Source organism: Mesorhizobium sp. M0522 (assembly GCF_040321085.1).
Classification (GTDB): Bacteria; Pseudomonadota; Alphaproteobacteria; order Rhizobiales; family Rhizobiaceae; genus Mesorhizobium.
Genome location: NZ_JAMYQW010000010.1, coordinates 56,822 through 172,164 on the forward strand (window position 1 = coordinate 56,822; position 115,343 = coordinate 172,164).

General features: G+C 60.7%; 68 protein-coding genes and 13 pseudogenes (2 of these 81 running past the window's edge). 40 read left to right on the forward strand and 41 right to left on the reverse strand.

Going from position 1 to position 115,343, the window contains the following annotated elements; all coding sequences use genetic code 11:
* Positions 1-414: the beginning of a hypothetical protein gene (locus NKI58_RS14085; RefSeq protein ID WP_352516088.1), read on the reverse strand. 897 nt of this gene lie to the left of the window's left edge; the window shows 414 of its 1,311 coding nt (coding positions 1-414); it begins with the start codon at positions 412-414; its stop codon lies beyond the left edge, outside the window.
* 194 nt (positions 415-608) lie between these two features.
* Here NKI58_RS14085 and NKI58_RS14090 point away from each other — a divergent pair, with 194 nt between their 5' ends.
* The 4 genes from NKI58_RS14090 to NKI58_RS14105 all read left to right on the forward strand — a co-directional run bounded on the left by NKI58_RS14090 (position 609) and on the right by NKI58_RS14105 (position 5,720).
* A complete protein-coding gene (locus NKI58_RS14090; protein ID WP_352516087.1) occupies positions 609-1,142 on the forward strand; it encodes a hypothetical protein in 534 nt (177 codons plus the stop codon).
* Complete coding sequence (locus NKI58_RS14095) at positions 1,139-4,225, forward strand: HsdM family class I SAM-dependent methyltransferase (RefSeq protein ID WP_023680247.1); 3,087 nt, start codon at positions 1,139-1,141, stop codon at positions 4,223-4,225. Before NKI58_RS14090 ends, NKI58_RS14095 begins: the two co-directional genes overlap by 4 nt.
* Entirely contained in the window at positions 4,209-4,874 is a 666-nt protein-coding gene (locus tag NKI58_RS14100; protein ID WP_023680248.1) for a hypothetical protein, read from the forward strand. Before NKI58_RS14095 ends, NKI58_RS14100 begins: the two co-directional genes overlap by 17 nt.
* Before the next feature lie 696 nt (positions 4,875-5,570).
* Entirely contained in the window at positions 5,571-5,720 is a 150-nt protein-coding gene (locus NKI58_RS14105; RefSeq protein ID WP_280952141.1) for a tyrosine-type recombinase/integrase, read from the forward strand.
* Positions 5,721-5,799: 79 nt separating this feature from the next.
* Here the strand turns inward: NKI58_RS14105 and NKI58_RS14110 are convergent, their stop codons facing one another.
* Positions 5,800-7,185 (reverse strand): LexA family transcriptional regulator, encoded by a 1,386-nt coding sequence (locus NKI58_RS14110; protein ID WP_023680250.1) that lies wholly within the window; start codon positions 7,183-7,185, stop codon positions 5,800-5,802.
* Between the two features lie 76 nt (positions 7,186-7,261).
* On the opposite strand from NKI58_RS14110, the gene NKI58_RS14115 reads away from it, so the two are divergent.
* On the forward strand, positions 7,262-7,594 hold the full coding sequence (locus NKI58_RS14115; RefSeq protein WP_031213019.1) for a hypothetical protein: 333 nt from the start codon (positions 7,262-7,264) through the stop codon (positions 7,592-7,594).
* Positions 7,595-7,853: 259 nt separating this feature from the next.
* On the opposite strand, the gene NKI58_RS14120 is transcribed toward NKI58_RS14115, so the two are convergent.
* The 7 genes and pseudogenes from NKI58_RS14120 to NKI58_RS14155 all read right to left on the reverse strand — a co-directional run.
* Positions 7,854-8,717: a PGN_0703 family putative restriction endonuclease gene (locus NKI58_RS14120; protein ID WP_023680252.1), complete on the reverse strand. Its 864-nt coding sequence runs from the start codon at positions 8,715-8,717 to the stop codon at positions 7,854-7,856.
* Positions 8,718-8,732: 15 nt separating this feature from the next.
* On the reverse strand, positions 8,733-9,323 hold the full coding sequence (locus NKI58_RS14125) for a hypothetical protein (RefSeq protein WP_023680253.1): 591 nt from the start codon (positions 9,321-9,323) through the stop codon (positions 8,733-8,735).
* Between the two features lie 9 nt (positions 9,324-9,332).
* A complete protein-coding gene (locus NKI58_RS14130; protein WP_023680254.1) occupies positions 9,333-10,139 on the reverse strand; it encodes a PD-(D/E)XK nuclease family protein in 807 nt (268 codons plus the stop codon).
* Positions 10,140-10,425: 286 nt separating this feature from the next.
* Positions 10,426-10,671, reverse strand: coding sequence for a DUF6074 family protein (locus NKI58_RS14135; RefSeq protein WP_084641782.1), 246 nt, complete (start codon positions 10,669-10,671; stop codon positions 10,426-10,428).
* Positions 10,672-11,579: 908 nt separating this feature from the next.
* Positions 11,580-12,299 carry a hypothetical protein gene (locus NKI58_RS14145; protein WP_352853339.1) on the reverse strand — a complete coding sequence of 240 codons (720 nt, stop codon included), beginning with the start codon at positions 12,297-12,299 and terminating at the stop codon, positions 11,580-11,582.
* Between the two features lie 773 nt (positions 12,300-13,072).
* Complete coding sequence (locus NKI58_RS14150) at positions 13,073-13,315, reverse strand: DinB/UmuC family translesion DNA polymerase (protein WP_245274852.1); 243 nt, start codon at positions 13,313-13,315, stop codon at positions 13,073-13,075.
* Positions 13,316-13,338: 23 nt separating this feature from the next.
* Positions 13,339-13,575, reverse strand: a pseudogene (locus NKI58_RS14155) (DUF2130 domain-containing protein); the annotation flags it as partial.
* A 203-nt stretch (positions 13,576-13,778) separates the two neighbouring features.
* Between NKI58_RS14155 and NKI58_RS14160 the strand changes: the two are divergent.
* A pseudogene (locus NKI58_RS14160) lies at positions 13,779-13,961 on the forward strand (carbamoyltransferase C-terminal domain-containing protein); the annotation flags it as partial.
* Here NKI58_RS14160 and NKI58_RS14165 read toward each other — a convergent pair.
* Both NKI58_RS14165 and NKI58_RS14170 read right to left on the reverse strand, forming a co-directional pair.
* Positions 13,927-14,472: pseudogene (locus NKI58_RS14165) on the reverse strand (carbamoyltransferase C-terminal domain-containing protein). The pseudogenes NKI58_RS14160 and NKI58_RS14165 sit on opposite strands and share 35 nt — an antisense overlap.
* Positions 14,473-14,506: 34 nt before the next feature.
* Positions 14,507-15,058, reverse strand: coding sequence for a hypothetical protein (locus NKI58_RS14170; RefSeq protein ID WP_023680264.1), 552 nt, complete (start codon positions 15,056-15,058; stop codon positions 14,507-14,509).
* Positions 15,059-15,949: 891 nt separating this feature from the next.
* Between NKI58_RS14170 and NKI58_RS14175 the strand changes: the two genes are divergently transcribed.
* From NKI58_RS14175 to NKI58_RS14200, 6 genes and pseudogenes are all read left to right on the forward strand, one after another.
* Entirely contained in the window at positions 15,950-17,446 is a 1,497-nt protein-coding gene (locus tag NKI58_RS14175) for a coproporphyrinogen-III oxidase family protein (protein ID WP_023680265.1), read from the forward strand.
* Positions 17,443-18,636 carry a hypothetical protein gene (locus tag NKI58_RS14180; protein ID WP_023680266.1) on the forward strand — a complete coding sequence of 398 codons (1,194 nt, stop codon included), beginning with the start codon at positions 17,443-17,445 and terminating at the stop codon, positions 18,634-18,636. Before NKI58_RS14175 ends, NKI58_RS14180 begins: the two co-directional genes overlap by 4 nt.
* 53 nt (positions 18,637-18,689) lie before the next feature.
* Entirely contained in the window at positions 18,690-19,202 is a 513-nt protein-coding gene (locus NKI58_RS14185) for a GNAT family N-acetyltransferase (RefSeq protein WP_051406253.1), read from the forward strand.
* A gap of 161 nt (positions 19,203-19,363) precedes the next feature.
* Positions 19,364-20,410: a DUF4158 domain-containing protein gene (locus NKI58_RS14190; RefSeq protein WP_023680270.1), complete on the forward strand. Its 1,047-nt coding sequence runs from the start codon at positions 19,364-19,366 to the stop codon at positions 20,408-20,410.
* 1 nt (position 20,411) lies between these two features.
* Positions 20,412-20,636, forward strand: a complete 225-nt coding sequence (locus tag NKI58_RS14195; RefSeq protein WP_023680271.1) for a hypothetical protein — start codon at positions 20,412-20,414, stop codon at positions 20,634-20,636.
* 441 nt (positions 20,637-21,077) lie between these two features.
* Positions 21,078-22,316: pseudogene (locus NKI58_RS14200) on the forward strand (Tn3 family transposase).
* Between the two features lie 179 nt (positions 22,317-22,495).
* Here NKI58_RS14200 and NKI58_RS14205 read toward each other — a convergent pair.
* On the reverse strand, positions 22,496-23,572 hold the full coding sequence (locus NKI58_RS14205; RefSeq protein WP_023680275.1) for a hypothetical protein: 1,077 nt from the start codon (positions 23,570-23,572) through the stop codon (positions 22,496-22,498).
* A gap of 205 nt (positions 23,573-23,777) precedes the next feature.
* Positions 23,778-24,377, reverse strand: a complete 600-nt coding sequence (locus tag NKI58_RS14210) for a hypothetical protein (protein ID WP_156937478.1) — start codon at positions 24,375-24,377, stop codon at positions 23,778-23,780.
* 214 nt (positions 24,378-24,591) lie between these two features.
* On the opposite strand from NKI58_RS14210, the pseudogene NKI58_RS14215 reads away from it, so the two are divergent.
* Positions 24,592-25,286 (forward strand): annotated as a pseudogene (locus NKI58_RS14215) (IS6 family transposase).
* Positions 25,287-25,342: 56 nt separating this feature from the next.
* Here the strand turns inward: NKI58_RS14215 and NKI58_RS14220 are convergent.
* The 3 genes and pseudogenes from NKI58_RS14220 to NKI58_RS14230 all read right to left on the reverse strand — a co-directional run.
* Positions 25,343-25,674, reverse strand: a pseudogene (locus tag NKI58_RS14220) (nucleotidyl transferase AbiEii/AbiGii toxin family protein); the annotation flags it as partial.
* On the reverse strand, positions 25,671-26,528 hold the full coding sequence (locus NKI58_RS14225) for a DUF6088 family protein (protein ID WP_352853344.1): 858 nt from the start codon (positions 26,526-26,528) through the stop codon (positions 25,671-25,673). The gene NKI58_RS14225 and the pseudogene NKI58_RS14220, both read right to left, overlap by 4 nt.
* Positions 26,529-26,612: 84 nt before the next feature.
* Positions 26,613-29,789, reverse strand: coding sequence for an Eco57I restriction-modification methylase domain-containing protein (locus tag NKI58_RS14230; protein ID WP_352853346.1), 3,177 nt, complete (start codon positions 29,787-29,789; stop codon positions 26,613-26,615).
* Between the two features lie 241 nt (positions 29,790-30,030).
* Between NKI58_RS14230 and NKI58_RS14235 the strand changes: the two genes are divergently transcribed.
* Entirely contained in the window at positions 30,031-31,707 is a 1,677-nt protein-coding gene (locus tag NKI58_RS14235; protein ID WP_352853348.1) for a RecQ family ATP-dependent DNA helicase, read from the forward strand.
* Here NKI58_RS14235 and NKI58_RS14240 read toward each other — a convergent pair.
* Both NKI58_RS14240 and NKI58_RS14245 read right to left on the reverse strand, forming a co-directional pair.
* Positions 31,704-32,174: a DUF6998 domain-containing protein gene (locus NKI58_RS14240; protein ID WP_352853350.1), complete on the reverse strand. Its 471-nt coding sequence runs from the start codon at positions 32,172-32,174 to the stop codon at positions 31,704-31,706. The genes NKI58_RS14235 and NKI58_RS14240 overlap by 4 nt on opposite strands.
* 37 nt (positions 32,175-32,211) lie before the next feature.
* Positions 32,212-32,712, reverse strand: a complete 501-nt coding sequence (locus NKI58_RS14245) for a hypothetical protein (protein ID WP_352853352.1) — start codon at positions 32,710-32,712, stop codon at positions 32,212-32,214.
* Positions 32,713-32,893: 181 nt separating this feature from the next.
* Between NKI58_RS14245 and NKI58_RS14250 the strand changes: the two are divergent.
* Positions 32,894-33,173 (forward strand): annotated as a pseudogene (locus tag NKI58_RS14250) (DNA -binding domain-containing protein).
* A 15-nt stretch (positions 33,174-33,188) separates the two neighbouring features.
* Here the strand turns inward: NKI58_RS14250 and NKI58_RS14255 are convergent.
* From NKI58_RS14255 to NKI58_RS14265, 3 genes and pseudogenes are all read right to left on the reverse strand, one after another.
* Complete coding sequence (locus NKI58_RS14255) at positions 33,189-33,698, reverse strand: helix-turn-helix transcriptional regulator (protein WP_352853354.1); 510 nt, start codon at positions 33,696-33,698, stop codon at positions 33,189-33,191.
* A 270-nt stretch (positions 33,699-33,968) separates the two neighbouring features.
* A complete protein-coding gene (locus NKI58_RS14260; RefSeq protein ID WP_352853356.1) occupies positions 33,969-34,193 on the reverse strand; it encodes a hypothetical protein in 225 nt (74 codons plus the stop codon).
* Between the two features lie 332 nt (positions 34,194-34,525).
* Positions 34,526-35,239 (reverse strand): annotated as a pseudogene (locus NKI58_RS14265) (ParA family protein).
* 658 nt (positions 35,240-35,897) lie between these two features.
* On the opposite strand from NKI58_RS14265, the gene NKI58_RS14270 reads away from it, so the two are divergent.
* Together NKI58_RS14270 and NKI58_RS14275 are read left to right on the forward strand one after the other, a co-directional pair.
* Entirely contained in the window at positions 35,898-36,290 is a 393-nt protein-coding gene (locus NKI58_RS14270; protein WP_352853358.1) for a MobC family plasmid mobilization relaxosome protein, read from the forward strand.
* 3 nt (positions 36,291-36,293) lie between these two features.
* Positions 36,294-37,813: pseudogene (locus tag NKI58_RS14275) on the forward strand (relaxase/mobilization nuclease domain-containing protein); the annotation flags it as partial.
* 489 nt (positions 37,814-38,302) lie between these two features.
* Here the strand turns inward: NKI58_RS14275 and NKI58_RS14280 are convergent.
* The 3 genes from NKI58_RS14280 to NKI58_RS14290 all read right to left on the reverse strand — a co-directional run bounded on the left by NKI58_RS14280 (position 38,303) and on the right by NKI58_RS14290 (position 58,790).
* Positions 38,303-38,758, reverse strand: a complete 456-nt coding sequence (locus NKI58_RS14280) for a T6SS effector amidase Tae4 family protein (protein WP_352853360.1) — start codon at positions 38,756-38,758, stop codon at positions 38,303-38,305.
* Between the two features lie 68 nt (positions 38,759-38,826).
* Entirely contained in the window at positions 38,827-46,677 is a 7,851-nt protein-coding gene (locus NKI58_RS14285) for a hypothetical protein (protein ID WP_352853362.1), read from the reverse strand.
* Positions 46,668-58,790: a hypothetical protein gene (locus NKI58_RS14290; RefSeq protein ID WP_352853364.1), complete on the reverse strand. Its 12,123-nt coding sequence runs from the start codon at positions 58,788-58,790 to the stop codon at positions 46,668-46,670. The genes NKI58_RS14285 and NKI58_RS14290 overlap by 10 nt, the downstream gene beginning before the upstream one ends.
* Positions 58,791-58,977: 187 nt before the next feature.
* Here NKI58_RS14290 and NKI58_RS14295 point away from each other — a divergent pair, with 187 nt between their 5' ends.
* The 11 genes and pseudogenes from NKI58_RS14295 (at position 58,978) to lgt (ending at position 78,202) form a co-directional block, all read left to right on the forward strand.
* Positions 58,978-60,732 (forward strand): hypothetical protein, encoded by a 1,755-nt coding sequence (locus NKI58_RS14295; RefSeq protein WP_352853366.1) that lies wholly within the window; start codon positions 58,978-58,980, stop codon positions 60,730-60,732.
* Positions 60,733-61,520: 788 nt separating this feature from the next.
* Entirely contained in the window at positions 61,521-63,092 is a 1,572-nt protein-coding gene (locus NKI58_RS14300) for an esterase/lipase family protein (RefSeq protein WP_352853368.1), read from the forward strand.
* A 1,499-nt stretch (positions 63,093-64,591) separates the two neighbouring features.
* Complete coding sequence (locus NKI58_RS14305; protein ID WP_352853370.1) at positions 64,592-65,791, forward strand: ComEC/Rec2 family competence protein; 1,200 nt, start codon at positions 64,592-64,594, stop codon at positions 65,789-65,791.
* Between the two features lie 345 nt (positions 65,792-66,136).
* A pseudogene (locus NKI58_RS14310) lies at positions 66,137-67,299 on the forward strand (IS110 family RNA-guided transposase).
* A gap of 760 nt (positions 67,300-68,059) precedes the next feature.
* Positions 68,060-68,656 carry a hypothetical protein gene (locus NKI58_RS14315; RefSeq protein ID WP_352853372.1) on the forward strand — a complete coding sequence of 199 codons (597 nt, stop codon included), beginning with the start codon at positions 68,060-68,062 and terminating at the stop codon, positions 68,654-68,656.
* Positions 68,657-69,225: 569 nt separating this feature from the next.
* Positions 69,226-72,033, forward strand: coding sequence for a hypothetical protein (locus NKI58_RS14320; RefSeq protein WP_352853373.1), 2,808 nt, complete (start codon positions 69,226-69,228; stop codon positions 72,031-72,033).
* Positions 72,030-74,006 carry a hypothetical protein gene (locus NKI58_RS14325; protein ID WP_352853375.1) on the forward strand — a complete coding sequence of 659 codons (1,977 nt, stop codon included), beginning with the start codon at positions 72,030-72,032 and terminating at the stop codon, positions 74,004-74,006. Before NKI58_RS14320 ends, NKI58_RS14325 begins: the two co-directional genes overlap by 4 nt.
* A complete protein-coding gene (locus NKI58_RS14330) occupies positions 74,003-75,133 on the forward strand; it encodes an AAA family ATPase (protein ID WP_352853376.1) in 1,131 nt (376 codons plus the stop codon). Before NKI58_RS14325 ends, NKI58_RS14330 begins: the two co-directional genes overlap by 4 nt.
* 32 nt (positions 75,134-75,165) lie before the next feature.
* Positions 75,166-76,212, forward strand: coding sequence for a hypothetical protein (locus NKI58_RS14335; RefSeq protein ID WP_352853377.1), 1,047 nt, complete (start codon positions 75,166-75,168; stop codon positions 76,210-76,212).
* 45 nt (positions 76,213-76,257) lie between these two features.
* Complete coding sequence (locus NKI58_RS14340) at positions 76,258-77,355, forward strand: ComEC/Rec2 family competence protein (RefSeq protein ID WP_352853378.1); 1,098 nt, start codon at positions 76,258-76,260, stop codon at positions 77,353-77,355.
* Between the two features lie 76 nt (positions 77,356-77,431).
* Positions 77,432-78,202, forward strand: a complete 771-nt coding sequence (gene lgt / locus NKI58_RS14345; protein ID WP_352853380.1) for a prolipoprotein diacylglyceryl transferase — start codon at positions 77,432-77,434, stop codon at positions 78,200-78,202.
* Positions 78,203-78,610: 408 nt separating this feature from the next.
* On the opposite strand, the gene NKI58_RS14350 is transcribed toward lgt, so the two are convergent.
* The 5 genes and pseudogenes from NKI58_RS14350 to NKI58_RS14370 all read right to left on the reverse strand — a co-directional run bounded on the left by NKI58_RS14350 (position 78,611) and on the right by NKI58_RS14370 (position 85,097).
* A complete protein-coding gene (locus NKI58_RS14350) occupies positions 78,611-80,752 on the reverse strand; it encodes a type IV secretory system conjugative DNA transfer family protein (RefSeq protein WP_352853382.1) in 2,142 nt (713 codons plus the stop codon).
* On the reverse strand, positions 80,749-81,771 hold the full coding sequence (gene virB11 / locus NKI58_RS14355; RefSeq protein ID WP_352853383.1) for a P-type DNA transfer ATPase VirB11: 1,023 nt from the start codon (positions 81,769-81,771) through the stop codon (positions 80,749-80,751). The genes NKI58_RS14350 and virB11 overlap by 4 nt, the downstream gene beginning before the upstream one ends.
* Positions 81,752-82,972, reverse strand: coding sequence for a type IV secretion system protein VirB10 (gene virB10, locus NKI58_RS14360; protein WP_352853417.1), 1,221 nt, complete (start codon positions 82,970-82,972; stop codon positions 81,752-81,754). Before virB10 ends, virB11 begins: the two co-directional genes overlap by 20 nt.
* Positions 82,972-83,511, reverse strand: a pseudogene (locus NKI58_RS14365) (TrbG/VirB9 family P-type conjugative transfer protein); the annotation flags it as partial. The gene virB10 and the pseudogene NKI58_RS14365, both read right to left, overlap by 1 nt.
* Before the next feature lie 914 nt (positions 83,512-84,425).
* Positions 84,426-85,097, reverse strand: a complete 672-nt coding sequence (locus tag NKI58_RS14370; RefSeq protein WP_352853419.1) for a TIGR02391 family protein — start codon at positions 85,095-85,097, stop codon at positions 84,426-84,428.
* Between the two features lie 447 nt (positions 85,098-85,544).
* Between NKI58_RS14370 and NKI58_RS14375 the strand changes: the two genes are divergently transcribed.
* Positions 85,545-86,468: a hypothetical protein gene (locus tag NKI58_RS14375; protein WP_352853384.1), complete on the forward strand. Its 924-nt coding sequence runs from the start codon at positions 85,545-85,547 to the stop codon at positions 86,466-86,468.
* Positions 86,469-87,069: 601 nt separating this feature from the next.
* Here NKI58_RS14375 and NKI58_RS35555 read toward each other — a convergent pair.
* From NKI58_RS35555 to NKI58_RS14400, 5 genes and pseudogenes are all read right to left on the reverse strand, one after another.
* Positions 87,070-87,510, reverse strand: coding sequence for a hypothetical protein (locus NKI58_RS35555; protein ID WP_502898816.1), 441 nt, complete (start codon positions 87,508-87,510; stop codon positions 87,070-87,072).
* A gap of 390 nt (positions 87,511-87,900) precedes the next feature.
* Positions 87,901-90,256: pseudogene (locus tag NKI58_RS35560) on the reverse strand (UvrD-helicase domain-containing protein); the annotation flags it as partial.
* Positions 90,207-90,356 carry a hypothetical protein gene (locus NKI58_RS14390; protein ID WP_352853385.1) on the reverse strand — a complete coding sequence of 50 codons (150 nt, stop codon included), beginning with the start codon at positions 90,354-90,356 and terminating at the stop codon, positions 90,207-90,209. The gene NKI58_RS14390 and the pseudogene NKI58_RS35560, both read right to left, overlap by 50 nt.
* Positions 90,353-92,197 (reverse strand): PD-(D/E)XK nuclease family protein, encoded by a 1,845-nt coding sequence (locus NKI58_RS14395; protein ID WP_352853386.1) that lies wholly within the window; start codon positions 92,195-92,197, stop codon positions 90,353-90,355. The genes NKI58_RS14390 and NKI58_RS14395 overlap by 4 nt, the downstream gene beginning before the upstream one ends.
* Positions 92,194-93,000, reverse strand: coding sequence for a hypothetical protein (locus tag NKI58_RS14400; RefSeq protein WP_352853388.1), 807 nt, complete (start codon positions 92,998-93,000; stop codon positions 92,194-92,196). The genes NKI58_RS14395 and NKI58_RS14400 overlap by 4 nt, the downstream gene beginning before the upstream one ends.
* 99 nt (positions 93,001-93,099) lie before the next feature.
* Between NKI58_RS14400 and NKI58_RS14405 the strand changes: the two genes are divergently transcribed.
* A complete protein-coding gene (locus tag NKI58_RS14405) occupies positions 93,100-94,887 on the forward strand; it encodes an ATP-dependent nuclease (RefSeq protein ID WP_352853390.1) in 1,788 nt (595 codons plus the stop codon).
* Positions 94,880-96,661 carry an ATP-dependent helicase gene (locus NKI58_RS14410; protein ID WP_352853421.1) on the forward strand — a complete coding sequence of 594 codons (1,782 nt, stop codon included), beginning with the start codon at positions 94,880-94,882 and terminating at the stop codon, positions 96,659-96,661. The genes NKI58_RS14405 and NKI58_RS14410 overlap by 8 nt, the downstream gene beginning before the upstream one ends.
* Positions 96,662-96,893: 232 nt before the next feature.
* On the opposite strand, the gene NKI58_RS14415 is transcribed toward NKI58_RS14410, so the two are convergent.
* The 4 genes from NKI58_RS14415 to NKI58_RS14430 all read right to left on the reverse strand — a co-directional run bounded on the left by NKI58_RS14415 (position 96,894) and on the right by NKI58_RS14430 (position 102,367).
* Entirely contained in the window at positions 96,894-98,009 is a 1,116-nt protein-coding gene (locus NKI58_RS14415; protein ID WP_352853391.1) for a hypothetical protein, read from the reverse strand.
* Complete coding sequence (locus tag NKI58_RS14420; RefSeq protein ID WP_352853392.1) at positions 97,990-98,919, reverse strand: abortive infection family protein; 930 nt, start codon at positions 98,917-98,919, stop codon at positions 97,990-97,992. The genes NKI58_RS14415 and NKI58_RS14420 overlap by 20 nt, the downstream gene beginning before the upstream one ends.
* A gap of 104 nt (positions 98,920-99,023) precedes the next feature.
* On the reverse strand, positions 99,024-100,889 hold the full coding sequence (locus tag NKI58_RS14425) for a competence protein CoiA family protein (RefSeq protein ID WP_352853393.1): 1,866 nt from the start codon (positions 100,887-100,889) through the stop codon (positions 99,024-99,026).
* 92 nt (positions 100,890-100,981) lie between these two features.
* Positions 100,982-102,367, reverse strand: coding sequence for a hypothetical protein (locus NKI58_RS14430; RefSeq protein WP_352853395.1), 1,386 nt, complete (start codon positions 102,365-102,367; stop codon positions 100,982-100,984).
* Positions 102,368-103,302: 935 nt separating this feature from the next.
* Here NKI58_RS14430 and NKI58_RS14435 point away from each other — a divergent pair.
* A pseudogene (locus NKI58_RS14435) lies at positions 103,303-103,775 on the forward strand (transposase); the annotation flags it as partial.
* Positions 103,776-104,547: 772 nt separating this feature from the next.
* On the opposite strand, the gene NKI58_RS14440 reads toward NKI58_RS14435, so the two are convergent.
* Genes NKI58_RS14440 through NKI58_RS14450 form a run of 3 tightly spaced genes read right to left on the reverse strand, consistent with a single transcriptional unit; the run spans position 104,548 to position 107,444 of the window.
* Complete coding sequence (locus NKI58_RS14440; protein ID WP_352853396.1) at positions 104,548-105,291, reverse strand: 2OG-Fe dioxygenase family protein; 744 nt, start codon at positions 105,289-105,291, stop codon at positions 104,548-104,550.
* Positions 105,288-106,529: an argininosuccinate synthase-related protein gene (locus NKI58_RS14445; protein WP_352853398.1), complete on the reverse strand. Its 1,242-nt coding sequence runs from the start codon at positions 106,527-106,529 to the stop codon at positions 105,288-105,290. The genes NKI58_RS14440 and NKI58_RS14445 overlap by 4 nt, the downstream gene beginning before the upstream one ends.
* A 3-nt stretch (positions 106,530-106,532) precedes the next feature.
* Positions 106,533-107,444 carry a DMT family transporter gene (locus tag NKI58_RS14450; RefSeq protein WP_352853400.1) on the reverse strand — a complete coding sequence of 304 codons (912 nt, stop codon included), beginning with the start codon at positions 107,442-107,444 and terminating at the stop codon, positions 106,533-106,535.
* Positions 107,445-109,214: 1,770 nt separating this feature from the next.
* Between NKI58_RS14450 and NKI58_RS14465 the strand changes: the two genes are divergently transcribed.
* The 8 genes from NKI58_RS14465 to NKI58_RS14500 all read left to right on the forward strand — a co-directional run.
* Positions 109,215-109,517 (forward strand): DUF982 domain-containing protein, encoded by a 303-nt coding sequence (locus tag NKI58_RS14465; protein WP_352509682.1) that lies wholly within the window; start codon positions 109,215-109,217, stop codon positions 109,515-109,517.
* Positions 109,518-109,803: 286 nt separating this feature from the next.
* Positions 109,804-110,022 carry a DUF982 domain-containing protein gene (locus tag NKI58_RS14470; RefSeq protein WP_352853423.1) on the forward strand — a complete coding sequence of 73 codons (219 nt, stop codon included), beginning with the start codon at positions 109,804-109,806 and terminating at the stop codon, positions 110,020-110,022.
* A 401-nt stretch (positions 110,023-110,423) separates the two neighbouring features.
* The gene (locus tag NKI58_RS14475; protein WP_352853402.1) at positions 110,424-110,654 is read left to right on the forward strand and encodes a DUF2442 domain-containing protein; all 231 of its coding nucleotides are present in this window, start codon (positions 110,424-110,426) and stop codon (positions 110,652-110,654) included.
* Positions 110,655-110,765: 111 nt separating this feature from the next.
* Complete coding sequence (locus NKI58_RS14480) at positions 110,766-111,830, forward strand: AMP-binding protein (RefSeq protein WP_352853404.1); 1,065 nt, start codon at positions 110,766-110,768, stop codon at positions 111,828-111,830.
* Between the two features lie 17 nt (positions 111,831-111,847).
* Positions 111,848-112,618 (forward strand): acyl carrier protein, encoded by a 771-nt coding sequence (locus NKI58_RS14485; RefSeq protein ID WP_352853406.1) that lies wholly within the window; start codon positions 111,848-111,850, stop codon positions 112,616-112,618.
* A 380-nt stretch (positions 112,619-112,998) separates the two neighbouring features.
* The gene (locus NKI58_RS14490; RefSeq protein ID WP_352853408.1) at positions 112,999-113,328 is read left to right on the forward strand and encodes a hypothetical protein; all 330 of its coding nucleotides are present in this window, start codon (positions 112,999-113,001) and stop codon (positions 113,326-113,328) included.
* 1,007 nt (positions 113,329-114,335) lie between these two features.
* Positions 114,336-114,770: a transposase gene (locus NKI58_RS14495; RefSeq protein WP_352853410.1), complete on the forward strand. Its 435-nt coding sequence runs from the start codon at positions 114,336-114,338 to the stop codon at positions 114,768-114,770.
* 221 nt (positions 114,771-114,991) lie between these two features.
* Positions 114,992-115,343 carry the 5' portion of a recombinase family protein gene (locus NKI58_RS14500; RefSeq protein ID WP_502898814.1) on the forward strand. 143 nt of this gene lie beyond the right edge of the window, so 352 of the gene's 495 nt are visible here — the first part of the coding sequence; the start codon lies at positions 114,992-114,994; the stop codon falls past the right edge of the window.

Consider the following 115,343-nt stretch of genomic DNA (forward strand, 5'->3'; position numbering starts at 1 on the left):
CGCAAATATGAGTTCGGTCGCGTTCGACTCGGACGCGTCGCAGGGCTCGTGCAGCCAAGGACCACTGTGCGTCTCTCCGGAGAAAATCCATTCATCTCCGCTACCCGGCTCTACGTGGGGAACAGTCCATCCTCCCGCGTATTCCACGCCACCTTCATCCCAGAACACGAGGCGGAACCGCATGAGGCTTTCATAGGGGTTCTCCCTCTGACGCTTGAGCTGGTGAAATGTATAAGCGGCGTCAGCTGGACGGCCGCGAAGCGTATAGCGGAACGTCGTGTTGTCTATGATGTTGAACTCGCCAGTGCCAATGATGATCGGTTCCTCATGGTCGCGAGCAAGCAGTTTCATCTTTTTGCACGTCAGCGTTTTGGGCGTGTTGAGAAGGTGCCGCCAATGATCAAGCACAGCCATCGACATTCCCCTGAGTTAATGGCGGCCATATCGCGAACCGCAAGCTCAGACGGTACTCGCCGCGATGGCATTGCCGTAGGTCATAGGCGTTTTGTCCTACTTTTGTTCTCATTCTCTCTTCCCAGGTGAGTTAGGGCATGATACCCATTCTCGTCGGAGATCGGGTATGATAACCGATTTGCAAGGGGCGAACATTGAGGCTTGTAAATACCAGCGCTGCTGCACGGCTGACGGGTCTTTCGACCAACCAGCTTCGTGAATGGACAAGCCGGCGGGCATTGATCCCCGCTGACGTACAGCACCGCGGCCGTGGATCACCATCACAATACAGCTGGCAGACGTTGCTCCTGCTTCGCATCGCAGCCGTTCTAAAGAATCGCTTTCACTTGGAGCTTCATGCTCACCGCGAACTTTTTGCCACCATGCGCAACTCCTTCGACGGCGTCTCGTTCCTGCGGCTATGGGGCAGTTCAATCGTCATATACGGGACCGATCGCTGGGAGATTCTTGAGGCTGCGAAAAACCGCCGGGACGAAGGCGACGGCCTTGTGCTTCATTTGGACAGTCATCTCAAGGTTCTGACCGCCGAATTCGGAATGCCGACGCCGGCGGCTGCGGCCGGTCAGCTCGAGTTGTTTCCTGCCCGACTCGTTCGCAGCGAGAGAATGGCTGTGGGCATCGAAGAGGCTTCTGCAACACAACCATCCCGGAAGCGGCGAAACGCATGAATTCCGCCGCCTTCATCCGTGCGCTCCAGGCGACTGGATATTTGGGACCGGAGGGCCAGCCCGCCCCGGGTCTGGTGACGCCTGCTGATCCGGAATCGGCTCGCCTGCGAGCCGTGATGAAGGATCAGCGGATCGGGCTCGAGGCAGATGCAGTATTCACCGCGCAAAACAGTGCCGCCGGCATCTTCAAGGATTCTGGCAATACTAGCCCGAACGAAAGTGATATCGCCCGTTGGCATGAGGCAGCCTGGAACATCGGTCTCGCGCCGCTGCTGTGGATTATCACCCCCACGGAAGTCCGCCTTTACGACTGTTATGCATCGCCAAGACAGGGGATGAAAGCAGGCTCCGCGGCAACACCGCTCGAGCGGTTTGACCTCGCCGTCGACGATCGGTTGCGCGCTCTAGATGCCATGTGCGGCCGCCTTGCGACCGAAACGGGCGCATTCTGGTCAAGCGCCATCGGCAAGAAGATTGATCGTCAGTACCGCGTCGATCGCGAGTTGCTCGGTGAGATAAATGCGCTCGAACAGGGGCTGACAGAACTTCCGCCGGCCCAGCCGACCGCCCGTCTCGACGGCGCCGCGGAAATCGCGGCGGCGCGCGACCTGGCTCAACGTCTCATTGGTCGAAGCATTTTTACTTGGTATTTGCTTGACCGCGGCATTGCTCAGCCGTTCCTGCCAGCTTCTCTGCCCGCCGATCTTTCGACAATCATGGCAATGTCCGATACTGCATTCGGTCTTTTTGATTGGTTGCGAAAGACATTCAACGGCGACCTGTTTCCGATGGACGATCCCGGCGCTGAGCGAATGCGCCTCGGTGACGCACATCTGTCGCTTGTCCGGGATTTCATCGAAGGGCGCAGTCTGATTCCTGAAAATCATGGTCAAGGCCGCCTGTTTCGGTTCCGATTCGACGCAATCCCAGTCAACCTGATCAGCTCTATCTATCAGCAGTTTGCCCGCTCGAGCGCCGAGGAAAAGGCGCGCTTGCAGGGGCTTCACTACACGCCGGTTGAACTGGTGCATCTGACCCTCGATCCCGTTTTCGAGAATTTGCCCGCGACCGCTCGAGTCGTTGATCCGACTTGTGGTTCCGGTGCCTTCTTGGTCGAGGCATTCCGACGCCTCGTATGGCGCCGTTGCGGCAATGAAAGGGCATCGCGATCAATCGTCCGCGATATCCTTTACCATCAACTGTTCGGTATCGACATCAACCCGTCCGCGCTCGGGATTGCCGCCTTTAGCCTGTACCTTGCCGCTCTTGAATTCGATGAAGAGCCCGTGACCGACATCGGCGACCTCAAATTCGACAGGCTGATCGGGACGACATTGTTCGAAGCTGACACAGTCGGCGGCGATTTGCCGACAGCTTTGCTTGAGCAGCCTTTCGACGCCGTAGTCGGCAATCCTCCCTGGACTTTCGATAAGAGCAAGAAGGCCAAGCCGAGGAAAAAGGGCGCTGTTCATACGCTTCGCCCACGCCGAAGCCCCGATTGGGCGTTCCTCGATGTCGCCGCTGATCTCGCCGGCGAAACAGGACGACTTGGCATGGTGATGAAGGCTTCGCCCTTCTTCTCAAAAGATGACCATGCCATCGAAGCACGTGCAGCGCTCCTAGGACGTTTGAAGCCGACCGCATTGGTTAATCTCTCAGCGCTGCGCAAGGAATATCTGTTCCCGGATGCAACCGGTCCGGCCCTGCTATTGTTCGCCAGGTGTTCATTGATGCCGGCCGCAGATCAGCTCCTCGTGGGATCTATTCCGTGGACGCCGGACTTTGTCCGCAACGGCCACTTCCAGGTCGGGCCAAGCGAGCTACGCACGGTCCCTCTCAAGAGAGTGCTCCGGACGCCCGCGATGCTGAAGGCTGCCACCTTCGGTTCTGTGCGCGACAGCTGGCTGATCGAGCGCCTCGAGCGTGAATTTCCTACGTTCGAAACGATCCTTGATGCGATTGGCATTGCTCCAACCGTCGGGCGCGGCCAAGGCTACCAGGTCGAGGGAAATCCAAACCTTCCGCCGGAGCATTTTTATAAACTTACCACCCTTACACCCGACGAATACCAGCCGTTCCGGATCGATGCGGAGTCGTTGCCATTGTTTCGGCAGCCGACACTGCACCGAGTCCGCAGCGGAACCATCTATCGTGGACCGCTGCTGCTTTGCCCGAAGGCAAGCTTCAAGGCAGGTGCCGAAGAAGGACGGTACAGCGCTGCGCTTTCCGATTCAGATATGCTTTTCACCGAAAGCTTCTATGGCATTTCCTTTGCTGGCCATGACCCGAAACTCGCGCCAATTCTTTCCGGCATATTGAATTCGTGCGTCACCACATTTCAGCTTGCCTACGGCGGAGGCGCGTGGGGCTTGGAAAGATCGACCGTCGAACCGAAGGATTTGCTGTCTCTACGTGTACCAGATCTCCAAAAGACAGAAACGTCGACCTTGCAGCGTGTTGCGGAAGCTGAGATGGCTGCCGCAAACGATCCTTCCTTAGTGAACTTGGAGAATCTCGATGATGCCGTCGCGGAGCTTTACGAGTTCGATCGTTTCGAACTGGTTCTGGCTAGGGACAGCATCGAGCGCGCCCGCATGCTAATCTTCGAAGGCCGGAACAGACGTCGGGCGTTTGTAAAGCCGCCCAACCGCGAACCGCTGCGCGCGTATGCGTCGGCGGTCGCGAGCGTCGTCGACAGTTATCTGCGAACGAAGGGCGTAAGGCACTTGAAGGCCGCAGTCTTTTCAAAGTCGCTGATCAGCGCCAACTGGGCGGATGGGGCTGGCGGGCTCACAGCCGTACGGTTTCGGATGGGAAGCGGCGCTCCGCCCCGCGAGCCGGCTATAGAGATTGGAGAGGATGTCGAACTCCAGGCGCTCGCAGCGCAGCTAAAGGGATGGATGAAGACCGATCTCCCCCCTTATCTCAATGAGCGTCGCAATCTCCGGCTTTATCTTGGCGATAGTCTGTTCGTGGTCAAGCCGTCCGAGGTGAGGTACTGGACCCGGACGGCTGGCCTCAATGACGCCGACATCATTCTTGCCGACCATTGGCTCAAGGCATCGCATGCGGCTCACAGTTGACACGCCGGCAGGCGATCCGTCGTTTTCACTTGAGGATGATGAGATCGAGACTGTCATCGATCTCATTTGTAAAGGTGCCCGCGAGGCTCGTCAGCACCTCACTTCCGGCCTTCTTGAGGTACCTATAACCATTATCGTCAGAAAGGCCATGAAGCGGATTAAGCGTGAACTGGGGCTCACGAACTTGGAGGTTTCCGGCGAGGTGGAAATCGACGATATGTCGTCGGAGGGAGCAGAGATCGCGGGGCGAATTGACATCACGCTGAAGTTCTTGCGGCAATTCGGGAACGAAGAGGACTATGTTGGCGTAGAATGTAAACGAGTCGGCGCTGGCAGCGCCTACAATCAGCTAAACACCCGCTACGTCACACAAGGCGTCCTCCGCTTCACAAACGGACAATATGCAGTGGGTCATGCCTGGGGCTTCATGCTCGGATACGCTCTTTCCCTGCCCGGCGAGCAAATCGTGAACGTGGTCAATCAGCGACTTCAGCAGGTATACGGGGGATCTGCCGCGCTTGCAGGAGCAGGTTCCCACGAGCATGCCATTTCAATTCACGAAGGCCAGCTCCAGCAGGCCAGCGGCGCGCCAATAAGGCTCTGCCACATTTTAGTGGATATGGTTCCCGCCGCCGCAACTGCTATTTAGCCCTTTTCGTCATGGGTTGGCCCGGTGTGTAACCGTGCGTGGTGAAACCTCCGAATTCCGCTCGAGCAACTCCTCCATATACTCCTCTTCGAGAAGAGGACGGTGAAAAGAATGACCGTGTAGGCGATGATGCTGTAAAGAAATTCACCTTCCCTCGGAGCGCGGGATGCTGATGAAGCCAGAGCTCATCGGCCGGTCCGGAGTGCGGCATCCACTCATCACATTCGCTTCCGTGTTGCCGATGCCCTGGGCCGCCCCATCGGCTTGTCTTTGACAGTGCCAAACAACAGGAAGTTGACGATATTCTCTTCATCGTCGCCCGGCAGGTCGGCAAACGCAGCTTCAAGCTTAAGGTGATCCCAATCACGCGACCGTGGACCTTCTTTGGCTTCGGTGTGAGAACCAACGCAGCCTCGATTGTCTTTCCCCAACCGACCTCGTCGGCAAGCAAAGCGCCCTTGGATAAGGGAGAGCACAGGGCGAACTTGGCTGCGTCCACCTGATGGGGGTTCAGGTCCACACGCGCAGATGAGAGTGACTGTGTCAGGCCCTCGGATTCGTCCAGCCCCTCTCGGGTTAGGAAATATGCGAAATCCTTCGACTGATGTGGCGTGTAAAAGGTCAAAATTCCGGGCAGGCGATTGCGAATCTGCTGACTTGGCCACTATTATCGATTTGCGCTTTTAGTACCACGACATCCGTCATGACGTTGGGACAAAGACCTTTCGCGAAACCGGCAATGTGAAATTCGTTCAGAAAGTGCTCAAACACCGGGACATCAAAACCACTGCCCGTTACGCGCATTTGCTAGACGAAGAAATTGCCGATGCGCTGGAGCGCATGTGAAATCCCGGAAAAAATCACAGATCGATCGCTCGCGCACGGGCTAGTACCTCTGCACAGAGGATTTGACGAGTTCGATGGGTTACAACCTGGGCAGGCTGTCGGGTTCAATGAGCAGTTCAATGCTGCGCGCGAGGCCCGGTTGCCTGCGGATCAATCCCGCACGCTTGAGGGTGAGCACCATCTGATGGACGGAAGGCGCGGTGACGCCGAAGAAGCTCGCCGTGTTCATCAGGCCGAATGCTTCACGTGCTATCGTGTCACGCTTAAGGACGTCTATCCCATCGCGAATCCTGCTGCCGGCGGTGTCAACATTTTCCAGAAGCGCCTGGCCCGTCTCTAGCCGTCTCGGCGCAAGCCCTGTCATCGATCCTTCCTGACCCCGCCGCCACTCGGCGTAAAGGTCAGGCAGTGAATCCAAGGCGGCACTGACCGCTTCGGCACCGGAAATGGCAGCCCGAGCGAGAGCTTCCATGCCGAACTCGACGCCATCGATCCTCGCCGGGACGACACGCTCCACCTCCTGCTGCGGAAGGAAATCGGTCCAAACACGCGTCACGGGGAGCGGATCGTTCGTCACGTCACGCCGTTCTTGCCAGCCTGCAGATGTGTTGCGACCAACGGCATATTCGCGGACATCGCGATAATGGAGATCGCCCAGCCTAAGGTCGAAATCATCGGACTGGTAGGTCGACAGGTCGCTGCGCGGATAAAATCCATCCGCACATTCGAGCTCGATCCGGGTCTGGAACGCGTAGGCCACGTCCTTGTACGGAGCCTTTGTGCTCCGTCGACGGTTTACCAAGAAGACCGTGATGACGCGCAGACGCTCTTCAGCCCCTTCCGGAGTCTTCTGACGAAGCACACGCTGGTGAACGGCGACTTCGATGCCGCCGCCCGGCCTCTGAGGGGCAGCGCTTTCCGGCAGCGGGATCCCGGACTGGTTCCGAGTGACGTCGAGGACAATCGCGGCTTCGCCGGAAACCCGAACCCAACGGAGGTTCTCGGGCTTTTCTGGCTTTGGCTTGCCCTTTTTCGACAGTTCCGGAATGAGGAGCGCATCGGGCAATGGGGGCTCGGTCTTGTAGTTCCCCCCTGTTGCGCGCAGCGTGACCTGACTCACCGTTTCCGGAAGAACCACCGTCAACCCTATCGACGACGGAAGAAACCTGTCCCGCGGCGGTTGGTCAGTCGAATCCTTCTCGTCGACCTCCCCCTCGACAGCGCAGTCCAGCGTCTCGTTGGCGAGAAGATCGTCGGCGGTTTCTTCGGCGGTTTCCTCGTCGTCAGGTATCACAGGCGCAACACCGTCGTAGGCGGGAACGATAAAGCCTCCCACGTACCAGCGCGATGGTTTCTCGGTCAGGACCTCTCGTGCGAAATCTTGGTCGAGGTCAGGATTCGGGCCGATTAGGTCGCGGCGCAGGATGTCGATCAGCTTGTTTCGTACCTCGAGCGAGTTCGTCATAGTGTCGGTCTCTCAAGGTTAGAAAGCTGCCCCAACATTTTTGGGTATGGGGCTCTCTAAGGGCGACCTTCGGACGATGGCCGATATCGGCAAGGAGTCGCTCCAACGAGACCAGCCTGTCGCGCAAGCCGATGCGCAGTCCCATGCGAAGACTCGCCTTATCCGGGCCGCAAAGAACCCAAGCGTCGCTGCGCGTGATGGCGTGTGCCCAGAGCATTTGCTCTCCGGCGTCCAGAAAGCGCATCTGATCGTCACGCAACAGCGCGCTCGCGCGTTCAATGTCGCTGACCGGATGTACGGCCTTCAGCGTTGCTCGCAGGACCTCGCCATCGATCTGCTGCTCGGGCCGCCGCCGCTGGAGTCCTGTCTGGGTTTCGATTTCACACATCTCGACCGCGTAGCCGCTTGAGCGAAGGCGCTGCCAGTACAATTTCGACTTTGCAGCCCGCCAGGCTCGTTCCTGCGGGTGCCGTTCCTCCAGCAACCTTCCAGAAGGAATCATCGTCGATTTCGGCAGTGCCGGGGCTGACGTCTAAAATGGCGTTCATGCCGGGGTCATTTCATTTGGAGAAGGGACGGCCGTATCGTTCAGGAAGGCATAGCGTCTGCGGAGATAGTTCGCCCAAGAACAGTCCGCCGGCACATCGGCTATTAGCGGGCGGAACAGCTTATCGGTAGAGCGGCTGATGAAGTCTTCGGGATCGAACAGCAAGCTGCGGTAGACCGAGAAGGCGTTGTCGCCGAGCGCTCGCAACGCGAGCGACGTGACGCGCGAGAGCCGCCGATTGCCGGCCGGCGCGATATGCAGAACGCGGACGCGTTCCGTCCTCCTTCGTGCCCTGCATACGCAATGCCAGCATTTGCTGACGAAAGAGCTGGTAGAACGGCTCCCAAAACAGGTCCGGGAGCTTCAGGTCTGCACTGCTGCGCAACGGGCCGATCGGCGCGAAGGCGATGTTCTGGTAGCGGCGAAGACGCTCCGCTTCGCGCTTCGGCTCGGGCGGAGCGCCGTAGGATTCAGTGTACTTCCACTTGACGAGCAAGGTCTCGACTCGGCCTGCCTGCCGGAAACGCAAAACGGCATCGGCGCTTGTCACATTGGCGCCGCGCTTCGGCGACCCGGTTCGGGGCCATTCGTTCAGGTAATCCGTACGGCCGATCCATTCAAAGCCGATGAACCAGGGTTCACCGTCCGGCCCTTTCTCGACCTCCAGCATTTCCGGCAAGTCGCCACCAAGCGCGCTTTGGACCAACATCTCCGGACGCGTCGCGAGAGGCATCAGGAAATTCAGGCAGCAAACCTGTGACGAGAGGCCATGAGCGGCATGCTGATGCCAAGCGATGGCATTGTCGGCGAAATAGCGGTTGGCAATGTCGCGGATGGCGGGGTTTAGGTTGGAAAGGCGGTTTGCGGGAGCAAGGCGAAAGGCGCTCCTTTTGAAGCCGGCTTCGCCGGGAAGGTAGGCTTCTAAGAAGGCAGCCTGCCGCGTGCGTTCCTGTAGTACGAAGTGAGGCTCGCATGGATCCGTCATGGTGACCTTTGACCATTAGGCTTTCCTCGCCTTAGCGAGCAATGTTGAAAACAGAGTCTTGGCTTTGTCTGCTCGTTCCAACGCCTCCAGTAGCGGGGTCATCGCCTCTTCAAGGCGGCCATCGGCAATCGCGGCAGCAACTGCTTTTGAATCCAAGCTGCACACCGTGTAGAAGTTGCCGCTATCGCTGAGATGGAAATCGGTCTCGGCCAAAACCCGAGCGTGTTCTTTCGCGAGGGGTTTCCATTTCCTCATGCCCGTGGAGTCTTGCCCGAACCAAAGACAAAGTTGGCCGCCTGCGACACCAAGATAGCGGGAGAGCCAGAAGTAAGGCTCCTGACCTATGCCTTCGCCGGTATCATCCGGTCCCTTGTCCGGGTAGAACCAAGCCTCCGGCTGACCTTCTAGAAACCATTCTTGGGGAGCCGTCCAAGGATTATCTCGCTCGAAAGCTCCTTTCCAGCCTTGTTTCTTTGCCCAGTCATCGAGATGCTCGATGATCGACTCCCAAATGTTTTCACCAATGACCTCAATTCGCTTTGCAGCGGCATCGAGGTCCAACAAGTTTTCTACGATCAATCCATCAAGTTCTGCGTTATCGGTCATTCAAACTCCTTAGTGAAATCGGCCCACGTGCGCTGCGAAAAGCAGCGCTAGTCGCGTGGAGAAGGTTTGCGCGCCAAGATTTCGCGCGACGGATTTGATCGCCCTCGAAACGTCTGCCCACCGAAGCTGGATGCAATTTGTGGGGTCTGAGGGCGATGTTTCTGAGAGGTATAGGACGGCACAATGCTGCTTGCGAAGGCTCGCCGCCTTTGTGGCTGCCAACTGCGCATATAGAGCTACTTGGTCCCTTTTGGTTTCCAGCGCGTCAATCTTGACTTCCAGGAACAGGAGGAAGTTCGCACCCGTAATCTCGATATCGACACGGTGATCCCCATTGCCAAGCGGATAGCTCTCACGAACCGCACCTTGAACATCCCTGAGCAGGAAGCCCGCCTTGCGCGTCCCGCCGATGCGGTTCCAAATCTCAATGAGGTAGGCATCCCCAGCCCCGTGAGAGCCACCGGGATCGAGCAGCCAAGTTAGAACCCTCGCTGTACGGACCTCGTTGCGACCCAACCCCGCGACAGACCAGACGTCGATTGCGTCGCCGCGCTGCCGGGCCTGTAGCAGCGCGGGCGACAGTGCGCTCAGCACTTGGTCGAGTTGCGCTGGCACGAGCGTTTCAGGGGCCGAGACTAGGGCGCGGCGGTTGGCTTTCAACCCCGATCGAATCCGGAGAAGGATATCGCGCAAATTCTCGACGTCGACTGTTCTGTGCGGCTCCAGGTTCTTGCGCCAGTCCTTCAGAAATGAAGCGAGCCGTGCAAATGACGCAGAGGGCTGAAGAATCGGTCCGGGCAACGGATCTTCAGGCATCAGCCGTACGCTCGGCAAATCTCGCCGCCAGCTTTTCCCACTCGTCCTTGATCGCGAACGCATCCCGAAACTCGGCAAAGGCCAATGGATGACCGCCGGATATACTCGATGTGGAACCGTATCTCGCCCGAGAGGCACAGCTGCGGAACTTGCACAATAGCATTCGTGCTCACGACGAAAGAATTGCCGCATGGAGACACCCGGGGGCTCGCTATAGTAGCGCCACTGCATCCGCCAAATGCAAGGTTTCTCAATGCGGATGAAAAGATCACCGCGGTCATCGAAATCATGCGCGCGAAGCACTGCGGGTGGCTATTTCGCCTAAGACAGCATGAAGAAGCGTTCCAACTTCCTGTTCGGCCAGCCCAGGTGCAATTCCTGATTCGGACAGTTGAACGAGAATTGTCTTGGCGGTGCTGCGCCAGAAGGCATTCGCGTCCTCCCCGTTCCTGGATTCCAGGACTTGGGCGATACCTTCGACCAATTTCCGCCGTCGATGCAGCGGAAACGCGCTTATGTTTGAATCACACATCGATCACCTCACCCCTTCAATGTCGCGAATAAGCATTGGCGGGTTAAAAAATTTGGTTAACAGCGCTTTTTTCTGACGGTGGCCAGCAATGGAATAAAGCGTCCGCTAGGCTCGGTGGACGGTGCCGCGAATAGCCCCTGCATGGGTCGTCATGGGTGAGTTCGAGGTTCTATCCAAGAGTCCGTCGACAATGATGGACCGCGGGGCGGGGATCGCGCAGGGAGTGATGCGGTACAGCCGATCAGGCCATCTTAGGGCAGGCAGGCTCTTGGACCTGATCAGAACAGGTGAACCGCCATATTCGGATTTGGCTGCCAATTTCAGGTGGCCCATTCCATGGACGAGGCTGATCCGGCCGAATTGACGTCCATTTATTTCATTTGCTGGGATCGCCAGGTCGGGAGGAAATGTCCCGATTGTATCAGGCATTCCCTGTTCTCCTTGGAAGTGTCTATGAAGGACTCGCGCATTCCCGAGACAGTCTTGGCGACTGTGTCAGAGGGGACCCATATCATTCGCGCTTATCGTGAGTACCTTGGATATTCGATCGAGGACCTGGCGGTGGCGTGCGGGCTAGCCGCTGAGGAAATCCAAAACATCGAGTCGGGTCTAAGGTACAACAAGGGCTATCGGGATCGGATGGCGAGAACGCTGTCCCTGCCTGTGGGAATTCTTGAGGCGGAGTCGGACATATTGGACGCTGGATGATCAGTGGGTAATCTGCAAGTGAGTTGAATATCCACTACCTTGTGATGTGTAGTTTGCGACTGATAATCGAAGCGTTGAACCATGCGCTTCCGACAGATGGACGGAATGTTGGAGCTTGCCGCCGACATCGTTGATCCCCTCCTTGAGATGCCGACCGAGGATACGGCCGAAAGGACCGCGGGCTTTTGACCGGTCCCAAGTCAACTTTGTCTATCCTGCCGCCCCTTGCCTTCGTCTTTGAAAGACAACGTCAGCGTTTCGTGCAACTTGCCGAGTGTACCGTCCGTGCGAAAACGAATCCCCTGGACGATGAAGGTGACATGCCCGTCGCTCGGGTAGAGCGAAGTCCCGATCACCCAAAGCCGCAACAGCCGGCCACGGCTCTGCGACGTAACGATGTCTCCGGGCCGGATTCCGAGGATCGATCGGGCCAAATCAGATCGCTCCGCCTCGAGCTCCTTCTCCCAGCGTTCCAGTTCATCCTCAAGATACCGCCAAGCTTCCCGCGCGGTCTGAAAGGGCCTCTTTTCCCCAAACCAGATCCGGTCCGCCACAGCCAGGATCTCGCCAGGTACTTCCCGCTCCATCTCATAGGCGGCACGGCTCATCATCTGATGGACCCGCTCGGCTTCCAGAAGTGCGCAAAGGCGCTTGTGATATGGTTTGACTGTTGCAGCGGAAATCACCGGCGACAGAGCGGCCTCTCGGACAGGCATGAAATCAATCGGCATGACGTCGCGCAGGCTTACACGACCTGTAGCGAACCGCTCCGGCGGATCTTCCTCGCGCCAAGCCTTGCGGCTCCATTCGACCCAGATCTCGGTTGCCGAAACGCAGAGCCAACTGTCCAGAAACAGCTGCGAATCCGGCCCATGGAGATGATGCGCCAACCAGGTATGATCGGCTGCCGTCAACGGCATGACCACATGCTGGAGCTTTTGGTCCACACCATTCTGGCAAGCATCGCGATGCGCTCCTGCAGTTGTGCTGTCAGACGGACGAAAATGACAGGCCCGCTCGCAGCGTAGGAGTGCCGCGTGCCTTCGGTTTCGAACAGCAGCAGCTGCGCTCGCGCCAACGGTAGCAGCCGTTCCACGAGCCGCGCCGCACTGCTCTGGACGGAGGTTCCCCAGCGTGTGGCTATCCTACCTTCCTCGACCCAGTCCTGGGCGCGACCCTGGATGAGGAGAAGGATCTGAGCCGCAGGTCCGCATCGAGGTCTGGCAGCCTGCTTCCCCGAGGTTGTGCCGCGCCGACATCGATACCGCGGCCGGACAATTCGGTTAGGGCCGCCAAATAGAACTCCCGTTGCAGTTTCGAAAACGATTCCGCTGCTCTTTCGCGCGCAGCATCCCGGCGTCTGGTTTCAAGCTCCTCTCGGAAAGCGGCCAGCGGTGGGCGGCGCAACGTCTGCCCAGCCTGAACGCGGGCCCAATAGCCGCGCGGAGGCTTCGGCACCTGCAGGCGCGCGCACAGTTTTCCGATCGCCACGTCTGACAGGCCAAGATCCTTGGCGATCTCGCGGGTCGGTTTTTCCCAAACCAGCGCAAACAATTCCTCTCGGGAGAGTTCTCGTCGTGCCATGCTATCTCCATCCGGCGACGGCGCGCGCTAGCCGGCAGCGCGCATGTCTGCAAGCTGGTCGGCTGTCGCCCGCCGTTTCAAGAACGGTCGAGTCGTCAGATTGCAAGACTCATCTGAACTTCTTCCGAGACCATTTCAGCCTCGAGGAGATCGTCACGCCAAGCAGCCGAATTCCCTTCTCGACCGGAAAAACAGGATCGAGGAGGCTAATTGCCATGGTCTGTAGCTCAGCTTGGCTGCGGATGATCTGCTGACTGGTCCGACGCCGCGTAATCTGGCGGAAATCGGCATACTTGACCTTGAGCGTCACCGTGCGCCCAGAGATTTCGTTGTTTTCGCAATATCGCCACACCTTTTCTATGAGAGCACGCAGCCCTCCAGAACTTCACCCTGCAGCTGTTGGGAACCCTGTTCCGCACGGCGCTTCAGCTCCTCAATCTGGCGCTGCATGCCGGCGATCTGTTCTTCTTTTTCCACAACCTTCATTTTGAGGCCGTCTTCGGCCTCGGATCTCGCCTTGACGCGAACGGCATCCAATCCCTCCTGGATCTTCCTTCCGATAGTCAGCGTCATCTCCCGCTTCTCGTCGTCAAGCGCGCGCTGCTTTTTCAGGTCCGGATGTGAGGTTGAGCGAGCTCGGAAACGGGCCGCGCCATGCGATTAGGCTCGGACCCTGGATACAAAAGCAAAGGTTGGAGCCCTGATGTCGTATCGAGGCGGGGTGGTTGAATCTTGCCAGAACCTCACATGGGGAGGATTAGGTCAAGTGAATGTATCAGGACGTTCAGTTGGTTACTTCGTCCAAGGCGAAAGGCGGGGTCGGTGTACTTTGCAACACATCGCTGAACTTCAACGGTGCTGGCTTCATCAATCGTGCAAGCGACTTGCTGGCTTATGCCCGAGCATCAGGCCTCGACGGATTCGTGATCAACGATGCCTTTTATCTCCTCAAGGAGGCCGCCCTCACGTCGTCGAGTAGACGGAGAAAGACCGCGTAGCGAGGGAGAAATCATCCCTCCGAGCTATCGCGGAAAATGGGTGATTACGGTTTGAGAAAAGCGGCGGTGCGTTTTGCTCCTGCGAAACGGTTTGGACCCGCGCTGTGCCGTCAACATGCGTAACGGCCTCCAATCGGTTATCGAGAACCTTCTGGAAAAGAAGCATATAGGGCGACGGGCGAGCCAAGTCGAAGTGGACCCCGACGCCTCTTCCAGGCAAACCGGAGCGATCGGGCGGAAACCCTCCCGGTTCTTGATGCGGTTTAACCGCTCATGGGGTTACCTTTGAGAAAGGCGCCGCGAGAATTGACCGGTTGCCGAGCGCCCGTGGCCCGATTTCGCAATTCCCCTGTACCCAGCCGATCACCTTGTCGCTGAGCAAGGCCGAGGCTACTTGGCCGTAGTCGAGTGGATGGACCTCTAGTTCGGTTCGGTCGAGCTCGTCGAATACGAAAGGCTGGCCTAAATAGACGTTCCATTTGATTTTTGCATTGCCGGTGAAATGCCGCATCGCTTCGACTGCGGTCCCGATTGCCGAGCCTGCATCATTTGCGCATGGCGGAATGAAAACATCGGAAAAATGCTTGTTTCGACTCACAATTTAATCCGCACCCGCGAGCAATCAGCAGCGGGAATCCCTTTGTCAAGTTCTTCTTTGCAAAGGTGTGGATCGAATCGAAGATGGCATCCGAAACGCGCCTGGCGAGGTTGGTGAACTTCTGATGGGTTACGCCAACGTTGTGGTAGGGCGAATTCCGCAAGTCCTCTTTGCTCAGCGAGTTCAGAAGAATACCGTGGCGTGGAAGCAGGAAGTCGATGAGCGCCTGCTCGTCCCGGTCAGACGATGCGGTCTGCCCATAAGCGCAAAGCGCCATTAGCTTACCCGCGTCTTCGACGTGCAACCATCTCTTGTTCGGATCGGCCAGCGCATAGAGGAAGGCATATTTGTCGCCAGGGCTCGCCATCACTTTTCCCAAATGCACGACCTGCAGGCGCTCATCGATTTCATAGAAATCACCGAAGACCCTTCCCAGATCAACACATAACAAGGCATTCCGGCGGGGAACGGTGACATGCCGTATGCCCTCGCAACTCATCGCCGTTCGAGGATCTTTGGGTAGATGCCGTCCATGGCGAGCGGCTCATCGATCAGTCGCTGACGGGAGCATCTGTCGGTTGGGTGTCGCCAATCGATATCGTCCTATTATTGCTCATCAGACGATGCCCGAAGCCAATCCGTCAACAGGCATCTATAGGCCACTGCACCCTTGGCGCCGTCGTTCCAGGTTTCGATGAGCTTATAGCCGAACTGGGACTCCCACGACCCACGATTGCAAGACCCATCTTGCCTATCGGACTCCGCATGGCGCTGCTCGCGGAGAGAAAACCTACCCCGCAGCGGTCGTTCTCGCTAGCCACGATATCGGACCAATTCACTGTAGATGTTGGCGGGAGATGGCGGCGGCGCATCTGTGCCGGGCAGACCCGACGCATTACTTTGGGGCGATGCAGAGGGAGCGGCTGGCGGCGCGGCGTCGGCGCGCTGCGAAGCCGTGACGGCCTCCGCATTTCGCGATGATCGCTCGTCGCTTCACGGCCGTCTGTTTATGCGTTCTGGCAGACAACTTCCGACGGCACTTACGTTGAACACTTACTACTGCTAAGCCGTGTCCGGTTGGAGACGTGTATGTTCGAAAGCCGACGCTGAGGTACGAGTATTCCGCCGGCGGGCCGCGCGATGCATGTAGTTTTTCCGGCTTTCTAGAAAGGTCGGCAAAAAGTCTTTGATGGCACGCCGATTGCAAGGCCTCTGTAAAGCCCCCACGACCACGGCGATCTCCCAGTTCGTCCGCGTTGATCGCGAGCCACCGAAATCGGATTGCCTATCGAAATTGTGCTTCTTGCCCGAAGCAGAAGACAGCGATGTAGCGCGAGCGCGCCCCCAATCACGCCTTGCCCTCCCACGAAGCCACAGGAGTCCCAAAGAAATGCACGTGCCGAGCTATTCCGAGGCCTTAGAACTAGCGATAGACCGTTCCTACGACATCAATCTAGATATGCTGAGGTACCGTAATTTGCTCCTTGACACGCACAACGACTATCTCGTCGGGACATATCCTCCTCTGAAGGCGATGGGCGACCTCAACGCGGAACAGCTGCTGACCAATATTGCGCCGTCAGTTGACCTCTATTTTCACATTCCCTTCTGTCACCAGCTTTGCACCTATTGCCACTTCGGAAAGGAAATCAATCCGTCTTCAGCCCGAGTGGAACGATACCTCGCGGCCATAACTAAAGAGATGATGTGGTCAGATGCGGCGCTTGAGGGCAAAGTTATTGAAACCGCATTCTTTGGGGGAGGCACCCCGTCATTTTTGACGAGCCTCCAGCTCAAGGCACTCTTTAATATGATTAATCAGCGCTTTGACTTATCAAAATCCGAAGTGAGTTTCGAATTGCACCCCTCTCTTGTAAGGAATCCAGATGCTGCCGATCGCGTGTCGGCAGTACTTGAAGGGGGAGCAAATCGCTTTGTTCTCGGGGTTCAAACTCTAGATTCGAAAATCTTGCGCATATTGAACCGCGGGCACGGCGTAGATGAAGTGACGCAAGTCGTAAAATTACTGAATGGGATGGGCGTCGGGAACCTGTCGCTCGACCTTATGTACGGTCTTCCCGAGCAGACGTTCCGAAGCTGGTACGACTCACTGACCGGCTTGTTAGAGATGGGAATAGAGAAATTCAACGTATTTCCGTTGATGTTCAAGTCGACGGACCCCATAGCCCGCCAATTAGCCAGAGGACGATATCAATTCTCTGGTTCCAAGGAACGGATAATCATGCATTTTATGGCGGAGCACATCCTCACCGCCCTTGGCTATCGTCACGGGCCGATTTTCTATTGGACCAAGAAGTCGCAACCACACTCCTTCCAACAGTCTCGCAAGTACGATTCCTGGAACGACAATAATCTTGTGCCGTTTGGGGTTAGCGGATTTGGCTACATGAGCAAGTGCCAATTCTATAATGAAGTCGATTTGGATCGGTATCTGACTAGAGTTGAAGCGGGCGATAAACCGATTTGGAAAGGTGTCCCACTGTCAGAGGACGATCTGATGCGCAGGACAGTAATGTTTGCGTTGCGAAGCAGCGGAGTGTTGTTGTCCCGCTTCGCACGGGAGTTTGGGGTGCCCTTCGAAACATACTTTTGCCGCGAGCTTGAAACCTTGAAGGAGGCCGGCCTAGTATTCATCTCTAACGACGGCGTACTTTCCCTGACTTCCGCCGGCATTATCAATTCAGGCGCTGTGTCTCTGCTGTTTTTCTCGGACCAGGTGCTTGAGCGGGTAGCCTACAACGATAGCAGGATAACGGATAAGAAGACCGACCTCTTGGAAAAGCACGATTACTCGCCAGCGGGACGGTACGGCTCAAGTGCGGAAATGCAAGCTGTTTTCGGTGAAGGCGAGGGCACTCGTCAATGACCTTTACCTCGTCCTTTTCCATCCCAGATCAACCCGCCCATCAGGCGCGGGGGATATTTTCTCACCTGGTGGACAGCATCGATCGCAGCCAGGCAAAACGCCCGCTTGGGATTGTCAGCGATTTCGTCGCCGACCAACTCCCGCACCATATTGCGCAGATCAAAGGGAGTGAACGGCCAGATGAAGTGGTTAAGGCGGTTGGGCAGAGCATCAACGGGATGATACGGGGAACAGACTGTGAGGCGCAGCTAATAAATCTGCCCCAGTCCGACTTCGGAGTGGCTAAGACAGACATTCAGTATCTCGTCAATTGTGCTTATCAGATGTCCGCGTTTGCCGGCCTCAATCCCGTCGATGCGGAGGCGACGGTGGGAGAGCCGTTGATGCGTATTGCACAATTAAGTCGTCAGCGGCAGCCTAGCATTGATGTCCTCTCCTATGAAGACATGATCCTCACCAACCCGGTGGAGAGCGATCCTCGCGTATATTGCCTCGGTTCAGCTGGGGTCGAGGAGCGCGATTTTTGCCTCGGCCATCAACTTATTGAGGGCGACTTACAGTTGGCAATAGACGCTCTGCTTGAGTTGCGAGACACGGTCGGGGCGGATGCACGCAAGTGTCTATTGCTGTGCATGAAGTCGCTGGAGTCGGCGATTTATGTTCTGGAACGCTTTTATGAACATATGTCTCCCGATCTTTTCGGACAATTTCGCATGTTCTACGGAAAGAACCCTTACAAGGATAGGCTTGGCCCAAGCGGCCGGTTCTCTGCCCGCATCGTGGCGGTCTCGGTTCTACTGATCGGCGAAGAGCTTTTGCGCCAGAAGCCGCAGTTCTACAAGGATGTATATCGGTTGTCGGAATATTATCCTCAAAAATGCATTGACGACGTATTTCGCTGGTTATCGCCAGACAAGGAGAGCGCGAGAACCCAGCCAAGCTGGCTTGAAAGGAAAGCGCCCTTCCCTAAGCTTGCAACGGTCTCGTCCATCGTGGAGCGCCAGGGCAGCGAAATCCGAGAGCTGCACGCGTCCTGTATTTGTGCGCTGGATCGGTTTACCCGGATGCATCGTAGTACGGCCCTGAAATATACGGTAGGGCCGGGTCGCACAATTGTTGGAGTTGATATGTCGGAAAGTGTTGAGGCTGTGTTGTCGCAGCGGCTGTTAACGGGAGCGCACGAAAGCTAGCGGCGGCATTTTCCTCGGTCAAGCATATCTCCGACATCAGGCGAAAATGGTCAATGTCTCAAGACGAAGTGGTCTTTCGCCGATTCGAGGTAGGGGATGCTGAAGATGTATGGCAGTTGCATCGAAGCGCATCCGACGCTGTTGGTGTACATGGGCCGGAAGGGGCATGGGAGGATGATTTACGCAATGTCGGCGACGTATATCTAGCCTCAGGCGGAGATTTTGTAGTTGCGCATATTGGCGGCCAACTCGTTGCTATGGGTGGACTGAAACCTGCCGAAGATGATGTTGCAGAGCTGAAGCGGATGCGGGTCGATCCTGCCTTTCAACGACGAGGGCTTGGAAGGAGGATACTTAGTGAATTGGAACTGCGCGCCGTTGCCCTAGGTTTCAAGTGCATAATGCTCGACACAACAACCATCCAAGTCGGGGCTCAAAGGATTTATGAGACGTCTGGCTATAGTCGCCGCGGTGAGGGGATGTTGCATGGGTATGCCGTGATTTTCTACGAGAAGCGGCTCGCCAGCCAGGGGTCAGAACAAGAGCTGCTCAAAATAGTACGCTAAGGTCGAACGAAGCGTGAACTGAGTTTGCTTGTGTCGCGTGATTTCCGGGGCGCGACGTCTGATCCCAGTGGATAACCGTAGCAGCAGGATTGCTGCTGTTTCCACATCCAGTCCGCTCGGCAACATTCATCGGCAGTTGGTGTTGTATGCGGAGTTGAGCAGTGGCCAGGCGCAAGATTCTCAAAGCTCAGGATCGTCAGGAGCTTTTCGATATTCCGGCTGATGAGGACAGCCTGATCCGACACTATTCATTGTCCGCCGCTGATCGCCTCGAAATTGGCCTGCGCAGGCGCGAGCACAATAAGCTCGGCTTCGCTGTTCAGCTTTGCGTGATGCGACATCCAGGTCGGGTGCTGGCGGCAGGCGAAATTCCGCCCCGCGCGATGCTGAAATATGTCGCCGACCAGATCGGCGCCGATCCCACTGTGTTCACAACCTATGCCCGCCGGGAAGAGACGCGTCGCGATCACATTGCGCGCCTGATGATCTGTCTCGGCGTCAGAAGCGCGACAGCTCAGGATCGTCGCGCCGCGCTGTTGTCGGCAATAGAGGCGGCCGCGATGTCCGACAGCGGCGCTTCGATTGTGAATGCCATCGTTGCAACGCTGCGAGAACGCGGAACACTGTTGCCCGCGGCGGAGATCATCGAGCGAATGGGGCTGGCGGCCCGTGCCATAGCTCGCCGCCACGCGGAGGGGGCGCTTATCGAAGGTCTGGCACCTGAGAAGCTGCAGGCGCTCGACAAGCTGCTCGAGGTTGATGCGGCGATCGGTCAGACCCGCTTCCATTGGTTGCGGTCTGCGCCGGAAGCGCCCGCGGCTTCAAAAAATCTGGTAGGACTGACCGAACGGATTGCATTCCTGCGCACGCTCGGAATCGATCCCGGTTTGCGGGCGCGCGTGGCTTCCGGGCGGTGGGACCAGATGGTTCGTGAGGGCAATGCCACGCCGGCGTGGCTGGCCAACGACTTCAATGCGAGCCGTCGTCACGCCCTGATCGTCGCGCAGATCATCAAGCTCGGCGAGAAGCTAACCGATGACGCCGTGACGATGTTCATCAAGCTGATCGGGCGGCTGTTTTCCCAGGCGCATAGCCGCAAGAAACGGCGTCACATGGACCATCGGACAGACACCTCCAAGGCCCTGCGTCTGTTCCTCGATACGATATCGGCGCTGCAGTCGGCCAACGATCGGTCAGGACGCACTTGAGGTGGTCGACCAGAAGGTCGGTTGGCACAGGCTGCTTCGGATGAAGCCGGAGCTTGCAGCAATGGTCGAGGAAAATGAGGCATCCCCACTGGTCCTGGCGGCCGAGCAGTATAGTGGCGTCCTCAAATACGCGACGGCGTTCCTGGCGACCTTTACGTTTCGTTCAGCGCGCCGCCACGACTCCTTGCTCACAGCCATTGCGATGCTCCAAAGGCTTCATTCGTAGGGACGGCGTGCACTGCCCGAGCGTGTTCCGACCAGCCATCTCAGTCCAACCGATCGGAAACTGATCTTTGGGCAGCAGAAGCCTGATCGCCGCCTCTACGAGATCGCCACTCTCGCTGCATTGCGCGAGCGCCTTCGCTCGGCGGATATATGGATAGAGGGCAGCCGCTCGTTCCGCCCGATCGACGAGCACCTCATGCCGCGATCGACGTTCACCACGATGAAGGAGGAGGATCGGCTTGGCCTTGGTGTGGGCAGCGACGGCGCCGCCTGGCTGAACGAAGTAAAGCAGGTGCTGGACTTCAATTTGAAGCGCCTGGCCTATCGCGCTCGCGCAGGTAAGCTCGATGGTGTTCGTCTCGAAGCGGGAACGCTGATCGTGACGCCGACTGTCGGCGACGTTCCTGCGGCAGCCGAAGAACTGAACGCAGAGATCAGCGAGATGTATCCGCTGGTCGAAGTTCCTGACCTGCTGAGGGAAGTGCATGAGTGGACGGGCTTTGCCGATCACTTCACACATGTCCGCACAGGCGACGCCCCACGAAATGTCTCTGCCATGCTGGCCGGCATCCTGGCCGATGCAACCAATCTCGGTCCGAAGCGGATGGCCGGCGCTTCCAAGGGCATCAGCGCCCATCAGATTGGCTGGATGCGCACCTTCCATGCCCGATCAGAAACCTATCGCGGCGCTCAGGCCTGCATCACCGACGCACACGGCGGGCACCCGCATTCCCGTCTGTGGGGCAACGGAACGACTGCGTCGTCCGACGGACAGTTCTTCCGTGCGAGCGACCGAGCAGCAAAACGCGGCGACGTCAATCTGCACTATGGCAGCGAACCGAGATCGAAATTCTACAGCCACCTGTCGGACCTGCCCATCAGCCCCACGGAAAGCGAAGCGGCCTATGTGCTCGACGGACTATTCGACCAGGAAACGATCCTGGACATCCAGGAGCATTTTACGGACACCGGTGGCGCGAGCGATCACGTCTTCGGCCTGTTCGCCCTTGTCGGCAAACGCTTCGCGCCTCGGCTACGCAACCTCACAGATCGAAAGTTTCACAATTCGAGAAGGGCGATGCCTACCCGGCGCTGACGAGCCACATCGGCGCACCGATCAACGCGCGTTGATTCTTGATCATTGGGACGACCTGCTGCATCTGGCCGCATCGATCGCGACGCGCGCCGTCGTCCCCTCGACGATCCTGAAGAAGCTCTCGGCGTCTCCGAAGGAAAGCCAGTTGGCCAAGCGCTGCGGGAACTCGGCCGGATCGAGCGATCACTGTTCATGATCGAATGGTATTCGAGCCCGGCCTTGCGCCGGCGGTGCCAAGCCGGCCTCAACAAGGGCGAAGCAGCGCACAAACTGAAGCGCGCGGTGTTCTTCCATGAGCGCGGCGAAATCCGTGACCGCTCATTCGAGAGCCAAGCATTCCGCGCTTCCGGTCTCAATCTCGTCGTCAGCGCCATCGTCCATTGGAACACCGTCTATCTTGACCGCGCAACCACACACCTGCGCATGGCGGGTCGGACTATCCCGGATGACCTGCTCAAACACGTCTCGCCGCTCAGTTGGGAACACATCAACCTCACAGGCATCTACACCTGGGATTCTGAACTCAAGATGCCCGAAGGCTTCAGATCGCTTCGCTTGCCAGCACCAATCCGACGGGCGGCATGATGTTCATATTTCGTTTGGCCTTAGCGTACGATTCTGAACAGCTCTTGTTCTGACCCCATCTAAGCGACTGGTGGGACAGCACGGCGTGCCCGCTGGAATATCCAATGGAGGCATGTCGTTCGGCAGCGTACGTTCACACTAGAGGGTCTGCCTCGGGTGAACCGACCGGCGAGCAGTCGTTAGACAACAGCGCCGCTCCCCGCTTCCCACCAGGCTGCAAAACGCCGCCGCGCCACCGAGCTTCGGCGCGTTTTTCGGTTCTCGATAGTGATACCGCGGCCAAGCCAATGAAGGACTTCCTGACGAACCCGAATATGGCCCAGATCGTCGATGCAACCAGACGGAAGCAGATTTTGATCTGAGATATTGAGAATACCCCTCGCAACATGGTCTTTTGGTAGGAGGTCGAGCAATCGGTTGGCCAGGAAACGGTCGCGACGGGCAAGCAACACGCAACCCAGTAACAAGAGTGGCAGGCTGCTATCGGAATGAGCGATCTTGTCGAAGGTGGCGCCCGCTACCTCAATATCTGCGTGTGCAGCAACCAGCACGGACTTTGACGCTGCGATAGGGGCTGGTTGACGTAAAAGGTCGGCTAGCCCGACGGACGAAACGATGTCTGGCTCAACAAATGGGCAGCCAGCCAAGGCATCAATGGCGTCCACATTCCGCCAGTCAAACGGACGTGTCTCCGAGACTGCCCAAAGTGCTCGCCGCGCCCCAGCAGTTCCTTTGTTTGAAACGACTGTAAACGCTCGGACTCTTAAGAGACGGTCGGCGCTCGTTGAGCCAATATCGATCAGTTGGGTGCAAGCATCATCGTCGAGCTGATCGTAACTTCCGATCGCATCGATTGCCTCTCGTGCAATCGGATAAGACGGTGGTTCATCATGAAATGGTTCCGTGTTGGACCAGCTGTCGCGACAAATCTTGAGTAGAGCATCGTAATGTTTGGGATGTTGGCGCTCTAAGAGAAGCCCTACCAAGGCACGCCTGACGCGGCTTCCCTTGTCATCGATCAGCGCGAGAAGAGACGGGCCGAAGGGCGTTGACTCACGCGCACTGAGTGTCTCTAGGGCGAGTTGGCGCGCATCAGCAACGCGCTGGTCCAGGGCAAGTCGGACGAGGTCCCACTTCTCAGCATGGACGGCCAGCGAAACAGCATCAACGGCGTCAGCCGGCGTAATTGATAGCTCAAGGGCTCTCTTGAGCGCTATGTCGGGTGGTTCGCCGCTTGCTAACTCTAATACGCGCAATTTGGATGAGCAGGGCCGGCGAGGCTGACTGGATAGTATCGGACAATAGCGCCAGCGCCGCACCGGTCGCAGGTTCCCATAGTTCGCCCTCTCTCTTCAGCAATCCGAAAATTCCCCGCTCGGCGAAAGGCAGCTGCGCCTTCACGTGATCGGCGATGGTACTGTCCTTCGCGACGTTCCATAGGTCGAAGGTGATGAGGACGCGCTATTGCACCGTCAAACTTGGAATCGACAGAATCTCCGAAATCGATTCGGATGCGGCATTTGCAAGGCAAAAGCCAAGCGCGCTTCGCACCTCAGCATCTTCGTCTTGGGCAAGGATTCGCTCGGTGAGTTGCCGTAAGAAACGATTGTCCCACCGCGCTGCCGCCAGTCGCCAAGCTCGAGCTTCCCAGCCAAAGTGAGTCCCGCGTTGGACCACTGCTTCGACTTCATCTAGCGGGGCCGAACCAAGCGATGCGTGGATTGCATCACACCAATAGGGAAGCAAATCCTTTATCAGAGCGTGACGGGAAAGCGTTTCCCAATTGCCATCGGCACGGATCTTATCAACATAGGCCGTGACCATCTCCTCGGGACCAAGATGACCATCTCCCGGATCAGAGTACCAATCTTCGGCCGCAGCATCGAGCTCGCCGTTTTGAATTCTTTCCGAAAGGGCATCGAGTTCGGCTCGCTGTTCGGGTCCGACCCTTAGAGTTGCAAAAGCCGCTGCAAGCACTTTTTCATACCGAGGAAGGTCGACCAAGGAGGCAGCCGCAATGGTCGAAGCATTGTGATAGTAGCCTCCGCTTGCCACTTTCATTGCAGCATCGAGAAAGGCATCCGTCAGGTTTCCGCCAAGTTCAGAAATTCGGGTCGCAAAGTCCGCACCATAATTGTCATTTGTCTGCGCCAGAACCGTTCGTACGAACCGGGCGCATATGGCATGGCTGTACGGATTGTCGCGGGTTCTGTCGCAAACTTTTCGGAAAGGTCATTTGCTGCATGACGCTTGCTCTTTTTTCCGGGAGTTTGTCATGTTCAAAGGCCGCCATTTTGATCGATCCGTGATCCTACTGTGAGTTCGCTGGTATCTTGCCTACAATCTCAGCCTGCGCGATCTGGAAGAGATGATGGCCGAGCGCGGCATTCACGTCGACCATTCCACTGTCCACCGCTGGGTCGTGCATTTTTCGCCTCTGCTGCTTGAACGCTTCAACCGGAGAAAACGTCCGGTCACCGGCAAGTGGCACGTTGATGAAACTTATGTCCGGGTGCGCGGTCGCTGGATGTATCTCTACCGCGCCGTCGACAGCGTGGGCGATACGGTCGAATTCTTTTTCAGCGAAAACCGTGACCTGCCCGCGGCCAAACGCTTCTTACGGCCCTGCAGCGCCATGGCAGGCCGGAACGTATCGCCATCGACGGCAGCCAGACCAATCACGAGGCCATCCAATCTTGCGATCTTGAAAATCGCCTGCGGGATCGATCGCGACGAGCACTGAAGCCGATCAGAATCCGCAAGAGCCAGTATTTAAACAACCGCGTCGAACAGGATCATAGGCGGATCAAAGTGCCGCGTCCGGCCCATGCTCGGCTTCAGTCAACGACAACCGCCGAAATTATCCTCTCGGGCATCGAGATGGTTCATATGATGCGCAAGCGACAGGCGAGGTTTGCCTACGATCCGACGCCCTCCATTGCCAAGCAGTCCGAAATCCTCGCCCCATGAGCGACGCGTGACGCTCAACCTGCCCTTGCGACCTCAGCTGGAGTTTGCGACGGAACCTCAAGCCGTGCCCGACGCTTTTTGCCGCTGAGTGCGTCAAGCTCCTCAATCGTCGCCGGCTCACCGATATCGTCCCGAAAAACCGTCACGTCGATGTCTTCCGAGAAACGACTGATCAGACCGAACCCCTTGGACAAGGACGTGCCTCCCTTGAAAAGCAGGCGGGGGCCTCCGGCTTGAAGATCATGGAACAGGCATCCAGCGCCCAGCAGACCCAGAAATCCTTCTCGATATTCTGCGATGTCGTGCCGAGGCGTAGCGCAGTCGTATCGAAGGCGCTCAACATCGCGTCCGATCCGGCTGCAAGAACCTCATCAAAAGCCGGGTTCATGTCTTCGTCGCGCGGGTTAGACCGCTCTTGTCGGTTTGCGGCTTGCGGGTGGAGACGGGCTTGCTCCTCGAGCGGATGCCGACAGCACGATGCCGATCATCGCCATGATTATCGTCGGCATCATCATCAGCAGCAGCACCGGCAGCGCGAACATCGGCGACATGCCGACGATGATCGCCGACGTCGCCGTCGACAAGCGGCTTGAGAAACACCCACATCCATGTCGGTAGCGCCGTCATCCCGGCAGTTAGATCGGTCTTGAGGGGCGGCCCGGCGGTTGGATCGTCGAAAAGCTTGGCAAGCTTGCGCTTGACCCGTTCACTCTCACCTTCACGGCCCAAGAGATCGCGCAGCCAATGAAGCGCTTGAACGACCCGCATCGCTGGTCGCCCTGCCCAGAACAACTTGCTGGCGGCCGTCGGATGAAAGTTGATCGTCACATTGCCGAGCTTGATCGGCCGCCGCCGCGCGTCGGTATGGACCACGATTTTGGCCGGCACGGCGTCGGTCATGCCCAGGTCGTTCGCAGCGGTCATGCCGTCGACAAGCATCCGGGTTTGGTCACGGCGCCCGACGGCGTCGATGACTGAGCGCGGATCGGGCGGGTTGGGTTTCTGGGTAAGCTTATTGAAGCCAGGTTGATCGTAAAGCCCGCGATCGATCCGCCTGAGGGTTTCGGCCTTCGTCAGCCGCTGCAACGCCTTATCAACAGCGTCCCGCGAGGCGAGATCGACGAAATCGCTAGGCGTCCATACCTTGCGCGGCGCATGCGCGCGGATGCGCTCTAGCATTGCTGCTTTTAGATCAGGTGAGTCGCTGTTCATGTCCGAAAAGTGTAGGTCTTTTTCGGACAAAGGACAAGGTGGTGACGTCCGAAAAAGATATACAAATTTCGGACATCGCTGCGACATGACCAGTCGCGACCATGGCGTACCGTCTCAAGGACGCAGTGCCCAAGTAATACTTGGGACTGGCGCCCGATCAATGACGGCGTCGTAGACACGATCGCTCACGCGATAGGCCTTGCGCACGGCACCCTCCAACGTCCGCTCGGCTTCCGTGATTATGTGCCAGCGCGAATCGACGGCGCCTTTGGCCTTCCGATGGGCCGCGCGAACAAGATCCAATTGTGACGCCACAAGAGGGCCGAAGGCTTCAGAAGCCCGGCGAGTGAATTGCGCCTCCGACATCAACCAAAACTGGTCAAATCGAGCAAGCCTTGCATCGGGCTTGGCCGCAGCGAGATCTTGGCCGGCCTCTCGTATCGCCCGCCGCAAGAACTCCCATTCGCTCTGCAGCGCCAGCGCCGCTTCGGCGATGGTCCCTGCGGTGGCCTTGCTCATCCGTGGCACCGGAATGCTCGCGAGATCCAGCTTGCTGACCTTCGGAAATTTGTCGCCGAACAGCCGATTGGCAAAGCGCTCGTAGGTTGCCGAAACGAAGCGGCTATTGAGCAGACCAAGCAGCGTGGGAAGGCCGATTCTCCTTGCATTGTAAATAGCGAAGAGCGTGTTGAGATAAAGTACCGGGTTCGTCGGCACATCAAGGGAGGCGGACATACCCTGCCAGAAGATCTGTTGAACCAAGATGCGCGGTTTGGCGTAGTGGTTTAAGTCCCGCTTGTCGCGGAGCAGGTCGGAATACTTGAGCCACTGAGTTGTGCTTGGCTCGACGAAATACCGTTGCACATCGTTCGCGTCGACATAGGGATACCAGTCGCTACCTTCGCGTGTCCTACTGTGGAATCCACGCCGTGTGATGAATTCCTTCGGCACCTTGGTATGATGGTAGACTTGGATGCCAACGGTAACGTCAGCGACCGAATCTAATCGCTGGCAGCGGGCTGCGATTAGGTCCAGTTCATCGGCGATACGTGGCGGATAGATTACTTCGAAGCGATGGTTCGGCTGCCGAGCCTGGAACCCCTCCGTCGCCTCATGCGCAATGGACCAGTCACGTTCGGCGAGCTGCTTAAGCTTGGAACTCTCTGAACGACCGCGCGCCAAGGCGTTAATCTGCATTGCGGTTTCGCTGGCGGAAGCCACGTTTGCGAGCGGCTCGCTCCGCTTCCTCGCCACGAGCAGCACGGTGTCGTGGTTGACGTCGCTAAATATCTTCCAGGTGTTAGTGACCTCCAGAATTTCGAAGTGTCGCAGCATCCAAGCTCGCAATGATCTGTAGCCGTCGACGGTGAGCCAGGAGTTCGGAACGATGAAGGCCAGAATCCCATCTCGCCTAAGCATTTCCCACGCTCTGATGATGAACAGCGCGTAGGAGTCCCGTTCTTCGCCGCTGTCGGGAAAACGCTCGTCCAACATCTCCGCCGACCAGCCCTCGAGCTCGGCACCCCAAGGCGGATTACCGATGACGACGTCATAGGTCTCAACGTCATCCCCACGAAGCGAATCTCCGACGGTGATTGAAGTGTCGAGTGTCTCGAGCTTTTCACCGCGGCGCGCGGTCCGAAGCCATATGCTCAACCGCGAGATTTCCACCGACTCGGGTAGCAAATCGCGGCCAAAGAGATTCTGGCGTAGGATCTGGCGATCGAGGTCTAGGAGGGACCTCTGTCGCCGCGAGCCGCGCAGTTCGGCCAGTGCGCGGTTTGTCTTCTCGAACTCATCATGCAATTGGCTCAAGGCCTCTACGAGGAATGCGCCGGAACCGCATGCCGGATCCATCACCTTCAGCGCGCCGAGCTTCTCGGCATAGTTGATAAGCTGGAGGGTCTGCCGGCGACGTGCCGCCCCACGTCCCGTGCCGATCCGAGAATTGGTGGCGGTACTGATTTCCGCTTCTTTCTGCAGTATTTCGAAGGTGAGGGACAGCGCGCGCTCCATGAGGTACGAGGTGATCTCACGAGGCGTGTAATAGACTCCTCCAATCTGCTGACTGGTTACATCCATTTCTCCGAAGCCGCGAACGCGGGCGGGTCCACTAGAGATATCCTTGAGGCTTTGCTCGAAGATCGCGCCCAGTGCCTGTTCATTGAGATCCTCGGCAAAATCGTAGACTTCGAACCCGAAGATCCCGACAATCTCTAAGCTTTGGCGTCGCCCGCGCCCTACTCTGAATCGGGTCTCGAAGAAAGCGTTGGGAATTTCCACCGCATCGAAATATGGGTCATGGGCGAAGAGGCCGCCGTTGAAGGCATTGAGCGCGATGCCGTCGATACCGCCGCCTATGTTTAATGCCGAGAAGATCGTCCGGTACTCGCGCCAGTACGCGCCCTGGCGGCCGTTGGCACGCGCCCTCTGGACGAGCTGCCGTAAGGTATTTCTCGGGACGAGTTCGGCCGGATGGTCTTCGCAGAACGCCATGAACAGCACACGGTTCAGGAGCTTGTGGGTCTTGCCATAGAGCTGTGTCGCCGTCATGCCTGCCGACGCGGATTGACCCCGAAGGCAGTCGATGAGCTTCTGCTGGACTGCCTTATAGAGACCGTAGAACCCTTCGGTCAGATCCCGGCCCGCCGAGATAGATTCCCGGAACGCATGGTCTGCGACAGGCTCGCGACCGCGCGCTAGCAAGCCCTCGGGTCGAAGCAGGACGTAGAACTCAAAAAGCTGCTCTAGATCGCGGAGCGATTCTAGGGCCCAAGAATGGTAGGCTCCAGTGTAGCCGTTCTTGTACAGGCGTATCTCGCGGAGGTTAGTGACCAGCACCCATTCCACCCCGGGCTTCTTTGTCGCGTAGCGGAAACCCTGCTCGACCGGCGTTTCGCGACTCGGCCGACCCATCTGTGGCTGATCGAGGTCTGTCTTGGCGTTCTTGATCTCCCCGACCGCGCCCCATTCCTCGATGCCGGCGGTCAGATCGAAACGGCCGAGGACGAAATCGGGCGTATCACGACCGCTTGATCGTTTCGGAACCATCGTAGCCTCTACGGCCTTGCCTGCTTGGAGGTAGCCGAGCACAGTGCCGAAAATCTCGCTGTTGAAGGTCTGCTCGGCAGAGCTTTCGCTAAGACGATTCAGCACCCCCCGGTCCAACTGATCGATCCAATGACCCATCGCGGCCACGGCAGAGGCCGGAACCTCCAGGCCGCGCTTCCTCTCACCTCTAAGTACGTTGCGCAGTACCCGAGCGTTGAACAGTGGTTGAGCCTTGGACATGAATTCTTTGATCCTAGGAAGCGATGCCAGTCGAAGGCGATTCGCGTCGATGTACTCTGAGGGAGGTTTACCTTTACGGAGCGTGGAAGTCGCGGGTGGTGAAACGGTCGCTATGTCTACGTCGCACCGAGAGCGGCAGTGTCGGGGGGAAGGTTCCTATGCGTTTAGCATTCGCAGCGCCATCTTTGGTAAACCCACGTCTGCTACAGGTCTATACCTTCACGGGGCATGGGCATGACCGATGATGGACCAATCGACTAACGCGGGCACATGGCAGGCCACTCGCCTCCTGGTTCTCAAACGCGATGACTACCGCTGCGTGGCCTGCTCGACACCCGTGAAGTCCGCCGAGGCTGATGTTCACCATCTCCTGCCGCGGTCAATGGGCGGAAGTGACGAACTCTCGAACCTCGTCACCCTCTGCAATGGGTGCCACGCATCTCATCATCCAAATCTTGCAGGCGGACTAGCACGCAGGGTTATCGAAAGATGGGCGGTCAGGCTGGCCACATGGCTGGATACTGACGGTCAGAATTCGGAAGCGGTCGCGAATTTCGGCCCGGCTCTCCGTCTCTTCGGATTGGATCGGTTCCGCCAAGGGCAACTGCCGATCGTTCTGGCTGCCCTGTCAGGCAAATCCGTTCTCGTCGTCAGCCCAACCGGATCCGGCAAGACGCTGTGCTTCCAACTTCCTGCGGTTCTCCGTCGCGGTCTCACCATGGTTGTCAGTCCGCTGAAGACCCTGATGGCGGAGCAGGTATCGGACCTACTCGCCAAAAAGATTCCGGCCACCTTCATCAATAGCGATCTAAATGCAGAAGAGAAGCAAACGCGGTTTTCGTTACTCGGCCAATCCGCGATCAAATTGCTGTATCTCGCACCCGAGCGGTTTTTCGTCCGCAGCGAGGAAGAACGACAGCGCCTCAAGCAAACGAAGCCAACATTCCTGGTCGTCGACGAAGCCCATTGCGTCGACCAATGGGGTCGCGATTTCCGAACTGAATACGGCCGCCTACGTGAGGTCAGGGAGAAATTGGGATCGCCACCCGTGCTCGCATTTACTGCGACGGCAGGGAGGAAGATGCAGGAACGCATTCTAGCTTCGCTTGGTGTTGACGATGCCGTAGTTTTCGTTCGGGACGTAGACCGTCCCAATATCGCGCTGGCCCGTTGGAGGTGTGCGACCGAACAGAGGGCAACCGAAATCGCTACTCTGCTCAGACTGCCTCAGCTCCGCGGCCAGAAGGCGATGGTCTTCGTGCCGTCGGTAGCAGTCGGCGAGCAGATGCAGCAGGCGCTACGCGATGGCGGGCTTGATATCCCCTTGTACCATTCGAAGCTGGGAACCTCTTGGGATCGTCAGGAACTTGTGAAAAGGTTCCTCGGGCAGAGCAGGCCGTCAGTCGACCAGATCATATGCACGAACGCGTTTGGGATGGGTCTTGATGTCCCGAACGTCCGCTTGGTCATCCACTGGCAGCAGTCGGCCTCTGTCGAGGATCAGCTGCAAGAATTCGGCCGTGCCGGCCGGGACGGAAGGCCGTCTGTGGCTGTCATGTTCCACAATGGCTCAAGTGTAAACCGCGACGTTTCGCGTCTTCGATTCATGGCCGAGAAAACAGTCGCATCGACTGACGTCTTGAGTCTCAATCGCGAACACATGCTTGAAGAACGCTTCCGCCAGATCGACCAGGTGAACGAGATGATGAGGTCGCAGAGCTGCATGAGAGAGACGATCTCGACCTACTTCCAAGGTCCGAAATCCAGGGAACGTCCGAGTCTGTCGGTCAGAATTCTCGACGGGGTATTCGGGAGCCGCTCGCCCGCAATGCGATTTCGAGCTTGCTGTGATCATTGCGACCGGGCTGAAATCAAAAGGCGCGGCGTGAGCGGATACGTTGCCGGGGTTCTCAGCTAGCGATCTATGCGCCTTAGCCGATCTCCATCGTCTACTGATTTGTCAGCCGCCCGAATGATGCCTTTGGCAACCGGACGCTGCCCGATCCAGCTCACGGGCATCTTTGCCAAGGCCACCTTCTCCGGGCCGTTGAAGATGACCTCACCCTTGAGGCTGCCGAAATCGATATCGAAAAACAGCAGGTGATCCGCACGCGTGTCCACATGCCGAAAGACCGGTCCGCGTCCCGTACCGGTTGCCTTCACCTGAACGGATCGCCCGTCAGCTGCATGGCCGTCGATTCCTGTTCCGTTTCCAGGCACGAGCGTGACGCCGAAGAGTTCGGCGGCAATGGCCTCGCCGATATCGCCCACCAGATTGCCATCCAATGTGAAATTCAGGCCAGCACTTTTGTAGTGCTCCCGCAGTTTGTTCCGCGCCGCCACCAATTCGGCGACCACAGGAGGAAGTCTGAAATCGTTTGGCACCCGATAACCCTTCAACTATATGCTGCCCAACGTCGATCTATGCCCGTGCCAGTAGCGTGTACGAAAAAATGTACTCGCCGGAGACAGGTACCTTCACGGGATCGCCGTTTGCGGTTTTTTCCGGTCTTGCACCGACCGCGGTCTTGATTGCTGCCCCGAGGCTACGATTGATGCGAGCTTTGATCGGGTTCCCCTTCTCGTTGCCGGGGCGGCCGCCGATCGCCGTCCGGTACTTCCTGTCCATATCCTCGTCGTTCTTGAGATGCTGGAAAACCTTCAGCGTCACGCTCGGGTCAAATCCATCCTCCGCCTTGAATTTTCTAGCCAGGCTGATCATCCTATCCTTGATTTCCAGCTCCGCTCGCATCCTCTCTGCTTCCTTCGGATTCTGTTCACCGATCACGTCCATGAGATGCCTTGCCAATACTCCAGCCGCATAATCGGCTTCCTCCTGACCTTCTCGCGCTGCCTTTGCCGCCAACGCAGACTTCAGCGGTTCTGTGAGCCTCAGGGTCATCTGCACCAATTTTTCAGCCATGAACTATTCTCCAGTGAGCGAGTTAATCGGACGAGCGCATCTTTATATGTTATTTGAAGGCGCTGTCAATATAAAGATGCGCTCGGCAGCGCGGCTTTCGGGATTCTGAGACGATGTTTGCTTGCAAAGCTGGTTCCCAGATGATTTCTTGTCCGGAATCCACCTAGATCGATCGGGACTGATGCAAAAGTCGCCCCTTGACCCTCAAGTTGCCGACGTCGCGCCGGAGTCCCCGGTGCTGACCGGATACGACGAGCAGCACATGGTTACGTATCTGCGTCTGCTGGACGCCCGCGACGGACGATGCCGACTGGCGGGAGGTGTCGCGCATCGTGCTGCACATCAATCCCGACCAGGAACCGAAGCGGGCGCGCAGAGCGTGGGAGACGCATTTGGCGCGTGCCCGCTGGATGACCACATCCGGTTATCGCTACCTGCTGCAAGGCGGCGCGCGGCACTGACCACGGGTTCGGGACCTACAAACTTCGTGGCGGCAGTTTTGACGCATCCCCCGGCGTGCCACCGGCGGCACGCTCCAAGTCGACCATTTTCTTAACCAGGGCCAGCAGATCGCGCTTGGTGCCGTGCGGCAGAGACACGACCTGTTGGGCGAGTTCCATGGTGTCGCGCGCTTCCTCCGGCGTGCGGCCCCATAGATGCGGGGCAGCGCTGAACAGCATCTCCATCGGCATGAACCCGAGGATTTCGCACAGGTGGATCATGCGCGTGACGTGCATTTTTGAGAATGCGCGCTCATAGCGGCCATAAACCTGCATCGAAAGGCCAAGCAAGGGCGCGAGCTCTGCGCGGGTCAGATCCTTGTCCTCACGCGCCTTGCGGATGAAGGCGGAAATTCTTTCATCAATCTCGCCGAGGGTTTTGATGCCTTCGAACCCTGGGTGGCGGAAAACAGGTTTATCGATCTCGGGATCGATCGTCTCAACCAATTCCATTTTGTTTTTATAGACGTCCATATCCTTAGCCACGTCCTCTCCCTTCTTGCCTTTTTCCAGTCGCGGACAGGGCGACGATCTCAATCAAACATTTGAAAACGGGATTGCCCCAAGGGCGCCCCGGCACGCTCTTGCACAGCGATTTTCCAGAAGCGGGGAGTGAGGGTAGCGCTTTTGGCTACTCCCAATAAGCAACCATCACGGCCGTGCTGCGCTCGCTGAGCATGGTTCTTTCCAGCGGAAGCCTGCATTCATAACGCCCTTGAGCTGGCGCGGGGACAGGCACTGCCCACTGAGAGAAAATCAGTTGGCCTTGGCTGCAACCATTCGCCAAGCACCCGGCTTTCCCTCGAACACAGCTTCGACAAGTTTTTCCCCATCGACCCACCCCAGATGCGCCAGGAGTTCGAGAGCGGATTCCATAAGCCCGTTCAATGGGGAAGCGGCATTTGAGCCTTCACCCAAGTCGAAGCCTTGGCGACCGACCCACGGTGCGGCGTAGATGCCAATACGAATACTGATCGTCATCCCGAGCAGGAGGCTTCAACCGCCCATGGATCAATAGCCATTGTCTCGGAGGAACTGGTCGATGGCTGCCTTTATGATCACCGTCATCTTGATGTCGTTGTCGAAGGCGGCCTTTTGCAGTCGCAGCTTCGTGTCGTAGTCCAGAGGGCAATTGACGTAGTGCTTGGCTTCCCGCGCGTGCGCCCGCTTCAGGTCGCGCAGGTGATAGCGTCCCTCCTCCTGAGCCAGGGCACGCTTGATCGCCTTGCTCTTGCGCTCCCCAGGCTTTGGACGTGGCTGGCTTCGGCCGTCGCGGTGCGATCGGAAAGTCAGAGACGGACAGTTTGCCTGGTTTAGACATTTCCCACCTTTTCCCGGTTTGCCGCGAGATGGCCATCGAGCTCGGCCACAAGCGCCGCGACCTCCGCGCGACCCTTCATCACCGGGTCGGTCAGCTCGAGCATCTGCAAGTGCCGAGGCCGTTGCGGATTTCGCGGTAGCAATTGCGTTCGGTGAGCTCGGTTTCCATCAATGTCGATTCATAGCCATTGTCGCGAAGATTGGCGATGAACGGACGGATCAGCCTGTAAGCCTCGAGAACACGGCCCGGCAGGGCGATGCGCGTCACCACGTTCACGTGGGGAATCGTGCGCCCCTCCCGGTCGCCAATATCCGCTGTGATGGTGGCGGCTTCGCCGGCCGCCTTGATTTCATCCTGGTTCGGCTGGATTGGCGTCAGTACCAGGTCGGAGTTGCGGATAATCGTATCGCGGATGACGCTGTCGACGCCGGGTGAGTCCATCAGGATTACGTCATAGACGCCGTCTTGTTCGGCAAGCACGGTTTCAATGCTTCGCTGGGTTGCCGCGCTGTGCAGCTCGATGTTGGCCGGAAGATTCTCCTTGGCCTCACATCGATTCCATCATTCGGCGAGGTTCTGGCGCGGATCGGCATCGATCAGAAGAACCTTCTTTCCATGAATAGCGTACTCGCCGGCAACGAGGATAATGACCGCCGTCTTCCCCGGCGCCGCCTTTTCCGCTGATCGCGCAAATTCTTCGAGGCATGTTCGATTCCTCTTTTGCCGTCTCCCAAGACTTCAAATCGGGAGGCCGTCGCCACGCTCATGGCTACTCTTGGAGCAATAGCATTTCCAAACGAAGCGAATGCTTGCTTTCGCATGGCATTTTTACACCATGCGATCACACTCACTATCCTAGCGTGTGATACTTTAATCACATCGTGCTTTCACGTCGTAACGTCGTGGCATGTGAACACATCGTGTGAACAAGTCGTGTGAAATGGGATCAACCGCGCACTGCCGTTTGAGCCATCGTAGAAGTCTCCACAGTCGCCCAACTTCGCTTGTTGACCGATGAAGTCGGCACCGGACTTCCCGCTCTTTTTTGTTGTGAACCCTGGAGCCGCGCGAAGCCGTCTGTGACGCTCGCACGCAGTCCGCCAGGGCGAAGAGCGGAGCTTCCCCTTGCGGACGAGTACGAGGGGCACAAAGGCCGACAAAGCGGTCCTGGAGGTGAACCCTGGAGAGCGTTTTAGCGTTTGAAAGGGCAGGGACGGAGGCTCTGACATCGTTTCGATGTGGACGAGCGAAATGTGGGCCGTTCGAAGATTTCTCCCACTAAGTGGTTATTTCACGTGTATTGACGATCGAGGAACAAGCCCTCGATGCCTGCCGCAAGCGCCAGTCAGAGGGGGCCCAAGGCCATGGACGACGCGAAATTCGAGGTCCGGCTCGAGCCGAACCGGAAGGGTCGAATGGTGCATGCCCGCGTCAGCGCGGACGAATATGCAGCAATCGAGAAGGCCGCGAACGCGGCCGACATGACGGTTTCCGGGTTCTTCCGGTCGCTCATCATCGAGGGAGCGGGCGCTCGGCCATTCCTTACCGAGGAAGACCGCCTCGTGATGGCATTGCTGCTGCGCGCGATCGGCGTGAACCTCAATCAGGTCGCGCGGGCGCTCAACAGCGGCAAAGGCGTTCATCCGAGTGATGTCGACATCAATCTCGGGAACGTGCAGCGCGTCCAAGCGGCCGTTATGACGGAGTTGCGATCGCTGGCGAAGCGCGCCGGCCATAAGCGGCGAGGGGATGGGTAAGGGGTGGAAATCTTCTTCGGCGCCTTCACGAGCGAATGGGAGCAGCGCCGCGCGGCGTTGCTGCATGAGCTATCGCTTGGGCCAAAACGCCGTTCGTCGGCCGAAGACGAAATGAAGCGTCTATTGAAACCGATGGCCGCGCTGGGCGGTGGCGGTGGTGCTGGTGGCGGCGGTGGCAGCCAGCCGAAAATGCGGCGGACGGCCACCAAGTCGATCTTCGTGGCCGAGACGCGGGCAGCAGCGGTGTCCCGTCCAATAGAAGTTCGGCTAGCGGCGGTGGCCCAGGGCAGCCAGCCCACGGTTGTCAAAATGGCATCCTACGGCGCCGGCGCGAGGGTAGGGGCGATGCTGAATTATGTGTCGCGCGGCGGCGAGCTCGCCGCGAGAACGAGAACGGCGAGCGCATCAGCAGCCGCGAGGATCTAGCGCGGTTGCGGGGAGACTGGAATCATCTATTCCAGAACCGAGTGGAGAGCCGCGATATCGGCAGCTTCACCGTAGAGATTGCGACTGCGGCGGTTTGGTCAGACGAGGCGATGCATGAGCTGGTCAGGAACAGTTTGACGAGCACGTTCGGCGATCGACGCTATGCTTACGCTGTCACGCACCAGGCCGACGGCGCTCTGACGGTTCAAGGAGCGGTCGTTCTCAGAAGCGGGCAGGGGGAGCGGCTGACTGGCGACGACAAGGCCGCCAGCGTCATTCAGGTGCGATATGACGTGAGTGCGGCCGCGCAGGATGTGGCTGCACGGTTCTCGTTCCATGGCTACGGCAACGGTGTCGAGTATGGCGCCAGCAAATTGCGAAGCCTGGTTGAATGCCATGACGGCGACATTCGCGACGACCGCGGCCAAGTCATCGGTGACGAAAAACATGCTGGCGACGTGGTGCAAAAGGAATGGCGCGGTGATCTGCACAGCCGCAAAGGCCGCGACGTGATGCACCTGATCATGTCGGCCCGGGCCGGTACGAATGTCGGGGCGTTTGAAAACGCTGCACGCGACTTCCTCGCCGAGCAGTTCGCCGGCCATCGCTACGTGTTTGCCATGCATGATCCGGCCAACGATCCGAAGGAAGAAGGGGATGGAGGCAAGCGGCCACATGTCCATGCGCACGCGATCATCACCATGCGATCGGAATCGGGTGATCGGATCGAGACGACCCCGCAGGTGTTTCGGGAATGGCGGGCCACAATGGCGCAGATGGCCCGGGCGCAGGGAATAGCGATGGAGATGACCGATCGTCGCGAGTTCGCCAGTCCGCCCGCCTTTACCCGCAATCAGGTGAGGCCGGTGAGCAGGGAAGGGCGGACCGAGCACGTCGGGACCAGCGAGGCGGCACAGGGACGGTACGACGCCAAGCGGAGCGGACGGCGCAGTCTGGCGAAGGCCGAAAGAAGCCGGGAGTATGCCATAAAGGCGACGCAGAGTTGGCAGAAAATAGCGCTGGCCAGCGGCGATCGGCGCGTTGCCGCCTATGCAGAACAGCAGCGGGATCATTTGACTGCGTTTACCAGAGCAGCGACCCGAAGGGTGACGAGGGGTTTGGCAAGTTATTTGCTATCATCATCTGTTTCGTTTTCTTCCTAGGTGCACTGCAGGTTGCTTATGAAACGTTGTCTGGCTGGTACCAAATCTTCGTGCAGTGGGGCAGCGAAATGCTGGCCTTTTTGGCCGGCTTTTGGCCGTTCTGATAGTTGCGGGCCTTCCTCACTCAAGCTCTGCGCGGGGCAGGCCAAAGAAGTCAAGAGATGAGATGCTGCCGGCCGTGAAGGGGTTCCAGATCGATCTCGACGACAAGGACGGCCTGAACGTCAAGGCTATGCGCGAAGATCATCAATATGGCGTCAAAGTGAAGACGACAGCGTTTCGCGGGAGAACCCGAATCCCCGTTCAAGTCGAGATCAGCTTTGGCGATGATGTTGCTCCGGCGGCGCAAGACTCCATGGCCTTCTCCGCTTTAGCGTCGACAGAGGGCGAGTTGGAATTGCCGCGAGTGCTCGTCGTCCAATGCTATTCCCACCACCACATCGCGATGCTAAATCCGTCCTTGACGTCGTCTAAGTTGCCGGAACCTACAAAGCTCGTCCCTTTCCAAAGATCGAAATGACCGGTGGCGTCCGAGAAGGCTTTGTGATAGACGAGCATGCCTTTCTTTGGCGGGATCTGAATAACGGTTCCAGGCTCTTTGCTCATGCCCCACGTGAATTGGCCGAACTGCTCGGTGACGTAATCCCACATCGTCCTAACTTTGATGATTATGTTTCTGCCATCGCCGGCTATGGCTTCCTTGTACTTTTTGGGGATTGAGTAACCCGCAGCGTGAAAGGCGACTGACAAGCGTATTGCGCACGTATTTTGATAATTTGGATGGTCGACCAGCTCGGGCCACTGGCCACCAAGATCCGCGTAGAGCTCGGTTTTCGGCTTCGTCGGATAGTATTGCTCGAGATTGTCGAAGATAGTCATTCTGCTTCCCCATGTGATCACGGCTTTATGCTTAGCGAGGCTTTCGCGAGGAGATGATCCGGCGCGCATTACTCTGGTATAGCAAACTCCTCGCGCGATTCCGGCAACTGCCCGCCGCCGGTGCGATCGACCTTGACCAGGTAACCGAAGGGCGTTGCCGCCGGCGGCGCCTGCGACGTGACGAACGGCCACAGGAACAAGGCGCGCCGCCGCACGTGCCCGGCCGCGAGATCGTTCAGCAGATCGGGAAAGTCGATCTTCTGCGGCAGCGGTGCGGTCGCAAATAGTGCGGTCCCGACGGCGGGGCCGCCGCGCTGCAGCGTCGCCAGACCGTAGGACGATGCCGGCGGCGGCAACACGGGCTCGGCGACGATGCCGATGTCTACCGCGATCGAATGCGCTTTGTTGTCCGTGCCGGTTCCCGTCACCGTCAGCGTGAGGCGATCGCCCGGCAACAGCTGCGCCGGCTGGTCGTTCAGCGCGACCTTCTCGAGCGTGTCTTGCTTCTCTCGCGTCTCGCGCAGGCTCGCTAGCGCGACCGCATAGGCCTTGCGGCCGAGAACCTTGTAGCGAATTCCCGTCGCGCCTGTGGCGACGATGGCGAGGTCGCGCGCCGCGCTTCCGGCGGCCGGCACGACCTGTATGCCGAGCGTCCATTGACGGTCGCTCGGCGCCTCCGGCTCGGCGTTCGGTTTGCGTTCGCGCTTCCAGAACGCCAGATGGATTGTCGCGCCGGTGTCGTATTCGGCCCGGTCGGTCGCCAGCACGTGCGGGATGTTGTCGATGCCGAGCGCGTTGCTCCTCGCGGGGCTGCCGAGCTCGCGATCATAGGCCGGATCGCCGAACGCGAGCGTGAACGGCATGATCGGCAGCCAGCGCCGCCGCGCCGGGACATGCGGCAGCTCGAACTCCAGCACGTTCGGCGGTCCGGGGATCAGTTCCTCGTGGGCGCCGCCCGCCGTGTTGTCGGCTGCCAGAGTCAGGTCGCCTGCAGGATTGGGTCCCGGTACCGCTTCGGTCGGGTCGGCCGGCACGCCGCAGCGGATCGAGAAGCGGATCGGTGTATCGGCCGACGCATCGCGCAATGCGACCGTGATCTTCGTACGTGCCGTCTCGCGCAAGACGGGCTCGTTCACGCCGAAGTCGAGCATCACGCGCCTGGCCTTGTCGTCGGTGCTCGGTTGGTCGTTGTCGTCGACCGACTGCCAGCGCACCTGCCCGAATCGCACGACCGCGTTCCCGACCTGGAGCGTCGCGTGCGGCAGGTGCTCCATTGTGGTGCCGGGCGCGCGCGGCAGCAGGCCGATACGCGCAAGCGCGACCCGCGCCGGGATGTCGCCCGGGACCGTCGCGATCAGGCGAAGCCCGCCGTTCCATCCGGACGAGAGCCAGCCGAGCGCGGGCGCGCCGACGGTCAGCGTCACGCTGCGCGGATTCCGCCTGGGACTTGGATCCGGCACAAGGTCGAAGCGTGCGACAACCGCCGGGCCCTCGATCAGCTTGAGCAGCTTCAGCAGGCCATCCGGATGGCGCTCGTCGCCGGCAATGAAGGTCTGCCGCCGCACCTCGAGTTCCTGATCGGGTGGCAGCATCGAAGAGCGCGGCGCGCGTAGCTGCCGCGCGATCAGCGGGCCGCGCGCGGCGGGACGTCCAAACCGTGCAAAATCCGGATCGAACGGCCTGTCCTGCCAGGTCAGCAGGATGCCTTCGTGCTGCGTCATCATTGCGCCGGGCCGCTGCCCGGTAGTCGTGACCTCGACCTGTCCGGGAAGCAGCGGCGCGAGCCGCGACTGGTCGGCCGCCGGTGTCTGGCTCGCTGCCGGGATGCGGGTTTCGCCGAAGGCCCGCGCCAGCGCCTCGATTGTCGGGGCGCGCGCCCGCGGCGGCGCCAGCACGGCGAGCCGGTCGGGCGGCGAGCGCAGGTTTTTCGCGGCGCGCCGCCGGAATGCGGCGCGCTGCCCCATTGCGATGAAGGCCGCGCTCATGACTTCCTCGCGCGTGCGCTCACCGTCGGGTGTCTTCGCGTCGAGGCTCCACGCCCGCGCCGGCCAGGACAGGCTGCGCGCGCGGCCGGCCCAGGCGCGATCGGTGTTGCGTCGGACCTCCTCGTCGCCGAGCCGCGCATGCATCTGCGCAAGCTCGCCGCTGCGCGCCGCGTCCGGCCAGCCCAGCGCTGGTGAGGCATAGATCGTCGTCGCATGGTCGCGCAGCGCAATCGACGGCTGCCCGACCAGGCCTGGTGCCGCTGCCTTGGCGAAGGTCCAGTCGACATGCGGGAAGGGCGCCGTCGCATCGACGATCGTGCTCCGCTCGGCCTCCGCATCGGCAGCCGGCCGCTTGTCGTGGATCGTCAGATAGCTCGTGTCGACGCGCGCCAGCATCACGACTCGCGGCGCGGCGCTGAGGCTGAAGGCACGCAGCGCGGCCTCGACGCGCTCCGCGCCGTGCACGTCGAGCGCGTTGCTCCACGGATCCGCAAGGGCCGTCGCGAGCGCTTCCGGAAGCATCTCGGCGGCGACCAGACGCTCGTCCGCCACCAGCAGCGTCACGGCAGGTGCCGGTGTGTCCCTCGGCAGGGTACTGACCGGCCACGCGCTAACGGTGAACCGCGTCTCCCGATGCGGCACGTCCTGACTCGGCGCGACGCATCGCACGGTCTGTCCGAACCGGCGGGCGTCGGCTGCGGCGGCGAACGCCTCGGCGACCGTGCGCAGGGCCAGCAGCGTACGCGGGAACAGCGGGCCGGCGAGCGGATTTTTCGGTAAGCTCGTGCTGTCCAGGAACGCCTGGTCGACCGCCATGGTGGCGGTGCGCGCGCCAGCCGCGCCGGTGATCGCCGCAAAGCGCGCCTCGATCAGGCTCTGCGTTCCGTCCTGGGCCGAAAACGTCATGGGCGGCACGCCGTCGAGCCGGCGCGGCGCTCCCGCGGCGGCGTCATGTGCGGCGATCTTGTAACTGCGTGTTGCGCTGTCGATCTGCGGGCAGTCGTCCAGCGGATCGATCCCCGGCGCTCCGTTTGCCTGCGCCCAGGGCAGAATCCATTGCGGCACGAAGGAGACGCCGATCTCCGCCTGGCCACTACGGCCGACCGCCAGCATTCCGGTCGCAACTTCCGTCACGCATGAGCCGGTCAGGACCAGCGTAGACGGAATTGGGTCCGGCGGCGGGGGATTGCCCGGCGCAACCTCGGCGGGCTCAGGATAGGCCTGATTGATCGCGTCAAGAATGGCACCGACCGGAAAGCCCGCATTGGCGAGCGCACGCCGCACCACGCCGGCGATCCGGACATTGGGCTCGGTGCCGCGGTAGCGCGCCATGAATGCGTAACGGGCTGCAGCCTTGGGCGGCTTGAATTCCTCCCAGGCCTCGCGCACGAGCGCATGCATGTCGATCACGCACATCTCGTCGATCGAGGTCCACTTGAGCGGTGTCGCCGCGGGGCTGCCCGGCCAAGCCTGTCCGGTGGCCGGCGCCAGGCTGTGCTCCACCACCGCGCGGAAGCGCCACGGCTCGGCGAGCATGATCGTGCCGTCGCCCGGCGTCTTCACCAGCAGGTTCAGTGGCAGCTCGTGCGCGCAGAGCCGCGGCTCCGCCTCGTGCACCAGATCGAGCGCTGGCGCTCCGCCGATCGTCGCTGCCGGATCCATGATTAGCGAGGTGGTCCACTCCGCCTTGCGGTCGGGGTGCGGATCGAAGCGCGCCTTGCCGACCGCCGCATGTCCGACAGGCCATTTGATCGTGCTTTTCTTCAGCGCGCCGAAATCGGCATCGAGCCGCAGCGACGAGCGCCAGGTCGGCGTGCCCTCCGAACGTCCGACGTGGCGGTGGCGGATCGCCGTGATGCGCTGCGTGGTGCCCGCTTGTGCAGCGTCGAACGCAAACTCCGCGAAGGCCGAGCCAAGCTTCGCGCTCGGCCATGCGGTGACGGCGCCCGACGCGGTGCGCTTGAATACGAACGCGATCGCGCCGCGCATACGTCCGGGCGGCAGCAGAAAGCCGCGGAACAGCTCGGCGCTTCCGATCGTGTCGTCCAGACTGATACGCACCACGCCGGCGTCGTGATCGATGTCCTCGGTGGCCGGTACCGCGACCGACTTGAGCCCGAGCCAATGGACGTCTCGTGCGCCGTAGTCGCGCTGGAATGCGAGCGGGCTGCCGGCGTCGTTAGCGCGCAGCGGCGCGCGCAGTTGCGCGCTGGTCAATGTCAGCACGGGCGCGCCGTTCTTCGGCCACTTCAGTTCGACTCGTTTGAGTTGCAGCGGGCTGTCGCCCGGATCGCCCGAGCAGCTCGCGACGATCGCGTCGGCCTGGAAGTCCGCATCGCGCAGGTCGAACACGCAGGCCTGCCCGAACAGCCGCACCGTCAGGCTGGCGGAAGCGATGTCGACCTCGCCGTTCTGCTCCCTGAGCCCGAGACTCAGCGTGATCGGCACGCGCGACACCGGCACGACCTGCGCCTCTGCGCGGAACACCAGCGCTGCGGTCGATGCCGGGAACGGGTCCTGCGGCGAGGCGCCGACCTTCACCTGGGCAATCGAGCGGAATCCGAACGGCAGCGTCCCGTTCAAGTCGTCGAAGCGCAGCACGATCAGGTTGCCCGACGCATAGACGTCCTCGGCGCCGAACACCATCTGTTGTTGCTGCGCGGGCAAAGGCTCAGTTCCGGCAAGCCCAACGGAGGCGAGCACTTCCAGCAGTGCCGGCGTGCCGTCCAGCTTCATCTCGAATGCGAGGAGCCGCAGTGGTCGCGCAACCAGCGGACCGGCCAGCGGAATCTCGAAGCGGCCGAGCTCGCCGGCGGTCACTGCCGGGTAGAAGCGCCATTCGTACAGCGTCTTCGCGAGCCGGTCGCGGTCGAGTCCTTCGGGATCGGGGCCGGGGGCGGTCTCTACCCCGCCGGAGCGATCGAACACCAGCCTGGCGCCTTCCTTCACCGGAAGATCGCGGAACCAAAACTTAAGCGCGTTCTTTCCGATGACGAGCGAGATCGGCTCGTGCCGGGTGGCGAGCGAGAGACGCTGATCGTCCGGTGCCTTGCGGATGGAAACGTCGCGCGCCGTCATGGTGGCCGAGAACGGCTCGGGGTCGAGCGCGAGCGAGAGCCCGCGCGCGTCGTGTAACTGTTTAGGCTCGGCCCCGTTCGACGGCCGAGGCGCGGCCTTGAACGAGGATGATGCGAACCCGTCGATCTTGATCGTAACGCCGGTGCCCGTCGTGGTCAGCTCGTCGCCCGGACCGATGCGGAAGTCGGCGGTGAGGCCGCCGAGCGCCTTGCCACTAGCATACCAGTCGTCTATGCCGCCGAGACGGAAGGCGCCGAGATTGGCGTGCTGGTCCGGCCGCGTGAGCGCGAAGGCGAAGGCCTGCGGCGTCCAGACATACGGCTCGACCAAGCCGCGCACCAGCCCCGTGGTGGTGGTCTGCGCCGACGCATGCCAGACCCGAATCTCCTTACTGCCGCCGACGATCTTCTCCTGCAGCACCACGCGATCGGCCTGCGTGCGCGCCCGCGCGATGCGACGTGCATTCTCGAACCAGGTGTCGGACAGCCGGCGCGGGTCAAGCGCGGTCGGGGGCGCCTCGGGCGCCGCAACGTCCTGCTTCCTGGCGGGTGCGACCTTCGACTCGGGCGCCTTCGCGTTTGCGAACAGCTCGTCGAGGAGCGGCAGGTCGAAGCGCAGCGAAACCAGCAGGTTCGCGTCCGACGAAAGCGTCGTAGCATTCGGCCCGAGCGTGAACTCGATCCCCGGCAGCGTGAGCGCCGCGACGGCGACGCCGGCCTGCTCGCGCGGCGATGACGGCGAGGCCCCTTCGGCCGCCAGTTCGACCGGCCACGGCCAGCGCCAGGTTCCGTCGCCATGCGCGGTCGTGCCCGACGGCAGCGTGACGTCGGGCAGGCGCCCGCCTTCAGCGAAAACCAGTGAGAGCTTGCCGGTGCGCGCCACCTGCGTCGGCACCAGCTCACGCGTGGCCGACGGATGCGTCGCGCTCTCCGCCGTGCGTGTCATCGCAACCGCAGACACCAGCGCGAGCTGGTCGTGCGGCCGCCACACCAGCAACGGTCCCGCGTCGCGTCTGGCCGCCACCGGAAGCGGGAACTTGACGGCACCGAGCACGCCGGCCGCGATGGTGTCGACTTCGATGGTCCAGCCGGTGGTGTCGCGGCCGCCGAACACGACCGGAATGCTGTGCATGGAAGCCGGGCCGGCATCGCGCGGCGGCAGGACCTCGACCGGCGACGGGCTTGCCTCGCCGGCCCACAACAGGCCGTCGAGCGTGCCGAAGCAATCCGCGGCGGTCAGTGCGATGGTGCGCGCGGTGTCGGCGGCGAGCGGCTTCGTCCACGTAATGGTGATCGTGATGTGGCTCGATGCGACGACCAGCAGGCCGGGAAGGTTGGTGCCGTCCGGTGCCGGATCTCCCGGTTGCACGCCGGATTTGAGCGGCACATCGACGCGCATGAAGCCTGCGAAGGCGGACGGGCCGGTCGCGGCGCGCTTGGCCTTGGGAGCGCCCGGTTTCGGCCTGTCCATCAGCGGGATCTGCGCCCAGCCGCGATCGAGCGCCACGAACGCATAGGGCGGCCATGTCTGCCGCGGGATCGCGCCGGAAGCACCCCAGAGGTCGGAGAGCCGCTCGGCCAGCGCGTCCATCGCCGCCGTGCCGACGAACTCCTGTAGCGTGATGGCGTCCGGATTGCCGAACGGCCTTGCCGCCTGCAGTGGATCGCTCCACGACAGCGTCACCGTCGGTCCCGTGGCCAGCGCCACCGGCCCGTCCGAGGCCGACTCGACCATGAGTGCGAACGGCTCGGCCGGGCTGCGCGCCGCGAGCCGGGCGACATGCCGCATCACTTCGGCAACGCCGGGCTCGCCGCCGCCCGGGTCCGCGCGCGTAAGCACCTTGATACCGACGCCGTCCTCGCGCAGCACGACCTCCGGAATGATTCCCGGCGCGCCACAGCTGTACTGTTTGTTCGCCTTGTCATAGGCGAGCGGCCATGAGAGTGGCGGAATACTGCCCGTGTCGACCTGCAGCACGATGTTGCCGCCGCGCGCCGCAAGATCGCGCGTCATCCACGCAAGGCCGGTCGACAATGCTCGCAAGCTGTCGGTCGAGCCCCCGACCAGATCGAGTCGCATGTCGGTGCGGTTGGCGCGGCGTATCGCGACCAGCCGCAGGCGCAGGTCGAGCGGGGTATTGAGATCGATGCCGAACGGGTCCGGGACCCGGGCGTCGAATTCGACGCCCTCCGGGACCAGCTCGAATGCGATGGCGCGTGCCTTCTTGCCCGGACTGCCGAAGGATTCGAGGGTCGCGATCGTGTCGATTTGCAGGTTGCCGAAGATCAGGACCCGCTGTTCGGCGAGCGGCGTCCAGTCCATCGACAGGCGCTTGGTGAGGGCCGCCGATCCGTGCTGCTTCGGATTAGCGTAGCCCACTCGCATTGTGCCGCTGGTCGCGCGCAGCGTCGGCGCGACTAGCTGGAAGTGGCCGTCCGCGTCTTTCTCGAAAGGCTCCTCCGGCCAGGCGCCGCGCGGCGCGACGCGCAGTTCGGAATAGCGCGGCTCCTTGTCATCGCCGGTCAGCTGGACCGGTTCGAAGCCGGCCGACAGGATCTCGATCGCCGCCGCGTCGTCTCCGCCGCCGAACCGCACCGTCGTCGTCGCGGCAGCCAAGAGCAGCGGTTGATGCAACGGCACGGTGGTCTTCGCGTTCTTCGATACCTCGCCGATGATCGTGGCGTGGATCGGATCCGCGGTCTGCGTCAGCAGCCGGATCGAGTGATTGCGCACCACAGGGTCGTCGCCCATCGCTTTGAACGGGTGTCCGAGGTTGACGCGCGCTTCCCAGACCCGCTCGTCGGCGCTGAAGTCGGGGCCTTCAAGTGCGATGCGACGGAAGGGTGTCATTGACATCGTTTCGCTTCCCCGGCGGACCTAACGATCGCATCCTCGGCGGGATCGGCGCTTCCGCGGAAGACCTTCAAACCGGGCGTGCGTCCGGGACCAAAGACTTGTCCGCTCATCGCGCGATCCGCGAACGCCACGAGTGCGTCGCGGTCTCCCGTATGGGTCACGGCTGTCATGATCGCCGTGATGATCTTTTCGCGTTCCTCGTCGGTCGGCGGCATGCGCAGCAGTAGCGACATCGCGCGCCACGTCACCGGATTGTTCGCCGCCAGCCTCGCGAGCGCATTGATCACGGTGGCGTCGACCAGCGCGTTGCAAGGGAAATGTACCAGCACGTTCTCGCCGCCGTCTTCGAGCGCGGCGAGATCAGCAATCGTCGCCGCCGTAAAGGGCGTTGCCTCCACCGCCTCGATCAAGGCGACGATCTGCGGCCGGTTGGCCACCGGGTCGGCATGGATTGCGACGCGCGCAATCGCGTCGATACAGGCGGGCAGCATCCGCGCACCGTTCTGGTCTTTGACGAGGCCGAGCGCCAGCGCCGGGGCGGCCAGACTCTCGGGAAGGGGGCTCGCGAAAGGCGGGAAATCATGGAACCGATTGTCCGTCGCGTGCTCCTTGCGAGCCGCGGAGAGCCGGCGCATCTCGACGCGGATCGGCTCGCGCACGCCGGCGTCGAAATCCGCCTGACTGTACCCGACGGCGGTGTTGTTTGTCTGCAGTTGCCGCAGCGCTTCGCGTTGCGCGATGCCGGCGTCGGGAGGCCCGCGCCAATCCCCGGTCGCCGTGTGGGCGATCTTCACCGCCGTCGGTCGTCCTTGCGGCAGCCGTGGTAGGCCCCAGGCGAACGCATTGACCGTCAGGCTGGTCGGTGGCGGCGTATTGCCGTCGGTGTCGACCCAGACCTGCAAGAAATCCAGGATCGCCTTGCCGGTGGTGTTGGGCGCATAGGGGGTGTAGGCGTCGCGCCACACCTTCACGTCGGCTTTGAATTGCGCGAAGGCGGCCGCATTGGTGTTCGACACCGGCGTCACCGTCACGGTCGCGGCGGTCTGAGGCACGAGCTCCTGCCAAGGGGCACCTGCCGCAAAGGCCTGCGGTTGCAGTTCGATCAGCTCAAGCGGATTGTGCGTGGTCCCGCCGATCGCAACCGGCTCCACGCGCGGCGCGAAGGCTTCCGTGGCGAGCTCTTCGTGTTGCTGCAGCCTGGCCGAGATCGCGGCCTGCCACCACACTGCGGCGCGCTCGTCGCAGCGATGCAGCTCGTCGCGCTTGGCCGATCCCGTCGCGAACAGCGGTCCGATGACGTTGATGCGATGGCCTGAGGCGGTGGCGCTCCCCTCGGTGCGCTGCTCGCCGATCACGTCAAGCTCCGCTGAGGCCGACGCGAGGCCGGCGCCGTCGATGGTCAAGACCCTTATCTCGTAACGGGCGAACGGATCGGGGAGCGTGAACACCTCTGGTATCGCTTCCTGCGACAGCCAGATGGGACGCGTGTCCACGGGCATGCCGTCGACCAGCCGCACCAGCGGGACATGGAACGACACATAGATGCCATGATCGACACCGTCGCGGCGCTGCACCGACCAGCGTGGAACGGGTGTCTTTTCGCCGAACAGATCCTGCTTCCACGGCAGATGCAGGTCGTAGTGTCCCTCCTCGACGGTGGCGATCACCGGGTCGGATACCACCACGCCGGCCGACGCGAAAGCCGCCGCGTGGATGCGGAAGAAGAACGGCAGCGCCTCGGTCCGCAACGCCAGCATGCCGCGCCAGCCGTCGGTGTAGCGGCCGTCAGGATGCGCCGCGAGCCCGCCGAACTTGTCGTCGCTGGCGATCAGGCCGGCGGGTTCGGGCCCCTGCGCGAGTGCGCCGAAGCCGTCCGCGGTGTTGATGTCGGACTTGAGATCCTGTGCCCAGCGCTGCATCGGGAATTCGCGCCAGAAGCCGACCGCCGTGGTTTCGAACGACAACGCGCCTTCGACTGTTACATTGGCTTCCGACAGGAGCTCTTCGGTGTGCCGCTTGTAGATGAACTCGATCACGCGCCGCGACTTCTTCGGATCGTTCACGCCGGGTGGTAGGATTTCGATCCGCTTTGCGTCCACCAGCACCGGCGGCGCAAGCGGCTCGGTGCGCGGGATCACGATGTCGAACAGACGCCGGCTCCAGCTTTCCTCGAAACGGCTCTGCTTATCCTCGATGCCCGCGAGCGAGTGGCTCCATGCGCCGAACAACTGCGGCACGCGCGGACTGGCCTCGTCATCGGCGCCGCGCATTGCATCGACGAAGCTCTCGTAGCGGCCGAACGGCTTAATTGCATAGCGCTTCAGCCGGCGCTTGCGGTCGTCATGGGTCAACAGCACCTCCATGGACCCATCGTCCTGCAAACCGACACGCCACGGATCGGGCCGCGTGACCTCGGCGAGCGAGAAATGGACATCGCGCGGCGGCCGCGTTGCGGGCGCGTGCTCGATGAAGCGGCGCGTCCAGTCCGGGATGCGGGCGATCAGAGCGATTTCTTCCGCCCCGCCGGTCGGCCAGCCCTCGGGCCAGTGCCGCCGCGCATAGTGGCGCAGCGCCGCGTTGGCGCCGCGGATTCCGGCATGCACGCGAGCCAAAGCGACGTAGCGCTCGGCCGCCATGTCGCCGAAGCGCCCAAACGGCTCCAGCCCGGAAACGGCCATCGGGTCGGTGATTTCCGCGACCGTCCCGCCACCGGCCCAAGCCTCGCCGAAGACTGCGAAAGCATTGCCCTGCGCCACGGTGGCCCGCACCAGCGCGACGACCTCTCCGTCCTTTGCCCCCGCGACGTCCAAGCTCACGCTCCATTGCTGGCCGGACGAGCCGGTCAGCGCGTGGTTCAGGTCCTGCTGCCCCGAGTTGCCGTCGAAGTTCGACAGCGTCATCGACGGCGGCTTGGCGAGCCGCGTCGTGAGGTCGAGGACATCTGCGACCGCGATGGTTGCGGGACCGATCTTCTTCATATCGATCTCGAGCCCGGGTGCGTTGCCGCTCTTGCGGATCGTCAGATAGGCGACCGGTTTGTCGATCGCGGTCTGATCGCCGTGGTAGCGGGCCCAGCGGTCTGGCAGGGGCCGCAGCGCGATCTGCGTCAGCGCGAGCGCGTCGCGCTTGAGCAGTTCCTCCACGTCGTCCCGGGTGGTGCCGGGTGTGCCGCCATCGAACGAGGTGAGCCGCATCGTGCCGCCCGCGCGCGTCACGACCTCGACGAACGGCGCGCCCAGGGCGAGCGCGTCGTACCAGGCGAGCGCCTGCGTCATCGCTTTTTGCAGCTGCGCGAGCGCGTCGGCCGGAGCGAGGTAATCGCGCGTCTCGGTGTCGTACAGTCGCAGCCCGATGGCGAGCCCGAGCGTGCGCAGGATTCCCCAGCCATAGGGATCGCGCTCGGCGGGCGTTTCGTCGAGCCAGTCTGCGATATCGGTCGCGCCGACCTTCGGGGTCGGCTCGAGCACCGGCTCGTAGCGTCGATAGGTCGAGGGTTCGCGATCTTCGGTGATCGACCTGATGTCGACCGGGAATCTTGCCTGGACGGGCGGCACGGTGACCGGCGGTGTGCCGCTGGCCGGCAGGTCGCAACTTAGCAGGAGGCCGACATTGGCGTAATTGCCGGGACTCTTGGCGAGGTCCTGCACAAGATCCTTCCGTGCGCGCGCGGAAAAACGGGTGACCAGCCGTGCCATAGCGGCTTGGAGGCCTTCCTTCTTCTCCTGAGCGGTCCGCATCGCGGGAGAAAACGTGAAACGCAGCCTGTCGGGGAACGACGTCGCGACGCCCGAACGGAAGCCGAGCACGCCCGGCGCGAGCGCCATCGGCCAAGGGTCGAGTCGAAATTCGATCGCGACGCATTGCTTGAGAGTCTGCGCCGTCAGCTGCGTGTCGAACGTGGCCTGGTCGTACTTGAGCGGCGGGAACGCGGCCGGCGGCATCGCATCATAGCGCGCCAGGTCGATCGCGTCGGCCAGCACCGGGTGCAGCGCCGGATCGAGGTCTACCGACCACTCGGCGCTGGCGAGCACGATGGCGGGCGCTCCGCCGGTGCCGCTCCGGCGCGCCGTAATGGTGACACGCGCGTCACGGAACTCCTGCGGACGATCCTGATGATGCTGGCCGGCTTGCGCCGGGTCCCAAGTCAGCTGCTGCAGCAGCGTGCGTAGCCGTCGCGCGGTCCAACCGTCATTGTCGAGGAACGGACCGGGCGCGGGCGGCGTCGTGCCCTGGCGCCGCAGCACCGCATAGGATCGCTCCCCGACCTTGAGACTTGCGATGAAATCGGTGGGGCGGCCGTTCGAGAGCAACTCGGTAAGCACCGTCTCGTCGACATTAATCGAGAGCGCGCGCCGCAACGTTTGCGCGGGCCACGTCAGGTAGGATTCAGCGGGCGAGTACCAGGCAGCCCGGCGCCCGGCGCTCTTGGTCTGCAGCCGGCGCGTCTCGCTCGGATAATGCGCCTCGACCTTGGCGAAATCCGCGATCTCGGGCGGGTCGAGCCGCGCCATTGCGGCTGGAAGCGCCTGCACGCGCGCCACATGGCGCGCCGGCAGCCGCGTGAACAACAGGGCGACGGTATCGTTGTTCGCGAAAGGCGCGGTCCCGCTCGCGTCGGTGCAGACCAGCACGAGCTTGCGATAGCCTGTCGCCGTGATCGCCGCGGTCAGGTCGAAGGCGAGCCAGCGCGACGGATCGCTCGCCTTTACCAGCCGCACCTGTCCCTTCACGCGCTCGGATGATTCGTTCAGCAGGTCGAGCAGGGATGTCCGGTTGGCGCCCGACTTGTCGCGCAGATCAGCGAAGATCGCGGTCGCCTGCGACTGCACCGTGCGATTGAGTCGCAAGGTCCCGTTTCCCGGATCGGCGTCGTCCGCCGCCGTGCTGAACTTGTAAGTAATGCTTACCGCCGCGGCAGCCGTCGTTGCGCCCTCAACCTCGCCGGCCGCATCGGTCTCGAACAGGTCGAACCCGCCGAACAGGCGGGCGAGCCGCCGCGCGCTGTTCTTTCCCGCATGCGTGTCGTCGGCGGCCGGACGTCCGTTCCAGCGCACCCGCGTGGCGACGCGCCGTTCGCCGTCGCGCAAAAGCACGAGGCCCGGATCATTGGCCGTTGGTGCCAGCAGCCTCCTGAGCAATCCCGATTCGGTCGGATGCCAGACCAGCACGCGTCCGGACTCGCCTCCGAGGTCGTCGAACAGCAGCGGCGCGGCGTCGATCGCCACCGGATGCTCGAACACCTCGACCGGCGTCGCGATCGGCGGCAGGTTCGCTGCCGGCGCGTTGGCCGGGCGGGAGTCGATCAGCATGGTGATGTCGACCGGGCACCAGGGCGCGGGCGCCTCGGCCTTCGGATCGTGTTTCGGCCGGATCGCAAAGCGGACGCCGAGCGCGCCGTCGCGCGCCCGATCGTCGCCCGACACGTCCACGCCGATCGTGCGCAAGAACTTGTCGAGATCGCTTGCGCTGTTCGAGCCGACCTGCTTCAGGCCATAGCCGTCCGCGTGTGCCAGCGGCCGCGGATCTTCGAATGACGGGATCTGGTTCGGCGTGTTGTTCGACTTGTTCTTCGGCAGCGCGAACTCAAAATCCTCGTCGGCGACCTGCTTCCCGGCGAAATCGCCGGCCGACGGTCGTGCCATCGCGTCGCTCACGGCGTCGCTGCCGTAGAGTCCTGTCGGGACGGTGCGCTCCTTGCGCACCCGCACGATGTAGGTCCGCTTGTCCTCGATGTTGCCGCGCTCCGCCGCCTGCTCGCCCTTCGCTGGCGGCAGATCCAGCCCGTCGTCGAGGCCGAGCGCCATGGCGGGCCGGGCGGCGCGCGCGTCGATGCTGCGGATCTGGCCGTCCTCGCCGCGGTATTCGATATGCAGCACCGCACGGCGGACGCCGTCGCGCGGATGGCACCGCGGCCCGACGTCGAGTTGCAGCGGCGTCGGCGCGCCCTCGGTCCCGGCCGTATCCACCGGCACGACGATGTAGCGGACGCTGGCGACCGCGTCGCCCGGCTTGCCAGCGCCCGGCACGATCGCGGCGCGCAGTCCTTCTGGCAGGTCGGTTAGGTCGTCGACATATTGCGCATTCGGGCGGAGGAAGCGCCACACGAACTCTCCGCTCTCGGGATCGCGCACCAGCCGTATAGGCGCCGCAGCCTTCACCGTCACGCGCCGCGGCGGCACCGCGGCCATCACGCCGTCCGCGCCCATCAGGATGCGCTCGATACGATAGTGCTTGAGATCGAACTCCGGATCGTTCCAGACGCCGGTCGAAGGACCGAAGGCCGGCTCCAGATCCCAATCCAGCCGGATGCCGGTACGCGTTGCCTCGACCACCGGCTCGGCCAGCTTCGGGCCCCGCTCGCGGAACATGCGCTCCGGCGCGTTGAAGAGATGGACCGAGTGCTCGATCGGGCCGATCGTCGCGTTCGCTGCATCCAGTTTGAATCGTGCCGCGCGCGGCGCATCCTTGTCCTTCGCCGGCGGGTCGAACAGCATGTCGATCTGGGCTCGCGTCACCACGAAGGCGACGCCGAGCGACCGCACATCAAGGCCGGTCGCGGCGGCTTCGGACTGCCAGGCGGCAGTGCCGCCAATCGCGAGCTTGCCGGCCGACTCGCCCAGCGACGCAATAACCGCGGAACGGCGCTCCTCGACGTCGTTGGCGGCCCGCTCCTCGGCCTTCAGCGCGAGTTGGTCGCGACCCGCCTCGGCGAGAACCTGCGCGGCGGCCTCGCGCGCTTCAGGCAGTCGCTCGGGATCCACCTGGATGGGCCGGGCAACCGGCTCGTGCAGATCCGCCACGGTATCCCCGGTGCGCACGAAGCATTGCCCAAGGAACTGGCCGAGCGACAGCGTGTCTTTTCCGGACTGGAATGCCGTCCGGCCGACATCGTAAGTGATTTCGATCGCGGTGTTGTCGCCGAACACGACGTCGCGCGTGGCATTGCCGGCGTTGTTCTTGCGCGGCTCGAGCTTAGTGACCGTGACGGTGCCGGTCAGCGAGCCTTTCCGGATCAGCAGGGATGGAGCAACCGCGCCGTTCGCGTCGAATGCCGATGGCGGCGCATAGAAGGTTCCGAGCGGCCCCGTCTCGCTCGTATTCGGCAGATCGACTCCGGGGTCGGAATGATCGCGCGGCACGAAGATCATGACGAACCGCTCGCCGGTGCGGGCGCCCGCATCGCCGGCCACTGGGAACAGCATCGCCCAATAGCCGCTTGGCTGAAGGTTGCGGCCGGTCGGCGTCACGGCGACCGACGTCGGTACCTCCGACACAGCGTCGTGCTTGTCGAGCGCGTGGTCCACCACCTGGTCGGCATCGCGCGACGCCGGGCCGCGCGGTTGCTCCGGCGCCGGCGGCGCGACACCTTGCTCGGCGTCGGGCGTTGCCACCGTGAGGCCGAGCGCGAGGAAGCGCTCGACCCGGCTGCGCGCGGTGCTGAGCGCGCCCTCGTTGAACCCGACTCCGACGCCGAGACGGATCGAGCGGCCGAACGCGCCGACTCCGACCGACGCTGCGGCACGTCCGCCGATCGCCCGCGGCGACACCGCAACTTCGAGCGCAATCGAGAGGGTGAGCGAGAGCGAGAAGCCGATCTCGAGATGGATGTCGGTGAACCCGACCGAGAATTCGAGCCAGACCCGGACCTGCAGCGAGATCGAGACGTCGAACGCAAGCGATCCGTAGAACAGCGTATCGTTGAAGCGCTTGATCGACAGATAGGCGATGAATTTCGCGTCGATCGAGAAGTCAGCGCGCGCGATCACCGACGCGCCGAAGGAGCGCCCGCCGACCATGCCGCCAATCTGCGCGAATCCCTTGGCGCGGAACGCGATGCCGTAGAGGATCGACAGGTCCTCGACGCGATTGACCAGCCCGCCCTGGCAGACGATCTGGAACATGCTGCCGCGCTCGAAGGTGAAGCCGAGTTCGTAGGGCCAGCCGAACTCTTGGTGGAACAGGCCCGGGCGGATATAGGTGGTGGCCGACCAGCGCACCGCCTTCATCGCCATCACCAGCGGCGCCGGCAGTTCGGGATGCTTGCCGTCGACATCGCCGGTGCCGTCGGCGATCATCCGCGCCAGGAACTCCTTGCGCGGCACCGACAGATAGACGTAACCGCGCAAGGTCGGGTTGGTGCGCCAGGCATCCGCCGTCGCACTCGAATCGTGCCAGTCCGCATAGTTGCGCGCGATCCACACGCGCGCGTTCATGAAGAAGGTGAGATCGCTGCGCAGTGCCGCGACGATGTCGAACAGCACGGGATTGGGAAGGTCTTTTTCCGCGGCGGCATTGTACTCGCTCTCGCCTGAGGCGCTGGAGATGCTGATCAGCCCGCGTAGCGCAAGCGTGAGGCGGTTGCCCGCAGCTTCCGGCTCCCAGGCCCTCACAGTGGCAAGCTCGCCCTGGTATTTCGAGATGTCGTCGAGGACTTGGATCAGCTCCTTCACGTTGCGTACCTGATCGGCGCGATTGAACGCCGCCAGTGTGAAGCGGTACCCGAAGCCGAAGCCGACCTCGCGCAGATAGATCGGTCCGAGCGGCGTCGGGATCTCGATCGAGAGCTCCCCGGCCTCGCCGTATACGAAGAACGCCTGCCGCAACTCGCCACCGCGCTTCTGCAGCTCAAGGAAACCCATCGACGCCGCCATCTGGCCCCAGCCCTTGATGGTCAGCTTGCCCGACGCGAGGAAGCCGTGCGCGGTGACGTCGGCCGGTAGCGCGCCGGGCTTGTACAGGCTCGGCAGCTGATCATCGACTGCGATCGCGGTGCCCTCGATCGAGGCCGCACCGCCGAAACGCACCCCGACGGTGAGCCCGTCGAAGCGCACCTGCGGCAGGGTCGCACCGTCCTTCGGCGGCGCGATCCAGAGCTTGTGGAAATCGAACCGCGGGCTGACCATGTCGCCCGCCTCGACAAAATTGACCTGGCCCGAGACCGACATCGCGGGCTTGCCGCCGAAGGCCGGCGAGGCTGGGTGAAAGCCGATGCCGCGCAGCTCGAAGGTGAACAGGTTGAAGAAATTGATCCGCTTCTTCGGCTCGACCGCGACCTGGAACTCGATCGCGCGCAGCAGCATTGAGGAATCGCGCGCGAGCGGCGCCTTGTCGAGCGTGATGGTTAGGCTGCCAAAGTTCTTCAGCAGGCCGTCGGTGAACTCGCCCGGGCGCGGCTTGAATTCTGCCGATCCGGTGAGCGTGAAATAGAAGTGATATCCGGCGCCCTCGGACGAGAAGTCTTGGAACTGCAGGCCGACCGCTGAGAGCGTCAGCTTGCATCGCGTGCCGTGGCAGACGATCGGATCGTTCGACTTGTCAAGTGTAGCCTCGGCGCTTTGCACGATCAGCGCGCCGTCCTTGCCGCGCCCCATCGAGATCGTGATAGTGGCGTTCGCCTCGCCGACGAGCTCGGGCGGCAACTGTCCCGCGCCCTTGATGGAGAAGGCCTGAATCTGACTGCGCTTGATCGACAGGCCGCCGCTGTCGAAGCGGAACGGCATGTCGACGCCGGCGAGCTGCACCGGGTTGTCGGGGTCGGTCTTGGCATTCAGATCTAGCCCGCCGCGCGAGAGCCCGAGCTCGTCGACTTTGAACACGATGCCGCGGCCGCCGCTTGCGACCCTGCCGTAGGCGAGGTCGAGCCGCGCGCTGCCGGCAAGCGCAAGGCGCACGTCGCCCTTGGAGAAATCCAGCTTGTAGAAGCCGTATTCGGCCGGCAGCACGTCGCCGGGCTTGTGCGTCATGGGAAGAATCTCGCCCGACAGACCGAATATGTTGAAGTGGCGCTTGGCGCTCTTGCCCTTAATCTCGATCGTCTCCGGACCGGAGAAGCGAAAATCGAGGGTCTTAAGATTCAGCTCGAGCGTGAGCGGGAATTCGACCTTCGTCTCCCCGATGCGCAGCTCGGCATCGAGCGGCAGCCCGACCACGCCGTGGGCGCCTTTCTTCGGAGTCCCCGGCTTGACCGAGACGTACTGGTCGAGAGTTTTCAGGAAACTCGGATCGTTTCCCGTGGACGACTGCAGGAACGGCAGCAGCCGGTCGACCGTACCGGGCGCGATCTTCGCGTCGATATCCAGCTGCGACCAGTTGATCGGCTCATAGCTGACCGGTCCGCTGACACCGGCAATGCTGACCGCGTTGGTGACCAGCGGCGTGACGTTCGCGACCATCCTTTCGAAGAATGTCGGCTTGCCGGCGCGGAATCGGAAGATCACGATCGGATCGCCCGTGGCGAGCTTCGCCGAAATCTGGATCAGCCGCTCCGCGAGGCGCTTGCCCTCCGCGTCGGTATCGGCAACCGACTCGATGCCGGAATCGCGCGACAGCCACAGGTCGGTTCCGAGCGTGAAGGGAGCACCGGCCTGGCCCTGCAGCGCGATCAGCGCGACACTCGGCGGCCCGTCCAAGTCGATCACGAGGGAAGGGCGCCAGTCGAGCGGCACGCTGGCGTCCAGAGCCGCCAAGTCGCTGGTGAACGCCGCGTTCGGAGCTGCCGTCCAGGCGGGCGAGACCACGATCTGGCGCAGCGCGAAGCTGCGCGAATCGAGCCGGACTTCGATCGCAATATGCGGGTCGCCGGCGGGAAGCTGGCGGAGCGCGTTGCACAGCCAGCGCACGGCCTCCTCGAGCGCCTTGACGACCGCCTCCGCGACGCCGAGCAGCGCGTCGAGTGCGCCGCCGCCTTGACGCGCCAGCCACCGCACCGCGGCGCCGGTCATCGCACCGATGCGCTCGAGCACCGCGAGCAGGCCGGTGTCCGGCACGCCGGGCTTCGGTAGAGGGATCGCGCCAATCAGCCGGATCAGGCCCTCGGCGGCATCGGCCGCTTCGTGCGCCACAAGCATAACGAGCGCGACCGGATAGGGCTCAACGATATCGAGCCGAGTCAGCTTGCCGGATGACGCGCCGGTGGTTGAGTTGTAGCTCTGCTGAAAGGTCGCCCCGAGCGCCAGCAGCAGCGCGGGATCGCTCTTCGCCCGGATCAGTACCCGCGGCAGGTCGAGGGTGGCAGTGACGTTCGCGCCGGCGGCCTGCGGAAGATGGATGTCGGCGCTGATGTCGATCTTCAGCTCGCCGGGATCCAGCTCGATCGTGAACGGCAGGGCCTCCGGCCGTTCGATGATCTTTCCCCGCAGCGGAATCGTCTGCGTGGCGGCCTTTATCTTGCCGGCGAGTGAAAAATTGCCGCCGCTCGACAGCGCGACATTGAAGTTCTTGATGTCGGCGATCTTTATCTGGGTCGGATTGCCGTTCGAATCTCTGGTGTCGCAAACGAGCTCGCCCGTCCCGTTCTGCGTCGTCGTGATCGCCAACCGCTTCTGCGCATCGATCGCGAATGCGATCGCCGGTTCGGCGCTCCATTCGACGTGAAGCGGCTGATCGAGCTCGCCGGCTTTCGGGATCGGAAGGTCGAAACGTAGCAGCGTGGAGAGGCGATTGACGTCCAGCGTGACCCAGTTGAGCGACGGCCAGTTGATCCTCGGCCAGCGGAAGTCCAAGGCGGGAATCTTGGCGGCTGACGGAGCCTCGAGCGACAGCGACGGGACTGCATTGATCACCCCCCCGCGCGTCACCACGACTTCGAGTAGCATCGCGGCGGTGCAAGTGTGCCCGTCGAGCTGCACCGTGCCCTTGGCGTTGAGCCGCGCCGTCAGCACCGCAGCATCGTCCGCCGGCTTTGGCTGCAGCGTCGGATCGAGCAGCAGTAGATCGATCGCGAGTTGCGCGGTCGCGCTGGCGCCGGCAAAGCCGACGCCGTCAATCGCCAGGAAGGCACCGGCCGCTACATTCACATTGATCGAACGGTTTGCCAGCTCCTCGCGCATCCGGTCGCGCAATCGCTCCAGCGCGACGGCGAGATCGGCCTTCGCAGCGTCTCGCAGCGCCTTGATCTCGGCCTGGATTTCATTCCAGGTCTTCAGTCGCCCGCCGGTGACCAATTGATCGGGCAGGTCGAACGCAACCTTGAACTCGCCTTGGCCCAGCACTGTAGCGTTGCTGCGGGCCGTGACTATGAGGGCGTCTACCGTCGAGCCAGTTGATCTTCGCGCCGCAAGATCGACTGCGTAATCCGAGCCCGTGGCTGAATATAATTGAATGACGTTCACCATGCCCCCTCGGTCTGGCTCGCCAATAACTTATTTTTTGCCAGTAGATCACATTCCGGCTGCCCTTGCTACAGTAAAGTGGAAGTTGTAAGCCTAAGATGATTTTAAGAACGAAAATATGCGCAGCGTGGCCGTGGCGAAGTTCGCGCTACGGGTTTCGGTTCGGTGAAGCCTGCGGCTAGGGGGGGTGATGGCTGATACGGATGTGCTCGCGGTCGTGTGGGGCGAGACCAATAGGGTCACGTCCAAGGACGGCTCCAATGCAACCTTGGCGCGGCTGGAGGCGGTCGTAGCCAAGCTCGCAGCGCTGGCGAAGAAGCGTGGCTTCGATAGCAACTTAAGCAAGCTTCCGCCCCCCCGCGTCGGGTCACAACAAGCGCTGCGCTATCAGAAAATGATGGTGACCGTCGAAGCAGTAGAGGGAGGCACGTGGAGCGGTGCGGCGCTGCCGGCGCGTGCGGCTATATGGGAGATCACCATCAATGGCAGTCCGCGTCTTGACCAACCGCTGCCAAAGGCAGTTAGTTGGATTACTGATCAAGATGTCGCGAGCGGGGGTGATTTCGTGGTCGGCGATGGCTCCGACGGGCGCTTGTATCGCCTGTTCGAGACCGAGAAAGCTGCCTCTGACCACCAATTGCCATTCGCCTCGGCGGTCACCGGGAGCGGTATGCCGAAGCCGGAGGCCGCGAATCCGTTCAGAAAAATCGCATGGGCGATCGGCATCACTGCGGCCGTTGTGTTTGTGCTGGGTGGCGCGTTGTCGGTCTGGACCGGCCGGTCGCTGAGCGATGCGCGCAACCTTCTCGTCACCACCAACCCCACCTACCAATACGAGCTACTTACGGCAGTGACTGAGTTCTGCGCTGTCGACTACAAAGCATTTCCGGACGGCGCCCAATCAGCTGTCTGTGGCAAGCTCTTGGAAGGTAACGAACTTCCGTCCAAAAACAGCGAAGAGCGCTATGATTTTTCTCAGGCCGTATCGGTTCTCGCTGACGCGAAGTCCTGCCCGGCAGCTCCGAGCAAGGACGGATGCAACACGATTTGGCGTGCGGCGATTGTCGTCGGGCAGAAGCACAGCTGGAAGGCGGGCCTGTTCCAGTTTCTGAACGATACTTCGGCTTCCCTGAGTGGAGTGACTTCAGCCGCAGGATCGGCTTCTGTGCTCGTCTCGTTCTTGATGTTGGTCTGCGGCATCGCAGGGTTGACGGTCGCGCTTGGCCTGGGGACCAAGCAACGCGTTGCCGGCGTCTGGATCGACACTCGCAACCGGGTATCGCTAGCACGAGCACAGGTCACGCTTTGGACCGCTGTAGCGCTCGCAGGCTACACCACATTCGCACTATTCAATGTTGGTTTTGCCGGGATTGCCGGAGCGGCTGCAGCGTCGGCGGGCGGCGGTGCGCTGGGGATTTCAACCTTCGGAGCGTTTCCAGCGATACCTGCTTCGGTCGCCGCCGCGCTCGGAATAGCGGCAGTTTCGCCAATGCTATCAGCGCTTATTCTACCCACCAAGGATGCGACCGGCAACAAGGTGGACCTTGCGATCCGGGGCAGCGATGGGGATTTGAGAAGGCGCGGAGCCCCATTTTTCGGCGCTGAATCAGAAGGCTTGGAGAAACGCGCGTCGCCGCGGCTCGCTTCCATCGCAGACATCTTCATGGGGGAAGAGATTGCCAACGCCGACACCGTGGACGTGTCGCGCCTGCAAAACGTTGTCATAACAACAACGCTGGTGCTCGGGTTCTTCTCCATCCTGGTGGCGATGACCACAGTCGGCGCAGACCAATTGATTGGAGCGAAGGCAGTGATCTTCACGAGTTTGCCGGAGCTTGGCGCGACGTTCACTGCTCTGTTGGTTGCGAGCCATACTACGTATTTGATCTCGAAGGCGCATGATGCCCAACCCCTCAATCCATTGGATCAACAAGTCGATTCGTGAGCGAACCGACCAATATCAGCATGCGCATTACCTGAGCTCAGGTATGCTTGCGGTCGGGACGTGGCCATCGTCCATGCGCGGAATATGCCTCTGGCACGATCCCGTGATCGTTAGCACTCATTGGCACTACGATAATTTCCATGCGGCGAACCGCTTTCCGGCCGCACAGGCACGGACGTGGGTTGCACCCGTGCAGAGGTTTGGTCCAGGTCCACAGTCGGCAGTGGGGAGCGCCATCGCAACCACTGGTACGCGGACGGTTTGGGACGGTAGCGGAATTCTGCAGGCGGGCAAGATTGAACTTGAGCGATGCATGAGACCGGCCGGCGATCAGAACAGAACCGGCATAGCGACGATCTGGGTTTGGGTCGCCGGCACCGATCCGCTCTTGTTGTCCGAGGATGCCGATTATTGTGACATTCCTTCGCTCGCGTCGGGCAAGGCAGTTGCCGGCATCGTCGTGCCGCATCATGGCGGGCGTGCGCCAGGTACGCCGCCAGAGAGGCCAGGGACGGGCTCGCCACGCTTGGCGCTCTCTAACGGCCATAAGAACAACTACACACGCCCGCTGCAAAACTCGTTGCGCGGCCTAACGATCTCCAGGTGGGGATCGGCCATCCTTCCACAGGTATCGACGAGCGAGCACCGAAGATCGCACCGGGGTCGGCGGTACCGGCCTTCGGCATCCACATGAGTTGGAGCGGCAACACAGAATCTCCTCGCAGTTGCGGGTGCGGCTGCACAATCGATCCGAGAAAATAGGTCGTCAATCACGAGAGGGGCAGAGCATGAAGTGCGTAGTGTTCGTGCCGGGGATCATGGGCTCGATCCTGGCGCTACCCGATGGCGAGGAAGTCTGGCCTCCAACGCCACTCGAGGTCACGTTCGGCTACAAGCGCAAACAGAAACTGCTGAGAGATGACCTCGTCGTCGGCGACATCGTCCGCAGGGTCTCCTGTTTCGACATCTACAAGCCACTAGTCGATACATTCGCGGCCATCGGCTTCAAGGAGAGCGGGCCGGGCGACCGCCTTCATGTCGTCCCCTATGACTGGAGGCGAGATCTTGAAACTCTTGCCGATCAGTTGGCCGACCGGCTCGACACACTGCCAGCCGGCACAACGTCCATCACCATCGTTGCCCACAGCATGGGCGGACTGATCAGCCGACTGATGCTCGAGGCCGGCAAATTCGATGCAAAACCTTGGTTTGGGAAGATCAGAACGTTCGTGACGTTGGCGACGCCGCATCTCGGCGCACCGCTCGCCCTGGCACGGATACTCGGTCTCGACAGCGCCATGGGCGTGAGCACGGCCGACTTTCGCGACATCGCGGCAGACCCGCGCTATCCGTCCGGCTACCAGCTTCTTCCCGCACCAGGCGAAGCGGCCTGCTGGGACATCAAGGCAGGCGGCACGCTGGGCGACCTCGATATATATGACCCAGCTGTCGCCACCAGCCTTGGAATGAATCCGGCGTTGGTCGCCCGTGCCGCCTGGGTTCACGAGACGCTCAGGAATGGGAAGGAGCCCCAGCATATCCGCTATTTCTATTTCGCCGGAACCGGCCATAAGACCGCGACCCGCATAAACGTCGGCACGAGCTCCAGACAGGTGACCCGTTCCGAAGACGCCGGCGACGGCACCGTACCCTTGTGGAGTGCGCTTCCGGTTTCGGCGCAGAAGCAGCTCGTCGTCGGCGAGCATGCCGGGTTCTTCACGGAAACTACCTTCAAGGCCGTGTTCTTCCGCCTCTTCGGCAAGAACTTTCCGACTCCGCCCGTCGGCGTGAAGGGAACAGAGACCGCAACACTTTCCGTACAGTCTCTGACCATCCGAAAGAAGGATGAGATCGAACTCGTGATCGCACCGTTGGCACCGGTCGACACCGTCAAGGGGAAGGTGGTGCTGGAAAGCACGGACGGACCCAACCAACCTCATAGCCGCCGGCGAGGCCCTGAAGGTCAGCTACTCCGGCCCGCCAATCCCTTCGCTGAAGCTGCGCCTGCCGCCGCTCGGCAAGCCGGGCTTCTACCGGGCGCGCTTCGTGGGCAAGCCTTCCGGCGAGAGACCAGTGCAGTTCGCGGTGACCGACAAATAGGGAGACAACGCTGTGGCAAAGAAGAAGACGGTTCCCGACACCAACGTCGTCAAGCTGAAATATATGGACGCCGAGCCCGGCCGTGCGCCCAAGGGCGCGAAAACCCGGATGCAGGGCTGGGAGTATACGGCGACAGAGCCTCTGCTCAACGGGCCGGTGTCACGGCGCGTGGCGGTGATCGACCTCGATCCCGACACCGGCGCGGTGATGCCCGGTGCGCGCTTCGTGCCGCCGAAGGGTCGGACGCAGGGACTGTATAAGGTCAAGGACGAACTGGACTTCGAGGCGGCCGACTTCATTCAGGTCAGCGTGTTCACGGCGGTCATGAAGATGATGTCGATCTTCGAGGCGCAGGATGTACTCGGCCGCAAGCTCAGCTGGGCCTTCGACGGCGAGCAGTTGCTCGTCGTACCACGCGCCGGGAAGATGCCAAATGCCTTCTACCATCGCGATTCACGCAGCCTGCAGTTCTTCTTCGTCGACGACCCCAACCCCAAGAAGCCCGGCAAATTCGTCTACACTTGCCTGTCGCCGGACGTCGTCGCGCACGAAACGACGCACGCGATCCTCGACGGCATTGCACCCGATCTTTACAATGCGACGTCTCCGCAATCGCTCGCCATGCACGAGGCGATCGCCGACCTGGGAGCGGTGATGCTCGCGGTGCGCACGGATCGGCTGCTGCGCCAGGTGATGATCGACACTGGCGGCGACCTCCGGAAAGCCGAAGCCTTCAACGAGATCGCCCGGCAGTTCGGTGAGGCCTTATACGGCGAGGGGCGACCGCTGCGTGACCTCAACAACAAGGCGTCGATGCTTAAGCCCGGCGACCTCGATTTAAATGAGCCGCACGACCTCAGCACCGTTCTCACCGGCGCGCTCTACGCCCTGCTTCTCGCCGAATACGAGCAAATCAGGCAGGAGGATTTTCAAGACAAGTTCGCGAAGGAGAAGCAGAAGCGAAAGCAGGCAAGCCTGCCGGCGCCGACGAAGGAGGAGAAGGACAAGATCCACTTTTCCGTTTCAGGTTTCGCTTTGTTCAAGGCAACTGAGAAGTTCAAACGCATCGCGTTCCGTGCGTTGGACTATCTGCCGCCGGGAGAGATCTCCTTCGCCGACTATGGTCGCGCCATGGTAGCTGCCGACACCTATTCGAACCCGGAGGACTCCGAACCGCGTGACTTCATCAAAGCGGAATTTTTGCGACGGGGCATGGTCGAGGACGCCGGAACGCTCGATCCTGTCGATCCAGGCCTCGACTTGCCCGCCGACCTCGATCTCGAGCAATTGGCACGCAGCGACTGGGCGGCCTACCAGTTTGCGGAAAAATGGCGCGAGAAGCTATTGATCCCGGTCAACATCCCGTTCGAGGTGAGGCCGCGGCTCGACGTCAGCCGCAAGACTTGGCGCAAGAACGGCCAGCCGGCTTTGATGCGGGCGCTCCTGTTCAAGGTTGCCTGGCAGTCAACCCAGGAGTTCCAGATTGGCGATTTCTTCAACGAGATTGCTGTCACGCGCGGCACGACGGTAGCGGTCGACTGGGAGACGCGCAAGGTGCGCACGTTGCTGTCGACCAGCCCCGATCATCCCTCGCAGCGCGACGCGTCGACCTCCCGCAATGACATCATGCGGAAGGCATTCCTTGCCTCTAACATCGCCGATGGTGTCCTCGAGTTCGGCTCGCCAAACTTCCAGGTCCAGAGCGGCACGCTGCGCATTCGAGCGATGGGCCAGATGCTGCATATGATGGGGCACTGAGATGGCGGAGAAATTCAGGATCAGAATCTACAATGTGCTGTTTGGCGACGCCATACTGCTGACCATTCCTGAGGTCGACGACGCCGGCCAAGAGGTCACGGTCAATGTGCTGATTGATGTCGGCAATGCGCTCGCTGGAACGGCGGGTCGCGACGAAGTTTTCAAGCCAGTGCTTGAAAACATCAGGGACGAACTCAGCGGCAACCCAATCGATCTCTACATCATGACGCATGAGCACATGGACCATGTGCAAGGGCTTCTCCATGGCGCCAGGAGGCTCGGTATAGAATTCAAGGCGAGGCACCTCTGGATGACCGCCTCGTCGGAAGGCGAGGCCTATTACAACCGCTTCCCAACTGCGAAGCGGAAGAAACTCGCTGCACTCGCGGCCTATGATAGCGTCGCCGCGTTTCTCGCAAAGAGCGCTGTACCAGTGCCGCTCGGGATCCAGGCTCTGCTCGACATCAACAATCCGCGATCCACAAAAGATTGCGTCAAGCATATCAGCGAGCTCGGCCTTGACGGCGTCAAGCCTCTGTATGTGCATCGCACCTCCAACGTCTCGACCCATCACCCATTCCGCCGCACCAAGGTCCGGCTACTCGCCCCAGAAGAGGACACCTCGATCTATTACGGCGCCCTGCCGCCTCGAACGCTTGGTGCCCTCTTCGAGGGCGCTGCACCCCTGTCGCTCGACGCCAAAGCCATCACGCCTCCGGCGGGTGTCTCCGCAGGAGACTTCTTCGATCTGATCGAGTTTCGCTCCAGTGGGATGGCCGCCAATCTGCGCACGATCGACAAGGCCGCCAACAATTCGAGCGTAGCCATCGAGCTCGAATGGAACGGTTGGCGGCTCCTCTTCCCCGGCGACGCGGAAGAGAAGAGCTGGGAGATGATGGATCGGGAAAACGAATTGAAGCCGGTGCATTTCCTGAAGATCAGCCATCACGGCAGCAAGAACGGCTCGCCGCGACATCAACTTGACAAGGTGCTGCCCGAGCAGGCGCCGGGCGGTCGCCCCCGCTTCGCCGTCGTGTCAACACGCGAGGGCGCCTACTCCGGTGTACCCGACACCGACACGCTGACTCTGGTGGCGGGACGAGCAAAGCTTGAGGATACGCGCACGCTGAATGAGGGTGGCTGGATCGATGTAGCATTTCCCGATGACGGCGGGGTCCCGGAATCGCACCCAGGCCCATAACGTGGCTTTTGGTCAGGAGGTGCAAATGCTCCGATCATTGCCAGCCGGCCTCGGCTGAGTGGGGTGAGGGCCATGTGCGCTTTGCCGCGAAGGATCACGAATTGCTGATCCCTCGGCGGTCGCGCAAATCACATGGCAGGCTTCTTCAGCCTCCCGCGGCAGAACGCGGCCGTTGCTCTGGCTGTTGCCCGTCGCTGCGCGGAAGTATTCTTCACTTCCAGGCATTTGCCCATCTGATGCGCGAGCGGGTTGATCGAATGGGAACGGCAGATCCCATGGGGAGTGGATCGTGGCCCGCACTCTGGCAGAGTGGGCCATCGCAACTCGCTCTTTGGAGGCCCTTTCATGCATCTTTCGACCACCGATCAATCCGAGCTACAAGCCGCTGTCCGCGTGGATCTTGGCGCAATCTTCGTCTCGCTGGAGCTGTCCAGATCGACCTGGCTAGTCACCTCGATTGTACCGGGCAGCGAGAAGATGTCACGCCACATGGTCGCCGGCGGTGACAGTGCCGGGCTGCTCGTCTGCCTCACCGGGCTGCGCAGCAAGGCCGAGGCGCGCACGGGCACGCTTTATCCGTTGGTGGTGATCCAGGAGGCGGGGCTGGACGGCTTCTGGGTCGACCGGGTGCTGAACCGCGAGGACTGGATCGAAAGTCACATCGTCGATGCGGCATCGATCGCAGTGTCGCGCCGCCACCGTCGCGCCAAGACGGATCGGCTTGATGGCGAGGCGCTGATCCGCGCCCTGCTGGCGGTCAAGCGGGGTGAGCCGCGCGTCTGCTCGATGGTCCGGGTGCCGACGCCCGAGAATGAGGATCGCCGCCGGACCAACCGCGAGCGCTGGTCGCCGAACGGGTCGAGCACGTCAACCGCATCAAAGGCCTGCTCTTCAGCCAGGGCATCCGCGACTACGAGCCTTTGCGCCGCGACCGGCGCGATCGCCTGGAAGAACTGCGGACCGGCGACGGCCGCGCCCTTCCGGCCCGCATGAAGGCCCAGATCGGCCGCGAACTTGACCGTCTCGAATTGCTGCTCGGCCAGATCAAGGCGGTGGAGGCCGAGCGCGACGCGCTGCTCGCCGCGACGGCGGTGGACGCCTCGACGCCGGCGGCGATGTTGCTCAAGCTGAAGGGCATCGGGCCGGAATTCGCGACGATCCTCCACGCCGAAGGGCTGTTCCGGCATTTCAACAACCGCAGGCAGGTGGCCGCCTACGCGGGACTGGCACCTTCCCCATGGAAGAGCGGCACGATCGATCACGAACAAGGCGTGTCGAAGGCAGGCAATCCGCGGCTGCGAACGACGATGGTCGAGCTTGCCTGGCTGTGGCTGCGCCATCAGCCGGCCTCGGGCCTGGCCCGCTGGTTCAGCGAACGGGTGGCGCGCAACGGCGGCCGCCTCAAGAAGGCGATGATCGTCGCGCTCGCCCGCAAGCTGCTGGTGGCGCTGTGGAAATACGCGACCGCCGGCGTCATCATCCAGGGAGCGCTCATGAAAACCGCATGACCGCTTCCACCACCCTTTTCCTCCATTCCGCAAAGGCCTGATCAGCCTTTCGGATCCAGGTGGGCGAACCGAAAATATGCATGGCCTCAACAGCCGATCGGCAGAATGGTTTCGTCTTCCTGAGCCTGCGCCCGCCGCAAGCGGGATATTGGTGCTGCCGCCAGGAGCGGCGACCGCATGTGAGGTGGATGAGGCCCGGCGACCGGGCCGCGTCACGTGATCGGGCTCAGACCTTGGACCGAAACTGCGAAGGAGGAAAATCACACTTGACCATGTAATCCCCATGTGAGGTCTATTTGGGAGGAGACCGGATACGATCCAGCCGTTCTGTTCTGCGAGTAATTCTGTATCGAAGCTTCCGCCCGGGGGCACCTGTTGTCTGCAGATTCGGCCGTGAACGCGCACGAACATCACGCGACGTGTGCCAGAACCGTGGCATGTAAGGGATCATCATCGTGACCTCCAACACACTCGGCGCTGACGACCCCGACCCGTGGAACGAAAGGACGCGGGTAAGTCTGGTCGCCTCCTTCGCAAATTGATGTTCTCAGAGACCGGCGGCTGTTTAGGCCGCATCACGGTACGGCCGCGGCAAGATCGACGTTTAAACCAAAGGGAACTGCACCAAATCTGCGTCAGAATCCCTTTCGGACGCGGATCACTCCTCGGAGGCCTTATTCCACGCCGAAAATACACTTTTCGGGGAAATGCTTGCCAAGACCTTTTGTTAAAGCTTTACTTCCTCAAGGGGGAAAATTGAATGCCCGCCATCGAGAAGGAAAGCCACGCACAGCCAAGCCAGTTTGATATGATGCGATTGATCATCGCCTGGCTTTTCACGGCGGTGTTTGTGTACGGATGCGTTGCCCACCCGAACCGTCCCAACTCCAGCGGAAAGGCGGGCTTGCAGGTCGCATCCATTGTCGATCTGCCGCTGGAACTGGCATATTGGCCGCTGTTCGCCGTCCTCGGCGGCCTTCTCTGCCTCGCAGCCTGGCAGAGTCAGCGCAACAGAGGCACTTGTCTCGGGATCATTTTCGGCAGCCTAGCGGAAATTGTGCTCTATCGACGCATCGCGGCCGAATACCATGTGCCGGTAATGCTGCTTGGCGCTGCCCTTTTTACCGCGCTTGCCATCGCACACAGCCGTCTGGCGCCGAAACCCGCGGCGGCCCCTTTAGCTGTGGCCGTAGCCGCCGCCGACGGATTTGACGCGCTCCTTCCAGACAGGCCCGCCGCGCCGAACAGTTCTCGTACTCTGGAGGAAAGACCGCGCAGCGGACTAGTCGCCTTTTTCGTGACTGCAACGATCCTGCTCTTCCTTGACATCCTTATTTGGCCAACATGGCTGAGATAGTCGGCAAGGCAGGGCCAGGGGGCTCGAAGACACCTTCCGGATTGCATCGGGTCGATGCCGTTTTCGTCTTGGCCTTAGTCGCACGCTTGCGGTCGCGCGGTGTTCTCGTGTCGCCCAATGACGGGGTGGCCTGTCTGACGCTGCTGCGTCAAAAGACGGGCTGGACAGACGATGAGATCGGTACGGTTCTTTCGCCCGTGCTTGTACGCCGGCCGAATGAAATCCGGATTCTGAAAGACATTCTGGGCGATCTTCTGCGTGACCATACGGGGGAGCACAGGCTCGCCCCCATCCAAGAAAAAGACATGCCCGATCCCCCAAGGCGGAAGCGGTCCAAGAGGTCGCCGGAACCAGAGACATGGTGGACGAGCATCTCCAATCGCACGGGCGCCGCGACAGGCAGGGGACTGCTTGCGCTCGATGCGCTGTGGCAGCGGCGGCCGCGTCCCGGGCCGCGGCTGCTAAGGACAGCGGCATTCGCCGGTCTGGCCGTGGTCGTACTTTTGGTTGTCCGATATTTCTTCCGATACGTCCCTCCCATCACTCCTCCCGGCGCACCGGACGATCCTGTGGTTTTTGCCATCATCGATGCGATGGATGCAGTGCTCTCTGCCGTGTCGCTGACCGGGCTCGCCCTGCTTGCTTGGCGCGCCATCATGCTGCGCCGCCCGCCAGAGCCGCACAATGAAGGAGTACACAATCAGGAAGATTGGGAGTCGAAGTCGCCAAAGCCCGACGGCACGATGTTCCGCATCGGCTCGCTAGGCGGCGCGCCTCCCACCTTCCTTCCCACCGGCATTGGCATCGAAATTGCCGAGATGCTGAGCTACCGGCTTGGCGATCCCGATCCGCGGCGCATCGACGTGCGCCGTACGATCGCGGCGCATACGCGTGGCGGCGACTCGGCACTGTTCGTTCCCGAACGCAGGCGCGAACTGCCGAAAATCCTGCTGCTCGCCGACCGCAATGCCGACGGGATGCATTGGAACACACTGGCGGACGAGTTCGAGAAGGTGTTGCATGCGCGCGGGGTCGCCGTTGAGAGCATCGCCTTTCCTGGCACTTTCTTCGCTGCCAGAAGCGGAATGCGGATGCCCCGACCCGAAGCGCTCAACGTTGAAGGCCTGGTGGCGCAGCCGGGATGGACGGTGACGATCGTCTTCTCCGAGGTGCACCGGCTCGGGCGCAGCGATATCCTGTTCTTTCGTCGGCTGGCCGAGAACGGTCCGCTGATCTTCCTCGATCTGCGCGACCGCCGCCTATGGGACCATCGCCATGCCTCCCTCCAGGAGGCCGGGGTGACACTGGTTGAAGCGACTGCAGACGGGCTGCGGGATGCGGTGGCACGGGTCTTTGCGCCCGACCGAGTCCGTGCGGCCGAAGCGGTTCCGGCAGATGATGCCTGGAGCGGAAGTGTGTCAGGTCCAGATGCGCTCGATGCGCTCGGCGAAGACGCCCAACAGTGGGCGAGCGACTGCGCACTGGTCGAGCCCATTTCCTTTTCGCTGGCAGAGAGGCTGCGCGTCCGATATCGGGACCTGTGCACGCCGCATCCCTCGCTCGCCTTCTCGCGTCTCGCCGCGCTGACCGGAACATGGACCGGCCCTGGAGGCCTGAATTTCGAGGCGCCAATGCGGAGGCGTCTGCTCAGCCTTTTTGCGTGTCGCGACGACACCGACCGCAGCAAGACCATAGCCATCATCGACGCGGCGTTTGCGGAAGTGGCGCCTATAAGCGGCGAGTCGGCAAAAGTGGTGCACTCCTATGCCAGAAATCTGGTGCACGTCTTCGCCGACGACCTCGATGCTGCGGTCGAGGAGATCGTTAGGATCGAGGCCAGCGGGCTGCTTTATCAGTCGCCGATCCGCGACTTCCTGGAGCGTTTGCGGTCGCCGCAGGATGCGGACAAAAGCCAGCAGAGCTTAATCAGGCTGCCTTACGAGCCGCGCAGCGCCGCCGTCAGGCGGCGTCTGTCCTCGATGGCGGCAGAGCGCGGCCAGCCTCTGTCCTTGCAGCCGCAGTCAGCGCGTGGCGATAGCTATCTGCGGAGCGGATCCGAGATTTCGCCGGCGCGCTGGTCGCTCGGCCTGCCGGCTTCGCGCACGCGACTGGCGAGCGGTGACGGTTCGGCCCTTCCCATACGCGGACATTCGTCCTGGGGTACCTTCTTTTTTGGCGGACGCCACGTGCTGCTAGCGGGCGTGACGGATCAGTTGATGGTGTTCGACACGCTTCTCGGCAGGGTCACCCCAGTTGAGCTGCCAACTCCTTCCTCCGAGATCGGCGCAATCGCGTCGGCCTGGAACGCGCCGATCGCTGTGATCAGTGCAGACGGCAAATGTCATGTGCTCAGGCTCGATGTAGAATCGGCTTCGCTTCCCGCGACCCTAAAGCCAGCACCTCTGAATACTGAAGCCAGTCATCGCCTCGAATCGCAGTCGGGCTTCGGCCGCGCGATCCTTGCCGTCGACCCAAGCGGACGCGTTGCCTTCGTTGGCGAGTCCGGCCGGACGGAACTGCTGCGTTGTCCGATCGACGGCGGCGAACGCCCATCCATATGGAGATTCCCAGCCCCGATCATGGCCCTGACGACGGCCGACAACTCGGTCCTTGTCGGACTTGGAAATGGCAATGTCCACCGGGTGTCTGTCGAGGACGTCGAGAACAGCTTTAATGACGAACCGTCGTTCGTGATAGCCGGCTCACCGGCCGCCATCACCGTGACCCGTGTTCTCGGCATCGGGCCCGATGGCGCGGCCGCGCCAAAAGAGCTACTGATCGCAGCTACGGAGGAAGGAATGCTCGGCTGCTATGACCGCGAGCGTCAGCTCTCCGGCATTCGTTACCGCGACCCCGTGCGCCGTGTTGTGGCGTTTCCGGACCGGAAGGCGGTGGCGATAGCGGGTGCCGCCAGCAGTGCGCCGCCGCAGATCACCGGGCTTTCCGTCGCGGTGCTGGGCCACGAAGGCTCCTTCGATATCGTCGGCATGCCGATTTTCGCTGCCGCGCAGAGCGAAGGAATGGAAGCAGCCTTTACCACCATGTCCTTGCTCAATCGACCGGTGCTGGCGGCGGACCCGCTCAGGCGCGCGCTAGCCGTCGCCGGACAAAGCAGCCGCGTAGCCATATTGGTCGACAGGGCGGAGAGCGGCCCTCGGATCGAGATCAGGCCGCTCGACTACACGCTTCCGCTGCCGGCCGCTGCAACGGAATTCGAGGCGGCCGCGCTCGTATCTGACATTGACACCGATGGCGCCGCGCCAGGGCAAGTCAATCTTGCAGAGAATGACACCACGAAGCGCGATGCCAGCGAAACGCACTCGTTGGAGGAGTCCTCCGCCAGCAGGCGGTCGGGAGAGGCCGAGGTGGCGTCATGACCTCCCCCCATCTGTATCGGCTTTACTTGAGGCCCGCTAGCGGCACCAAGCTGACGATCGAAGTCAGCAAGGACAGGATAGCCTGGCGCGACACAGGCCTATCTATAGACACGATTCAAGGTGGCGACGCGACCGCGACAATCGGCGCCTTGCTGCAGAATTTCATTCAATTGGATTCCGCCACCGACATCGAGCCCCTGCTGCCCTACAGGAAGCAGATGGCGATCGGGCGGCAACTCAACATCGCCTTGTTCGGCCCGGAAGCGCCGCCTTTCGTCCATTCGCACCTGCACCTCGTGCCGGTGCTCAAGGAGGACATGACCGATTCCGCCGAGGATTTCTTCGACCTTTTCCTGCGCCTGCCATGGGCCTTGCTGACCGAGGAGGACGATGCGGGAGCAGCCTTCCTGGCCTTGCGCCGCATCAACCCGTCCGCCATCACCATAGATGCGGCGCCCAAGAGGGACGGCACGCCCCGCTTTTCCGAAGTGAAGCTGCCACCTTGGCCAAAAGTCCTGATCATATGTCCGCTACTCTCCGAAACACCGACAAACGGCAGGACGCACCTGGCTGACCTTGAAGCTGTCTTTAAACCCCACTACAAGCCCCCCAACTACGAGGCGGCCAACCGTTCGAACCGGCTGAAGACGGTTCACACCTATTCGGATTTCGTGCGGTGCCTTGGCGATGATGCCGAGGGTTTCATTCCGCACATCGTCTACTACTACGGACACGCCAAGGCGGAAGAGAACAACACACTTTTCGAATTCGATCCCGAACCCGATGGTACGGACGGTGTCCATCCATTGGAGGACCTTATCGATCCGCTGAAGAGCATCCACGAGCGGACTAATTTCCCTCCCATTATTTGGATCAACGCTTGCCAAGGCGGTGCGGCGAAGCGTAACAACGCCGTGCGCAGGCTGGCGCCGTTCGCATCCGTTGTGATCGCCACGCGCCAGGTGGCTGTGATCCAGGACAGCATGGCACTCGGACTGCTCGCCCTGCCGATGATCGCGATCGACGGAATGGCCCCCCCGGTCGCGCTTTCAAGGGCCATTTCGCAGATGGCCAAGAGTCGACCGCAGGACGCGGTGATGGCGGCCCGGTGGGCAACGACCATCCTTGCGGTGCAGTACGATATGTGGTCAGCACTTGGCACGGAAGACCGCAACATAATCGACCCCGAATCCGTCGGCGACGCTCCGATGCGACTCGACCGCTCCGTTCCGCTTGGCCAAATCGAGCGCTATTTCAATGATGCTCTTCAGAGATCGACGGACGCTCCTCATGCGATTCTCTGGCATGGGCTGCCGGAGGATGGCACCGAAGTGTTCGCGCAGCGCTTCGTCGATTTCGTTTCCGAGCGTTTCGCTAACTGGTCGGCCGTGAACTATCCAGTCGAGCTGCAACTGTCCGCCTTGCCCAAGAATGATACGGAAATCCATTTCCGCGACTGCATATACCGAGCATTGAACAAAGCGGATGAGGCGTCGGACCTTGGCATTGTGTTCGATGTGAGCGTCAAGGCCGCGATTGACAAACTAAGCGACGGACAGCCGACGTTGTTGACGTTCACTCATGGCCCGTTCAACATCTCTCATGTCGAGGCGCTAAGGGCCTATCTGGGCTTCTGGCAAAGCCTGTTTACGAATCTCGACCTCGATCCGGAAAAGACGCGAATCGTTCTCGGCCTGCGCTTTGTCCGCGAAGAGGCGGCAAGCACGCTAGTGGCACAGAGCGGTAGCTTCGAACAGGTCCTACTGGACGAGGTGCCGAGCGACGAACTCAGTCAACACATTGAGCGCTTCTGCCAGATCTACGGCTTTGATGCAAAAACGATAGACAAAACGACGGTTGAGCTGACGCGTAACCATGGAAAACGATTCCGGCCCCTCCATCTGGCGCTCGAACGGAAGTTCCGCCTCAGCGTGTGGAAGGATCGTCTGGACAAAGCAGGAGACCAGCCATGAACGATTTCGACTTGATCGGTCCGCTCAGCCTCAAAGCCAGGGAAATCGAACAGCAACAAGAAGAGCCGACCCGTAGCGTAGCGCGCGACGAGCACAGGCAAAGCGCTGCGCGTGCGCTGCTTTTGCGCTCGCAACGCAACGCACCTTTCGTCAAGCGCCATCAACAGTTCGCGGCGAGCTATGTTGCTTCCGCCGAGCTGATAACGGCGGCAAATGTCGCCTTGACACTCGGACGTCCACTTTTGCTTACAGGCGAGCCGGGCAGCGGCAAGACGCTTGCGGCCTACTGGCTAGCGCATGTGCTCGATCTTGGCTCGGTGCTCGTCTTTAACGTCAAATCGGAATCGCGCGCGCAGGACCTACTTTATTCCTTCGATGCCGTTTCGTGGTTTCGCGAGTCTCAAGTGGCGGCGTTAAAAAACCAAGGCGAAAACGTCCCAAAGTGCAGGCATATTGAGGCGGGCGTATTGGGGACGGCATTCGGCTGGTATGCGCAGCCCGATCAGGTCCGCGTGGCGCTCATTGACGAGATCGACAAGGCGCCGCGCGATTTTCCAAACGATCTGTTGCACGAACTCGACCAGATGAGCTTCATTATAGCCGAGGATGATAAGCACGAAGTCACCTGTCCCGCTGACAAGCGGCCGATTGTGGTCATCACCTCGAATCAGGAGCGCCGGCTGCCGGATCCATTCCTGCGGCGCTGTGTACTGCACGAAATCAAGCTGACCAATACTGCGGTAGCCGAGATTCTGCGTTCGCGCCTTGGCGAACTGCGCGACTTTTCGGCGGAGCGCGCGAGCACCGAACCGCTATTCCGCGGCGATGCGGAAGAACGGGTGGTCAAGGCAGCACTGCCTGTATGGACCGCACTCAAGACGACGCCCGGTCTGTCGCGCACCTATACGGTGGATGAATTCTGGCGGTGGCTGGCGATCGCGATCCTCAACGTCGACGATGCCGGAATCCTGAATGTCGCCAATGCGCTCGCCGATCGCAAGCTGGAATCTCCGGCGCTGCGCACACTGACGCTTCTGCCAGAGAGGGACCGTATACTCGTACAAGAAAAGCTCGAGGCGAACTCCCCACCCCCGCCACTCGTGGCCGGCCGTCCGCAGTCGAAATGATCTCAATTGGAGCATCAGGCAAGCGGCAGATAATGTTCGCGGAACCATGGCGGCAACTGACACTCACAGACTGGTTTTTCGTGTTCTGCGGCTGGCTCACCGCCGCATGGGCCTTCTACATCTGCATCGACACCTTCAGCGGGACCAACGCAACTGGCTTCGACTTCCTGCCCGTGGCCGCGGGGGTTCCGACTGTGCTGGCCGGATGGCGCGCAGCCAAGATGCACAGCATGATAACCGCCGCCCTGGAAGGCTTGCTCAAGGGTGCTGGCCTCGACCTCAGCGGCGATATGGCTGCATTCGAAGCGGCGCTGAAACGGCGCGTCAAGTTGTGGTCGCTGGCGACCGGCACGGCGATCGCCGGATGTTTTGGTGCCTACCTCGGCTGGGCGCTCTACAAGTTCGGAACGGCCGGGCTGTTTTTTTTGCTCGCCGTCGTCTGTGTTGCCGTCGGTTTCCAGATAGGTCGAATGCTTGGTTCGCTGCTCGGCTACGGACAGATCCTAACCGTAATGCGCGACACTGGAATCGCCATCGGCAGTATCGACACGGAGCAAGCGCGGCGCGCGATCGCACGTATCGAGGAACTTCTGTCCTACACCTTCTGGCTGACCGCTGGAATGTGTCATTGGTTTGCGCTGTGGTTTGTGTTCTGGTTCCTGGGGTTCGATGACTATCGGACCGCCCACTCCGGACTTTTTATTGCGTTTTGGATGGTGTCCTACGCCCTCTACCTGTTTGCCGCCCGCTCACCGATCTTGGCATTTCGCGCGCGGCTTACCGAATTGCAAGGCGGTCCCGAAGGACAGGCCGCCCGCCAGCGCCAGCTTGCCGAAGCACGCGAAGATCTCGCACGTCTGGGTTTAACCGCGGACGGCAGTCGCCACTCCGAACGGCACGAGCTTGAGATTTTGGTGCATGAATTTGAGGCGCGCAATGTACCACCGCAACTGCCGCGGGGATGGCACCTCAACGTCCTTGCAGCCTGGATCGCGCTATTGCTTGCTGGCAGCATTGCGGGAACGCTTTTTGGGATCGGTTCCGACACAACACCAGTCGGACAGGAATCGGCTATGTAAGCCGGCCTTGGGAATGGTGGCACGAGCCCAAAGGAGGACAGTTCGATGTTCCGGATTCATATGCTGCCCGCCGCCGACGGCGACTGCTTTCTGATCGAGACCGGCACCTCTCCCCACAGAATTTTGATAGACGGGGGACGCAAGGCGACCGCAACTGCCTTGCTACCTTATCTACAGTCGGCGCTCCCGCGTCGGAAGGGGCCGCTCCTCAACCTGATGGTGCTCACACATATCGACGGTGATCACATCGGCGGCCTGCTGGAGCTGATGCCGCGGATGGCTGACACCGATATCGGTGAAATTTGGTTCAACGGCCTCCGTCATGCACGCATCGCCCGGGGCGATCCGCCTCCGCCGCTTGCCCGGCCCGCCTGGTCGCGAAAGCAGCCGTTGCCGGTGCTTACCTTCAGACAAGCAAACGAATTCGATCAGGCGGTGGCGACGCGCGGCTGGCCCTGGAACGCGTCCTTTGCCGATACTGTCGCCGCTGTCGCCGCCGAAGGCGCGCTTCCCGTCATACCACTTCCGGACGGTGGCAAGATCACGCTGCTTGGCCCACCACGCGCCAAGCTCGGCGCCTTCGCAAATGAGTGGGAATTCTGGTATCGCAAGCTTTCGCGACAACACGAGACGCTTGGCATCAGCAAGTCGCCGGAGGTAGCGATCGATAAGCTGCCAGCCCTTGCGGCGGCGCGCGACGTTTCCGACACGGCTGGGCCGAATGGCACCAGCATCACCTTTATCATCGAGTACAGCGAAAAGCGGGCTCTGTTTTGCGCCGACGCGCACCCCGACGATGTTGCAAACGCCCTGATACGCTATGGCGGGCCGCAGAGACAACGCTTCGACGCGATCAAGGTCGCGCATCACGGCAGCGCCGCGAACAACACGTCGAAGCTCGTCGAACGGCTCGAAAGTCCTTTGTGGCTCGTTTCTACGAACGGATCAGGCCACGGCCATCCCAACGCGGAGGCGATGGCGCGCATCGTGCTAGCGCGGGCGTCCGAGGAGAGGCGCATTCTATTCAATTACGCCAGCAAGTTCAGTCAGGCATGGGCCGATCCGAAAATCCAGCAAGCCTGTCAGTACAAGGCGGAATTGCCGGCGCCTGGACAAATTGCAACCGTGGTCGATCTCCTATGAGGAATGGTCTCGGCAGGACTTCGCCTCGCGGGCGGCCCGCAATGCGCCAATCGGACTCGCCGTTCAAGTCGCAGCGATGCCGCTGATCGATCCCGTTGCGTTCAATATCGGACCACTGGCGGTTCGGTGGTATGGGCTGCTGTTTGCATCAGGCATCGCCCTCGCCTGGCTCTTGATGCGCGTCCTGGCGCGCTCGGCATACTCAGCGATCAGCGCGAGACATATTGACGCTGTGATGTTCTGGATCACTATAGGGATTACCGCTGGTGGGCGCGCGGGCGATCTAGTGTTCTACGAATTTGGCAAGCTAAAAGCTGATCCGGGATCGTTTTTCGATTTCAGGCAAGGTGGTATGGCGTTCTTCGGCGGCCTGATCGGCGTCGCGGTAGCTCTGATCCTGTACACCCGCTGGCATCGTTTGCCACTGCTTCAACTCGCAGACATCACTGCAGCGGCAACGCCTTCGGGCCTATGCCTAGGGCGGATCGGCAATTTTCTGAATGGGGAGTTGTATGGACCGGAAACCGGGCTGCCATGGGGTCTGGCATTCACGCACGATGGATATCCGCGGCATCCGACACAACTTTATGAGGCCGGGCTTGAAGGGGTGCTGCTTTTCGTTCTGCTTTATCCGGCTGCTTGCTGGGGCCATGCGCTGGCCTATCCAGGCCGTACTGTTGGCCTATTCATGAGCCTCTACGCCCTATTTCGCGTTGGGGTCGAGGTCCTCCGCATCGAATACGACCCCTTACGCTCGGCAGGATATCCGCTATCGATGTCTCAACTGCTATGCATACCGATGCTCATGATCGGTATTGCGCTGATATGGCAATCGAGATCTAGGTAACGCTTCCGCCGCCTTTGGTACTCCCGTGGTGTCACCCGCCCGATAGGCGACCACGTCCGCAACTATGCCAATTCGATGTTACAACTAGAATATGAGGTCTGAGCACAAGTACTGCACTACCTCGCTTCGCACTTAAACCTATTCTACAACCCAGCGGCCGACGTTACGAGAGTCCGCTATTTCCGCGGTTCAGGAGATAAGTTCGCCTATTGGCCTATACAAACCACGGTGCGCGTCCCGACGAACAACCGGGAGAACCTCTAAAGAGCCGTCGAACCGGAAGGGAGCGTTACGGCCCGGGGCGCGACTGCGGCGCGGCGGTCCCACTTGCCGGGAACGTCACGTCGAACCACCGCTTCGCTCAGCGAACCTGCGAGCCGAAGCACAAAACACGCAATTCGCGGCTCTTTAAGCTTGAGCTTCCGCGGCCTCCAGGCCGAGTTCGACGGGATCGGGGACCGTCGTTGCGAAAATATCGAGATAGTTTCGCCGTTTCGCGGGCGATGCTTGGCAGAGCTTTTCGACTTTCTGAGAAACCGTCTCCTTGAGGCGTTCAGCGCTAGGTTTCAGGCTTTCTCCGGCGATCTTAATCCGGGCATCGATAGCCGCTACGTCCGGTTTCGCCTCCGCTTCGTTTCCAGATCCGGCACTCGACGCCGCTTTAACGCGTTTCGGTTCCGGCAGGCTGGCTTTGCGATTCACGGTGCGAGATGCGGGCTCCTTTGTTGCCAGCGCCGCTCTCGCGGTCGCAGCGACAGTCGGCATCGCCTCAGCGTCGTTAACTGGTAGTGACATTCTCATTTTCGAATCAGCCATCCCGGTAGTCGGGGCACCGGCATCTTCCGCTGGGTGGCCTGCTCGGGTGTAATCGTCGGTCAAAGCCGGAACCGGCTGTACCGGGAGGTATTCGATCGGTGGCACGTCCGGAGTGTGCGCCTGAGAAAATGCTTCCGCGGACTCGAACGGCTGTGTCTCGAAAAAGCGCAGCTTGTCGCCGAGGATCGGGCGTTGGCCTTCAACAAGCAGTACCATCTTGCTCCCCGGCATCTGCCGGATTTCCTGCGGCATCATCAGGTCACGTTCGCGAATCTGTTCGACCCTCGTGCGCCTCGGCAGACCAAGCAGTTCAATCGTGCGCGATTCCGACTGGTAGCGGATGGTCCGCTTGCCGAGCGCACGGGATGCATAGTCGGCGGTCGCCTGATCATTGGCGCCTAGAATGAGCTGATAACCACAATTGCCGAGCAGCGAATGCCGGGAGGTTTCGCCGTAAATCTCGTCGAGATTCTTCAAGTCCTGGATGATGATGGCGAGCTTGATGTTATACCCTGCCACATAGGGCAGCTTGGTCATGATCTCGTCCATCTTCTTCAACTGCCGAAATTCGTCGAGCAGGAAGTAGATCGGCAGTGCGTTCGGATCGTGCTCGAGGGTAAGAATGTCCATTGTCTGTTGCACGAACAGCGTCAGGAGCGGCTTGAGCAGCGTGATATCGGTGATGTTGGGCGCAAGGTAGACGGAGATCGGCCGACGCTTCATCGCACGGAGATCCATGTCAGTGACGTTCGTCGCGGCGACGACACGCTCGTTCTTGAATGGCCGCATCGCCTTCTGAATATCGAGCAAGGCCGAAGCGGCGGCGCGCTCGGAAAGCGCCAGATAAGCGTTGAAGCTTTCCAATGTGAATTTGGACAGGAACGGCTCTTTTGCCTTGATCAATTTCATCAAGGCCTGCAGGTCGACGCCGCTGTTGAAGAACGAGTTGACCTCCCCGAGATTGCGCCGGCCGTTATAAAATGGGCTTTCCAGCACATAGCTGATAGCGCCTGCCATGACCTGTTGAGCGGTCGCCTGCCACACCGAGTTTTCGGATTCGGTGTTTTCGGGAACGAGAATGCTCGCCGTGTTCTGGATATCGGTCGTGCGATTTCCACGTTCCTGGCGAATGAAGTCGAGAGGGTTGTAGCGGTTCGTCCGCTCCGCGCCTGGCGCGAAAAGGAAGACCTGGCTGCCGTTGCGCCGGCGATAGCCGGCCGTCGCCTTGAAAACCTCTGCCTTGAGGTCGGTGACAATCATCGACCCTTCATGCATGAGAGCATTGGGAATGACATAGCCGGCGCCTTTGCCCGATCGTGTCGGCCCAATGATCAGATGGTGGCGATCGTCCTTGGTGCGCAGGATTTTGCGGCCGATGCGGCCGAAGATATGACCGGACTTGCGAAACCACTTGCCGCGGCGCAGAGCAGCGATGTCCTGAAAGGCCGCGTCACCGAGCGGGCTGGTTTGCGTCCGAAGGCCGACGTAAGCGACGAGGCCGCCGGCGAGAAGCGCGGGTACAGCCGAGCCGATCGCGACCTTCTGCAGGGTTGGATTACTCGCAAAATGCCAAAATTGCTGGATCGGAACGAACGGATTCGCCGTGATCGTCGTCTCGAGGATGCGGCCGTCTTTGTAGAAGAGCTGCAAGCCGAGGCCATAGCCGAGCATCCAGACGGCGAATGCAACGCAGAGGCAGAAGATCAGGAAGACGGCCCGGTATCCCTTGCTCATGATTCGTGCCGCGCGAAAAATATCTCTGAAACGCCGCGCTTGCCGCCCTCACGGCGCAATTGGATGACGATCGGGATCACCATCTGGATATAGGACATGAGATCCTGCTTGGTGAAACCGGCCGACATACCGGCCTGCTGCATCATCATTGCCAATTGCTCATAGGCCCCTAGAGGCGTGTCGGCATGGACCGTCGACATCGAGCCCGGATGGCCGGTGTTGATGGCGCGCAGGAAGGAAAATGCTTCCGCGCCGCGAATCTCACCAACGAACAGCCGATCCGGCCGCATGCGCAGCGACGCCTCGAGCAAGTGCTGGATCGTCACGTCGGCGGTACCCTGGTCGCCTTTCGACGCGATGAGGTGCAGCTTGTTCGTCTGCGGAGGAAAGAGTTTTCTGGTATCTTCGAGCGTCAGAATGCGTTCGTTCAGGTCAACGCTCTTCAGGCACGCATTGAGAAATGTGGTCTTGCCAGACGATGTGCCGCCACTTATGAGGATCGAAACACGTTTGATGATCGCGGTGTGGATGAACTCGTAGATGGCATTCGAGCGGAGATAGCCGATCAGCTCGCGATCGGTGTCGCTTAGTCCTCCCACGGCCACCGAGACCTTTTGAAGCGAACCGTTGTCGCGATATTCTTCCAGCGTGAAATTGTTCACGACCTGCTTGCGGATGGAGATGGCCCCGCCTTCCGGAGCGGCAGGCGGAAGAACGACCTGGATGCGCTCGCCGGTTGGTAAGGCCGCGCTCAGAATCGGCCTATTCCGGCTGATGAACTGCTCAGTTGCGCCGGCAACGCGCTCGCCGATGTTCTGGATTTCATCGGCCGTCAGAGCATCGACCTTGCGAAACTCCATATGATCGGCCCCAAGCCGTTCGACATAGACGTGACACGGCTTGTTGATCGAGATTTCGACGACAGCCGGGTCATCCAGGAAATCCTTTATCGGTGCGAGCGCACGATTGAGAAAATAGTAGGGGTCTCGCGGCCCGAAATTATTTGAAGCCACGTTCACGCTTGATTTCCTTCATGGCTTCAGCCACCGGATCATCGTACATGGCCGAGAAATCGAGATCCTGGCGAACGTAAACGAAGATTCTCTCCCCCTGGCTGACACTGATCGTCGGAGGAATGCGAAGGTTTTCGGAGAGGGCCTGATTTGCCATGTCCGAAAAGGTTTGCGCGATGGTGTCACGCGCGAGCTCTTCGCCGCGCTTGGCATCATCCTTTTCGTCGCCGAAGGCTTCGTTGCTGCCGTAGCCGGTCAGATAGCTTGCCCCGGCGCCGACGATCGAAAGCAAGATGGCGGATCCAAATCTTTCGCGCCACTTGTTATCGACAATGCCGGTGACGCCAGATCGGCCGAGACTATCCGTGCCGATCGAATTCAGGCGCACCGAAACGCCATCGTCGCGGATGAGGCGCGTCCAAATGACGAAGATGCGCTTTTGGCCCCTTACGACATCGGACTGATATTCGCCGATCAGCCGGGTTCCCGTTGGGATCAACACGCGCCTTCCGTCGAAGGAATAAACGTCCTGCGAGGTGATGGCGCGGATCTGTCCTGGCAAGTCACTGACGATTGCCGTTTCGAGGATGCCTGGGATCAATGTTCCTTCCGGGATCATGGCGTCGATGCGCTTGATCTGGCGAGCTGTCGCCGATCTGTCGGCCAAGCTCGATGCCGCCGCCAGATATTTGCTATTGCGGTCCTCGCTGGCGACACTCAGGCCTTCTTCGTCGCCGGCCAGCGTGCCACCTTCGGCTGCCGAGCCCTTGTTGTCGAATACGACCATGGCCGACTTGTAGCGCTCCGGAAATTCTTCCGGCGGCGGTTCGGCGGCTTCGGGTGGCGGCGGAGCGGCAACTACAGGTGCCGGAGGTGGCGGCACGTTGAACGCTGTCGTGTCCGGCTTTTCTTCAGCGGGAGGCGGTGGTGGCGGCAACGATATGATCGTGTTGTCAGGAGGAGCGGGCGGCTTCTCGACTTCACGAACAAAGGACGGGGAACGGAACGTGGTAGTCCTGAATTCCTCGTCACCATCCAGCACGTCACGAGGCCTTTCCTGTGCACCGGCGAGAACGAAATAGGCCGCGACGGCACCCCCAAGCAGGAGTGCCGCGCCGCCCAAGACCTGGTTGCGTTTCGCATTCTTGCTGCTGACATCCGTTTCGTCGGCCGAGAGCATCGCTTCCAGTTCGGGGGTCCGCTTTATCAGTTGCTGCTCCTTCTGCGATTGGATGCTACGCGATCGGCAGATGGACCGAGGATATCGGGATCCGGAGCGCCAAAATCAGGCTTTCTCAGATTGAAAATGCACGTCCACTGGTTTCCGTCACGCAGCGTGTACTGGGTCGCCACGCCATCAACGACCAGATATTCCCCTTCCTTGCGGTAGTTGCGGAGCGTTTCCGAGAAATCGGAATTCACAGCGAATATTGCGGGCGTGCGCCCGCTGAATTTGAAGAACGTCTTCTTCCCGTCGTCAAAAATCATAGACGGCTTGAGCGACGGATCGCCGGAAAAAGAATAGTCGATATTGACGTTTGCCTTGTCGATGTTCGAGACATTGGGGTGAGAGGCGCGATACTCGGCCTCTTTCCTCAGTGCGGCGTTCAGGTCATTTTCCGGGTAGACGAACCTAACCCCACAGACCTTCTTGCCGGCATCCGGCGCGAAATCGTGCAGTTCGATGAAATAGATCCTCTTGGTGGTGACGATGTTCATGTTTGTTGCCACGTTTTTCGCGATGGGTGTCGCTTGGCAGTTAACCGTAAGAATGCAGTCGTTTCGGTCAGGATTGGCACTTAATTTGAGAACCTGGAAGTTCGGATTCTCAAATTAAATGCCATCGCATTATCGTGAAGGCCGTGCTTCCTTTGAATTTCACACGCACCTTCGGCAAATGCGATGCCGGCAAGTTGCTGGCGTTGATTCTCATATTAAGTGCCAATGGCCGGGCTCGATTATCAAATTAAGTGTAGATTCTCAAATTAAGTGTATGGCTAACCTGCTGAAATCATTGACAAGCCATTCTCATAACTAACTGCCAAGCGACAGCTACCGACGGGTTTTTCCGGGCAGAAATTGAAGACAAGCCTGCAGCGTGCCGTCATCAACGCAGTGGTCGACCGGCCTCACGCCGTCCAGGCCCCGCAGAGGTTGTCGCAGCCAAAGTTCTGCGAGGTCTCGCGTTTGAAATTTGCCCGTGCTGCAGCGCGAAGGGAGCGATCGCGCCGATCGTCTAGCCGACTCCTTTCGCGCAGATGGTCCTTCCATCGGTCGATGGCATCAATCGCTTTCCATAAGTCCGTTTGAGATCGCCTCGCCATTGCCGCCGGAGAAGCTCCGCTCCAGGCGTCCTGCCCAATCGACATCCATTCTTTGGCGGCGCTACTGCCATGGCGGCCTCAACGGATCTCAGAAGACTCGTCACCCGGTCCAACGCTTCGCGCTCAGCCTTCTCGGCTGCCTCCCTCGATCGCCGTTCTTCTCCGGCGCGGTGTGATTCTGCCGGCCACATCCCGGGCATATGCACCTGCAGGCGAGGCCCGACACGGCATCGTCGATATGGACTGGTTCGCCGGTGTCCATGGACTCCGCAACCGTCCGCTTTCCCTCGGACGTGCAGGACATAAGTTCGAAAAGGGTGGGAACACGCACTCCTCTTACACCCTCGGAGGCATTGTCGCGGCGTCGATCCGACGATGGATCAGCAATACCAGGGAAAGCAGATCCTCGGCGTCGTCCTTCGACATTGCCCAGTTCACCTTGGCTTCATGAGCCGCCGGATTGCGAAACATCCCGAACGTGCCCTTCAAAAGGTTCGAGAAACCCTTCTGTTCGTCCTGCTCGCTCTTGGTCCGAAGCGCGTTGATCGCGAGCATGGGTGGGCTCCCGCTGAAGGCGCGATCGACCAACGCTGCGCCGTCATCCAAGAGGCCGGTACGCTTTCTGACCTTATCGGCGACGCTCTTCACCGCCTCAAGCACGGCATGGAAGTAATTGTCATGCAGCAGCTCTTCCTTGCAGAACGAGAGCACGTCTGGATGGACTCCGCGCGAGAGCAAGTCCGCCCGCAGCTCTCTCGCCCTGCGCTCCGCTTCAGCGAGGGTCCCGGCCTTTGTGGCAGATTCGAGTTTTCCAGTCGCATCCACCGACATTCCGACGAAAGCGAGCGCGCGATTGAGACTCGCCCGCATCGGCTCGAAACATGCGGCCTCGCGCGCAAATCGCGTCGGCTTCATCGCCTTTCTGATGAAGGCAAGAATGCGGGTTCTTTCTTTGCTCCGGTTTTGCTCATGAGCAAATGCATTGTAGAGGCGATGCCGGTTCGTCATCGCCGGATCGGTATCGGTGATGTTGCAAGTCTGGAGAAGGAATCCGATTTCGGTTCCAGTCAGCCCCTCCGACTTGTCGGCAAGGGCATCGGCTATCGCCTGGAGCTGATCCTGAGTGAAATGCACGACTCCCCCCCTATTGGTGCCTTACGCCACATACCTCCGCGCCTCGAAGTCGACACTGGCCGATCGGGCGTCTTGGAGAAACCGACTGCATGAGAATCATGCGGTCGACGGCAGCAGGCGAGGTCCGAATCATGCCCGGCTTCTGCCGGGCACGATCTCAAATTCCTGTTTTGTTCGCAATCGCACCCTCGGCCGGGCTATGCACTGTCAAGCAACAGTTGCATCATCACGACACCGGAATGCGCGCTATTTGGCGCGTGAGCTTTTGCACGCTAAGGACTTCTCTGATCTGGTATAGCGCTTTTTGGACGGGGACTGGCTTTGCAAACGATCCGCAAGATCCTGCTGCGGTCAACGCAAGCAGGCCCTCACGATGGCATCCGCCAAGCCACCGGGTCCGCCTATTGCTACACCTACCGTGAGCTCCCGAGGCAGGCCACACCAGAACAGATATCAAACTATTGCGCCGTTACGCGCCGGCTGTTCGCTCCGATCGCAAAGGCGTTCGGAGCCCAGGACAACAGCCTTTGGGTGCTTCGCCATTATCTGGCGCTCAAATTCGTCACCGCGGCATCCTTGTTGGCCGGATCAGCCCAATACGCCTTTGAACGAAATCTTCTGATCGGCGTACCGTATTTCAACTACTACGCGGTTCTTAACGCTTGCAGGGCCTATCTCCTGACGTCCCCCCATGTGAAATGGGACGAGCATAAAACAGTCGAGATGACACACGAAAACATTCTGAACCGAACCGCCGAGTACATGCGCGCCCTGGATCCGGCGCGCCGGCTTGTGTGGCGTGAGCGCCTTGCCGCGCTCAGAGACCATCGGGAGTTGTTTTCCTATCGGTTCCCTCTCTCAGGCCCGGATCTGATAGGGCGCGAGGTGCTGGATCCGGGCCCAGTTACGGAACTGGCCTGCCTGATCGCCGAACTCGCCTCCATCAATAGCGAATGCTTCCAGGCTTCTCTGGAAAAACACGCTTCCGACGAGCTGGACGTTCCACCTATTCCTGACCACACTTGGTCTTCTGTTTACGAGCTTGCCGGTTCTGCGGCCGCCGATCCGCTCGACCGCGAGCGATTTGGCAAATTCGTGCGCGGCTGGAAGACCGTATCAACCTTGGAGGTGATGGCCTACGACGGCCTGATGGAAGACATATACGGGTCTTGGACCGACGCTGACCCGATCAGGGAGGATGCCTTTGATCCAGACGACTACAGCCGGTTACTGCTAGTGCTGTAGTTTCCTGCAATCGAGGGCTTTAACGCTGCACGAACCTATGCTGTGCCGCAACCTAACGAGACATATCGCGTTCGCGTTCCCTTGATCGTTCATCGTATTGCTGCTTTGCCAGCGTTGCTATGCCGCCAGCTAGCTCCGCTGCCGCTCGTTGGTCCATAATATCACTATTCGATATCATCTCGGGGATCCCTGGATGGTCATAACCATATAGCCTACGCAGTTTCGCCTCGAGCTCAGCGGCGCGTATCCGCCCATTTGTTTCGCTCCGGAATCCGAAGGCCATTCTTGTCTGGCTTGGTGTATCCATCATTCAGACGATGTACCGTTCCAAACTTTGGCAGACCGTTTACTTCACGCATGATCGTCTCTCGCGGTATTGCTTTCGGCAGCGCCAAGGTCGCACGTCATACGTTCTTCCAAAAATCAAGACGTGTTAAATCTGTAAAAACAGGGATGCAGCTCCGTCTGCTGCGAGGATTGCAGGTAGCCCGCCGCCCAACACGAAGGGTGAGGCCGCGGTGCGAGAAACAGGCATCCCGTTTAGCTTGGGCATGCCTACGCGCTACAAACCGATCCTGAGGATGCTATTGATCGCGGACGCTCAATATGTCCGCCGTTGGACCCAGGCGATCTCGCCGCTCGTCAGATAAACCACCGCTCCGCGTTTGGCGCCTGTCGCAGAAAGATAATCACGCAGCTGCTGCGCATGGGCTTCGCGCACCGCCGGCGAGGGATTCACATCGGACTTCCAGTCGATCGCAGCGTCGACACTGTCTTCGATGATCACCAAGGCGTCGGCCCGACCGGCGATAAGGCCAACCTCGTCATGGCTCCAGATTGCGATTTCGGGCACGAGATTGGGTCGCAGTTCGGCAATCTGCGGCAGTGCGACGCCGCGAAGCGCCGTGGCTCCCATCTCTTTGGGGTCGGGCCGAGCCTCGTCGTCGACGACGTCGGCCATCAGCTGATCGAGCAGATCGCGAGCGCGGGACACGCTTGAGCCGAGTTCGACCGCAAGCTCGCCAGTGAGAAACTCTTCCATCAGCTTGTGAAGGATGACACCGCGGCGCGCTCCGGCGCCGACGACGTCAAGATGTTCGGCGTAAGTCTCCGAGCTTACGACTCCATCGAGATGATCGCCGAGCCGATCGGCGTCATGCTCGCTGGGCCGGCGCCAGACAATTGGCGGTGTGCTTTCCTCGACAGACTGCTGCTCGGCGGCAAAAATGTCGGAAGACTGTTCGTTCGGCCGAGAGGCCCGTCCCGACGTTTCCCGCGGCGCGAAGGATGAAAGGTCTAGTTCGGGAATGTCTTGCTGACGGAGATCTATGGAGCTGAACCACGAATCTTTGGACGCCTGAGGGATGTGCGGCAGGATCAGCAGATCCCGTGCCCGCGTGCAGGCCACATACCAGATCCGCTCTCGTTGATTGGCATCCTCCAGGCTTTCCGCGGCACGCGCTGCAGCCAGCTCCGGCGGCGCGACGCCGCCGAGCATCCAGTGCAGGCTGTTATCGGATTGCCGATGCACGAACTGATCCGGTCGATAGAGTTCGGTCGTGGAATTGACTGGAATGACGACCGGCCACTCCAGGCCCTTGGCGCTGTGAATGGTGACGATCTCGATGGCATCCTCGGCGGCGTCGATGCGTCCTTCCTGCGCCCGTGCCTTGCGCTCCCAATCCGACTGGAGATCGCGGATGAATGCGCGCAGGCCAGCGACGGAGTAGCCGCGGGCTCTCTCGATCAGGGCGTCCAGGTTGGCGAGCGCGCGGGCACTTCGGTTGCGATGTCGCGCCGCCATGATCACGCGAACGTTCAGGCGTTCGATGGCTTCGGCAAGAATCAGGCTCGGCGTCACAATCGACGCCCGCCGGCGAAGCTGTTGCAGCTCTACAAGAACATCACTGGCAAGCGCGTGCTGCACCAGTTCGGGGTCCGTCCGCACGGTGAAAAAGCTTTGGCCTTCTTCCCTGGCGGCAAGGGTCGCGGTGATATCGAGCAGTTCTTGGTCGCTCAAGCCGACCAACGGTCCGCGCATCAGCGCGCCAAAGGCTAAGGTGTCAGACGAATCCGCGAGGACCCGCAGCAAAGCCAGAATGTCTTGCGTCTCCTGCCGTCGCATCAGTGTCTGCCCGGCTTGCGAGGATACCGCGAGCCCGCGCTGCTCGAGCGCCCGTTCATAGCGCCACAGTTCCGTGTGTCCCGGCGAAAGCAGCGCGATGTCGCCGGCCTGGAGCGGCGTGCATGTCTTGTCGGCGCGTTGTATCGGCACGTTGCCGATCAGCACGGCGCAGATGTCGGCAACCCGCTCGGCCTCGGCCTCCCGAAACATTTCCGCGTAGATGCGGCCCTCGGTCGCCACCTCGACGGTGAAGCGCGCCACGCAGGGAAGCGGATGCGACGTCTCGAGCAGTGTCGGCGCCAGCGCGACGTATCGGGGCTGCGAGGGCTTGGCAAAGACCGGATCGAAGCAGACATTCACGTGGTCGATGATCGGACTGAGCGATCGGAAATTGGCTGTGATCTCGAGCACCGCACCCTGATCCTGGCTATCGATCAGGCGGCGGCAGCGCTCGTAGGCTTCGATGTCGGCGCCGCGAAAACGATAGATCGCCTGTTTCGGATCGCCAACCAGGAAGAGCGCGCCGGGCCGCAGCTCCGATTCTTCCCATCGCGCAGGTCGAGCTTCAGCGGCGATCGAGAACAAAATCTCGTTCTGGATGCCGTCCGTGTCCTGGAATTCATCGAAGGATATAGCGATAGCGCTGGCCGACGGCCTGACGCACCTCCTCGTGGCCGCGCACCAGCGATCGAACGTGGATCAGCAGGTCGTCGAAATCCAGCACTGCGGCAGCCCGCTTGCGCGCCTGATAGCTTTCGAGCAGCTGGTCGAGCGAGGCCGATAGCGAGCACACCAGCGTGCTGGCGATATGGCCGACGAGCTCGCTCCAGGCGATGACGACGGTTTCATAGAGCGCCCGGCCGTCACCGGTGCCGGCATCGTTGCGATGCGCGCCGAAGCCCCTCGCGGCCTCGTCGTAGGTCTTGAGTTGCAGGCCTTTGCGCTGGAAGAGACGGCCGGTTCCCGGATCGCAAAGCCGCCATAGGCTTCCAAAATCCTCCTTGTTTGCGAGACAATCCTGATAGCGCTCCGCAAGCCGGCGCAACTCGTGGGCGATGTCGGAAAGCCATTTGTCCGGCGCTGCGCCTGCCTGCCAACGGTCGAAATCGTCCACCATCTGGACGAAATCAATGTCTGGCCGTGCGTCGGCAGAGGGAGGGATCGGTTGGGCATCGGGATGCTTGCGCCGCAGGCTCGCAAGTTCCCGAATAAGGTCAACGACCTGAAGCGGGATTTCTTCAGCCAGGACGACGATTGGGTCAGCTTCCGCCGCATCGGCCGCGAGCCGACGCGCGAACCAGGCCGACAGCTCGGCCATGAACAGATTGTCGGCAACGCTCGCATCGACCACGCGGGCACCGGGATCGAGGCCAGCCTCGATGCCATGGCTGCGGATGATCGCCTGGCAAAATCCATGAGTGGTCGTTGCCGTCAGCTCATCGAGGCGGGGAGAGGCGGCGACGAGCGCATCGTGCTGCTGGTCCGAAAGGCCATGTGGAAGAACGGACTTTAGGAAAGCAGGAACATCGCCCGCCAGTAGCCGTTCAATCGTCTCCCTGATGCGGCGCGCGAGCTCGCTCGCCGCGAGTTCCGTGAAGGTGATGGCGGCGATGTCACCTGGTTGATGGCCGGCTGCGAGCATCATAGCGACGCGACCGGCCATCAGCGAGGGTCTTGCCGGTTCCCGCGGCCGCTTCGACCAGCAGGATCGAGAAGAAATCGGTCATGGCCCGGCAGCGGGCGTCCTGATCGACGAGCATCATATCGAGGCGCTCCACAGCCGGTTGAGCGGCTGGTTGGCCGCCCGGAACTCGGAGGCCTTGCGGCGCAGGTAGCTTTCGCGATCGGCCGGAAGCGCTAGCCGCATGTCGTCATAGTCAGCATCCTGCTCCCAACGCGGCGCAATGCTGCCGCTGAGCAGGATCGCCATTGCCGCCGATAGATAGCCTGCAGCTTCGTTCACCACCGCATCGAGCTCGTCGCCCTTGAGTTCGAAAGTTGCCGGATCGTCGGCGAGATAGATTAGGCGCGCCACAACCGTCCTGACTTCGGGCAGCAACGCGCGGACCGCTATCGCGTAAAGCACACGCTGCAGCTCCCGTCCCTGGCCCAATGCGATACGCTGGTGCTTCGGAGGCGGCTTGGCGCTCTTGTAGTCGGTGATGCGCGCGCCATCGCCTGTGGCGCGGATATCGAGCCGATCTATGCGGCCGCCGAACACCAGGCCGGTTTGTCCGATCGGCACCGCGCCCGTCGTGTCCCATGGCGCCTCCTCCTGTGCGGCATCTCGCTGGCCGAACGGCACTTCCGTCCAACTGCGCGTATCGGATCTGACCTGATCGTCGGCGGCAAGGCCTCTGGCCGTGCGACGCGCAGCCTCATTTACCGTATGGCGCCACAGAATCGGCGGGGGCACTGAGCGCTGAAGCGGCCAGGCATTCAGAATCGCTGTCGAAGCATGACCGATCGCCGCTTCGATCTCGCTGGCGCTCGCGCGGGCAAAGCCCGGCGCAGGCTCGAGCGCCGCGATCACGCCGCTGATCAACCCATGCACCAGTTCGCCGAACGAGGCTGCATCGAGTTGCAGCGGGTCGGACTGGAATCGCACTGAGCGCCAACCCAACGCGTAACGCCAGACGAACCCGAGCGGGTCGCGCAGCAGCCGCTGGAGCGACGTCGTCGACTGGACTCTCGCCAAGGCTCTTTCTATCGCCGGATGGTTGGCGCCTGAGAGGCCGTCATGCGGCGTCAGTGTCGAAGGCCATTGCCAGTTGCGCCAGCAAAGCTGGCTCTGGCGAACATGCGCAAGTTGGCCGGCATCGCGCGGTCTCGCCAAGAGTCTGTCCGCTTCGCTGAAAGCATGCCCTGGAATGCGGTCGCGCTTATGCACGATCTCGTCGGAAGGCCAAAGCGAACTGGAAGACAGGACGCCGCCCTTGGCGTTGCGCAGCGAGCGCGACAAAATGAGTTGTTCGCGGGTGTGCGCCTGGATGACCGCGAAATGGCGCCGATCGCGCTCAGCGACACCCACGGGATGGAGCCTGCGGCGGTCGAGCAAATGGTGCGGCAGCAGCGGGTCGTCGTTTTCCGAGCGCGGCCAGGACCGGCTGGTGAGGCCAAGCAGGCGCGCGAACGGCCGCGGACATGCGGCCAATTGCGACGCCGGGCACCACACGACGCTGTTGGCTGGGTCAAGCTGGTCGGCGACACGTAATGCTTGCAGCGACAGGGCAATGGCTTGCGCCGGCGCGCTTCGCAGCGCCTCTTCCCACATCGCCAGGCTGGCGCCGCTCAGCATCCGCGAACCTGCTTCCCCGGCCACTTCCGCTCCGCGCGCTAGAAGCTCGAGAATGGGCAGCAGGACGTGCTCGGCCAGTTCACCATCGGCGCGCTGCGGCCTGGCCGCCGCCAGCACTTCTTGCCATTGGCCGAGGCTCCGCAGACCCGCGCTTCGCGGAACAGCAGCGAACCAGTCCGGCGGAAGCAAACCGGCGAATGGACGCGAAGGCAGCCGTCGGATCAAGCGCCAGATACGTTCCTGGTCGAGACCGTATACAAGAATGTCTGCCAGCGCAGCACAGGCCTGACCCTCCGGCGTGCTCAAGGCAGGCACGCCGTGGGAGAAGTGCAAGGGCAGCCCGGCACTTCTCGCATAGGCCAGAAATGATCGTCCCAGTCAGGAGTCGAAGTCGCGGCGATGGCGATGTCCTGTGCCTTCACCTTCCCGGTGGCGAGCAGCTGTCGGGTCCAGCGCAAAGCCTCGACGACCTCCGACTTGGGGTCCGCGCTCGCCTCGGCCGTTGTTCGGACCGGAGTCGTCGCCGGCGTTTTCCGGATCGACCCTCCGAACCACGGTTGTTCGACAGGTTCCGGCAGCTCCCAGGTGAGATCGGTGACGCGAGCAAGCTCATTGACAAGCGGCCGCCAAAGCGGATCGATGTCCGCCACTCCCGAAAGCGTCACCGGACCCAGCAAGCCGCGCGCAAGATCGACTCGCCTGAGGGCGGCGTCGCGAAGATCGCGCGGCAGCATATGCGCGGGTGGAATGTGATCGCGGACGTAGGTCTCGATGACATGCAGGTCATCAAACCTCGGCGTCCCGCCCAGGGTCGACAGGTCAAGGTCGGCCCGCCAGGCACAATCCAGCGCATGCAGGACCGCGCGCGGCATCCCTGGCAACGCTGCCACCGGTCCGATGTCGCAAAAGCTTTCCGAGGTCAGCGCCGCCTGGATTGCCGGATAGAGCACGTCGGTGCCGGCCGGTGTGGTGAAGCCGCCGACAAGGCGCGCGGCGAGCAGGGGCAGGGTGACGATCTCACGACCGATTGCACCTTCCCGCGCAGCGGAAGCGCGAGCGCTGCGAAGCGCCAGCATGCCATCGACGACGTCAGTGGAACGAATAGGCATCGGTTTTGGTCATGTTCTTCCAACAGGGCACTGTGATCGCCCAAAATCACCCGCTATTGAAGCTCAGGCAAAGAAAAAGCTTAGACGTTGGGGAGGAAAATGTATCTCAGCAAGTTGAGCATCAGGAATTTCAGGAACTTTCAATCGATCGACGTTGCCCTGGCCGGCAATGTCGTGCTGCTCGGAGAAAACAGAGTTGGCAAGAGCAATCTGCTGTTCGCGATCCAGCTCATCCTCGATCCCACACTGCCCGATTCGGCAAGGCAGCTGAAGCTGACGGATTTCTGGGATGGCGGGCCTACCGACTACAGCGCGCCCATCGAGGTGCATCTGGAGATTTCCGATTTCGCGACGGACATGGCGCTCACCGCGCTCTTGACCGATTTTCGAGCGCCTCACAATCCGAGCATCGCACGGCTCAGCTACGTCTTCCGCAAGAAGTCCGATGTCACCGGTGCTCCACAGTCGGCTGCCGATTGCGAGTTTCTGGTCTTTGGCGGCGGCGACGAAACGCGCTCCCTTCCAGGAAAGGTACGTCGCCGGATCGCAATCGATCTGCTCGACGCCTTGCGCGACGCAGAAGGACAGCTCGGGAGCTGGCGGAGTTCGCCACTGCGCCATCTGCTTGAGGAGGCTGTTTCCGGGATCAGCCGCCCGGACCTAGACGCGGTTGCGACGGAGCTCGAAAAAGCCAGCAAGACGCTCGAAGCCTTTCCGACCATCAAGACGCTTGAAGATGAACTGCGCGCCGGAATCGCCCATTTGTCGGGAAAGGCGCATGACATCGACGCGCGCCTGAGATTTGCGCCGGCCGACCCGCTTCGCTTATTCAGGGCGATCGCAATGTTCATCGATAACGGCAAGCGCAGCATCGCGGAGGCCAGCCTCGGGTCGGCAAATGTTGCCCTGCTGGCACTGAAGCTTGCGGAGTTTGCATGGCGCCGGAAGAAGAACGAACGCAATTTCTCGTTGCTTTGCATCGAAGAGCCGGAGGCGCATCTTCACCCGCACCTGCAGCGATCCGTCTTCGCGAAATTGCTCGGCGATGTCGACGCTTCCCGAGCCATGATCGTCACCAGCCATTCGCCCACTCTGGCCGCGGTGGCGCCACTGCGATCGATCGTCCAGTTGAAGAGGAGGGGAGGCGCGACGCAGGCTTTCTCGTTGGCGACCCTGCCGGTGACGCCTGATGAGCTTGACGATCTCGAAAACTATCTCGACGCCACCCGAGCCGAGCTGCTGTTCGCGCGGGGCGTCATCTTTGTTGAAGGAGACGCGGAGGAGGCGCTGCTACCAGTCTTCGCTTCCTCTCTTGGCTATTCGCTCGACGACCTCGGGATCACGGTCTGCAACGTCGCCGGCACGAACTTCCGTCCCTATGTCAAGCTCGCCGAGGCGCTGACACTGCCTTATTGTGTCATCACCGACTGGGATCCCCTCGACGGCACCAAGCCTCCTCTCGGCAAGAAGCGAACCTTTGATCTCTGGCAGGACATGCTCGCCGTTCGTGGCAAGCCTCTTCTGACGGCGGCAGATGTGGCGAGGTGGGAAGCATCAGACTATGCCGCATTCAGCGCCGACGCGGCGAAATCCGGAATCTTCCTCAACGAACAAACCTTCGAAGTCTCCGTCGCCAACACGCAAGCGCTGTTGGACCCGCTTCTCGATATCCTGAGCGAACAGAATTTCGGTTCGGTGAGGACAAAGCGCATTGCCGACTGGCGAGGCGGCACACAGGTTGATGCTGAACAACTTCTGGCCATGGTCGCAAGCGTTGGAAAAGGCCGGCTCGGTGCCCGGTTGGCCAAGAAAACCATCGGGCTCAATCCGCCCGCCTATATCGAAAACGCCATCAACAACGTCGTGGCTTTGGTTGCCAATGCTTAGCGACCGGCCCCTTGTTCAAGCCCTGGCCGATCTCAAGGCCAATCCCGGGCAGGCCGCCGCCGTCGTGGAAAAAGGTCACTGCATGGTGCTTGCCGGCCCTGGAAGCGGGAAGACCAAGACGCTGACGATCGCCATGGCACGCGCCCTGATCCAGGACGTACCCGATCCTCGCGGCGTAGCCTGTATCACCTACAACAACGACTGCGCGATCGAACTGGAAACACGCCTCGCCCGCCTTGGGATCGTACCTGGACACCGCGCTTTCATCGGCACCGTGCATAGCTTCGCGCTCAGCCAGGTCATCGGCCCATATGCGCGCTGCGTGCCCATTGGGCTTCCCGCGGACTTCAAGGTCGCGAGCAAATCGCAGATGCGGGCCGCTGTGGAAGCGGCTTACAGCAAATCGATCAACGGCTCGGACAACCCTCACGACAGATGGAAGTTCGCGTCGGAAAAGCGCGTCCGCGATGTCGATCGCACGCGGCCTGAATGGCAGGGGCACAATCCCGAGCTGGCTCGTTTCGTTGAAGCCTACGAGGCCGAGCTGCGCCGGCAAGGGCTGATCGATTTCGACGACATGCCGCTGATCGCCTATCGCATGATCAAGGCGAACGGCTGGATTCGCGACGCTGTTCGAGCTCGTTTCCCCGTGTTGTTTGTCGACGAATACCAGGATCTCGGTCATGCGCTGCACGAACTCGTCCTCCTGCTTTGCTTCGAGGGCGGCATTCGTCTGTTCGCTGTCGGCGACACCGACCAGTCGATCTACGGCTTCGCCGGCGCCAATCCTGAGCTGCTGGAAAGCCTAACCCGCCGCCCCGATGTGCGCACGATCAGGCTCCGCTTCAACTACCGTTCCGGCGCGAAGATCATTCGAGCCTCGCTCGGTGCGCTTGGCGAGGAGCGTGACTATCACGGCATCGATGGCGCTCCCGACGGCGATCTCAGCTTCTGGCCAGTTCCGTACGGACACGACAATCAAGCTGAGGCGGTCGCCAATACGATCATCCCGAAGCTTCTCGAACAAGGGCTCCAACTGGGGCAAATCGCGGTTCTCTACCGGGCCGCCTGGCTCGGCGACAAAGTGGCGGCCTCTTTGAAAGAAGCGGGAATCCCTTTTTTCCGAACCGACACGAACGCGCTGGTCAAAAGAAGTTCTCGCCTTGCACGCTTCATTGAGGGATGTGCCGGCTGGATCACGGGCGGTTGGCGCGATGCCGAGCCGCCCTATGCGCGGCTCCTGTCGCAAGCAATGACGCTCGTCTACGGGCGCCACGCCAGTGAGCGTGAGGAACAGGAACTATCCGCCCAACTCATGGGGTTTCTCAGCACCTCACTCGGAAGCAGCGAAACCACCCACGTCTGGCTGCAACGGGTGGCACGAGAACTCATCACGCCATGGCGCATGGTCGCTCGCAATTCCGAACAGGAGTGGGACGTTTGCGACGAGATGATTTCCAACACCGATCCGGCCCGCGATCTGGACATGCCATTGGCGCATTTCGCCGGACGGACGGAGGGATCCGGACGTGTCAACCTCAGCACCCTGCACAGCGCCAAGGGGCGGGAGTTCGACGCCGTCATCATGTACGGAGTGAACGCTTCCGATATGCCGAGCGCGCGCGATCGGCAGACCCCCACAAGTCTTCGCGAGGCCAGGCGCTTGTTCTACGTCGGCGTGACACGCCCGAAAAAACACCTCAGCCTGGTCTATCAGGAGCACCACCATTCGCCGTGGATCTTCGAGCTCTATCAGCGAAGTCAGCAGAATTGACCGTGCACCAAAAGGAACGCTGAGTACACGTCCGCCTGGATCCAGGCCTTGAGGTTATCAATCGAAGTCGCTCGTCTTTCCACGAAAATGCGTCAATGGCTTCAGGCGAGCAGCGCCGCAGCGCTGGACGTTCAGACGGCAACGAGACTGAGGCCGCGCGGACGACAGCTTTTTTTGCCGGCCTGGGCTTTCCGAGCGTGGTAAGGTTGCAGCCCGCGCCAGGGTGCTCGAATCAGTCTGTGAGGCACGTCATCCATTGTTCTTGGGTAACGCCGGGAAAGAGGGCCCCAGGGTCGATGTCGAAGCTGATGTGGCCTCCATGTCGCACGAAGTTGGACGCGCGAATCCCGCTCCAGAACAACGCCAGGTCCTTGTCGGCGGTGCACAGCATCACGCGTTGATCTGGCCAGATGGCAAAGATATGCATCAGCAGTTCGAGCGACCGCAGATCAGCCAGAGCATTGTAGGCTTCCTCTCTTCCGTAACGCGCTTTGAACTTAAGGAGGCCCTTGGCCGGACTTTTCCCGTTTGCGACAACGACTGAACTGAGGGCTGCAAGGACGACCAGCGAGCGCACCTGAAGGCCGCAGGCCTTCGCGGTCGAGACGACCTCATTGCCGACGGATTGTACTCTGTGTAGGGCGACCGGAGATTGAAGCCTGGGATTGAGGCGGATGAGGAAATCCTGCTTGCGATCCATGCCGCTTCGGGTGTCCTCGATCAACCCGAGGACGCCCTTGAGACCATTGGCATCGTCCGCAACCAGGATCGCTTTTGGAAGCGCCGAACGGAGCTTTCTCACCGCCTCATCGAGGCTGTGCCGCGCCGAACTCGCGGTCGGGTGTTGCCTCTCGCCGCCCTCGAGAGCGAATAGCCCGGGGTTGATGCGGATTGCATGGTCGGCGAACAGGTCGATGAAATCGCTGCGCCCGGTGTGCTTGGTCATGCCATCCTTTAACCGGCGATCGAGTTCGGCAACGACGCAACGATCCGGCAGCACGACAGAGTTGTCCTGGATCGCTAGGGCTGAAGGCAGCCAGCCTCCTTTGACAAGGCCAATGGATTTCGAGGCAAACCGACTTTGTAGCTCCGTCCGAAAGCGACCCGTGTGCCCAATTTCGGCGTCAGAGACATCGCCCCCGACAATCGTCCCGCGGCCAGCAAGCGGGATGATCATCGGCTGATCGAGCTTGCAATTCACCAGATGCTCATAGCCCAACGGCTCGAATTCGAGGTCGGTGAGCCGCACCTCGCGTCCGGCTCGCCCGTCTTCGCCGGTCTCCCGGACGATCATCATGCGCTTGTCCGGCAATGCGGAAGGAGAATCGTCAGAACGGAATGTCGTCATCGGCAGAACGCTCCGTCTGCTTTGCCGGCACGGGCTCCGACGGTGGCGCACGTTCGAGATGTTTGGTGATGAGGAAGTTATGGAAGGCGGCAGCAATCTGGATCGCGAGATCGCCATACGCGCCCGGAATGGCGACAACGTCCTTGCCCTGTCCGTGACCACCCAGCTTGTTGCGCAAAAATGGCAGCGTTCGGAGGACCTGATCCATAAAACCGGCGCGCATAGTTTGCGGCAGGTCGTCGAAATAGCCTTGAGCGCCCAATTCCTTGATCAGCCGGTCGCCATTGGCGTTTTCCAGTTTCGTCAGAACGTTCATGACACTCTCGAAGCTGTGGCCGGCAAAGAAGATCGCCTCGCGCACGTCTCCCATTCCGAGATATTGGCGTGCCTTTGCAAATTCGTTGGCTGCGCCGGCGAACTGGTTTGCTGCGAGAGAATCGTGGGCGCCCGCCGCGAGCTTGGCACCGACGAAATCGGCATCGAGTTTGAAGAACTCCCCGTCTGATATACGCCAGGGGCAATCATGGAGTTCGAAGATCTGGTTAATCTTCCTGCGTAACGTGTCCTTCTCGGTGGGGTCCATGTAGCTGGACGCAACTTCGATGGTGTCGAATACATACGGACCGTCACCACGAAGCACGAGCAGCCGCAGCGCTTCGTGGTATTGCGTGTCGGCGGGATAGGGTGTCACCGGTAGCCGTTGCCAACCATGCTCGGTGAGAAGGTCGCTCTCGGTTTCCTCCAAGACGGATGTGCTGGAAACCCAATTGTCGTAGGGATCACGCTGGATCCGCATCGGCATGTTGAATGCAGACAACTGGGCCCATAATTTGCGGCGCGCCGGCTCGGGAATATCGACGGTGAGCGCATTGCCCTCGATGGCCCGCACATAGCGTTGGCTGAACAGCATGCGCGTTGTCATTTCCTGCGCATCGGATTGATGAAGTCCATTTCCACGAAAATCCTTCACATTGTCGGTGGCGCGAGCGCCAAACGGCCTCTCTAAACGGAGTTCTATCGAAGCGAGCGCTTCGGCGGAAGGAGGGCTTCGCACTGGTCCCGTGTTGCGTCATTGATCGTGAACTCGGCAGGAGACTTTCCACCAAGCTCACGGCGAGAACTCCGCATCCACAAGGTTGCATGATCGGGATTGTAGTATCGTGATCGCGCCAGAGCCTCCAGATCGCCCACCGCTTTCTCCTTGTGGCGTCGTCCTCGTTCCTCCAACTCCAATTCCCGAACTCGCTGATCGAGGGCGCGGATCGCAGCGGTGAAACCCTCGGCGGTCGCGGCGGCATCCAATGGCAACAACCCGCCCGATGCGGCGATCGGAGTGGATAGCCACGTCGGGGCGTGATCGCCGATGTCACGCGACACACGATCGCGCAATTGCTTGATCCGAGACGCGGCGGCCTCTTGCTCGGCTTCGCGCTCTCGACGGACTCGCTTCTTGGCCTCCAGGCGCTTGCTTTCGATCGCTCGCGCAAGTTCGCCTGCACAGGGCAGGCCGAGTAGGTCGATATCTGCTCGCGGTGAGAATCTGATGTTTGTCCGAACGTTTGCGATGTCATCACACAGCGATATCCACTCGGCTTCGTCGTTTTGAAGCAATTCGGCGATCGACAGGGTCCGGCCAGTCAACACGGTATCTACCCATGTTTCGAAAACGAATGAGGAAGTCTCCTCATCCGGCAGACCATCCAGTTGTTTGGTGACGATCTCCCGAATCTCTGCAAGGCGTCTCGTCGGTCGTGCGCGCAAATCCTTTGCCTGCTCGACCTTCTGCAGCATCGAGTATGTCGGCCGCCATATCTCCGACCGCGCTGGATGCAGGAAGCCTAGATGCACAAGCTGTCTGAGATAGGCTTCCACCGCACCGAGGGGTGAGGCGAATGGTATTCCCGCCTCCTTGAGTCCAATGGCGATGTCATGGGGAACAGCTCTGAATTCCGGATGGATCCATCCGCGCCTCTTCAAACCGGAGAGACCGTTTCGCGTTCTGAAAGGCGTATGACCGTGAGCAAGCAGCTCCAGGATTGTCGCGGCCTGCCACTCGGCTACTGGAACGGTGAAGCAGCCGGCGCCGTCGATGTCGAGATTGATAAGCGCACCAAGACCATCGCGACGCACCGCGCTCTCGCAAACGCCACCTCCTTCACCGCTCACCGGCCGACGATGACGATACTTCGCTGAGTATTTCCCGATTTCTTCTTGCCGGGCTTCAGCGCGCTTGCGCGCCCTTTCGGCCAGCCGCGCCCGGGCATCCGTCTCCCGTGGATTGTGGAGCCAGATCCTTGGAGCGTTGTAGAGGATTTCCTCCGCGAGCTCATCCAGTGGCCGCTCCCGGTACGCGGAAAGATCGATCTCGATCGCGCCGACATTCATCGATCGAATGCGCGCGATCTTCACCTCGTCACATGCGTGGGTGACCTTGAACTCGACGATGAGCTTACGGTCCCGTAATTCCAGGACGACATCCGGAACGACGGTTTCAACCCTCGCTTCAAGAACAGCCGCTTCGAATGCTATTTTGGTCGGCTGAACCACCACTTCGCGGTCGTCGCTGTTTTCAACCACCATCTCCGGGAGCGCGATTTCGAGCCGCTCGTCGAGGATATTCTTCGCGAATTTATGAAGGGCGGTTTCTCCCGGTGATGTGCATGTGCTGCCGTCCCGCTCCGAGTGGTGCGCGAAATGATGGACCTTGACGGCGCCTTTCCTGGCGACCATCCGCCCTTCGCAGCCGGGACAGTTGCATGCACACGCGAGGCCAGAGGGTACGTCATCAACATGGACGAGTGTTCCGTCGGCGGCCTCCGCGACAAAGGCCGCGCCCTGTTCTGTGCAGTCGAAGAGCTGTCCGAGCCGAGCTTTCGTCATGCTTCCATCACCGACATTAACCGGCCAGAAGGTAACCCCGGGGCGGTGTATTCGTTACGAATCAGCACCGTTCGCCTGCGACTGATTGAATTTCATTCCGGCTGCCACATGCAATCAATCCACTGCTCTTCATAGCGTTTTGCAAAGTCTCTCATCTCCCGGACATTGGCAGCAGGCTCCCGGCATGCGCGGGCGCAGGTGGACACAACATCCCGAAAAAGGGCCTGAGAGACAGCCCTGATCCCTTCATAGTTGATCATCAGGTCCGGAAGACGCTCCGCAATCTTTTCTCCGCGAGGCGCCATGACAAAGGTCGGCGGCTTTCCGAATGCGTTGATCAGCACGTATCTCCAGCTCGGGTCGGCAGGCCCTTGCGATGGGACGATTTCACATGGACATGCGTCCCCTCCGCCGGAAATATCCTCGTAGATTCTCTCGATTGCCTGGGGCTTCTGCGCGATCAGGACGTAAGGTCCGGCCGCGGTGTAGCAGCCCACACCTTCGTCATACTCAATGCCCAACACGGTTTCCAAACTGAAGCGCGCGGTACGATCCAAGGTAGTTTTCCCCGAGACAAACCATTGGAGGTGGCGCAAGGCAATCCCGGCGGACTTGGCTATTCCCGCGGGCGAGTTGGGCCAGCATGCCAAGAGATCTTTGGCGATTTCTGCTGAATTGTCGTGGTCAAACCCAGTTGAGAAATCGTCGTCCTCGATGGGGACGTCGGACGCCTCTCCTCCTGCGAGAAGCCAGGTTCTGCCGTCAAAACTGCTTCGGTTGAAGTAACGAAGCTGATCCGGTGGCAGTGCGGCTTCCCAGGATGACAGCCATGGACCGGGCTCCCAATCCAGTCCTTCAGTCGGGATTGTTCCCGGCTGTCGCGTCGGCAACGCCAACCACTGCTGAATTTGAGCGCCAAGCTCTTGATTGCCTAGCCCGTGAGCACCGCCTCTGGCATTGTGATTGTGGTTGTCTTGCGCATCGTGGCAGAGGGTCTGCACGGCTTGGGCAAGTGATGTATCATCTAACTCGTGCTTTCTCGGCAGCCACTTGCCGGCTTCCTGCGCTGAGCGCAATGACGCCGGAAGGGATTTCTCTTTGGCAGAAGCGATCTCGAGTCGAACGCCGATTCTTGCCATGTCCGCCGATAGCGTCGGGCTGGCTTTTGCAAGATGTCGGTTGATCCGGAGGACGTCCGGCAGGCCGCGCAAACCCTCGGCTTTTGTCCAAGCGTCGAGCAACACCTCACGGAACGCCTTGGGCTGGATAACCGGAGCGAAAGTCATCCATCGAATAGGTAGTCCAGCAACGGTGAGCCCATAGAGTATCAAAGGACTGAGCACATACCGTTCTGCATCCTTTAGCCTTATCGGGTCACTCACGGACACGACGCCATGTTCAGGATGATGAAACAGGAACTTGGCTATCGATGCGTAGAAGTGATGCTCTCTATTTGGCGGCATCACAGGTATACTCATGGCCTCACCTCGAGAAACGAATCTCGCGTCAAATCTTACAATTCATGTGGCAAGTAAGAGGCGGTCACAACCCCCTTTTCGAGATCGGATCGAGGGGATGTTCGCCATTTGTGCTGCAAAAGTCGCATAAAGAGGCAGTCTGGAAGTTGAAAGTTCAGGACCCAAAAGGCCCCATTTCATTCCATTGAACCCGCCTTGGCCGGATAACCCTTTGCGACGTAGCTAAGAAGGCGGCTTCATAGCCGAGCGCGATGGCGAGGATGCGCTAGTCTTAGTCTAGCATGCATCTGTGAATTTTTGCATGCGCATCGCTGCCGACACCGCCTGGCATGATTGTCGTGCTCGAAAACGGCTGCGGCGATCGCGGCAAAGCGATCGCCGCGATGATGGGGATCAACGCCTGGGCGTTGCATCGATGCGCGATACAGAGGCCTCCGCCTGGCATCGAGCAACATGCACGGAGGTACGCAAAGCGCAAATGCATCAAGTATTTGAAGGACGAGCCCCTCGCGCAAATGGAGCTTGCGCTGCCGTCGTCGTCCCATCGTGCCGCCGAACTCGGGGGCGTGACGATCGACCACGATGGCCAATTTTTTGCAAAGTCGAATGTCCCGATTCCGAAGGCGAGGGAAAAACTCCGACCACAGCGAAGAATAGTAACAACACGGGCGACGCAAGCCGCCTTGCCCTCTAGCAGGGGAGGTGCTTGCGGTGCTCTCACCGACACGAGATCGCAAATGGCACGTGGGTGAGCACCAGAACTGGCGACACGCATGGTGATCGGCTTGACTCGCTGGAGGAAGCACAAGGCCTCAGCGGCCAGAGGCGCAAGCGACGGTCGAACACTGGCTGGCTGCTCGCGATCTGATCGAGGCGTAGTCGGACAATGAAGCGTAGTGCCCTACCTCGATGTTCCTAGCCTGAAAAATTCATGGGAGTTCGTTGGCGGCGCCGCTAGTTGGAGCCGCGTCGAGCGCATCATCGCGCGGGTCGAGGTCGGCGCGCAAGGTGCCGTTACCCGCTTCGTCGTCACCAACCTTGCCGGTGGGAAGGCCAAGGCGCTCTACGAGCATGTCTACTGCCGCCGCGGCGCGGCCGAGAACCACATCAAGTCGTGGAAGACGCATCTTGCCGCCGACCGCACATCCTGCACCAGAGCGATGGCCAACCAGTTCCGGCTATTCCTGCATGCCCGTACTTACTGGTTGATGTGGGGCTTGCGGGCCGCGATGCCGAGGCGCTCGAGCTTTGCCGTCGCCCAATTCGACACGCTGCGATTGCGCCTCATCAAAATCGCTGCGCGGGTGGCCGAGATGAAATCGCAAATCCGTCTGCGCCTGCCGACATCGTGCCCCGCCAGCGCATCCTGCGCATCGTCCTCGATCGCATCCCTCAACTCGTGACATAACGATGGGGCGCAGACGCCCCGAAACGAACCCGTCGACCGCAACCTGCAAACCCCCGCCTGCCATCACGACGGAGCAATCCCGGCGCCTGACGAGACGCGTGGAAAAGCAACACAACGGCGACCACAGCGTCGCTTCAGGCCGTCAAATGCCTATCGCCGTGCATTAAGGCGGCTAGAAGCGCGCCGGCAGCCTGGGCGGGGGGCTTGGGGTTAGACTGCCGGCGCACGCCACTCATGAAGAGCGGCCCCTTTTCGCGGTTCGGACACCCATAGTCAACCCGGCAGCGTCTGGATGCCCGCTGTGCTCTTTTCAGAGCGGCGCGCGATGCCGGCCATGTCGGCCGATCCTGCCTAGGATGGTGGGCCACTCTCGTCGGCCGAGTTGATGCTCCAGCCAGGCATGGGTTCGCCGTTAGCAATCCTTCGTCGCGAGCTGATGCCATCGTGCACATGTCGCAGCACTCCGGGCGGCTATATCACCTAAGACAGCATGGAGAAGCGTTCCAAGTTCCTGTTCGGCGAGCCCGTGTGCTGACTCGGACAGTGGACGAATTCTCTTGGCGGTACTGCGCCGGAAGGCACTCGCGTCCAACGGAATCAAGCCTCGACTATAGTCCCAAACTACACATCACAAGAGCGGTCTTCCACCCGTTTGCAGATTATCCGACTGATCAGGCGGCGTTCGATATGTCCGACTCTGCCTCAAGCATTCCCACAGGTATGGACAGCGATCTCGCTATTGGTCGCAACGTGCTTGGGTTCAAGACTTGATTCATAGTTTCTCGAAGGCGATGACAAGGACGTCACGATATGCGAACGGCATTTTCGGATTTTCGGTCGCGATCGGTGATACATCATGAAACGTCTTGCGATCGTTGCAAATCACAAAATCATTTGGAAGGTTCATTTCGACATCGCCGAGGAACCGCTTTGAGGCATCAGTAATCGTGCTCATACCGCCGGTCACGTTAACCCGCCCGATCATGTAAGAAACGATGAAATCCACCCCGTCCTGATGAAGGCCCTCGGGTGCTGGTTTGCCGTTTACACCGTCGCGTGCAACAATCCGGTAGGGATGGAGCTTAATATCCCAACGATCATGTCCAGCGGTTTGACATAGAATTCTGCAGAAACCTGTCAGAATCTTGTTTAAGACAGGATGATCTATAAACGATTGTTCAAAGGGCTCGAAGTAGCGCTTGAAGCCGCCATTCAAGTGGTTGATGGCTTTCGATTGCTCATAAGGGGCATGCGGCAGGAGCCGAAAAATTCCGTCAACTGCGTCATATTCAAACGCACTATAGCGCCGGTAGCGATAGGTCCCGCCGTCACGCATGTATTCATCGAGAAGCAGTCGATCCCAGTGGTCAGCAAAGTTCTTCCAGCCAGCATCAATTTCGATGCCGAAGCCGGCTTCGGTGCGCTTACCTCTGGAAAACCACCATCCATTCGTGACCAGATGATCAGTGCATTCTTGACTGAGGCTGCATAGCGCCTGGGGTGCGACCTTTTTCATGGGTGTCTCCCGTCTTGGTAATTTGGCGAGGGGGAAGTTTTAAAGGACGCTTGGTGGCTCGCGGCTTGGTGTTCCCAAAGGTGGCGGTCCGTAATGTATTTCGGCGTGCTGGCTATGATGGACCGAGGTAAAAAGCGCGTATTATCGACTATGTAGCTGACGCTCCCGCTGACGCCCTCGAGCGCGGACGCTATGGCCCGTTCGCACATCTTGTGAATAGTACTGCCCCATGCACCTGAAACCGCCTCCTGGGACCAGGCTTGCTCAAGCCCTTCCTTCAACACGATTGATCCGACGCCAAGGGAAGCGGTTTCGAGGTGCCGCAGCGCGTCCATGATGATGGCCGCTGCGGGGGCCTCACGGACTTCGAGAACCTTTTCACCGGTTGAGATGTGTTCGAGCCCGACAAAGCGGCCGTGTCCGAATTTGCCAACTGTTTTATTCAGGAGCGGAATTGTGTCGATCAGTGCAACATCACGGTCATCAATTGACACGAGATTTCCGTCGATAAACCCCAGTTTGATCTCTACCGGCTGCTCTGCGGCAGTGTTGCGCGTCCAATCAAATGCCTCTTCCGGGATAGAAAAGTTCTCGGGATCTTCCAAAGGTCCAGACTCGAATTCTCGGCACCAGAGGTTTTCGTCTCCGCTCCAGGTGCGGTCCGTCACAAAAGTCAGCCCGAACTTAGAGAGGGCGGCGGCCTTCTGCTGCCGGGAAATCACCGAGCATTCATACGGACTGCCGAAGTTGCCGGAAAATCCCGAGCGCTTGATGCTATTGTTAAGGCGCGGAAGACTATTTTGCGAAAGACTTGCTGTATGAAGAAGCAGCCGTGAGCCGATTGACGTCGCATGATCAACAATCAACGAGGCGATTACGGGACGGCTCAAGGAACTGCTTAACGGATAGTTACCAAGGTACTTGGCGTGGGCCCGAATGGCGGGTTTCACGCCTTGTTCGACAAAAGCTTCCCGCCCTTCGAGACAGACAAAGCGCGCGCCGAACCCGGCTACCGTCTGTTCCAGCAAAGGCTTATCGATGGAAGTTCCGACATCCACCGCGACAGCTTCAATATTCGCAAAGCCAAGGCTTTGCAGCTTGTAGAGAAGGTAGGTGCTGTCGAGACCGCCGCTGAACATGGTTGCAACTGGTGCGTTTCGGTCCGGAAAAGCCTCCAGATCTTCGAAACTCAAAATGCCGCCGGTAGATGGTTTGATCGAAGTTGAGACGGGGTTCATTTGTCAGGTCCTGCTCTCAAAAAAGATGCCGGCAAAGGTTCCGGCGAGGATGAGGCCGGCACCTATCAAGCCCGTTGCGGTCAAAGATTCAGTCAGGAGAAGGTGCGCGAGGACGAAACCAAAGAAGGGTTCTGTTCCCATCAGCAAGCCAACCCGTGTCGGCGTGGATTTTTTGACCGCGGCGTTTTGAATGTAGAATGCAGCGATCGTGCAGAAGAGTGAAAGGAAGGCGACGGCGCCCCAAAACTGAAGGGGGGCCTTCACAATAAGGCCGTAGATTCCGAATTGACCCACGGCTAAAACGAAAGTGAGTGTTGCCACCGCCGATCCCTGGATGGCCGTCAGTGCCGCAGACGAAATCTGCCGGCCGGCCAGAAGGCGTTTGGTGGAAACGACCATAATTGCTCGCAGAATCGCAGCCCCCAGCACAAGCGCGTCACCCGGACTGAACTTGCCGATCCCGCCAGTGAGAAGGCCGACACCGATGCAGGATATGGCGGCACTTGCCAATATGCCCGGAGGTGGAAGTCGCCCCGATAGCCCATAGTCAATGATCGGCGTGAAAATTACACAAAGCGAAATGATCAAAGCCGTATTCATTGCGCTTGTTGATGCAACACCGTAAGTTTCAGCAATAAAAATTGAAAAAAGTATTGTCCCCAATACGAGGCCACGGATGCAATCGCCCCAAGAGATCGACGCGATCTCATGTCTTGCCACCACTGCCATAAAGATCGTGGTAATCAGGAAACGATAAAGAATGAGGATCAAAACCGGCGCATAGAATAGTGCGCTTTTCGCGACCGGATAGCTCGCGCCCCAAACGAATGCGACACCCAGTACGGCCAGGTCGGCCGAGAAGGATGAGGTCAGTGACCTCCTCGCAGGTATTGAAGCACGTTCGAAAACGTCCACGTTCAAGTATCCTTTGTGCTAGCCATCCATCCTACTGTGCAGAACGAGTCAAAACAGATTAAGCCGTCCCTGTAACGTTGGTATCGCGGAACTGTCCGGCCTTCCGCGAGGCGCTCATCGATGTCCCACCACTGGACTTCATTAAGCGGCGGGACGATCGAGCGGCTTTTTGTCCAGTCGTGGCCCGCGTCGCGAGATTTTGGCGTCCCCACATGCAGCAGGGGGAGTGTTTGGTTACAAGCTCGGCCCATTCCGATTGCAACCGGAGGGCGGATTCGCATGCACAGATCTTGCTGTAGCGCTGCCTGAGGCTGTTCATGGAGGAACTCCTGCAGGTTCGTGCCGTAGGTATTTGTGATTCAGCAAAGCAAATGCCGTGCCAATCCAGAAAACCATTTTTAGACAACACGATCGTTTTGATAGTGCAGTGTTTCATACCCAACATTGTCAGAAGGCCGACAATGAGTCCGACTGCCGGGCATGCAACCGAACGCTGTGATCCTGTTATCCTGACAGGTTTCCCGCTGCAGCCCGGCTTGGCAATTCATCAGGGCCTGTCGCAAATGAAAAGTCGAAGGGCGAGGCGGCTTCCGGCTCGCAGAGCGGCCCGAACGACCTCGGCGCGGTCTCTAAGCCTCGCCCCGATGCAGCTTGGCCTACATACCGACGATCTCGTTGACTACGCCGCGCGCAAGGAAACGCGGCACGAGCACCTTGCCGTAGTTGCGGACGCTGTACAGCTTCGTACTTTCTCCGGGCGGTGCGCGCGAACTGAAGGAATGGCTGTTTCGGGAAGCCGACTTGGCAGTGTCGAACGAGGATATTGCCCGTCGCTTCGTGGCCGACTGCCGTCGCACCCGCACGGGTCGGGAGTTCGCCGCCTGGCTCGGGCCGACACCTTCGCAAAACTCGAGGGGCGGCAGCGGATCCTCGGCTTGTCGCGTTGCTCGCCAGGAAACCCGTGCGCTTGGCGAGTGTGGCCATGGCGAACAAGATGGCCCGTGTGGTCTGGGCGATCATGGTACGCGCGAGACCTCAAGCTCGTCATGCCGCGAACCTTGCGGTGTAAGGTTGCGAAGAAGATAAATTTTAGGACAGAGAACAGGCGGGCCGATCGATCGGCTACCAGTAGGTTGTGAGAGCGACGCGATGTGATGGCGAGACTGGTCAGGCCGGGAACAGGGACAACCCGTCGAATGTCCGAGCACCATAGCTTGATAGGCAGATTGAGATCCAGTTCGCCGGTCCCATCAGGGCCAGCAGTCTCGGATGGCTGCATCAACAGGCCGGACAGAAGACTGCACCCGCCCAACGCGCCGTAACGTCCAATTACCTCTTGCATCGCGGGAGCCATCCACAGAGGACGTTTCTCGGAGAAGGCGACGGCGCTGCATGCGGAGTACCACCGACCGGCGGTCTGCCGACCGCCCGCGCTCGTGTCGGTAATGTCGAGGCTTCCTTCAGCGAATAGCGACCAACAGGAGAACTTTGACCGATCGCGGGTGCGAAGCCGCATTGGCATGTGAGCGCCCAAATAGACTGCCAAGCCACGCTCGAGTCAGCGTGCAGATCTTTGCCCAATGGCCCGAGGTGATGGGCTGCCAAACCGTGACTCTCAAGCTCCCCTCCGAAGACTGCACCAGAGGACTACGACCCGCTGCCTTCCTCTTAAACCGTCATCGCTCTGACAACACATTCTGCAATGCTCGGCGGATGTCGATGAGGCGGCTCATCACGCAAAGTAGGTATTCAGCAGGTCGGGAGGAACGAATGAACCCTGATGCTTTCCGCAGCCCAGTTTTCGTTAAGCGTGCAACGTACATCGTGCAAGAGATTGCCAGCCTGGCCGACGCCATCGATTTCCTCAACGAGTGGCCAGGAAACCGCAGAGACTTGATCCACGAAGCCGCCCTCAAGGCGTGCTATGATGCATACGACGAGCGAATACCTGTAAGCGCAGCGCGCAATGCCTTTTTCGGCTTTGCGAAACGGGCCGCTATATTGGAAGATGCAACCTCCGCGATGCAGTGGCTCGCTGCCTGCAAGTCGGGCAGTGGAAAAGTGAAAGTGTAGGCGTACGCGAAATGTGCGAGGCTGGCGCGGGTAGCACGCCAAGGAGGGCACTGTGTCGAGATTTCACAGTTCGCCGAAAGCAAAAGCTTCTCAAAATCAACAGCAAAACGGCAGATCTCGCGCAACCCCCATCATAACCAGACCCACTGCACTCGGTCGCTAGGCTAGTGCCAAGTCCAGCGACGAAGATCCAGCGGAACCATTCGGCTGGCAAAGAAGTGCGACCGAGGCCTGTTGCCGTAGAGGAGGCGGAGAGATGATCGGCTTGAGCAGATTTGAGCGGCCAATGGTTGTTAAGGTTAGCCGTCACAGATCGGAGCGTATTGTGTTCGACGTCAATGACGCGGCCGCTATCTTGCTCCGTGATCTTAGTCGTCGGACCGAGAAACGGAAGATACCGATGGACGCCTGTCGGCAAGTATTGCGTGGCGAGGCTCATCCACCAACTGCACGAAGAGCTTTCGTCGCAGCCGCGCTCGAAGCAAAAATCCTGCGCAGTGACTAAAAAATGAAGCCGCGCGATATCGGTTGGCTATGCCCAGGTTCGAGCACCGCGTTCGGCTTCAGCGTCGAGCAGCCGTTCGCCGCGAAGAGCGGCACTGCGATATATCGACGGAAAGGAGAAGGGAGTTCGCGCGGCTTGTGCCCCGGAGCGGGTCTCCACACAGACGGCGCAGCAACTGGCTTCGCAGGATCGGCCTCGGATGATAGGCAGGCCGCTGGTCGCTTCCAGCACGACCCGGCAAAGCCGACGGCGCCGAGGTCGAGTTCTCGATGAAGACTTCGATGAGTCGGACCGGATTGTCCTGCATCACGTAAACGTCTAGGCACTCGGGAAAGAGTGTCGCTTGCCGGCGATCCTCGCCCTCGACAAGCCGATTCATCCCATGTCGGCTCTTCTGAGCCTTGTCCACCGAGAGCGGGATTAGCCCGACCGGCCTTGGCCTGCACTGGCCGCAGCTCGATGCCGATGTGGATGTGCCGGCGCTGCTGCAAGGTGTGTTCGGCTCCAAGCGTTGCCAACGTGCCAAGAGAATCGCGGGCTCCCGCTGTTGGCCGGCCTCGTGCCAAAGTTCCTCGATGACATGGGCATGGTCGCAACCAATGCCCTCCGCTCGCGCGCGAACACATCCGTGAAAGTTGATGCAATCAGTCAACAAACGTGATAGCGGCGTCCCCGCCTGCACTGATGGGTGCAATAAGCCTTTCAGATTGACGGAGATCAGGGGAATGGGGTTAACCCGACGCTTGGACGAACACGGCGATCTTCCGGCGCTGATCTTTCCCGGCCCCACGCCGATCAGCTACCGCGATCTTGCGCGGCGTGTCGCAGCGTTGGCAGCCGAGTTCGGACCGCAGAAAAAGCTGGTCGCGGTAGCAGCCGAGCCGACAGAACACGCGGTCATCTCTTACCTGGCAGCCTTGCACGGCAAGCACGCCGTCGCATTGATCCCGCCCTGCAACGCGTCGGCTCTGGACGACTTCGTCGCTGACTATTCGCCGGAAATCATCTGCAGACGCGTAGACGCCCGCTGGTGCTGCCGCGTGGAAGCCGGGGAGTCCAATGGCGCACTGCATCCCGATCTCGCCGTGCTGCTAGGTACCTCCGGTAGCACCGGCAAGAGCCGGTATGTTCGTCTGTCAGCCGCCGCAATCGAGGCCAATGCCGCGGCCATTGCCAGCTATCTGGAACTCGACCACCGGGATCGGGCAGTGCTTATCCTGCCATTCCACTATTCCTACGGCCTCTCAGTCTTGAATTCTCACCTCGAGGCAGGTGCGAGCATCTATTTCCCGAAACACGGTGCCTCCCACACCGGCTTTGCTCAAGAGATCCGTGACGTGTCCTGCACCAACATCAGTGGGGTTCCCTACTCCTTCGAAATGATGGACCACGCCGGCTTCCGGCGGCATGACTTGCCAACGTTGCGTTTCATGACGGTAGCCGGCGGACGCATGCAACAAGCTCTGGCCGAGACCTTTCGGCGTCATCTCGCGGACAACTCTGGCTGCTTCTTCATGATGTATGGGCAGACCGAGGCAACCGCTCGCATCGCCTATGTTCCCCCCGGCGAGCTCGAGGGCAATCTGGGCAGCATCGGCATTGCCATCCCGGGCGGCAAACTCTGGTTGGCTGATGAAGACGGCCGGCCAATCGAACAAAATGGCAAGCCGGGCGAACTCATCTACAGAGGTCCCAATGTGATGATGGGCTATGCCCATCGACGGACGGATCTGGCAACGGCGCACGAAGTCGCGGATTGCGTACAGGCGACATCGCAAAGCGTGATGATCGCGGGTTCTATTCGATAGTCGGTCGCCGCAAGCGAATGTCGAAGATCGCGGGCCTACGCCTGAGCCACGACGGAATTGAACCAGCGCTTGAGAAAGCTGGGATCGCCGCAGCAGTCGTCGGAGACGATGAGCGCATTCTGGCGATGGTGACGACACCCGATGTCGACGACAACGAGGTGCTCGAAGTCTTGATGGCTGCAACCGGACTGCCAAGGCCCCACCTCGAAGTCGGCAGGGCGACGTCGTTGCGGAAACTTGCCTCGGGGAAGATCGACTATGCTTCGCTCCAGGTTCGCCTGCGAGCCCCGCGCCAGCAGATGGCCATGGATGTCCTGGACGCCTTCAGGAATGCCTTTTATCCGCGTCAAGTTGGTCCCAGCGACACATTCGAAAAGCTCGGCGGCGACTCGCTGCTCTACGTGCAGCTCTCGCTGACCCTGGAACGTGAACTTGGGAGCCTGCCGGAGGGATGGGAAACCATGCCCCTTGGCGACCTTGCCCGAACCGCGGAACCCAGGAACCATGGTTGGTCGATCGACAGCCAACTGATCCTGCGTGCTGCGGCGATCCTGCTGGGTAGTCATCCATCACGCAACGCTCTGGCCTATCCCGGGCGGAGCCGCCACACTCGTGATGCTGGTCGGGTTCAGCCTGGCTCGCTTTCAGCGCCAGCGGCTGTTCGCCGGCGATGGTCTGGCGGTGTTGCGGCCGCTGGCAGTCAACCTCGCACTCTATGCGCCTATCATCGCGGGTTTCTCTCTGGCGCGTGGCGAGGTGCTCTGGCCTTCGGTCTTCCTCGTTGGTAATCTCGGCTTTACCGCACCGCCGCACATGATGCCGTATTTGTACTGGTTCGTTGAGGCCTACGCGCAGACCATTCTTCTATGCGTGATCCTGTTTTCCATTCCGCAGGCGCGGCGGATCGCACATGCAATGCCGCTCGTTTCTGGCATTTGCGTGCTGGCAATTGCAGTAGCAGCCAAGTTCCTCACGCCACTCGTCTGGTACATCGGCGGGCCGCAAATATTCACCCTTCCTGACATGCTTTATTTGGCCGTCCTGGGCTGGGTGCCTGTACTTCCTCGACACGCCGCCGAAACGGAAGGCCTTCTTCTCCGTCATCGCTATTCTCTGCCTGGTGCTGGCCTGGTGGGGCGGCAATTGGACAGGTTCCTGGGTCAAGTTCATGCTGGTGCTCGGCGCGGTGTTCGTCCTGCTTTTCATTCCACGCATAACATTGCCCGGTTGGGCGGCGCACCTGATCCTGCCGGTCTCTGCCGCCAGCTATCACATCTATCTTTTTCACCGCGTAATCCCGGACTGGCTTCTTCCGCAACTCGACCTGGACACGCAGCAGCCTGCCGGCCCGGCAGCGGCCATTTCGATCGGTCTCGCATCAGGCCTGGTAGTGTTCTGGTTGCAAAAACAATTGGTCGGCTGGCTTGCGTATCGGCGAGCCTCCCGCCTCGGTTGGCGGAGCCATGTCGTCGGTGGCCCATTGGAAGCAGCCGAATAAGACAGATTGGCCGGGTCGCAGGTGCGCATCTTCTGCGCCACAGCCTTGCCACCCCGATCCGTGCGCTGGCATCTGCCTTCGTAGACGCGGCTAGGCCAGCGCTGACCTTTCTTGGAGCTGCAGCCTGATCTAACCATGCCCTGGCTTTAGAAAATCCACAACGCCGGCCCAAATGGGTGGTCTTTTGGCGCATGGCCAAATAGACTCGCTCTTCAATTTTGAGCTAGGCCCGCAAGCTAAGCGCATTGAGGTATATCTAAATGAGCCGAGCAGGAGGGGTTCATTCCCATAGGCGCTAACTTAGGGGCGGACTGGTGGAATCGAGATGTGATTCCTCGGCCAGATGCAAACGAATGATTCCATCGAAGCAGACTGGCAGGCTCTGATATCGGGGCTGTCGAATCCATTGATCTTGAGGCGAGGGCGCGGACGACAGGAGCGCTCGTGCGTCGTCGCAATGTTTCGGACGCAGCAACATTGCTGCGCCTGGCGTTGGCCTATGGCCCCAGCGGGATGAGCTTGCGCTCGGCTGCCGCCTGGGCCGGAGTGAACGATGTTGCGAGCCTTTCGGATGTTGCTCTTTTGAAGCGCTTCCGCGGAGCTGCCGATTGGCTCGGCTGCATCGCAGGCGCCTTGCTCGAGAAAGCTTGCACCAAAAGCTGCGTGCCGAAGGGGCGCCGGCTGCGCATTGTCGATGCAGTTCGATCTCGCGTCCCGGCAGTACTGGCACGGACTGGCGACTGCATGCCACCTACGAACCTGCGCTTGCGCGCTTCACGCATCTGGAGATCAGCGACGTCCACGGTGGAGAAGGCTTCTGTCGTGTTCCGCTTCGCCAAGGCGACATCGTTGTTGGCGACCGCTGCTACGCCCGCGCCCCTTCCTTGAAAAGGTGGCATCGGCGGGCGCCGACTTCATTGTGCGCACGGGCTGGACCAATGTCCGGCTGACCACGCTCGACGGCCAACTGGTGGACTGGAACGCCATCTACGCGCCTATGCAGCCCGATGGGGTTTGCGGGATGGAGGTGCTCGTGGAGCATTCGGGCCGCAAAGGCAAGGGCCGAGGCAAGCCCTTGCAGGCAAGGCTCATTGTCAGGCGCAAGGATGCCAAAGCCACCGAAAAATCAGAGAAAGCGGCAAGGGGGGAACCAGCGACACTGCAGCAAAAGGCTGCAGCCGATGACCATCACCGCGGCAGGCTTCGTCATGCTGCTGACGTCGATCCCGGCCGACGCGATGACTGCCGAAGAGGTTCTGCAAACCTGTCGCTTGCGCTGGCAGGTTGAGCTCGCCTTCAAGCGGCTCAAGAGCGGAATGGGCATCCATAAGCTTCCCGCACGCGATAAGCGGCTCGCCCGAAGCTGGCTCATGGCCCATCTGATCCTGGCGCTAATCATTGACGAGGCCGTCAACGACGTTCTCGACTCTCCCCCCCTGTGAAGACGAAACCACGCAGGGCGCAATCGATGTCCTTTTGGAGGCTGCATAGCCTTCTGCGTGCTGCGATCCTCAATGCCATACTGGCGCTGTTGCGACCCGCAACAATCGCGATGCGCTTCGCCGAAATCATTCGCCACGTCTGCGATCCGCCAAGACGGCGCAAAAACCAATCCGCCGCAGCAAGAATAGCGCTCGTACCTTAAGTTAGCGCCTATGGGGATATGCACGTTGCTCGTGTTTATCTGCGGGTCAGTACGCAAGGGCAGGATCTTGATCGCCAGGAATCGATCATCGTTGAGGCGAGGGATGCCGGGTACTACATCGCCGGCGTCTACCGCGAGAAGGCATCCGGCGCTCGCGCCGACCGGCCGGAGCTGCTTCGTCTAATCGCGGACCTTCAGCCGGGGGAGGTTGTCGTTGCGGAGAAGATAGACCGCATCAGTCGTCTGCCTTTGCCTGAAGCTGAAAAACTGATCGAAACAATTTGGAATAAGGGTGCTCGTCTTGCCGTACCTGATGTTGTGGATATTAGCGACATCGCGGCCAGCGCCGACGGCGTTGCCAAGATCGTGC

Coding starts and splice junctions, on each gene's coding strand:
- NKI58_RS14185 (WP_051406253.1), top strand. CDS start 18,690: ATGTCTCAAGACGAAGTGGTCTTTCGCCGATTCGAGGTAGGGGATGCT.
- NKI58_RS14210 (WP_156937478.1), bottom strand. CDS start 24,377: ATGAAAGTGGCAAGCGGAGGCTACTATCACAATGCTTCGACCATTGCG.
- NKI58_RS14135 (WP_084641782.1), bottom strand. CDS start 10,671: ATGTGTGATTCAAACATAAGCGCGTTTCCGCTGCATCGACGGCGGAAA.
- NKI58_RS14280 (WP_352853360.1), bottom strand. CDS start 38,758: ATGACTATCTTCGACAATCTCGAGCAATACTATCCGACGAAGCCGAAA.
- NKI58_RS14335 (WP_352853377.1), top strand. CDS start 75,166: ATGTTCGCGGAACCATGGCGGCAACTGACACTCACAGACTGGTTTTTC.
- NKI58_RS14095 (WP_023680247.1), top strand. CDS start 1,139: ATGAATTCCGCCGCCTTCATCCGTGCGCTCCAGGCGACTGGATATTTG.
- NKI58_RS35555 (WP_502898816.1), bottom strand. CDS start 87,510: ATGGAAGAGTTTCTCACTGGCGAGCTTGCGGTCGAACTCGGCTCAAGC.
- NKI58_RS14430 (WP_352853395.1), bottom strand. CDS start 102,367: ATGAGTATACCTGTGATGCCGCCAAATAGAGAGCATCACTTCTACGCA.
- NKI58_RS14420 (WP_352853392.1), bottom strand. CDS start 98,919: ATGCTGTTCAGCCAACGCTATGTGCGGGCCATCGAGGGCAATGCGCTC.
- NKI58_RS14390 (WP_352853385.1), bottom strand. CDS start 90,356: ATGATGCTCGTCGATCAGGACGCCCGCTGCCGGGCCATGACCGATTTC.
- NKI58_RS14495 (WP_352853410.1), top strand. CDS start 114,336: ATGGGGTTTGCGGGATGGAGGTGCTCGTGGAGCATTCGGGCCGCAAAG.
- NKI58_RS14270 (WP_352853358.1), top strand. CDS start 35,898: ATGGACGACGCGAAATTCGAGGTCCGGCTCGAGCCGAACCGGAAGGGT.
- NKI58_RS14295 (WP_352853366.1), top strand. CDS start 58,978: ATGGCTGATACGGATGTGCTCGCGGTCGTGTGGGGCGAGACCAATAGG.
- NKI58_RS14370 (WP_352853419.1), bottom strand. CDS start 85,097: ATGACGAACCGGCATCGCCTCTACAATGCATTTGCTCATGAGCAAAAC.
- NKI58_RS14305 (WP_352853370.1), top strand. CDS start 64,592: ATGGCGGAGAAATTCAGGATCAGAATCTACAATGTGCTGTTTGGCGAC.
- NKI58_RS14110 (WP_023680250.1), bottom strand. CDS start 7,185: ATGACGAACTCGCTCGAGGTACGAAACAAGCTGATCGACATCCTGCGC.
- NKI58_RS14235 (WP_352853348.1), top strand. CDS start 30,031: ATGATGGACCAATCGACTAACGCGGGCACATGGCAGGCCACTCGCCTC.
- NKI58_RS14145 (WP_352853339.1), bottom strand. CDS start 12,299: ATGCCGTTGACGGCAGCCGATCATACCTGGTTGGCGCATCATCTCCAT.
- NKI58_RS14260 (WP_352853356.1), bottom strand. CDS start 34,193: ATGACGATCAGTATTCGTATTGGCATCTACGCCGCACCGTGGGTCGGT.
- NKI58_RS14465 (WP_352509682.1), top strand. CDS start 109,215: ATGAACCCTGATGCTTTCCGCAGCCCAGTTTTCGTTAAGCGTGCAACG.
- NKI58_RS14130 (WP_023680254.1), bottom strand. CDS start 10,139: ATGCCTGAAGATCCGTTGCCCGGACCGATTCTTCAGCCCTCTGCGTCA.
- NKI58_RS14485 (WP_352853406.1), top strand. CDS start 111,848: ATGTCGAAGATCGCGGGCCTACGCCTGAGCCACGACGGAATTGAACCA.
- lgt (WP_352853380.1), top strand. CDS start 77,432: ATGCCGCTGATCGATCCCGTTGCGTTCAATATCGGACCACTGGCGGTT.
- NKI58_RS14115 (WP_031213019.1), top strand. CDS start 7,262: ATGGCCGATATCGGCAAGGAGTCGCTCCAACGAGACCAGCCTGTCGCG.
- NKI58_RS14440 (WP_352853396.1), bottom strand. CDS start 105,291: ATGAAAAAGGTCGCACCCCAGGCGCTATGCAGCCTCAGTCAAGAATGC.
- NKI58_RS14170 (WP_023680264.1), bottom strand. CDS start 15,058: ATGAGTTGCGAGGGCATACGGCATGTCACCGTTCCCCGCCGGAATGCC.
- NKI58_RS14330 (WP_352853376.1), top strand. CDS start 74,003: ATGAACGATTTCGACTTGATCGGTCCGCTCAGCCTCAAAGCCAGGGAA.
- NKI58_RS14400 (WP_352853388.1), bottom strand. CDS start 93,000: ATGCCTATTCGTTCCACTGACGTCGTCGATGGCATGCTGGCGCTTCGC.
- NKI58_RS14315 (WP_352853372.1), top strand. CDS start 68,060: ATGCCCGCCATCGAGAAGGAAAGCCACGCACAGCCAAGCCAGTTTGAT.
- NKI58_RS14300 (WP_352853368.1), top strand. CDS start 61,521: ATGAAGTGCGTAGTGTTCGTGCCGGGGATCATGGGCTCGATCCTGGCG.
- NKI58_RS14180 (WP_023680266.1), top strand. CDS start 17,443: ATGACCTTTACCTCGTCCTTTTCCATCCCAGATCAACCCGCCCATCAG.
- NKI58_RS14425 (WP_352853393.1), bottom strand. CDS start 100,889: ATGACGAAAGCTCGGCTCGGACAGCTCTTCGACTGCACAGAACAGGGC.
- NKI58_RS14285 (WP_352853362.1), bottom strand. CDS start 46,677: ATGTCAATGACACCCTTCCGTCGCATCGCACTTGAAGGCCCCGACTTC.
- NKI58_RS14445 (WP_352853398.1), bottom strand. CDS start 106,529: ATGAACCCCGTCTCAACTTCGATCAAACCATCTACCGGCGGCATTTTG.
- NKI58_RS14350 (WP_352853382.1), bottom strand. CDS start 80,752: ATGAGCAAGGGATACCGGGCCGTCTTCCTGATCTTCTGCCTCTGCGTT.
- NKI58_RS14325 (WP_352853375.1), top strand. CDS start 72,030: ATGACCTCCCCCCATCTGTATCGGCTTTACTTGAGGCCCGCTAGCGGC.
- NKI58_RS14490 (WP_352853408.1), top strand. CDS start 112,999: ATGCTGGTGCTCGGCGCGGTGTTCGTCCTGCTTTTCATTCCACGCATA.
- NKI58_RS14470 (WP_352853423.1), top strand. CDS start 109,804: ATGGTTGTTAAGGTTAGCCGTCACAGATCGGAGCGTATTGTGTTCGAC.
- NKI58_RS14290 (WP_352853364.1), bottom strand. CDS start 58,790: ATGGTGAACGTCATTCAATTATATTCAGCCACGGGCTCGGATTACGCA.
- NKI58_RS14340 (WP_352853378.1), top strand. CDS start 76,258: ATGTTCCGGATTCATATGCTGCCCGCCGCCGACGGCGACTGCTTTCTG.
- NKI58_RS14175 (WP_023680265.1), top strand. CDS start 15,950: ATGCACGTGCCGAGCTATTCCGAGGCCTTAGAACTAGCGATAGACCGT.
- NKI58_RS14120 (WP_023680252.1), bottom strand. CDS start 8,717: ATGACGGATCCATGCGAGCCTCACTTCGTACTACAGGAACGCACGCGG.
- NKI58_RS14230 (WP_352853346.1), bottom strand. CDS start 29,789: ATGTCCAAGGCTCAACCACTGTTCAACGCTCGGGTACTGCGCAACGTA.
- NKI58_RS14405 (WP_352853390.1), top strand. CDS start 93,100: ATGTATCTCAGCAAGTTGAGCATCAGGAATTTCAGGAACTTTCAATCG.
- NKI58_RS14410 (WP_352853421.1), top strand. CDS start 94,880: ATGCTTAGCGACCGGCCCCTTGTTCAAGCCCTGGCCGATCTCAAGGCC.
- NKI58_RS14245 (WP_352853352.1), bottom strand. CDS start 32,712: ATGGCTGAAAAATTGGTGCAGATGACCCTGAGGCTCACAGAACCGCTG.
- NKI58_RS14125 (WP_023680253.1), bottom strand. CDS start 9,323: ATGACCGATAACGCAGAACTTGATGGATTGATCGTAGAAAACTTGTTG.
- NKI58_RS14100 (WP_023680248.1), top strand. CDS start 4,209: ATGCGGCTCACAGTTGACACGCCGGCAGGCGATCCGTCGTTTTCACTT.
- NKI58_RS14415 (WP_352853391.1), bottom strand. CDS start 98,009: ATGACGACATTCCGTTCTGACGATTCTCCTTCCGCATTGCCGGACAAG.